We start from the raw sequence: 114872 nt of genomic DNA, 5'->3' as shown, positions 1-114872 counted from the left end.
GCGCAGGTTTGGCAAAAATTTGCCTAGCTTTTTGAGCGCATCGCGCACCTGCAGGGCTAGCTCCCGGGCCGGCACCAGCACAATAATCTGCACGGCATCCAGCTTCACATCAACCTGGTGTAGCACTGAAAGGCCGTAAGCGGCCGTTTTGCCCGAGCCAGTGGGCGCCTGGCCTACCACATCCTGTCCGGCCAGGGCCATCGGAATCACCTGCTCCTGTACGGGAGTAGGGGCCGCAAAAGCCAGCTCTTCGAGAGCTTGCAAAAGCGCGGGGGCGAGGCCTAAGTCGGCGAAGGAGGGAGAAGTCGGAGTCATACAGCGTGAAATTTCCTGCAAAGGTAGCGCTTTGGCAGGCGGGAACATGGAAAGCGGTAACTAGTCAGCGCAGACTAGGGGGGCACATCTACCTCACCTGTACAAGCCAAGCCAACTGAACAAGCGGCGGCCTGAGCTACAGCTACTAATCCTCTACGTCTACCAGCTTATAACGAATGGCGGATTTCTTGGGACGAATATCCAGTCCAACGTAGTGCGCATACGCTTTCGTGAAGCAGGCGCCAAAGTAGAAAATCATGGCGGAGTAGAATACGAACAGCAGCACCAGCACCATGCTGGAAGCTGGGCCGTAAATAGGGCCTAAGTTACGTGGCACCAGTAAAAAGCCCAGTACATTCTCGCCCAAGTCAATTAGAACGGCTGTGAGCAGGGCGCCGCGGAGCACTGCCCGGCGTGGCACTTTAGCGCTGCTAAGATTGCGGAACGTAATAGCAAACCACGCCGCCAGAATCAGCAACGAAGAAAGCTGATTAGCAATTTGGAAGAGGTAATACACAAAGGTGGCGTCGAAGTCACGAATGTAGTCGCCCAAAAAAGCCAGGGCGGCATCAATTCCAAACGCTACCACTGAAAGCACCATGGTGGCAAAGAGCAGGCTCAGCGACCGGGCCCGCTCCTTCAGAATCTTGGTGAGGCGGCCGGTGCTGCGCCGGGTCCGGATTTGCCAGAGCTGGTTAAGCGAGTTCTGAATGACTCCGAAGAGGGTAGTGGCAATGAAAAGCAGAAAGGTAAACCCCAGCCACGTGACTAAGCGGCTACGCTCTACGTTGGTGACGTTCTGTAAAATCTGCTCTACCAGACCGGCCGCTGAGGCCCCCAGCAGGTGAGCGAGCTTGGTGAGCAACAGCAGGCGCACGGCCGAAGCGGAGTAAAGCGACCCGATAATCTGAATCAGAATGATCAGGATGGGAGGCAGGGCAAACGTGGTGAAGAATGCCGTAGCGGCACCCAGGCGCAATGGGTCGTTGGCACTGAACTCACGAGCCGCGCGGCGCAGCAGAATCAGGAAATCAGTCCAAACATTGCGGCCGTGGTGAGCCGAGTCGTGTACTTTTGTCATCGGAGGCGCGTACTACTCTTGGCGCGAAGCCAGCTCAGGGCAGTGTACGAAGGTAACTCGCCGCCGCTGGAAATTGTACCGTTCCTGCTAAACTTTCCTTGTGACTCAACCACCTGCATTGCCCCCAGATACACCGCCTGCCACTAATTGGGTACGGCGGTTGCTCAATCCCTTGCGAAATTTGCTGCGGCAAGGGCTCACGCCGCATCAATTGGCCCTGACTATGGCCTTGGGTACGGTAATAGGGCTGGTGCCCGTACTGGGCATTACTACTCTGGTAGCAACGTTTATTGCCGTACGGCTGCGCCTGAATGTGGCGGCCACGCTGCTCATTGCGCATCTCTGGAGCCCGGTGCAGCTACTGCTGCTGATTCCGCTACTGCACTGGGGCAACCAGCTCTTCGGGGCCGATGCGCACGGTGCCCTGACGCTGGCCCAGCTGCAACAGCAGTTCTCCCACGACTGGGTAACCGCCCTGCAGGTACTCTGGAAAGCTTTTGCGGGCGCTTTATTACTCTGGGCCTTGGCTGCCTTACCGGTTGGCGCAACGCTTTACTTTATACTACGCCCCGTGCTGAGGCGGGTGTTAGCCCGCCAACAAGCTACTACCGCAGCATAAGCCTGCCGCCGCAAAAGCTCAGAAACAACAAAGCCCGGCGCCATGGCGACGGGCTTTGAGCATAGACCTACATTGCAGCTACGCGCGCTGGTATACAGGCTCAGTCTGCAGCAGATACTGAATAAGTGGCTCCTCTGAGGCAGGGTCAATAAGCATCAGGTCCACGAACTGCGCTTCACCAATGTTATTCTGAATAACAGGGCCAAGCTCCTGCAGAAACGCGGGGTCTTGCTGATCTGAGTGGAAGGCAAGCAGCAACCGACGCTCCTCGGGGTTGTGCTGCATCTGCATCTCGGCTAAGTAAATAGCGTTGATGTGGTCTTGGCCACCGGCATATTCGCGCAGGGCATCTTTCAGGGCTATGGGCTCTTCAGCAGGCTGATTAAGCGCCACCTGCACGTCTTGCGGGTTAGGCACCTCAAACAATTGACCAGCCAACAGGGCCTGAATTTCGTCGGCGGCTAACAACTTACCCACGGGTGAAAACGGGTTCAGGGCGCACTCAGCACCTTGCACCATCGAGAAGAAATCATGGCCGCGCAGGCGCATATAGGTGACCGAGTCGGGGGCAACTGCGCCACCTTCGTAAATGCGCTCTACTGAGGTGAAAACGGGTATTTTTCCGTCGTGCAACACCTGCAACTGAATCTCCATGCCTTCAGTGGGCGTAATCTCGCCGGGCTCCATTCCTTCTTTGGGAGCCATTACTACCACTACCTCCTCGCCCAACAACGCCTGATAAAAGGGGCTGCGGAAAGCGGGGTCAGTGGCGGCCTGAAGCAGCAACTGCTCCAGAATATTGCGAGGCTCGAAAGCCACTAAATCGGGAGTTTGGGGGAGAGGAATGGGGGGTGCCGGCGGAATCTGAGGCATGGGAGCCGGAGCGGGCGGGGTAGGCATCTGATAGTTCGAGCCTTTGTAGCGCGGACCGGAGGGGGTATCAGTCGCGCTGGGAGAGGGCGAAGCAGCAGGAGTGGGGGTGGGAGCGGGCGCTGGAGCGTCCTCTTCCGATTTCTTCTTTAGAAAGTCAAATAGACCCATAACAAAACAAACAGATGAAGCTGCAAGCTAAGGAGGATTACGGGAAGATGCACGCCCTACCGGCCGAGAACCTCTTCCTGAAAAGCAAATTAAAAACTTCAGGCTGCTGTAAGTAGTGCCCTTGCTTTCAGATTACCACGCCAGCTGTCCTTCAATAGCATACGCCAACTGCTAGGCCAGTGCAATGAATAGGCCTAGCTTGCTGGTTGACGCCGGGAGGCGGCGCCCGATTAGTCAGCTATTGCCCGTCACTGCCATTACATTGGCCAAGAAGCTCTGACGCTTCACGGATGGTATATGCCTGGTTTTTGTTGCCCCAGTTTTGTTGCACGAAGTTGAGCAGATTGGCAATCTGGGAATCAGTGAGGTCATTATGACTGGGCATCACTTGGTTGTACTCAACCCCATTTACTACCACCGCGCCCTGCATACCCTTCCTTATTAAGCAAGGTAACTCCTGACGGTGCTGCGCTACGTAATCTGAAGCAGCAACCGGCGGAATCAGGCGTTTCAGCCCTTGCCCTTGCTCGCCGTGGCAGTTGGCGCAGTGGGAGGCATACAGCTGGGCCCCTTCATTGCGGCGCTCCGTGAAACACCCACTCAAGCCCGCCGATAAGCTGATGCCTAGTGCGGCCAGCACGGCTCCAACTTTCGAAACTGCGAGCCGACTATACCTCATTTGGCAGCCGTAGCTTGGGCGTTGGCTTCTTCCCGCAATAGCTCGGGCAGCTCCCGGATGAGCCGGTCAACCTCCGTTTTTTCCATGCCATCATACAACCCCCGAATGCGGCGGTGGGAGTCAATCAGGGCAAACGTGCCGCTGTGAGCATAGCCACCCACTACCCCCTTATCTACTTGAGCGGCCGTCATGTATGCGCGGGCCAGGGCAAAAATAGTGTCGTGAGGAGCCGTAGCGAAGTGCCACCGCGACGCATCCTTGATACCCAGGCGCTCCGCATAGTCACGCAGAACCGGAATCGAATCATGCGCTGGGTCAATGGTATGGCTTAGGAACAGCACGTTAGGGTTGCCCTTAAACTGCTCATAAACGCGCAGCAGCTCGCTCTGCATTTTGGGGCAGATGCTGGGGCAGGTAGCAAAGAAGAAATCAGTGACATAGACCTTACCCGCAAACGTTTGGTTGGTGATGGTCTGGCTGTCTTGGTTGGTAAGGGTAAACGCAGGAACGGTATAGGGAATAGTATCGGGGGCGGCACCGGCAGGGTTAACTACCAGTTCTGGCTCACCCAAATAGGGTAAGTGGGCTTCCTGGGTAGGCTTTTGGGTGCAACTGGGGAGCGTGAGACCGGCGCTTACCACGGTTAGTGCTAAAAGCAAGTGGCCTACGCTACGCAAAAAAGAAATCTTCATGAAGAAAAGGTATTAGCGACTACCAGTTTTTACTAACAAGCGCGCAGAGTCGAGACTAGTTCGAAACAGGTGGCCTACGGAGTCAATATACTGCTGCTGGCTGGCGTAATAAGTCAGCCGGCGCTCCACCTTGGTGGTATCGGCTGGGCGGTGGTACTGATGCATCCAGGCCATCATGCCCGCATCGGCAGCTAAGAGGGCACGGCGCTGGCGGCCAGCCGCAACTGTATCGGCTGGAGGCGTTTTCTGGAGCTGCTGGCGCAGCTCATATAACTGGTCCATCTGGGCCATCAGTTCATCGTGGCGAGCCAGCACGGCTTTCTCAGCGGCTTCGGCTTTCTGCTCATCGCTTTGCAACGATAAGCACGAGGAAAATAGTAGGAGCAGCGGAAGGTATCGGAGCATTTTCACGCCGCAAAGGTAAGGCCGGGGCGTGAGTAATGCGTGTGTAAAAGCAGAACCTACTGGACCGCGCGCCTGGGCTAGGCGTACTGCCATGAGTGCTGATCCAGATAGTGCCAGATGGTAGTACCTAACTCCCACACTCCCCACACCACTAGGCCACCTAGCGCCAAGAGTACCACAAGCACCAGCACCAGCAGCCCCCAGCCGCTGCCCTGATACTTGCCCTCGGCGTAATGTGCGCGCAGTAGGCGCACGTTGCGGTCGTTAGCTTTATAGGCGAAGTCGAAAATGTTGCCTATCACGGGAATAGCACCAATAATGGTGTCGAGAAGAACATTCAGAAGCATCCGAACTACCAGCTGACCACTGGCCCCATGCCGCATCATTGTTAGAATGAGCACCCCGGAAATGGCCAGGGAAGGTAAGCCACCCACCACCGGAATCAGCCCCATCAGCGGGTCAAGCCCAAAGCGCCAGGTAGTGCCGGGCACCTGAAACTGGCTGTCCATAAGGCGGGAAATGCGCTCTACCCACTGCAGGCGGTTGTCTTCGTCAAAGGTGCTCATAGTAACTGGTAGGGAGTGTAAGGAGAGTAACGCTACATACGGCAGTTGGTTGGTGAGGTAAGCAGTTGCCCGCTGTGCGGTGGACACCCAAACGGCTAAGCTACTAAACACAACGCCCAGCCGAGAAGCTCCTGCTGGGCGTTCGATACACTATGGGTGAAGCTTCCCTCTGGCCTAGAGAGCTGGTTTCACCTCAAATTGGAAGCGGGCGGTACCGCTAAGGCCATCGGCTGCGAGGCCCTGCACCACAACTTCATACGTGCCGGGCTGGTCAGAGGTGAAGAACTCTAGGGTAGTGGAGCCGGTGGCAGTGGTCGTAACATCGGGGTTCCAGTAGAGCAGGTTTCGCATATCGGGCAAGCGGCGCTGCTTTTCCTCGGCTGTGGCGTAACTAGGAGAGTAAAATTCGCGCTGGTATTGTACGCCTTCGTACTCCTGAATGAGTGCGCGCGGATCAAGCTGAAAGCCCGCTAGGTCGCCTTTATACGTGCTATAGCTCACAATACCATTGTAGCGCGCGGCCCCCTGAAAGTAGGCACTAGTCATAACGTCCAGCTTTTTGATTTTCAGGGGGTCCATAGCCATTATCTTATTGATATCGAATACCGGCACGCCATCTAACAGTACGAGCGGGTTTTCGGGGAATATGGCGTTGTTCACGTGGTCCATCACCAAGAAGTGAAAGCCGTCTTTCCGAAGCCTTACCTGCACGCCGGGTACGTATTCGCGCATTACTTCTTCCAGCACCTTAAAGCGAGTAAACTCGTCAAGCAAATACTGCTCATCAGGCTTGCCATAGAAGGCCGCGCTGTCAGAGACCGGGAGCTTGAAGATGGCTTGCTGCTTCGAGAAATACGCATTCTGCGTCTGCATTTCCAGGCTGCGGCTAAGAATGTCCTGCTGGTTGCGCTCTGAGAAGGTGAAGGGCAGCGGCAGCGACTTGCTATACTGCTGCGAAAACGGATTTAACAGTTCAATTTGATACGTGCTGTCCTTCTGCGTGTTAGTCTGCAGAATCAGGTCATTGGCACTGTATAGGCCACTAGCTTCAAATAGTACCAGTCCATCAGAATTACTTAGCGAGTTAAAGAGGTTAACCTTTGGGCTGGGGGTAGCCATGTACACAATAACACCAGGAGCTGGCTTGCCCCCGCCCGTTGTAACTCGGGCCGGAATGGTAAGTCCCTGGAGCTCGGATAGGTACTGGAAAGGCTTACTGGGGCCAGCAAGAACATCCGCCCAGCGGAACCGGCTCCACCCATGCGTCAGCATCAGGTTGTCGCTGGCCTGCTCAGCCTCCGGGCCGGGGGTGCTTACATAATAGTCGGGGTTCTCAATGTTGCCTTTCAGGTCAGAGGTCAGCCACAAGTAACTGTGGATGTTGGGCAGGGCCGAGGACGGCAGCGAATCGAGCCGGAAAACGGCCAGCGACATATTGGCCGGTAGTGGTTGAGCCTGCGCAGAAGCCGTGGCTATCTGCAGATTTACTTTTTCGCGTGTGCCGTAGGCCTGTTGCGCGGTGCGGCCCGTGATGGCTAATTGGTGCGTAGGCCGGGTAAAGAACAGCCGCTCGCACAGTGGCTTTTTCTCCTGGTTAAACACGGTAAAGTGCGTTACCCCCTCGGGTAGAGTTTTCCTGTCAACGAGCACCGTGGCTTTACCAGCCTGCAACCGAGTGAGGGCCGATACAGCTACCTGTTGCCGGGAGTGGCCTAGTAGCAGTAGTTCTTCGGCGGCCTGGCCAGGCACCGTTGATTCAATACCAATTCTAAGCTGGGTGGGGCTGGCTTCCTCCACCCGAAGCACTACTCCTTGCGCCGCAACCACAGGAAGCTTCCGCGTGAAGGCCTGTTTGTTGGGTAGCGTGAGTACTGCTGTATAGACGGCGCCTGTTGCTTGAGGGGTTAGTACAAAGCTGCCTAGGCCATACTTGAGGGTGCTGAAGGTTGCCACGGTGGCGCCGCGTTGGTCTAGCAGGGTGCCCGTAGCCGCTATTCCTTTGCCGGTTTTATCAACTATTTTAAAGCCTACCTTACTGGTTACGCCTTTTACCAACGTACCTCCCTCAGGGAAAAACTGCGCGGTGTAGGAGGTGGTATCCTTGGTGACCTTGAGGCCTAGTGTAGTACGGGTGTTAACAATAGAGATATTGGCGTGAAAGAAGCAGTCTGGGGAGAAGTTCTTCATCCAGTTGGTGTAGGCGCGCACCGTATAGTTACCGGAGGCCAACGAAGCGGGCAGCGCCAACGAGCCATGCCCTTTAGCCTGTTGAAGCGCCACCTTGGTTTGCAGAACGGGCCGCTGCTCTTTATCCAGTACCTCAACGTAGGCCACCTGGCTTAATGCCAGCGGGCGGTGCGCCACATCGTCCGTGGCATTCACCTTAAACCAGATAATCTCTCCGCTGATGTAGAGGGGCCGGTCGAGGTGTAGGTAAAGTTTCTCTTGCAGCGCCTGCTGATTGTAGGCGGTAACACGCTTGGTAATAGCCCGTAGCGAATCGGTTTGCGCGTGCACGCTGGAGAGGCCTGCACTTAGCGCCAACAAGAGCATAGCGGCCCGGAGACGTGCCCGACCAGCGGTACTCCAGGTGGTAGGATAGGCTACTATATAACGCGGCATGTTCAAAGTAAATAAGAAGCTCAGAATAGGAAACTGCCTGGGCGAACCGGCCACAACGCCCAGCCCAAGATCAGCGGAGCAGTACCACGCTACGGCACGGTTAGCAACCGCTGAGGAGAAAAGTCGCGCCTGGTTAAAACTTAAAGTTGTAGGTGATGCTCGGAATAGGTTGAGCAAACACCGATAGCTGGTACCCCTTAATTTGGCCGTTAACCGTTTTGAAGTACACCGAGTAGGGGTTCTTGCGGCCCGTGAGGTTGTACACCGATAGCGTCCAGGAGCTGTGTGCCAGCTTCTGCACTTTGTGGTTGCCCTCAATATTGAAGGCAAAGTCGGTGCGGTAATAGTCCGGTACACGGTACTCGTTGCGCTCTGAGTAGTACACCCGGGTAGCATTCCCAATGGTGTACTTGGCCAGGGGCAGCGTGATGGGCCGACCGGTGCTGTGGGTGAAATTCAGCGAGGTGCTGAAGCGCCGGCTAAACCGGTAATTCCCGATCATGGTAAAGTCGTGGGGCTTATCGAAGTTGCTGGGGTAGTACTTACCGCCGTTCACTACATCGGAAGTGGCCGGAGAATTCACCTGCACCAGGGAGCGAGAATAGGTGTAGCTCACCCAGCCATTGATTTTGCCGGTTACCTTCCGCACCATTACTTCTACGCCGTACGCTTTGCCCTCAGCGTTTACTACATCCGTCTCAATGTGGTGGTTGAGGAGCAGCGTGGCGCCGCTCTTGTAATCCACAAAATCGTGCATGAGCTTGTAGTACGTCTCCACCGACGTTTCAATGGTGTTGTTCTTGAAGTTGCGGTAGTAGCCAAAGGCCAGCTGGTCGCCTACTTGCGGGCGGATGTTGGCATCGCTCAGCCGCCACGTGTCGGTGGGCGACATTGAAGCCGTGTTAGACAGCATGTGGATGTACTGCCGCATGCGGTTGAAGCTCACTTTTACCGAAGAGTTATCGGTGAGGGCATACCTGGCCGACAGCCGGTATTCCGGCCCATGATAAGTAGAGGCTACCTGACCTGCTTTATATGAAACCGTATCCGTAATGGTATTTACCGTTTTCGAAACGTTGGGCAGGTATTGGTACACATCCCGTGGGCCCAGGGCGTTATACATAGAATACCGCAACCCAATAGACAAGGAGAAGCGGGGCGAGAAGTCAATCCGGTCGGAAGCGTACAGGGCACTCTCCAAGCCTTTCTCATGCGGCAGGGCATCGGGGGTAATCAACGACTCAGTGCCGAGGGGCGTTAGGCTGCCGGGCATGTTATCGTAGAGAATGGAGCTGATGCCGAAGTCAATGGTATGCTTAGCGCTGTAGAAGTAGTTGAAATCGGCCTGAGCGCTGGTTTGCCCAATTTTATACCGCAGTATAGAGGCGTTAACCGGGTTGCCTTCGCTGGTAATATTGTACTGATACCGGCTCATAGCGCCCGTGAGCACCCCGTAGAGCTTGTTGTTGAAAATGTGCTTCCACTTAACGCTGCCATTCAAGTTCTCATACTTATAAAGCGTGTCGTTGGCCAGCTTAAACTGGTCGTGGCTGCTGTAAGCGGTTAGATAAATGGAGTTTTTATCATTGATTTCGTGGCTGATGTGCGCATTTACATCATAAAAGGAGGCGGAGCTTTGCTTTAGCTTGCTGTTGGGCAGCTTGTGCAGTACCCAGTCGGAGTAACTGGTGCGGCCGCTAAGAATAAAGGCCGTTTTGTCTTTCACAAGGGGGCCTTCCAGGGTTAAGCGGCTCGTGAGTAGGCCTATGCCGCCCGCCCCCGAAAACTTTTTCTTGTTGCCCTCGCGGGTAGCAATGTCTAGCACGGAGGAAAGGCGGCCGCCGTACTTGGCGGGTATACCGCTTTTGTACAGTTCCACCGACTTCAAAATATCGGGGTTAAATGCCGAGAAAAACCCGAATAAGTGGGATGGGTTGTACACGGTGGCGTCGTTGAACAGGATAAGGTTCTGATCGGTGGCGCCCCCGCGCACGTTGAGGCCCGTGCTGCCTTCACCCACCGATTTTACCCCGGGCAGCGTAAGCACCACCCGCAGAATATCGGCCTCGCCAAAGGCAGTTGGTACCTGCTTGATGGTCTTGATATCGAGCCGCTCAACCCCCATCTGCATCCCCGACACGTTACGGTCTTTTTCAGCTTCAATTACCACTTCTTTCAGAGAGGTAATGTCTTCTTCCAGCTCCAGCTCCAGCTTGCCGTTGTTGTTGAGCATAATCTGGCGCTTAGTGTTTTTTACACCAATGCCTCGGATTTTCAGCTCATGCCGGCCCACGGGCAGCGTGAGTGAGTAATACCCAAACTGGTCAGTAGAAGTACCAATGTTTGGCGACTCAATGTAAACGGAAGCACCAATTACGGGCTCCCCGGATTTGCTCTCGCGCACGTGGCCAGCCAGGGTAGCCATTTTGCCCGTGGCAGAACCAGGTAACCCAATTTCAGTAACGGTAGCCCTAAGCGTGTTGCCAGCGCGGGCTTTGGCCCGTGGGCTTAGCTCGGCGGCAGCTGGCTCATCTTCGTAGGCCACTTGGCCAACATCGGGTTTGAAGTAGCCAATAGGCAGCTCCGTTCTGATGGCGGAGTTTTCAGTAATAAATACCCGGTTTTTGGCATCTACGGCAAAACGTAGGGTCTTTCCCTTGAATGTACGCCGCAGCACTGAGTCGAGGGGAACGGCCACCTCATGTACCGTAATGGCGACCTTTTGCACAGTAGCCGGGTCAAAGTAGAAGCGGTAAGGCGTTTGCGATTCTACCTCCTCGGCAAATTGCTCAAAAGAAGCCTTTTCCAGGTCAAGCCGTAGCAGCGGGCCAGTGGAGTTTTGCGCGTATCCTGAAAAGCTACACAGGCCTAGAATAAGCAGCAGGCATCCTGCGTAAAATATCTTCATAAAACGGAAGGATAGAAGCGAAAGTAGACTAAACTATACCCAAAAGGGATAGTGATTAATGCGCTAATGAAGCATTGTACTGAGCAAGCTTTACCAAACTTACTTCCCGATTAGCCTTATTAAACTTTAGCTTATTGGTGCGGGCGTATTTCTGAAGGCTCGCCTTGTTTTCAGGAAATAAGCTAACGAAATTATTTAGGCTGGTAATAGGGTAATACGTATTGTCCTTATAGATGAAATAATTTATTGATTCAAGAAAAATAATTTTAACAGAGTTTTGCTCTGCTCGTTTTTCTAGACTCTTCTCTCTCTTGGCAAATAATTTAGCGTTGCCATCAAAAAGTAGGTCATAAAAGCCAGTGATTATTGGCGTTTTAGGCGTAGGAGGTGCTACCAACCGCACAAAGGTGTGGTTCTGGAGAGTGAATGCTTGGATTTTCTCGTTTATTAAACGATAAGTAATTGCGTTACTCGGGAGGGTTGATACTACCTGATCAAGGTGAGTGTCGTAAAGTAGGGGTATATTGGAATAGCGTTGCCCGTCATATAATATTTCGCCTGGTTTTAATTCGGGCTCATTAAAAAACTGATGGCCTTGCTTGGTACGGTAAAGTTTATCGTAGAATACATACTCGGGCCCATTGTACAAGCGCGAGTTAAGATTTATTGATTGTTCATATTGTTTTTTTAACGTTGTAATATTGGTCGAAACTGACACTTCTGCACTCCCTGTCTGGCCATAGCCGGTGCGGCATACTAGTAGGCCAGTCACGCACATACCTAGTGCATATAATTTATTCATGAGCTAAAGCTGAACTGATCGGATAAGCTTGTGGCGCGCGTTAACTAGCTACAGGCGCCACGTAATGGTAGAGGGAGCGGCCAGGATAATCTGGTTGGCGCATTAGTTGCCGTGAATTTAAGCCGACAACCTGAACGTTAACTACTGTTAGTTGAATCTTTTCGGGGTTTAAGCTAAAATAGAGTATTGTATAGGGTTGAAAAGCAAGGGCAAGTACAAATAAACGGGCCCTTGACCAAGCTTAAAAACATACGCCAGGGTGCAACGGGGGCACATCTGCACGCGGCGCGGGGAAACGCTACGGGCTTGACATTGAGTGGAGGCCCTCTGGGGGTAGGGCACTTATTAGAGCGCTACTGCGCAGTGTTTTTTACTTGCTTGGGATTCCTGAAAACCACATCCTCCTTCAGGCAGTTCTTTAAGCATCACTGGTTTGGGCAGCATGCTCTAACGGCTGAGCTGAAACGCCGGTGGCAAAACGTTGATTGCGTTGTGTTTCCCCTCATATTACCCTAGTTAACCGTTCTGAAATTATGCAAACGCGCACTTTGGGCCCGCAAGGCCCGCAAGTTTCAGCCTTAGGCCTTGGCTGCATGGGAATGTCGGACTTTTACGCCGGCCGTAACGATGCAGAAAGTCTTCGCACCCTTGACCGAGCCTTGGAGTTGGGTGTTACTTTTTTTGACACCGCCGACATGTATGGGCCCTACACGAATGAAGAGCTAGTGGGCAAAGCCATGCAGGGCCGCCGCGACAAAATAGTGCTGGCTACCAAGTTTGGGATTCAGCGTGACCCCAGTGACCCTACCAAGCGCGGGATTAATGGCCGCCCTGAATACGTGCGGCAGGCCTGCGAAGGAAGCCTGCGCCGCTTGCGCACCGACTACCTTGATGTTTATTATCAGCACCGCGTAGATCCTGACACTCCCATTGAGGAAACTGTGGGCGCTATGGCGGAGCTGGTGAAAGAAGGTAAAGTCCGGTATCTAGGCCTCTCAGAGGCCGCCCCCGACACCGTACGGCGGGCGCATGCTGTGCACCCCATTACGGCCCTGCAAACAGAGTACTCACTTTGGAGCCGCGACCCGGAGGACGAGCTGCTCCATACCTGCCGGGAGTTAGGCATTGGCTTTGTAGCCTACTCCCCGCTGGGCCGGGGCTTCCTGACTGGCCAGATTCAGCGGTATGAAGATTTAGCCGAAGATGATTACCGCCGCCATACCCCGCGCTTTCAGGGCGAGAACTTTCAAAAGAACCTCGACCTGGTGGCGAAAATCAGAGAAATGGCGGATGAGAAAGGCGTAACGGCCGGGCAGCTGGCGCTGGCTTGGGTGCTGGCCCAGGGTGAGCATATCGTGCCCATTCCAGGAACTAAGCGTGTGCCTTACCTGGAGGAGAACGTAGGAGCGGCTGAAATCCGGCTTAGCCTGGAAGATCTGGCCCGAATTGACCGTATTGCGCCCCAACAAGCGGCGGCTGGCCTGCGCTACCCTGAGCAAATGATGAATTCAGTAAACGGCTAAGAAACAGAGCCTGCCTGCCGCCAGGCTGTAAGCCTAGTAATCAGCTGGAAAATTAATACACAAAGCCCCTGACGACGGTGAAGTCGCCAGGGGCTTTTGTGGTTACGACGGCCAAAGCCGCAGAGGTGGCTGTAGAAACGCCGAGGTAAGCCAGGCATGCACCAGCAGCGCCCGGAAGTTACTTACCGCCGAACGGGCGGGAGCAGATCAATCCAGCCATCTTCGCTCACCACAATGGCCAGCACTGGATACCGGCTGCTTTCAACGTAGCGCAAGGCGGAGTTGTAGCGGGAGCCCCGTGAGGAATCACCTTTTTCAGTGGCTAGGCCATCTAAGATTACCCCAATGGCATAGCAGGTACCGGCGGGGTCAATGAGTACGGCGCCATCAATGTTGGTTACCAGGCGCAGCACCGAGGGAGTCATGAGGCGGGGTGCCACCCGAAAGCACTGCCGGGTGAGGCGCGCCGCTTCCTGCGCGGCCCCTTCTGAAATCACGAGGATGGTGCCGTTGGTTTGGGCGGTGGCCTTAAGCGTCAGCTCCCAGAGGTAAGCCACTCCTGCGGCATCTACCCCCGGAAATACCCGCCGGATAGCCAACGCAAAATTGCTCTCATCAACCGTGCCCTGGGGCAGGCGTGGCGTGTTCGATACCACTTTCATCATGATGTGGCAATCGTGGCTGAGCTCCCAGCTATAGTGCTTAGTGAAGTGCACCGTAAACAGAGGCTCGTACTGCGGATCGGTAGGCTCCACCAAATACCCCAGGCCAAACACGTCAGTAGCATCGGTAAGCAGGGCGTTGCGGTCTTCACTGAGCTCCAGCAGCTTTCGAATCCGCCGGTAGTCGCGCAGGGGAATAGGTGAGTCGAGGGTGAGGATGGGCACCACGGCTGGGTGGTTGCGGCGCGATACAATCATGGTGCCCACACCTTCATCACCTTCGTGGCGCAGGGCGGCTATGCCATTGCAGGCGTCATAGAGGCCGTGCGTGCCGGCAGCGGCCCGTAGCATAAACCGCCGACCCGCGGCCCGTAGCACCTCATTGTAGTCGCGGTCAAGCACCGGGCGGTCGTCGTCGGTATCCGACTCGCGCAGGCCCCGCGAGGCATCCTGGAGAAACTCCTGAATAGTGGCCATGAGCAAGGAAGCGGGCCGGGTGCCCGCTTTACCCGTTAGGGAATAATAACTCTGGTAGGCCTCCAGGGAAAGCTGCAGCACAATAATAACTTGGTAGTTATACACGCCCACAGGCTGGGAGCAGAAGCTCACCCGCTCTTCGCTTTGCTTGGCAACCAGATCATTGAGGGTGTGCTCGGTGGCCCGGCGCAACAGCTCATACCAGCGTTGTTTCTCGTACCGGTCGTGGTCGAGGGGATGCAGGTGGTACACTACTTCGCGGGGGCCATCGGGCTCCAGAGAAGCTGCGCGAGCTTTCACAGCCGCAAAATCTGTGGGCTGGTAGCGGTGAGTAACGGGTTCTATTACTACGGCTTCGGGGTCGTCAGCTTCCCGGGCCGAGGCCAGGCCCAACAGAAATACTTCCGGCTTTAGCGTCCGATCAAGCAGGTTAAATACGCCATCGGCAAAAAGCTGTGCCGAGACGCGGAAAAGACTTTGATTTTCCCACATAGGGTAGGCAGGCGGGGAGGAAGGGGAGGCAAACCGTTTAGTACGGAAAAAGCCCGTGAATGGTGGTAGCGCCGGTGGCAACTTTCCGGCCAACTTAAGTAAACATCCTCGTACGCCACGCGTTATAGCAGGTAGCAACAAGACCCGGCCCCGGCCTTGTAACTCTGGCAGCATCCGCGTATATTACTGTAGTCATATGCCACTCGCCGTACTCATACCTAGTCCTATGCTGCTGGTAGCTCCCCTGCTGGTGCTGGCCCTTGTGCTGGGCCTGTCGGTGCTGGCCCTCACCACGGCACATTGCGCCCAAAGCTATGGGCGCTCTTTCTGGCTGTGGTTTGCACTGGGCTGGGTGTTGCCCTTGGCGTCGTTTTGTGTGCTGTTTGCGCTTATTCTGCGCCACCAACTCAATTATGGGCAGCGCTTGGTAGATGAAGCCAAGGCTATTCTGGCCGCCGCCGAAGAAGCGCACAAGGTGCGCGAAAGCGACAGCTGATTTCTGGCGCCACCGTTACGGCTGCCGGCTGCCTTGCAGCCAGTGTATTACGCCATTGGCAACCCAGGCACCCGTACTAAAGCAGCCCTGCAACAGGTACCCACCGGTAGGAGCCTCCCAGTCTAGCATTTCGCCCGCTACAAAGGTGCCGGGGCGCCGTACCAGCATGAGGTATGAGTTAAGCTCCTCCCAGGCTACGCCGCCGGCGGTGCTGATGGCTTCTTCTAGAGGGCGTAGGCCAGTAATGGAGATGGGTAAATGCGTAAGCAGGTGGCCTAGCTCCTCCGGGGTGGTGGGTACTACCGGTGGCCCTGCTTCACGCAACAGGGTTGGTATGGGCGGCCCCAAGCGCAGGGTATTCTGTAGGAAAGATGCCCAAGAGGTACCGCTGCGGCGCTGGCTCAGCCGCTGGCGCAAGGCCTCGGGCGTTAGATCAGGCTTCAGGTTCAGCAAAACGGTGGCTGGCACCTGGTGGCCCAGGGCCTCCCGAATGGCAGGCGTAAGCGCATAAACCGGAGTGCCCTCTAGGCCATACTCCGTGAGCATAACCTCACCGCGCACCGTAACTGTACCGCACGTAAGGGCAATATTCTTAAGGGGGGTGCGCTTTACCTTCTCCTGAAAAAAGGACGACCAGGCCACCTCAGCCCCGCAGTTAGAGGGCTGAAAAGGCGTGCACTGCACCCCAATATTGGCAAGGGCAATGGTCCAGCGCCCATCAGAGCCGGTTTTGCTCCAGCTGGCACCACCTAGTGCCAGCACAGTTGCGAGGGGATGCACGGTGGTTTCTTCGCCGGTAGTTTCGTGGCGCAGCCGTAGGCCAGTGGTGCCGGCAAACCCAAGCCAGCGGTGCCGCGTCCGGATGTCTACGCCTAACTGGCCTAGCCGCGCTACCCACGCCCGCAGCAGTTGAGCGGGCTTGTATTCAGCCATTGGGAATACCCGGCCGCTCGTGCCCACGTAGGTAGCAATGCCCAGGCTGGCTGTCCATTGGCGCAGGTCAGTGGGAGAGAAGTGGCCTAGGAAATCCCGGAACCGGGGCTGGTGCGCGGCGTAGCGGGCACTGAAGGACGGTAACTCTTCAGCGTTAGTCAGGTTGAAGCCACCATGGCCTGCCACCAGAAATTTACGCCCTACCGTTGCCTGGGCCTCATATAGTACCACCCGGAGGCCCGCTTCCGCCAGGCGTTGGGCGGCCAGCAACCCCGCCGGACCTCCGCCCACTACGGCTACCACGCCACCAGAATCAGCTGCACTCTGCATGGGGCAAAGGTAGGCCGGAAGTAGCCCAGAAAAAGTACGCATCCGGTTGAAACGCCATTTTCTGCGTATCGTTGATGCATTGATTAGTTTTCTGCTGCATGGGTACCTATTCCATTCTAATTGGCCTGAGTCTGGCCATTGTGCTCTCCTACCTGTTTGATCTGGCAGCTCGCGCTACCAAGGTTCCTTCGGTGCTGATGCTGCTGCTCACGGGTATTGCCCTGCGGCAGGCCGCCGACTACTTTGACTTTACCCTGCCAATTCCTCAGGTAGTCTTGGAAATATTTGGGGTTATCGGGTTAATAATGATTGTGTTAGAGGGGGCGCTGGATCTAAAGCTCTCTTCCGACAAAGCCCCACTTATTCGGCGCTCGTTTCTGGCGGCGGCGCTGATGCTGGTGGTGCAGGCCGCGGCTATTGCCAGTATTCTGCATCTGTGGCTGGGAGTTAATTTTCAGACCTGCCTGGTGAATGCGGTGCCGCTGGCCATCATCAGCTCCGCTATTGCAATTCCCAGTGTGGCCAGTTTAGTGGGCGAAAAGCAAGAGTTTATTGTGTACGAAAGTACCTTTTCGGATATTCTCGGCATTATGGCTTTCAACTTTGCGCTGCAGGAAAACTTTGCGCAGGGCATGTCGGTGGTTACGTTTGGGCGCGATGTGGTGGCCGTGCTTGTGCTAGCCATTTTGAGTACCGCCATGCTGGCTTTCCTGCTTGGGCGCATTCGGCTGCACGTGAAATTTTTCCTGATTCTGGCCTTTCTAGTACTTATGTACTGCCTTTCCAAGAAGCTGCACCTGTCGTCGCTGTTGCTGGTGCTGGTGTTTGGGTTGGCAGTAAACAATGCGGAGCTATTCCTCAAAGGGCCGCTCTTGCGGCGTTGGTTTCGGCCAGAGCAGCTTGAAGCAGAAACTCACCAGCTGCGCAGCATCACGGCCGAGTCGGCCTTCCTGATCCGAACGTTCTTTTTTCTGCTCTTTGGATTTAGCATCACGCTCAGCAGCCTGATAAACGGCCCATTGCTGTTGCAGGGCGTACTGATTGTGGCAGTACTAACAGCCATACGCTACTTCTACCTGCGCTATATTGCCCGCACCGATCTGATTCCGGAGCTCTTCATTGCCCCTAAAGGCCTTATTACGGTGCTGTTGTACTACAGCATTCCGGCCCAGCACCGCATTGGTGAGGTAGGCGAGAACATTCTGTTTGTGGTTATTCTCCTGACGGGCCTACTCATGATGGCTGGTTTGCTCCTCGCCCCCGAAGACCCCGAAATTGGGGAGTATTAAGCGTTTGCTTAGCTTGTGCAAAGCAGTAATGGTAGTCTTAGGTGGGTTAATGCTCAGCTTTCGCTTTCGCGAATTAGCTGGCGCCGGTAGCTGGCCAGAATGCTTGATTTCAGAATAAAGCCCTGGTACCGCTCATCAGTGCCAATGACTGGCAGGGCCCACGCTCCGAGCTCTTCCATGCACCGAAGAGTATCCTGAATAGCATCGTCGGGGCGCACGGTGGCGGGGGGCTCACTCATCAGGTCGCGCACGCTGGTGGTGTTGTAATGCTCGTCGTCGAAGAGCGCATCCCGGACGGTATCAAGGCTGATAATACCGTGCAAATGGCCTTCTTCATCTACCACCGGAAACAGATTGCGCGTGGCATGCCGAAAGGCAATAACCAGCTCTCCGAGAGTGTCCTGGGGGTGTACCGTTAGAAAATCGGTCTGCACCAGCACGTTTAGATCCAACTGAGCCAGCAGGCCCCGGTCGCGGTCCTGGTTTACGTACACGCCCCGCTGCACCAGCTTGCGCGTGTACACGGAGTAAGGTTCAAAGTAGCGGGTAATGAGATAGGACCCCGAGGTAACGACCATCAACGGAACGAACAAGGCATAGCCACCCGTGATTTCGGCAATCAGGAAGATGCCCGTGAGCGGGGCATGCACCACGCCCGCCAGCGTGCCAGCCATACCCAGTACTATAAAATGAACTTCTGAGATGGGATATATGCCGCTCAGGTTAATCAGGCGAGCAAAGATGAACCCCATAAGTGCTCCTGCAAACAGAGAAGAGCCAAACATACCCCCGTTTCCTCCAGAGCCAATGGTAATGGTGGTAGCCACCACTTTCAGCAGCATACTGCCACCCGCCACCAGTAGCAGCAGGCCTACGCTTTCATCGCGATACACGGCAAACAGGGAGCCATCCACGAGCTGCTCAGCGTGGCCGCCCAGCAGTAGCTGCACAATATTGTAACCCTCACCATACAACGGTGGGAAAATGAACACCAGCAACCCCAGGCATAGGCCCCCCACCAATACCTTTCGGAAGGTACCACGCCGGCGCTCAAAGAACTTATCGGCCCAGAAGTATACCCGAATCATGTAGACCGACAACAGCGCCGTGAAACCCGCCAGCATCAGGTAAAAAGGCACTGCATCAACGGGCCAGCTGGTGGTAATCAGCACGAACGGCTGGCCGGCGTAAAGGGCTTTGGATACTACTGTGGCCGTAGCTGAGGAAATGAGCAACGGCACGAAAAAGGCTGCCGAAAGCTCTGAAAGGATAACCTCAACGGCAAACAGCACCCCGGCAATAGGGGAGTTAAAAATGGCTGCTATACCTGCGGCGGCACCGCAGCCCGTAAGCAAACGCCGCTCACGCCGCCCAATGCGCAACACCCGGGCCGTATTAGAGCCAATAGCCGACCCCGTTACGGAAATAGGAGCCTCCAGACCCGCTGACCCGCCAAACGTTACGGTCAGAAAGGAAGAAACCAGTTGGGAATAAAGCTTGCTGCGCGGTACAATGCTGCTCTGGCGGGCAATGTTGTAAATAATAGGGCCAATGCCCCGGCCCAGATTTCCGCCCAGAAAGTAGCGGGTAAATAGTACCGTAAGGGCTACACCCACAATAGGATACAAGGATAGCGCAAACACCCGGTACTGCTCTGGCACCCAGGCATACAGCAGGTGCTGGGCATCGTGCACCGAGGTTTTAAGAACTACGGCGGCCAGGCCCGCAAAAATACCCACCAGCACACTCACCAGAATGAGGTACACCCGGTCGTTGAGATGACGTAAACGCCATAACAACAAGGGACTCAGCAACCGGTGAATAGTATTTTTAGACATACGCGCGCAACTGGAGCCATTGGCTGACCGGAAGTCCGGGGCGGCTGACTAGCTCCGCTGTAACAACGGCAAAAGCACTGGCCTAGGCAAGCAATCTGCCACTTTCATGATAATATAAGTGGGCTGATTAACATACGCACGCTTCTACGGGTACTCTCACAGCAAAGCCTGGAACCAGCCTCGGCCTTTATACCAGCTAGGGCAGGTATGTAACCTACTGGCCAAGGGCCGGTACGCTTAAGCCAGCCCCAATCAGCTCCAGTTTAACTTCCTGCATAAGCCGGCTTTTCTGCTGAATCACGCCCCGGCGGAAGTCCTCAGAGTCGGTCCAGAAGTACACGCGCAGGTCGGCGGTGGTGGCAGTGGCTTTTTCCAGGTTCACGTAGGGGCTGCGCGGCACCTGCTGCACGTCGGGTACGGTGCGCAGGTAATTCAGAATTACGTTAATAGCCGCATCGGGTGCTACGTCCTGGCCTAGCTCCACGGTCACCGTAAACTCCTGGCGCAGGTTGCCGTCACGGGTGAAATTAGTGAGCGGCTCTTTCAGCACCATAGAGTTGGGCAGGAAGATATGCTTGCCATCAAACGTGCGCATGAGCGTGGTACGTAGGTTGAGGGCTTCTACGTGCCCAATCAGGTCCCGCACCTGCACGGTGTCGTTGATGTGAAAGGGGCGGTTGAAGGCCAGAATAACCCCTGCCAGGAAATTCTCCGCGATGTCTTTTAAGGCAAAGCCTACCACGAAAGCTGACACACCGGCTGCCCCAATCAGGCTGCCTACTACCCCCGAGAACCCCAATATGTTGAAAGCCAGCAGTAGCCCCGCCAGTAACATAACCCACCTGCTAATGTTGGCCAGAAAGTCGGGGAGCAGGGGGTCGGAGGAGCGGCTACGCAGGCGCCGGCCGAGAAGGTTGCTTGCCCGGTTAGCAATGAAAATGGCAATCAGCAGTAATACCCCGGCAATCAGCAGCTTGGGGAGAATAAACAAAAACTGCTGCCAATACGCCGCCAGCACGCGGTTCAAATCCTGTAGCATACACTGAGAAGTTATTTGCCCATCGGGCTAATGCAGAAGCCCCGCGACACAGGGCCAACGGGGCTTTAAGGGGTATATACGCACAACTACGAGCTTATGGTTCGGGAATGGGCCGGGCGGGCTGGTTCATCCAGCGCCAAAAAATAAGGCCGCCCAAGGCGTAGGCCACTACATCAAGCGGGTCGGCGGTGGCGCGGGCATCATAGTGCGGCAAGATGCCCTCAAACCATACTGATGTTACCAACCAGAAGCTAAAAATCCAGGAAGTGGGCAGCACAAATTCGGGCCGCCGGAAGTACCAGTGCCGCATGGCATAGAGCATAAGCGTGAGCTCCAGCGGCAGCGCCAGCGCATCGCCCAGGTAGGCCCGAAGCAGACGCGGCAACACGGGCCACTGGGCCGCCACTGGCCCCCCGTATTTGTACATGGCCACCACAATATACAGCCCCGTACCCACCAGGAAAATGGGGTGGCGCAGCTCCCTAGGCCACTTCATCCGGCCAGCAGTGTGAGAAACCAGACCATAAACGACACCATGGCCGCAAACGCCAGCTGCCCACCCCGGATGATTTTCTTGAAGAAGCGAACGGTGGGGCTGTCATCGGGGCTGATCTGGATTTGCAGAAAGGAGGGCAGCGGCTCATCGGCCTGCTTCTGCCGGGCCTGTTCGCTACGGAGGCGCTGCGGGTCGAGTAGCTGCCCGCACCGCTCGCACCGGTCATCGGAGCGCTGCTGCCAATTGCTCCAGAAACCACAAGCCGGGCATTTCTTGGTGGCACTAAGCAGAGGGTCGTGGTTGGGCATAGGGTGGGGCAAACGGGACTATCGTAGCAAAGGTAGTAGGGCCCAGGCCACTTGGGCACTTTACTTTAGCGCACAGATTGTTCTGCCCTATAACCCGTCAGGGGGCAGCACGGTTCAGCGGAAAGAGCCGTTAGTAAGCTGCCCCCCCCATAACCAACTACGCGAGCAGTACCACGCTAGCGGCAGCTACCAGCAGTATCCGCCGGATGCTACACTGATAGAATTGCCCCACCGTGGCCTCTTCGGGCTTGCTTTTACAGCTCCATTATGTCTTCGTTCCAGAGGGTGGGCTCGTCGCGAATAAAATCCTGCATCATCTGCACGCACTCGGGCAGGTTCAGGATTTCAACCTCTACGCCGTGGCTTTCCAGAAAAGCGCGGGACTCGCCGAAGGTCTGGTCTTCGCCCACCACTACTTTCGGGATTTTGAACTGCACAATAGTGCCGGCGCACATGTAGCAGGGCATGAGGGTGGTGTAGAGCACGGTGTCGCGGTAGGAGCGCTGGCGGCCGGCGTTATAGAGAGCATCCATCTCGCCGTGCTTGATGGGGTTGTCTTCCTGCACGCGCTTGTTGCGGCCTCGGCTCACAATCTCGTCGCCACGGCGTAGCACCGAGCCAATCGGGATGCCGCCTTCTTTACGGCCTTGTAGCGCCTCATCAATAGCGGCCTGCATGAACTTGTCCATAGTATCTTGGGAAGAGCCCGGCTGTAGTGCCAGGCCAGTGGTGGGGTAGGTACTGGGCTGCAATCTACGGTTAAGGTGGTTCTTGATGGCCTAGCGGGCGCAAATTCCGCGATAGGCGCAGTACTGGCACTTATCTAAGTCGTCGGTTTTACGGATGGGCTCCTGCGGGTCGAGGATACGGTTGACAAGGCGGCCCAGCAGCTGCTCGCTGTGCTGCACAAAGTCCTGGCCGCCTTCCGTGAGGAAGCTCATGTCGGCCGACATGGGGCCGGCGCTGAGGTTGCGCAGAGAGATGATGGCGGCATCGGCAGCGGGCCGGCCACCGTGGGCCAGCATCAGGCGGTACAGCCAGAGCTGCCGCACCTTGTCGGCGCTGGGGGTGGCATCCGTTACCAAGTGTTCTACGGCATCGGCGGGGCCTTCGCCGCGCTTGAGCAGGCGCAAGTCGTATGCCTGCACGAGGCCCGTCTTGTAGTCAATAACCCGTAGGCGGCCGTCAGCGAGCTGGTCTACCCGGTCGGCGAAGCCAACCAGGCTTACGGGTAGCTTTTCGCCCGAAGGCAGGGGCACATATACCGTTGCCTGCAGGGCCTCTTCCAGGCTCTGTACCTGCAGCGGCAGCGCGCCTGGCTGGTCTGGCAGCCCCTCTAAATAACGGCGCACCAACTGCGAGGCCACCTGGCCCAGCACGTGGTTGAGGCCCTCATCGGCGCGAGCATGGCGACCTTCCTCTTCTTTTCGTAAGGCTTTTGCCACCATTATAGGAGCCAGCTTTACCAGACCCGGAATATCGGCAGCGGTAATTGGCTGTTTGCGCTGCTGAAAGGGCTGCATCAGCTCTTCCAGTGCTTCGTGCACTACCGTCCCGAAGCCATCGGGGCCCAGGGCTTCTTCTACCTCATCGTTCTCCCGAAAACGGGCTACTCGCTGGAAGTAGAACTGCAGGGAACAGTTTAGGTACTGGTTAAGGGCCGTAGGCGAGAGGCCTTTGGTGAGCACCTCCCGCAGAGCCAACAGCATGCCGGCATCCTTCTCCAATACAATGTCGCCGGGTGATTCCATCTCCCGCTCCAGCGTCAGTTCATGCGCCGATGTGGTGGGAGGGCGCGAAGACAGTGGGTTGACTGACTCATCAGCGGGTGAGGTCACCGTCAGGTCTTGCAGGTGTAGGCCAGGGCTTTGGGGCAGCAGGTCGTTTTCTATTTGCAGCAGGAAGCGGCTTCGCTCGCCGGTGCGGGTACCTTCGGCGCCGGGCAGAATATGGAGCAGATCTACCTGCCGGGCCCGCTGCAGCAGGCGCCAGAACTGGTGAGCCGTGGCGGCCTCATGGTCGGCGTAGGTGGGGAGCTGGAAGGTGGTGAGTACGTCGTACGGAAACAGAGAACTATGGCGCTTGGGAGCCGGCAGCACGTTCTCGTTGCAGCTCAAAATAATGATGTGGTCGAAGTCGAGGGCGCGGGTTTCCAGCAGACCCATCACCTGCACATCAGCAATAGGCTCCCCGCTGAACGGCAGACGGGTGTTCTTCATCTGCTCGTACAAAAACCGCCGGAATGAGCGTACCGACAGCCGCTGCTCCCGGCAGTCAAACACTGAATCCAGCCGCTTTACCAACGTGAAAAACAGGTATAGGTATTCGGCCTCAATGGCGGAATGCTGATCCTGGTAAGCCTTTTTGAGCAGGTCAATCAGAGTATAGCAAGCTGCAATGATGTCGTCGCAGTTGTTCCAGGTGGTGAACAAGGCTTGAATAAGGGGGTGGTGTTGTCCCCACGCCTGCAACTCCTCGGCCGTCAGCAGCACCGCGTGGCGCTTCACAATGGTGCGGCATACCTTATCCAGCAGACCATGGTAGTTCTCCTCTGGCTGCTTATCGAGCCACTGCTGGTAGCGCCTAAGGAACGGATGCTGCAGCAGCTTGCTGACGGCCAAATGGTGGTAGCGCGGTACCCCGTAGCCGGTTTCGGCAGAGCCCTCGCGCACACCGGTCAGGTGCACCTCAAACAACAGATCCACCAGGTTGAACAGGGGCGTGCTCTGGAAGCTCAAACCCATGGTCACATTGTACTCGGGCACTGCATCCAGCGGGAGGCCGTGCAACACGGGCAGCAGCAGGGTTTCGTCGGGCAGCACCACGGCCACTTTGGCGCTGGGGTTCGCGCGGCGCGACTCTGCCAGCAGCTGCCCGGCCACTTTGCCTTGCATAGAAGCATTAGCCACGCCCACAAACCGGATTTCGCGCGGCAGGCCCCGCAGCAAATCAGCGGGCCCCCCAAGGTTCTCGTTGGGCAGCTCAAAAATATCCTGGTAGCGGCGCAGGTGCTGGCCGGCACGGTTGGGCGAGCCGGGCTCCAGGTAAAATGTGTCGCCGTCAAAATGCACCTCCGCCCGGCGGGCCTTGCGCAGCAGCCGAATCAGCTTTTCCTCAGCCTTGGAGAGGGAGCCCAGGCCTATGAACACGTGCTGGGGCAGCGTCTCGTCGGCCTCCAGACGGGTCTGAATTTTATTGACGGCGAGGCGATAAGCCAGGCCCGGGTAGGCCAGGTGGGTGCGCTCCATCTGGCGGCGCAGGCGGCGGTACACCTTCTCCAGGTCGTCCCAGAAGCGGAAGTAAGCGGCCGTGGTGCTCTGCGGGGCGGGCTCGTTGCTCAGCTCCCAGCGCTCCAGCGCCTTGGCCTGCGACAGGTATTCAAAGATTTTCTTGGGTGAAGCCAGGTTCTGATCGAGGCTCGAAAAATCCTGGAGCAGCAACCCCGACCACCCCACGAACTGGTCAAAATCCAGCTTCGAGTCAATCTCCCGCAGAATCTCAAACAGCAGCAGCTGCAGGGCAATGGGTTCTTCCACCTGCACGCCGGCCAGCTCCACCATGTAATCTTCCATGGCGGCAATGCGCGGGCTCCAGACGGCCCGCCCTGCCTCGGCAGCCAGGCTCAGCTCATTCTGCAGATATACTACTGCCCGCCGCGTAGGCACCACTACCACTAAGTCCGATAGCTCATCACTTGGGCCGTATTTCGCCACCAGCTCCCGGGCCATGCGCGTGAGGAAGGGCAGGGCGGCGGGAAGACTTGTGGTGGCAGCAGAAGTGGTAAGCGGGGCGGCGGGGGAGGAAATCATAGGCTAGTAAAGATACGGCTAGTGGTCGGTAGTCTGGTTCTGCTATAAGGAACTGTACTAGCACTCAGTTCCTAAACTTTACCTACCGAAGTGGCCTAGCGTAAGCGCCACCTTAACCATACCCCCTAACGGCCACGTACCAGTGGTAGAAACTCAACTGCAACTGTTCTTTCAATGGACCCTACTCAACTTAGCCTTGAACTCCGCCTCGGGCAAAGCCCCGACCTCAAACGCCGCCGCTGGATTATCGGCCTCTCCCTGCTGGGCGTGGCCGCCGGTCAGATTGTGAGCATGTACCAAACTGGCATTATCCACCACCTGCCCGACCCGCCCGTAGGCCCTTTTGATTCCGACAAGGTAGACGCCTCCGACTACGGCTACAAGCGCCTAGACACTCCTGATGCCCTGCCCATGATTGTAACTTACGGCCTAACCGCCTGCCTGGCCGGAGCCGGTGGCCTACACCGGGCCAGCAAACAGCCCGCTATTCCGGTAGCCATGGGGCTTAAAACTCTGTTTGACACCGTCACTACTCTGAAGCTAGGCCAGGAAGAGTGGAAGGAAAACAAAGCCCTATGCTTCTACTGCCAGGTGGCCTCAGTGGCTTCTATTGCCTCACTGGCGCTGGCTATACCCGAAGCCGTAAAGGGACTTAAGAATCTGCTGGGACGACGGTAGGAGTGGCCCGGTACCAGCCTGACGACTTAGTACCGGCTTATGGACCGCTGGTAGTACGATGGGAAAGTCGGGAGCAAAGCAGCCCCAACCAGCAGGCCGGTAGCCAGGCCACCTAAGTGTGCGGCATTATCAACCGAAGGTATAAACCAGCCAAACAGCAGGCTTGGAATGCCGAATAGTAAGGGTATCAGAAGAAGGCTACCGCGGTCTTCTTCTGGTATTCTTGGGCTTAGGCTGAGCATAATGGATACCCCGAAGAGGCCAAAAATAGCCCCCGATGCTCCTACGCTCACCGTTTCTGGGTGCCACCAGGTGCTTACCAAGCCTGCCCCTACGGTACTTACAAAGTAGGTTATCAGTAAGCGTAAAGCACCGGCTACTGGCTCTATCAGCCAACTAATCATTCCTAGTGCTAAGGCGTTATAGAGAATGTGCATTAGGCCGCCGTGCAGAAACGTGCTGGTGAGCAGGCGCCACCACTCCCCCTGCTGCACCACTAGGCCACTCGAAGCACCCCAGCGCAGTAAGTCGGCAGACCGGAACGCCGTGACGCCCAGGCCGGCGCCTACCATCGCCAGATATACCAACACAATGCTGCCTACCAGCAAAGGCGTAACCACATACCCCGGTCTGGGCAGAATGATGGGCCGGATCTGGGGCCAGAGTGGCGTAGCAGTACCACCCGCCAGCCAAAGCTCGCCCGTGGTAGCCCCAACCTGCGGGAATACCAGCATAAGCAGGTACACTCCAAACCCGATACTCAGCGCCCAAACCAGGTGCCGGAGCGGTGCCACGGTCCGCTCCTCGAACAGCCCAGTTTGAGGCATTACCAGCACGAGCGGACCAGAGGCGCGGTAGAGAGGGCTACGTCGCGCGGCAGTTTGAAGCTCGGCTTTTCCGTCGGCGGCAGTTACTCTGGAGAGGTAGCGATACTCATCCAGATCAGCCGCCCGAAACTCAGATTCGCAGGCGGTGAGAAATTCTTTGAATAACTGTTCCTTTTCCTGCTGGGGTAGGCCCGCAGCTATCTGCTTCGACCTAGTCCAGGCCAGCCAGAGGGCAGCGGTGCTGGTGCTGGAGTCGGCGGCAGTAGCCAGTATGGGGCAAGCCGCATAAACCTTTATCTGGAGTTGAGTATTGTTTTTACCCGTCGGAGTCACCGTTACTTCGAGGCCGGCGCCGGGCTTATACGCATAGCCTTGTTTGAGCGCGTAAAACCGGGTGGGGGTGAAGCGTGCTACTTCATTTGGCGCACTCAGCGTCGTTAGTATGCCGGTGGCCTGGGTTAGGTAGTCGCATAGGGTCAGTGAACCTATTAAGATAATAACGCAGGGAGCCAGATAATATAAGGTTACCCAACGGCTGTCTGCACTCCGTTGCAGTAAGTTAACCCGACTGCGCAGCCCCCAAAAGGTTGCTAGGCCACCCAGCGCGAAAGGCAGCCAAAAGACCAAATCGGAATTAGGGTCGAAAAACTCCCACTTCAGTACCAGTAACCAGTATAGTAAGCCGTAAACCACCAAAAAGCTGCATACCAACAAAACGGCGGGCAGGAATATATACCGGAGCTTGAATCCGTAATTAGTTAACATAAAGAGAATTATATAAGCGTTGCTTAGTGGCCTACACTCACTACCGGCTCCGCCTCCGCGTCAGCAGGGGCTGGTGTAACATAGGTAGCCAAGGAGCGCACTGCCAAACCCAGACTGATGAGGATAAGAACCGCACCCAGCAGGAAGGGAGCCCCAGGGAAGTACACAGGAGTGGTAGGGCTGGTGTAGTAAGCAAACAGGTTAGTCATTAGGGGCGGGCCGATGATGGAGGTCAGGCTCATCAGACTGGTGAGGGCACCCTGCAGCTCGCCTTGCTGGTTGGCTGGCACCTGCCCGGAAATGATACCTTGCAACGCCGGTCCCGCAATGCCGCCCAGGCAGTAGGGCACCAGGAAAGCAAACATCATCCAGCCCTTGGTAGCAAAGGCAAAGAGCACGAACCCAACGGCGTACAGCGCCATCCCAACGTACACGGACCGCTTCTGGCCTAGCGCCGGGTTGATGCGCCGAATCAGCACACCCTGCACCAGTGCCACCAGCAGCCCGATGGCCCCCAGTGAGTAGCCTACCCAGGCCTCATCCCACTTAAACTTCTCCATCACGTAGTAAGTCCACGTAGATTGGGTAGCATGAGCAGCCACGTAAATGAACAGCAGCGATGCCACCAGCCCCATAATAACGGGGTAGCGCTGCAGCATCTTAAGCGAGCCGATAGGGTTAGCCCGGCTCCATTCAAACTGACGGCGCTTCTCGGCGGGCAACGACTCGGGCAGTACAAAGTAGCCGTAGGCCACATTCAGGAATGTGAGCCCCGCGGCCACCAGAAACGGCAGCTGATGCCCATGCTTACCCAGCAGCCCACCCAGCAATGGCCCAATAATAAAGCCCAGCCCAAACGCAGCGCCAATCATCCCAAAGTTCTGGGCTCGTTCTTCCGGCGCCGAGATGTCGGCAATGTAAGCGGAGGCCGTGGTGAAGCTAGCCCCCATCACGCCCGCAATCAGGCGGCCCACAAACAACCAGGCAATACTCGGGGCAAAGGCCACCAGAATGTAGTCAAGACCGAAGCCCAGCAGGGAAAGCAGTAGCACCGGCCGCCGACCGTACCGGTCGGAGAGGTTGCCCAGCACGGGGGAAAACAGGAACTGCATGGCCGCAAACGCAAACACCAGCCACCCGCCGTAGCGCGCCGCATCGCTGACCGTGCCGCCGGTAAGGTGCTGGATGAGCCTGGGTATCACCGGAATAATGATGCCAATGCCCGTGACATCAAGCAGCAAGGTCAGGAAAATGAAACCAAGCGCGGCCTTGCGGGGAACTGCCATAAATCACGGATTGAAACGGATTTCTCGGATAACACGGATGCGCAGGCATCTATATCTGGTGCAATAAGCTGCCCGCTGCTAGTGAGCTAAAGCCAGGGCCAAAATTACGTTAGAAATTACAGCGCTCAATACTTTTCAACCAACCGTAAAACGGCAGTTACGCATGTGCCAGATTCCTTAAAGCGAACCACTGCAATCCGAAATATCCGTCTAGGCTATATAGGCAGCCAGGGCGTTGTACACTGCTAGAACGTCATGCTGAGCGCAGCCGAAGCATCTCGCGCATTGGTAATCACACTACTATGGCAACTTCAGCAAGCAAGATGCTTCAGTTGCGCTCAGCATAATGGGCTCTTGGTTACCTGCCCACACAGACTGAATCCGTGATTAGAATTTTAATACCTCCTGCGTATCAAAGTAGTACAGTACGCACTGCACATCCTGGTACCCAAGCTGGCGGAACAGCTCCGCGTACTTAAGCAAGGGCTGGCGGTGCCGTGGCTCGGCGGGTGGCACCTTGAAGTCAATTAAGGTAACGCGCCCCCGTCCGCCGTTGGGCGCCGCTTCAAACACGATGCGGTCGGGCTTGTAGTCCTGCTTGCGGGTGCCACCCACCAGGATTTCCCGCTCGGCCTCGGCCTGCACCTGGGGGCTGAAGTAGTGGGCCATTTCGGGGTGGCCTACCACGTTCCGCAGCTTTTGCAGTAGCTCCGGCCGTTCCTTGGTGCTCACCAAGCCTTCGGCCACTAGCATAGCCGCAACGCGCTCCACGTCAGAGGCCAGGTGCGTACGGCGCAGGGCGTAGTGGAGCTTACGGTTCCACTCGCGCAACTCCTGCTGGTCGTCGAAGTCGAATACCGTATTGGCGTGGCGCTTTAACCGCAGGCGCTCTTCCCAGGGCGTGCTGGTAAGGTTGGTAAGGGGCAGGTCGTGGTTGGGCTTGATGGAGGCTAGGTTGATAGGAGGGGCCGTGCGTTGCCCATCGGCCACTACGTAGGCCATCTGTTCATCCTCCCACTGGCTGGTGCTCAGCAGATACCGATGCAGAATCTCGGCCACGGTTTTGGCGGGCTCTGGCGGGGCGGGGACTTCCCCTTCCTTTGTCGCCTTTACTGGCCTAGGCTTGCGGGTAATGGCGTACAGGCGGTGGCGAGGGCGCGTGAAAGCCACGTATAGCATGTTTAAGCCTTCCAGGAAGGTCTTTTCCAGTTCCTCTGTGTACTGCAGGGCCAGCGGGGTGTGCAGCAGCGCCTGGGTTTGGGGCAGCACCGCCACGCCCGGCATTTGCGCAACGGGCTTCTCCGATTCTTCGCTGAGCCGGCCCCAGAGCAGCGTGCCGCGGTACGGCGTCAGCGACCAATCGGCAAACGGCACTATCACCACACCGTAGGCCAGTCCTTTGGCTTTGTGCACGGTGGTGATGGTAATGGCGTTGCGGCCGGCGGGGGCGTTGATGCTGAGGCTGCTCTTCTTCTGGTCCCAGTAGGCCAGGAAGTTATTGAGGTTGTTGCCGAAGCGCAGGCTGTACTCCAGCGTCAGGTCCAGGAAGCGGAACAAGTATTCTCGCTCCGCGGCCCGGTCCAGGAGCCCGAATAGGCCAATGAGGCGCTCCGTCAGCTCATACAGGCCTAGGTTGCCGGTTTCCCGCTCTCGCACGTCGTAGCCCAGGGCACGCAGCTCATCAAAGAATGGCAGCGCCGACTCCGCGTTGGCCAGCTCGGCCCAGTGGCGGGCCCGCTCTGGGGTGGGGTCGAGGCCGCGCACTACGCGCTCCGTGAGCAGCAGCGCTTCTGCCCGCGCCAGGGTGTCAGCGGGCTGGTTGAGCACCCGAAACAGGGCCACTAATAGGTTCACCACCTCCGCAAACTCCAACGACAGGGAGTCAGCGGAGATGATATCGTACCCACGCTCTTTCAGGAACTTGGCTACGCGTCGGCTGTGGTCGCGGCGGCGACAGAGCACAGCCACATCCTGGAGCCGGAAACCATCATCCAGCGCTTGCTCTACCAGCTGCAGGGTGAGGTAGAGGGTGCTTTCCTCGTAATCCAGCGTCTGGCCAACGGTGTAGCCTGGCAACAAAGCCGGTGTGTACGTGCCAATGGCCGCATCATAGCGGCAGGCGGGCGCACTGTCTTCGGTAAACAGCAATTCCACGTGGCCTAGTACGGCAGTGGCTTTCTGCGGCGGCGCTATTTGCTGAAAGCCCTCATCGTAAATGCCTTGCACCAGCGGCAGCATGGCATGCGAGTGGCTGATGTGCGCAAACAGGGCATTATTGAAGTGAATGATTTCGCTGGCCGAGCGGTAGTTTTTGTTAAGATTGGCGGGTTCCAGGGCCTGGTCCAGCGTGAAGTAGCGGTCGGCCAACAGGCCGCGCAGCTCTTCGTCGGTAATGCGGCCGTAGAGGTGTTCCGTCTGGTTCTGGTAGAGGCGCAGGATCTGTTCCATCTCGCCCCCGCGCCACCGGTAAATGGCCTGCTTAGCGTCGCCCACGGCCAAACTCAAGCTGCCCGTTGAAACGGCGTTTTCCACCAGCGGGAGCAGGTTGTTCCACTGCAACACCGAGGTGTCCTGGAACTCGTCGATGAGCAAATGCTGGTACCGGTCGCCGAGGCGCTCATACAGGAACGGCACCGGCTCACGCAGCACAATTTGCGCAATGCGGCGGTTAAACTCCGCAATCAGCACCACGCCCCGGTCGCGGCTGAGCTGGTCCACGGCCTTGCTCAGCTCACTCAGCAATGACACCTGAAAGAGGTAGGGCAGCATGCCGGTTACCAGCAAATAGTCGGGCAGCAGGTGGGCCCGTAGCTGCTCCATCTGTTCGTAGGCCTGAAGCAGTACCGGCCTAGCAGCATCCACGCGGGCCTTATCGGCGGCAGTTTTTACTTTGCTGCTGTACCATTTGTCCTGCTCCACGGTGGCCCGCACGTAAGTATTAGCCTCCTTATCAGGTTGTAAACGCTCCTCCCACTTGGTCACGTAGCCCAGTAGGCCACTCTTGCCCTGATACAGGTCTGATTCAGAAACGCCGGCTGTTTCAATTGCTTCCTGAGCCACTTCTGCCACCGTCCGGAAGGCGGTTTCAATCTCGTCGCGGCGCAGACGCAGGCCTTCGTGCAGGCGGCGGTAATCTTGCATCGAGAGCTTCTGCAACTGGTCTACGGCTTCGTGCACCGGCTCGCTCAGCAGGAACTGCCCGAAATCCACTAGCTCATCGGGCAGGTTGTTCCAACTCCGACCTTCGTCGGCCTTCATCAAAGCGAAGTCCGAAATAGTGCGCGAAAGCAGGGCCGCGTTTGGGTCCCGATTCACGCGGTCTAATAGCAGGGCCACGGCACTTTGCAGCACGGTAGCGCTGTCCAGCTCCACCTCAAACGTGGCAGGCAGGCCTAGCTCTCGGGTAAACGCCGTTACAATGCGCTGCACAAAAGAGTCAATGGTGCTGACGCCAAAATCGGCGTAGTGGTACATCACCAGCCGGAAGGTTTTGCTGGCCCGTTGGCGCAGCTCCTGCTGCCGCTCCTCGGGCGTGGGCAGGTATTCCAGCTTGCCCTCGTAGGCCAGTTCTTCCGCAATATCCGCCAGCAACTGGTCCGTTCCGCCTTCCTGCGGGTATGCAAACCGCCGCAACGCCCCGATTATGCGCTCCTTCATCTCGCCGGCCGCATCGTTGGTAAACGTGATGGCCAGAATCCGCTTGAAGTACGCCGCGTCATCAGTGCCCAGCGCCAGCTTCAGGTATTCCTTGGTGAGCTGATACGTTTTGCCGGAGCCGGCGGATGAGGAATAGATGCGGAAGGTGGCAGGCATTGGGGGAGGGAAATAAAAACGTAATTATTGTAACTCAGTAGTCACATTAGTATCTTTTTCATGGGTATCTGTAGAGTTGAGTTTACGTTCGCCTTAGGTAATCCTTCCATTGAAGAAATCATTCTTACTATATGGAAGGACCAGGAGATACAAGTCTATGTATCTGTTCCAAAAGCCTGTAATGCCAATCAAAAACTCAACCCAGACGAATTTCTATATGAGCTTAAAGATCCTAGGTGTAACAATTTATTGAGGCGATTCTCGTCTAAGTACAAGGCTATACATCTCTTCAAAACAATTATCGAAGATGAGAGCTATATTCTTTTAATTTCCGAGCCTGAGTGCCCTGAGTTAATGAAGATAGTAGCTAATGCTCTCATTAAATTGGGAGGTGAAGAATCTTCAAACTAAATAATAAACTCACTTTAAACCGGTTCCCACAGCCGCTTCACTACGTCCTGCTCAATGCGCACTGGCCGTTTTGAAAGTGGGTCAAGCAACACCCACTGCGTTTCCGCCTCACAGAGCAGCTTGTTATCAGTAGCCCGCTCAATGCGCACGAAGCGTTGGCACTGGGCGCCGCGCACCTCGCCAATCCACGTGGTGCAGCGCAGCTCTTCGCCCAGCAGGGCCGGGTGGCGGTACTGCACCCGGTGTTCCCGCACCACCCAAATGTACTGCTCACGCTCGCCGGGCGGGTAGGCCGTCAGCCAATGCTCCCCGGCCGTATCCTGCACCCACCGCACGTACTGCACGTTATTTACGTGGTCCAGCTCATCAATATCCTGGGGTTGCACAGTTAGTTGGCGCGAGAATCGGAAAGCTGGACTTTGCATCAATAAAACAGGTGGAATGGTGGAGCTGGAACGTAGCCTTAACGAAGCTGGAAATGCTGCTTCAACACTCATTTCGGCAGCCAAAGACCTTGTTTAGAGCTGCTTGGAACCACAAATAAAGGGCTAAATCACATCAGTTAGCCCGTTTTTTGGTATAAAATCAGGGCATGATAGTACTGTATATGGTTAATTTAAAAGATAGTACTATCTTTGAAGCAGGTTTAAGAAAATGTAGTGAACAAAGTCCTGTTGAGCACTCCCCAAAGGAGGGTAAGCAGAATTGAGAACTGCTTATCTTAAAAAATCATCTATCACAAAAGTACCATGCAGACAGGAACTGTAAAATTCTTCAACGAAACCAAAGGCTTTGGTTTCATCAAAGTGGACGAGACCGGCGAGGACATCTTCGTACACGTAAGCGAGCTGATCGACGAGATCCGCGACAAAGACAAAGTTGAGTTCGAAATTGCTCAGGGTCGTAAAGGCCTGAACGCCGTGAAAGTGAAGCTTGCCTAGTTTCATCCTTCAACGGATAGATTTTAAAAAGCAGGTCCTCTAAAGGGCCTGCTTTTTTTGTGGCTTTTTGAGTGGGTTTCAGGTCACCCCCCTCTATAATGGTTTGCTAAGGATCATACTGAAAGAATAGGAGGTGCTCAGCTACGTTACAATGTGTTGCATTAATACCTGGTGTTATTTCCGTGGTGACGTTTTTACCACAAAATATAGCGCGTTACTGCACTTGCAGTCAATAAGTACCAACCGAACACGGGTGGAGCCAGATAACCAGGAGGGGGATTGAACGTAAAATTCAGCTAAATCAGAACCTAATTCAAAGCCTAAGATTACAGAGGATAATAGGATTATCAATATTTCTTCCTACCTTTGCAGCCGCATTTGAGAACGGCCACGTTCCGCGCAGCTTGAGAGCTGCCTTAAAGAAACTTGTTGGGCCGGCTTTGTCTTCCGTCCGTTGCTTCCGTCACTTGTCGTTGTTGTTGAGTGGGAGAAGAGCGTCGCTGAATCCGCTGTTTTCAGAGCTATTGACTCCACTCCATCAAAACAGAAATGGAAAACGAAACGGAAAAAATGAAGTTCAGTGAGCTGACCCTCTCTGAAGAAATGCAACGCGCTATTACTGAGGTAGGCTACGAGGAAGCCTCGCCTATCCAGGCTGGCGCCATTCCCGTGCTGCTTGCTGGCCGCGATGTAATTGGCCAGGCCCAGACGGGTACCGGCAAAACTGCCGCCTTCTCTATCCCAGCTATTGAATTAATCAATACCGACTCGCGTGAGGTCCAGGCCCTGGTGCTTTGCCCAACCCGTGAGCTGGCTGTACAGGTTTCTGGCGAAATCCAGAAGCTCGGTAAATACAAGCGTGGCTTGGCCGTTGTGCCAATCTACGGTGGCTCTTCTTACGATCGTCAGTTCCGGGCCCTGGAGCGCGGCGTGCAAATTGTAATTGGTACCCCTGGCCGTGTAATGGACCACATTGAGCGTGGTACGCTGAAGCTCGACAACTGCAAAATGATCATCCTCGATGAGGCTGACGAAATGCTGGACATGGGCTTCCGCGACGACATCGAGACGGTGTTGAAAAAGATGCCTGAGGAGCGCCAGACGGTGTTCTTCTCGGCTACCATGAGCAAGCCGATCATGGAGATGACCAAGCGCTACCAGAAGGATCCGCAGATTGTGAAGGTAAACCATCAGGAAATGACGGTTACCAACATCGAGCAGAGCTACTTTGAGGTACGTGGCCCGCAGAAGAAAGATGTTTTGACGCGCCTCATCGACATGTATAACATCAAGTCGGGCATCGTCTTCGCTAACACGAAGCGCATGGTTGACGAGATTGTGGGCGACCTGCAAGCCAAAGGCTACTTCGCCGAAGGTCTGCACGGCGACATGGGCCAGCAGCAGCGCCAGAACACGCTGGATAAATTCCGCAAAGGCACGCTGGAAATCCTCGTTGCTACCGACGTTGCTGCCCGCGGCATCGACGTGGATAATGTGGAAGTAGTAGTAAACTACGACCTGCCCGCCGACGAAGAATACTACGTGCACCGCATTGGCCGTACTGGCCGCGCTGGTAAGCAGGGCAAAGCCTTCACCTTCGTGAGTGGCCGCGACATCTATAAGCTGCGCGACATCATGCGCTTCACCAAGGCCACCATCAAGCAGGAGCGCGTGCCGTCCTTCGAAGATGTGTCGGAGGTGAAAACTACCCTCATGCTCAACTCTATTAAGGAGGTGATTGATAAGGGTAACCTTGATAAGTACATTGCACGCGTACAGCGCCTCATTGATCAGGACCAGGAAGATGCCGTAACGTCGCTGGACGTAGCTGCGGCCCTGCTCAAGATGACCATGAAGGAGGACAAGCGCGCTCAGGAAAGCCTCGACGCCAGCCGCACCCAAGGTGCTGCCCGTGCCGGCTTTACGCGCCTCTTCGTTACCATGGGCAAGAAGGACCGTCTGCATCCCCGCGACATTGTAGACCTGATTGCCGAGAACACCAGCCTTTCCGCTGGTAAAGTAGGCGACATCGCCCTGTACGACAAATTCAGCTTCGTGGAAATCCCGAACGAGTTTGTTGAAGAAGTAATCAGCCAGTTGGGCCGCAGCACCATTCAGGGTCGTCCGGTAGCCTTTAACATTGCTACTCCTCGCCAGGAAGGTGATGCGCAGCAGGAAGGTGGCAACCGCGGTGGCTTCGGTGGCGACCGTCCTCGTCGGGGCCCAGGGGGCTTCGGTGGTGGTGAGCGTCGCGAGGGCGGCTACGGTGGCAACCGTGGTGGCTCCTACGGCGACCGTCGGGAAGGTGGCAACAGCTACGGTAATCGTGGCGGCAGCTACGGCGGCGACCGTCGGGAAGGCGGCTTTGGTGGCAACCGCGGCGGGGGCAGCTACGGTGGTAACCGCGGCGGGGGCAGCTACGGTGGTAACCGGGGTGGCGGCAGCTACGGCGGTGGCTACAAAGGCAAGCGCGACGGCGGCGACGAATAGTCTCGTATGATAAGTCTCGCTACATAGCGAGGTACTAGCAAACAAAAAGGCCACTCAGTTGAGTGGCCTTTTTGTTTGCTGTGAAGTAGGTAGCAATTCCGATAAGCTCTTGCTGCTTTAACAGGCTGCGGGCTTAGCGGAATGCTAGTGTACTATTTGGCAGCATCGCGCAGGTTGCGAATTTCGTCGTGGCCCTGCTTAATGCCAGCGGCTTGCTTTTCGATCAGCGACTTCAAACCACCTGGCAGATCCTGGAGTTTCTGGGCCGTTTCGTAGGCTTTCTTAGCGTAGTCTTCACCACGCTCACATTCGGCCAGGATGCTATGACGGTCTTTACCCGTAACAAGGCCTTTCAGGTTGATAAAAGCCCGGTGTACTGTACCCGTGATTGAAGATTCCTCTTCTGGATGCAAGTTCAGCTTGTGCATCTGGTCTTCCAGCTCCGTGATATACTCAGAGCGCTGAGCCGCATACTTCTTGAATACTTGCTTCAGGTCAGCATCTTCTACGTCAGTCAATGCTTCAGCGTAACCACGCTGGCCGTCTTTCAGAGTTTCGAGAAGTTCGTTCAGACCGGCTTGGAGTGCTTTAGAGTCCATGAGGAGAGCAGTTTTGGTGTTTAGGAAAGGAATAGTTGTGACTTCCTTTACTCCTAAACCTCAACCAGGGTTGCGAGATACCAATTAAGCGACTAGGTGACGCGTCATAGGGAGGAGGCCCGACAGCGCACTCGCAGGACAACGGAGCTAATTCTTTCTTAGGCCTCTACCATCTCTGATTTATTCAAAACCCCTTACTGCCATGCAGGAGGTAAGGGCTTTTCGATTTAGGTGACTCAGCACAGTGAAAAACAAGCACTAACTACGGTGTACTACGGGTGCGTTGCTGGCAACAGCAGTGTACACCTTTACCACCTCACAATTTCACCACTACTCCACTGCTCCCATAGCGCGGCCGGCCAAGAAGCCGGTGGTCCAGGCAGCCTGAAAGTTGAAGCCGCCCGTGATACCGTCGATATCCAATACCTCACCGGCGAAATGTAGGCCAGGTACGCGGCGGCTTTCCATAGTCTGCATGTTTACTTCGCTGAGCAGAATACCCCCGCAGGTAACAAACTCGTCCTTGTAAGTGGTCTTGCCTCGCACGGGCAGGGCCGTACGCAGCAAACCCTCTATTAAGCGGTTCTGTAATTTAGTTGGCAACTCATTCCAGCGCGTTTCCGCACCAATGCCGGCCTGTTCAGCTAAAGTGCGCCACAGGCGTTGGGGTAGCCCAAACAAAGGGTTATTCACCACGCCTTTCTTGCCGTTCTGCTCCCGAAACTCCAGCAGCCACTGCCGTAGGCTTTCCTCTGTGTGTTGCGGAATCCAGTTAACCAGGGCCGTGCTTTGGTAGCCTAGCTCGTGCAGGCGGCGGGCGCCCCAAGCAGAGAGCTTCAGCACAGCCGGGCCACTTAGCCCCCAGTGCGTTACCAGAACCGGGCCTTCGTACTCCAGCTTCTCACCCGCTACGCGCACGCGGGCCTGCGGCACGCTTACGCCGGGCAGTTCGCGCAGGGGCGAGTTGGGCACGTTGAAAGTGAACAAGCTAGGCACGGGCTCCTGAATAGAGTGGCCTAGCTGCCGCAGCCACGCATATTGGTCTGCTTTAGGTGCGCCACCCGTAGCAATGAGCAGGCGAGCCACATCTAGAGTTTGGGCATGCGGGCCAGTTATAGTCAGACGAAAGCCTCCTTCGGGTAGGGGCTCAATGTGCTCTGCCTGGGTGTGCAGCAAAATTTGTACGCCGGCGCGATGAGCGGCGTCCAACAGGCACTGGGCAATGGTTTCAGATGAATCGGTGGTGGGAAACATGCGGCCATCGGGCTCAGTTTTAAGCCGCACACCGCGGCGCTCAAACCAGCGCACCGTATCAATGGCCCCAAATTGCTTGAAGGGCTCTTTAAGCTGCTTCTGGCCCCGCGGATAATGCTGCACGAGTTGGGCGGGCGTATCGGCCGCGTGCGTTACGTTGCAGCGGCCGCCGCCCGAAATGCGCACTTTGCTCAGCAGCTTGCCGGTCTTCTCAATCAGGAGCACTCGCAGCTGCGGGTTAGTTTCGGCGCAGGTTATAGCCCCAAAAAATCCCGCTGCTCCACCCCCAATAACGGCTACTGTTTTCTTCTCTGCTTTCACGCTGCAAAGGTACGATGCCCCCACGCGAGTACCATCTAGCCAGCTGTTTTACTGCCCTGAAAGGAAGAAAATTATCCAGTGCTGACTAAACGAATCAACTGGGCAGGAGTGGCCTAGCCGAGAGTGGCCAGCACATCATCGTGCTGGAACGTGTAGCCCGTGAGCTTCCGCACCAAGGTGCTATCAATGAGCTTACCGCCCGCCGACTCTGGCAGAAAGGTGGGCGGCTGCAGGCCTAGCCGGGCGGCGGCCTGAGGGTAAAACTCACGGCGCGGAGGGTGATGAGCTGCGCAGGCATTAAAGGTATGCCCCCAGATTTCCAGCTCAATAATGTGGCAAAGCAGGCCTACACAATCATCAAGATGAATAAGGTTAACGGGGGCATCGCCCTGGGGCAGGTCGTGGCGACCTGCTAAAAATCGGCCCGCAGCCCGGCCTGGCCCTAGTAGGCCACCTAAGCGTACCACCGTGTGGTCGGGAGCCGGAAAAAGTGCTTCGGCGCGCAGCAGAGGGGCAGCGGCGTCGGCGGCGGCTTGGGCATCTGTTTCGCGCATGGCGCGGGGCTCATCGGGGTACACGCCCGTGGTGCTTACGTACAGGATGTGCTGCACACCAGCTTGCTTGGCAGCGGCCACCACTGGCTGGAGCAGCTCGGGGTAGGCCTCGGCTGAACCGGCGGCCCGCGAAGGAGGAATGTTAAGCACCAGAATGTCTACCTCCTGCAACATCGCGCTTAGGGTATCGGCGTCGATGGGGGAGAGCTTAGTGCTAAGACGCAGTAAAAAGGGCCGGATACCGGCATCCCGCAGCGTAAGAAGCTGCAGGGGAGTGGTAGTAGAACCATGCACCCGGTAGCCCTCCTCAACCAAGGCGCGAGCCAACGGCAGGCCCAGCCAGCCGCAACCCAGAACGGCAACAGTTGGCAATGAAGGAGAGCGGAAGGAGGCAGTGGTGTTGGTCATGTGGGGGTAAAGGTGGCAAAAAATCTTTCTTACACAAGAGGTGTCCTTTGCAAAGGAAGATGCTCTATTTTGTGTCACTTCGAAAAATCAATACTGGCACTATGACTACTTCCTATCGATTATATGACGATCGTAGAGACGACTTTGAAGCTCGCATTCGAATTTTGACCGAGGAGGAAGGGGGGCGTAATTATCCTCCTTATAATGGGATACGCTGGGATTTCCGGTACGCAACGGGCGAAAATTCTAAGGTGTGTTTTATGCTTTACCCTGACTTTTACTACCCTGAAACCGGCGACTCTTGGCGGGAAATGCCTGTAACAATTGGTGAATGGCTCTTTGCTCGCATGTACTGCATCGTACCAGAAACCCGCATAAGAGTGCATCAAAAGCAAGTGCGCCCCGGTACCTCCTTTTACTGTGTAGAGGGCAACCGCATTGTAGCTGAAGGGACAGTTACCCGAATAACTGGTTTATTTGAGGAGCGGTAGTATCTACGGCTTGTTTTCAACTTCCCCAACTTCCCACCAAGTCTTCTTATGTCTTCCAGCCATCCTTACGCCCAGCCTATGCTGCGCGATAATGCCCTACAGGGTAAAACCATTGTCGTGACGGGTGGCGGTACTGGCTTAGGCCGCGCCATGACCACCTATTTCCTGCAGCTTGGTGCCAACGTGGTCATCAGCTCCCGTAAGCTGGACGTGCTGGAAGCCACTGCGGAGGAGCTACGCCAGCAAACTGGCGGGCAGGTGCTAGCCGTGCAGTGCGACGTACGTAAGTATAATGAGGTGGAAGCCCTGCTGCAAACCACCATTGACACCTACGGCGGTGTTGATGTGTTGCTCAACAATGCGGCCGGTAACTTCATTAGTCCCACCGAACGCTTGAGTCACAAGGCGTTTGATGTGATTGTGGATATCGTATTGAAGGGCTCATACAACTGCACCCTGGCTTTTGGCAAGCGCTGGATTGCCGACAAAAAGCCCGGTACCATCCTGAATATTGTGACTACCTACGCATCGGTTGGCTCGGCTTATGTCGTGCCTTCGGCGGCGGCTAAAGCCGGCGTGTTGGCCCTTACTCGTTCTCTGGCCGTTGAGTGGGCTAAGTATGGTATCCGCTCAAACGCCATAGCCCCTGGGCCGTTCCCAACGGAAGGCGCTTGGAGCCGCTTGTTCCCCGATGCCCTGGCGGCTAAGCTTGACCCCGCCGCCAGTGTGCCCCTCAAACGCGTGGGCGACCATCAGGAGCTAGCCAATCTGGCCGCCTATATGGTGTCAGATTTCGCAGCTTATATGAACGGCGAGGTAGTAACCCTCGACGGCGGTGAGTGGCTCAACGGAGCCGGCGAGTTTAACAAGCTCGAAGCCATCCCTGCGCCTATGTGGGACGAAATCGAGCGAACCATGCGCCGCTAAATCACGGCTATAAGCAGGTTACTCTAAAAGCAAAAGACGCCCAGGTACAACCCGGGCGTCTTTTGCTTTTAAGCATAGCAGGGGCTTTAAAATTTGTAGCCTTTAAAGTCCTTGGTAAACTCTGCTGCTGGAATAGGCTGGTTGGGGATAACGTCAGAGAACTCAAACTTCTCATACAGGCCCTTGTCGTCGTGTACTTGCACTACTAATGGGAGCATCATCTTTTGATCAATGCACAGTACTACGCGGCGGCCATAGGCATTAGGTACTTGCAAGGTGCGGCCAGCGGGTACCGTAGCCCCAGCGCTTAGGTCGTTACGTTCCAGAATGCGGTATTCGCCGCAACCAAACTTGTCGGAGATAGCAGTAACCGTTTCGGGCTTGGTGGTTTTGTAGGCCACATATCGGAACTGCGGGTAGGAGGCCCGCAGGATGTAGGCCTGTCGGCCGGCAATGGTGGTGTCGCCATCGTAGCGAAAGGTCTTCTCGAAAGAGTGGTCGAGGCGGGTTTTAGAGCCATGCAGCATCTCGGCAATGGTGCCATAGCCGGCGTCTAAGGCGCTATGATGCTGATTCTTGCGCATAAGGGAACCCAGCGGATCCAGGTTCAGCGTGACGTAGGGAAAACTGTTGGGATACACCATCGCGTCGCCATTATTCTGGCCGGTCACCCAAAGCACTTCTACGCCCTTCTGATTGCGCAGATATACCTTATACGGGTTGAACGCCATTTTCATGACGGTTTGGGCGGGTTGGTACGTGTTGCCAATGCGCTCTTTAGCCCGTACCGTGCAGCGCAGCGTTTTGAGGTTATTAATAGCCGAGCTTAAGTTCGTAATCAGCTGATCGGTGGTAAGCTTTTCGCTGGGAGCCGGGGCGGCTGCTGATACGGATACCAGAACAGCTGCCGCGGCTGAGAGCCGAAAAAAAGAATTCATAGGAGAGCGTAACGAAATAAAGAAGGGGTGGAAAGTGGCCTAACGCAGTGCACAAACCGGGCCGGAAGCAAAATAGGTAAGTACTGCGAAAGGTTGGGGCAGGGAGCTAGCCTGCGGCAAAGCGGCCTGAAGCAACCCCCACCCCGCAGACCTAGTTAAGGCTTATTCTGGGAAAGCGACTGGCGGCACTGTCGAAGATGAATAATTCATCAATCTCCACTTCCCGTAAATAACGATACAGTGGGAATTGTTCGACTATTGACCTAACAGCCGCATCGTGCTGCCCGTTCATGGTGACCCAGCCACGGCTACGGTCAGCGCTAATAGCGTAGGCCTCAATTACATTCTCCTCAAGCAGGCGGTTGATATAGGCACGGTGACGCGGAATGAGGGAAATGAAGTCCTCCTCAAAGGCATCAGGCAAACGAAAAGAAACAACAAATTTGGCCATAATATCTCACTAAGGCCTAAACGCCCTACGGCCAGGAAAGTTGAGCTATTCCTGCCAGTGTAACTTTTTGAGGGCTATTTGAGAATACAGCCTCATGCACTTCTCCGTTATTACCCCCACCTACAACCGGCTGCAGTTTCTGCCCGAGACAGTAGCCAGCGTGCGAGCCAGCGTTTCGGCTCCGCTAGACTTTAGCTTCGAACACCTGATTTGCGAAAACGCCAGCACCGATAACACCGCGGAGTGGCTTCGCTCGGAAGCAGAGAAAGATGGCGTGCCGCTGCGGGTGCGCACCCAGGCGACCAAGCTACTGCCCGGCCCCGCCCGTAATTTGATAATCCGCAAAGATGCCCCCGCCGATGGGTGGCTGGTCCCGCTCGACGATGACGACGTGCTTCTGCAGCGGGCCCTCTACCACTATGCCGCCGAGATACAGCAACATAGTGAGCAGCCTTGGTTTGTGGCCGACTTTCTGCGGGTTGATGAAGAACGCCGTTATCTGCCCAATGAAGATTATTATGCTTGGAAGTTTGACTCCCCAGCCGATATGCTCCGCGCTATTTTCAGGGCTGAGCACTTCATACAGGGTAATGTCTGCTATAGCCGCGCACTGTTTGACGAAGTAGGGGGCTACGACGAGGAAATTGAAATGGCAGAAGACTTGGACCTGTACGTACGGTTCCTGCTAGCGGGCCACTTGCCCGTTATTTGCCCTCACATTAGCCACTTGCACCGCTTTCACACCAACAACGTGAGCATTGGAGTAGACGCCGACAAGCACGGTGCTGATTTGCGAGTCATTTATGATAAGTACGCTGATCAGCTGCAAGCATTAGGCGTTGAAAGGCCAGGTTAACAATGGCTTACTAGGCAGCTAAGCATCCTCTATGTGTTAGCTGAATTCGATGGATGTAATAGAAAATCCAGCTTAGATAAGCAGGTTCTACGCTACAAAACCACATCAGCCTACCGCAGCAGGGCCCTCATCTTGTTAGAACGACTGGCCTAGTGCCACTCGGTCAGACGTGATGAGGGACTTGCTGCGGTAGGCTGATGTGGACTAAAAAGTTGGTGTATCAGACTGCCTAGTAAGGAGCTAGCAGATTACTGCTTCACAATTACGCCGCCTTTCACTACCAAGCGTACTTGGCGCAAGGTGGTTATATCCTGGGTTGGGTCGCCGGAAACGGCCATCAAATCAGCGAGCAGGCCCGGCTGAATGCGGCCACGATCAGGGAGTTGGAAGGCGTGAGCATTACCGCTCGTAACGGCGCGCAGCACCTGTAAAGGGCTCATGCCATACTCCTGCGCAAGCAACACAGCTTCGCGTACATTCTCTCCGTGCGTAAATACTCCTACATCGCCGCCCACAGCAATTTCTACCCCGCTTTGCAAAGCAGCCTTTACGCTCTGGCGCTTCTGCTGAATGCGTTCGGGTACGGGGTCTTGGCCCTTGTGCCAGCCACGGTACTGCGAAATTGCATCGCCGGCTGCCACAGTGGGGCAGAGGGCCACGCCGCGCTGCTTCATCAGTTTAAACACTTCCGGGGTGCCGCCGTCGCCGTGTTCAATGGTTTGCACGCCAGCCAGAGTTGCGCGGCGCATGCCTTCGGGCGTGCTAGCGTGGGCCACTACTGGCCTACCGGCACTGCGGGCCGTTTGCACAATTAGGTTGAGCTCGTCTTGAGAGAAGGTAGCGCGGCTGGGTTCGTTGGCACCCCAGCGGTAGTCGGCATACACTTTTATAATGTCGGCGCCCTTTCCTATTTGCTCCCGCACCGCCCGAATGATGTCATCTACACCGTCGGCTTCCTGGGCACCCTGGGGCACATCTACATCAGTGGATAGTTTGGGGCCATAGCTACCCGTGGCAACCAACGCCCGCGTGGCTACCAGCAATCTAGGCCCAGGAATTATATTCTGGTCTATCGCTTGCTTGAGACCTACATCGGCGAAGCCGGCGCCCTCGCTGCCTAAGTCCCGAGCCGTGGTAAAGCCGGCCTCCAGGGTGCGGCGGGCATGGGCCGTAGCGCGGGCCACCCGCAACGCCTGTGACTCCTGCAGCACCTGGTCGTTCCAGGGTGTTTCGTTGTAGGGGTGGAGCAGCATGTGGCTGTGCCCCTCAATAAGGCCCGGCAACAGCGTGAGGCCCGGTAGCTCTAAAGTGCGGGCGCCGGCAGGGGCCGCGAGTTGGGCAGAGGGGCCTACGGCTTTGATCTTGTCGTTTTCCACCAGCACGGCCCAGCCCAGGTGCAGGGTTTCGCCATCGAAAACGGCCGCGGGACGGAGTAGCAGCTGAGTAGGGAAAGTTGTTGAGGGCGTCGACTGGCCTAGCGACAAGTGTGAAAATAGAACTAGCGAGAATATCGCAGAGGCCCCGAAAATGCGCATAGTTGGTGCGTTGAGAAAATGATGCGACACAAGATAGTGTCGCTTGTCAGAATTGCCACCACGCCCGGCGCGCAGGTTCGGGTAGCCCGATTACCCGTCGTAGAACATAGGCCATTTGCTGAGCAATATTCTCCGCTTCCACTTCCAGAAGAAACAGCTTGCTTGCATCTGCCAACTCTAAGTACAGAATACCAGCATATCCTGACGCTTGCACCTTTACCGCCCTTATAGTATTAAATAGTATCAATTGCTCCTTGGTAACTTGCTGGCGGTAGCTGTTATTCAGATGTTTAACTAGAATATGTTGGGCTATGCTATCTATTCTTACATCGTTTTGCAGGCGTAATTCTTGCATATCCTTTTTTTTTCGGCGCTCATCGAACCACACTACTAACCCCATAATTATCAACAGAAGCAACATCAGGTATTCCTCGTTGTATACACTTACTCCTATAAATAAGCTGATAAACACACCGAGAAATAGCAGGCCTAGCTGCTTTTGTTCTGGCGTGAGCGGGTTCCAGCAGAGCCGTATTTCGGAGTAAGAATAGTGAAAAGTTACTGAGCTCCCGGACTCAGTGAGCTTCCGGCTGATCTGTTTTAGATCTGGGTATAAGTATGTGAGGCTCATACAGCCATATAAAATAGAAATGCCCGCCGGAAGATAGGTTTTCCGACGGGCATTGCAGCTTAAGTAAGTGCTACTACGCTTTCTGCTTAGCAGGCTTGCGCTTTACTTTAATCTTCTCCAGCTTCTTCCCGGCCGGGTCAGCCTCTTTCGGGCCACCAACCAGGGTCATTTCCTTTACCAGGTGGCCAGCGCCGGCGTACTTATCCACCACGAAGAGCATGTAGCGCACATCCAGCGTAATGTTACGCACGCGGTCGGGGTCGAACATAATATCCGACATGGTGCCTTCCCAGTTACGGTCGAAGTTGATGCCAATCAGCTCCCCACTGCCATTGATAACGGGCGAGCCGGAGTTGCCACCGGTGGTATGGTTAGTGGCAATAAACGCCACCGGTACTGAGCCTTTGTAGGCATAGGGGCCGTAGTCCTTGTTCTTGTACAGCTCGGCCAGGCGAGCGGGTACCTCAAACTCGGGGTTAGTGGGGTCGGCCTTTTCCATGATACCATCGAGGGTGGTATAAAAGTCATACTTCGTGCCGTCGGCGGGCTCATAGCCAGCTACTTGTCCGTAGGCCACTCGCAGGGTAGAGTTGGCGTCGGGGTAGAATTTGCGGTCGGTTTGCTGTTGGCGCAGGCCTGCCACGTACGTGCGCTGAAGCAGGGCAATATTGTCGGTAGCCGCGTTATAAGTGGGGAGTACCTGCTGGCGGTATGTGTTTACAATGGATTGAGCCAGCTGAATGGCTGGGTCTTGGCGCAAGCCTTGCGCGTTGCCTTTGGCTACTTCGTCCAGCACTTTCAAGGCGCTTTCCAGTGAGGTCAGGCGCGACTTACCGTAGAGCTGTTCTGCGTAGGCGTTCCAGCCACCCGTGGTGGCATACTGCTTCTGCAGGTTCTTCACGTAGGCGGGGAGCAGGGCTGCTGGCGTGCCGTTGGCGTACAGAGGTAACAAGGCTGCCGCTACTTTCTGGTCAGTAGCCGCATTGTAGTTGCGGAAGAATCCGGGGGCGCCTTTTTTCAGCTTCTCAATGGCCGTGGCCATTTCTTCGGCTGAAGCTTTTTTATCGGTCAGGTCAAGGGCGGGAAGTAGGCTGTTGGCGTAGAGCATCAACTCTATACCCAAGGCGGCTTCGGTCACGTAATCACGGGCCAGAGTGTAGTCGCGCACGGCGGCGTAGCTTTTCTGGAACTGCGGCAGCAATGGGGCGTAGGCAGCTTTGCGGGCCTCATCACCACTCTCGGCCCACTTCTGAAACTGGGCCTCTTGCTCCTGCTTGCGCGTTACGGCGTCGAGCTTCTTTAGGCCGCGGGTCTCGCCAATCCACTTCTTCCAGTAGTTGGCAATGCTGGCGTACTTGGCCGCGTACTGAATGCGCACTTTGTCCGAAGCCTTCATATCAGTATCCAGAATGCGCAGCTTGGCGTCGCGTACTTTGATTTTGGCCGGGTTAGAGAGGGAGTACACCTCATCTACACCCCAGGAGGTAAGGTACTCATTGGTGCGGCCGGGAAACCCGAAGACCAGGGTAAAGTCGCCGGGCTGCACGCCGCTCAGGGAAATGGGTAGGTGGTGGCGGGGCTTAAAGGGCTGGTTCTCGGGCGAGTAGGGCGCGGGTTTGTTATCGGGGCCAGCATAAATGCGGAAAATGCTGAAGTCGCCGGTGTGGCGGGGCCAGGCCCAGTTGTCGGTGTCGCCGCCAAATTTACCGATGCTGCTCGGCGGTGCACCCACCAACCGAATGTCCTGGAATACTTCCGTCACAAACAGGTAGTACTCGTTGCCGCTGAACATGGGCCGCACAAAGGCCTGGTAGTTGGTGCCCTGCACGGCCGCCCGGGCCACGCGCTGGCTGTTGGCCTGTACTAATTGTTCGCGCTCCGCCTCCAGGATATTGGTGGCGGGCACGCCGGTAAGCACCTGCTGCGTGACATCCTCCATGCGCACAATGAAGGTGGCGGTAAGGCCAGGATTGGGCAGTTCCTGCTCGCGCGTCATGGCCCAATAGCCCTTCGTGAGGTAGTCGTTCTCTACGGAAGAGTGGCTCTGAATTTGGCTGTAGCCACAGTGGTGGTTGGTGAGTAGTAGGCCCTGATCGGAGATGATTTCGCCGGTGCAACCGCCGCCAAACTGTACCACGGCATCTTTCAGGCTGCCTTGGTTGATGCTGTAGATTTGCTCGGCCGTGAGCTTGAGGCCTTTCTTTTGCATGTCGGCCTCATTGAGCTGCTTGAGCAGCAGCGGCAGCCACATGCCTTCGTCGGCGCGGGCCTGGGGCAGGAGGGTAAATAGCGTAAGAGCCAGCAATACCAGCCGGGGAATTCGGGTCATAGAAATGAAGATAAAGGGTGGCCTAGCAAAAGAGGAAGACGTAAAAATAGCAAACTAGCTGCTTGTAAGCCCAGCCGTGCAAGCGGCGCACCGTAGCTTGAGCGCAGTAGTGCGTACATGCCAATGCCCACCCGAAGCCGGGTGGGCATTGAACAGAGGGCCGCTGAATACACCCGCTTTGCGCAGGCCAGCCGGCCAACTGAAAGGCGTTAAGAGTGGCCTAGCTCGGCTACTGCGGCCGCGTTCTGGGCGTTGGTCTTGGAGGCCGCGGGCGCAGGAGAAGCCGCTGGAATGTCGTCGGTTTCCTCACCGGCGTGCGTTTCTTCCCACTCCCGGAATCTGGTTATTTCGCCCTGGAATTTCTCTACAAACCAGCTAATCAGAGCTAAGTCATCCAGGAAGCCCACAACGGGGATAAAATCGGGTACCAAGTCAACGGGAGAAAGGGTATATAGCAGTACGCCCAGTGCCGAGACAATAGTGCCGGTATCTACTTGGCGGTAGGTGCCGCTCACGTAGTTGCGTACCAGCCGCACCACGGTGAAGGCTACGCTAAAGAGCTGCTTGAACTTGTTGTCGCCGCTTTCTTTACTGGAGAGCTTATTGGCAACTTCATTCAGCACCATTATTACCTTGAAGGGGCGGCCCAGCAGTTTGCCAGCACGGTTCAGGAAGACGCTAAACAGCGCATTTTTAGAAATCGAAAGTCCTTTTTCGACGAGATTGGCCATAGGAAAAGTAGGTTGGAATATGCCCCGTGTACGCGGCCCTCTCGCCCTACGTTGCCAGGTTAAGCAGTGCTACGCCAGCCGGTAGGCATAGTAGGCAAAAAACTCCCGGAGCAAGGCATAAACGTCGCGCCATTCAACATATTCAGCATGAGCGCCCTCTACTGTAGCAATCCCTTGTTGGCGGAGCAGAAGCTTTGTGCGGGTCACGTGGAAGAACTGCGTCACAACCAGCGCCGAGCTCAAGTTTCTGGCGTGGGCAATTCGCGCAAAATTACGTGCCGTTGCTAGGGTGTTATTGCCAGCATTATCTACTACAATAGCCATTGAAGGTACGCCTTTGGCTACTAAATACCGTTGCATGGCAGTGCCTTCATAGTGCCCTTCTTTGCCTAGGCCACCACTCACGAAAATCAGTGGGCTGACTCCAGCCTTGTAGAGTTCTAATGCCTTATCAAGCCGGGCTTGGAGCCGGGCTGAGAGGCTGCCATCAGCATTAACCGTATTGCCCAATACCACTAAGCAATCGGCTGGCTCAGTAGTATCCAGGAGCCCATCAGCGGTAGTGATAAGAAGGTGCAGCAGAACCCAGCTGCTTGAAAGCCAAAATATAGAGCGAAGCAGGCATTTAACTGGATGCATGAACAACGTTTACCTAATAAGAGCAAAAGCGGTGGAAATTACGGCTTTCTTGTAGCTTCGCCTCATGAGCCACCTAACCACCCGACCTGCTGCCGGCGAGTACGCTCCGTACTATGACCTGTACATTAAGAACATTCCTGCCGGCCACAACCCTCTTCAGCAGTTGCATGAGCAGCCCTTGCTGCTGAAGGAGTTGCTTGCCGACTTCACTGAGGAGCAGGGCCTGCTGCGCTACGCCCCGGGCAAATGGAGCATCAAGGAAATGCTGGTGCACATGATAGACACTGAGCGCATATTTGCCTACCGCGCCCTGCGCATTGCGCGCGGCGACCAGCAGCCACTACCCGGTTTTGAGCAGGACGACTACGTGCCAGCCTCCGGCGCCGATGCGCGGACCATGGAAAGTATTCTGCACGAGTATGATACGGTGCGGGCAGCTACGCTGAGTTTGTTTGAATCATTTGAGCCAGAGGCCTTTGAGCGGAAGGGTACTGCTAGTAATAGCCCAACAAGCGTGCGGGCACTGGCCTATATTCTGCCAGGGCATGAGGCGCACCATGTACATATTTTGCAGGATAGATACCTATCTATGCTAGTCAAATAGCGTACTTGCAAACAACACCTCTCCACGCCGCTGCGTTAAGGGTGCATCCATTCCCTCCAACAACTACTCATCATGGCTAAAGCGCAAGAACCCCGCAAGGAAAAGAAGAAAGAGCCTACCAAAACCACCAAGGAGAAGAAGGCTGCCAAAGAAGAAAAGAAAGCCCTGAAAGCCCGCCAGCAAGACTAAGCTGGCCTTTTGAGAAGTACCTGAAACGGCCGGCTCGCGTTAGTGAAGCCGGCTGTTTTGCGTTATACCATTGCTGCTCCATTGCCGTGAACCAGAGAATTGCACTCGTTACCCTGGTAATAGCTGACTACGATGAAGCCATTGCCTTTTACACGCAAAAGCTAGGCTTCCGGCTGCTAGAAGATACCGTGCTCAGCCCGGAGAAACGGTGGGTGCGGGTAGCTCCGCATGGGTTGGCCGGTGCTGAGCTGCTGCTGGCCCGGGCCGCAACGCCCGCACAAGCCAAGTGCGTTGGCAACCAGACGGGCGGCCGCGTGGCCCTATTCCTCTACACCGATGATGTGGCCCGCGACTATGCGCAACTACAGGCCCAGGGCGTAACTATAGTGCGCCCCCCGGTAACAGAGCCGTATGGTAAGGTGCTAGTATTCGCTGATTTGTATGGCAATCAGTGGGACTTGCTCGAGCCCGCTCAGAGCGTATAATACACCTCTTTTTCTTTGTCGTGGTGCTTGATGTAGCCGTGCAGGGTGAGCTTAATCAGGGTACGGTAGGCACGGCGCTGCCCAATGTTGAGCAGCTTCATGTACTGGCCCAGCGTTATGCGCGGGTGCTTGCGCAGGTATTCCAGCACCGCCAGTTCCTCTTTGTTTAGGGGAATGCGCTCAAACATCGGGGTAGTATCATGGCGCTCCAACACTTTCTCTGTGAGCTGGCTGGTTTGTACACTCTCATCGCGCACGCGCACGTAAGAGCGCCAATCGTCGGGGGCTACCTGGGCGCGGTGGGGTTTCTCGGGGCTCTCCGGCACCGTAACCACCACCACCACGCGGCCATCTTCTTCCACTTCCCGAAACCGCAGGCTCGTTAAGGGTGGGTCAATGTAGTGGGCGGCGGCTTCGCGTAGTTGGTATATTTCTTCTGCTGCGTCGCGCACGCCCACAATCCGGCCATTATCTTCCACGCCCACCAGCACACGGCCACCGTGGGTGTTAGCCAGTGAGGAAAGGGTGCGCGAGATGCGGTGAGGATGGGTTGTTCGCTTCTTAAACTCCAGCCGCTCTCCTTCGCCCTGCCGTATCAATTCCTGTAAGTCAGTCATAGCCTAACAGCGCCAGCCCTGAAAAGTAGCCTAGGCCAGTCGCTAGTACCTAAACGCGGGACGCCCCAAAAAGTCACGCGCAAGCAAAGGCAACTCACCATCCAGGAAAGATTACAAGAGTGGCCTAGAACCCATTGCGCAGCAAGTTTTCTTACTCAATCCCGGTTTCCTCAGCCGAAATCTTCCACAAACGGCTGGCCTCAATGGGGCTGTCGGCGCGGCTGGAGCAGCGGGCAGGCTGCCGATTTGAAAAATACCGCCCACTAACGTTGGCCACATCCGGGGAGGTAGCCAAATAGAGAGTAGTTTGGGCACCCTGCTCCGGAGAAATCATCAGGGGGCGAGCTGCCCACCACAAGCCCTTCATTACCGGCGATGTATCGGTGCGGATCAGGCCGGTATCTACCATGCCGGGGTGGAGGCAGTTGGCGGTAATGCCCGTTAAGTCCAGGCGGTAGGCCAGTTCTTTGGTAAATAGGATATTAGCTAGTTTAGAATCGGCGTAAGCGGTGAGCCAGCTGTACTTGTCGGGTGAGTTACGGGTTTCACGGGAGGGTTCAATCTCACCTACCCAATGCGCTATCGACGACACTGTAACTACTCGGGCTTTACCAGCCGCATCCAGAAGCGGAAGCAGGAGGTTAGTTAAGGCGTAGGGCGCTAAATGATTAGTGGCCCAGCTAAGCTCATTTCCTTCGTCGGTGATGTGGAGCACGCCGGGCATAATACCCGCGTTATTTACCAAAATATCTAATTGGCTGTGCTCCTGCTGCATTTCCTCGGCCAGCGCCCGCACATTTCGGAGCAACGACAGGTCATAGCACTTTACCTGTACCAGTGCCTCGGGTCCTACGGCGGTTTGGATGGAAGCGCGTGCCCGCTCGGCCTTGTCCGCGTCGCGGCCCACCAAGACCACAGTAGCGCCCTGGCGTGCTAACTCACGTGCCGTAACTAGCCCAATGCCACTTGTGCCACCCGTAATAAGTGCAATTTTACCGGCAAGAGAAGAAGATAACGCCATACGCGGCAAAGGTAAAGGGCAAAGTTGAAGGGGTGTACTGGCCTACGAAATCTAAAACGATTGGAAGCTGGCCTGACTTACGTGCAATAGTATTAAAAGGGTGAGCGTAAGAAGATCTTTGGAAAGAGTAGTGAGGCTCACGTGCAGGCTAATTTAAATAGTACTATGTGTTGGGCAGGGAAAAGCTTGGCAAAATATAAGCGGTACTCCCGCCGATTAATGGGGTTAACTATAGTAGTTCAGCTGGGCTGATTGTACTCTAGCTAATTGAACGGGATAGGTAAGGGTTTCTGATAGACCACAAAAAAGCCGCCCCATTTCCGGAGGCGGCTTTTGAAGGGTGGCCTAGCAAGGCAACGCTGCTTAGAAGGGCAGGTCGTTGTCGTCGTCGGAGGCGATAGGAGCGGCCGAAGCGCGCAGGTTGGGGTTTGAGTTGGCAGCGGGAGCAGCAGCACGAGGGGCGGCCTGCTGGAAGTTGCCACCACCTTGAGGAGCAGCGCCACCACCGGTGCCAGCCTCAATGCGCCATGCCTCGAGGTTGGTGAAGTACAGCATCTGACCGTTCTTGTTGAAACCACGACCACGCAGGTTGAAAGAGATTTTAACCTCGTCACCTACTTTGTATGGGTCGATGAGGGCGGTTTTGTCCTGCACCAATTGAAACTTGATATGCTCAGGATACTGGCCGTCTACGACTTCCAGCACGAATTCGCGCTTGCGGAATTTTTCGCTCACCTGCTGTTCGTCGAATATCTCGTGCAGGCGGCCGGTAGCTTCGTAAGCCATAGGAAAAAAATATGTTTGGGGATGTTAAAACAGTAATTCAAACGTACGAAAAAAAACGCGGTTAGGCTAAGTTGGCCACCCCCTTCTGGGGGCATTTACCTGCGTACCTTTACCTTGTATTTTGGCTTTTTTCGAAATAGTTTTTTCTGATGAATATACCCTTTTCGCTAGCTCTGCACGGAGGCGCCGGCACTATTACCCGGCAACTGATGACCTCGGGGCAGGAGCAGCAATACCTACAGGCTCTCCGCGAAGCCCTGGAAATTGGCTACGCCGTGCTGCGGCAAGGCGGGCCCGCTCTTGATGCGGTGGAGTTAACAGTGCGCAGCCTCGAAGACTGCCCATTGTTTAATGCGGGGAAAGGAGCAGTGTTTACCCACGAAGGGCATCACGAAATGGACGCCGCCATTATGGATGGCCGCAACCGGGAGGCTGGCGCCGTAACCGGCGTGCGTACCGTGCAAAACCCCATTAGGGCCGCACGGCTGGTGATGGAACAAACCGACCACGTACTTCTTGCTCACCCCGGTGCTGATGAGCTGGCCCGCCAGCATGGCCTACCTACCCAGCCGGTTGAATACTTTTTCACCCAGCACCGCTACGATCAACTGCAGGAAGCACTGCTCGAAGGTCGAATGCGCCTCGACCATAGTCAGGCCCAGCCGGAGCCAACGCCTTCGCCGTTAGAAGAGCCCATAGCGTTTGAAGAAGATCCTAAAAGGAAAATGGGAACGGTTGGGGCTGTAGCACGCGACCAGCACGGTAACCTGGCGGCTGCCACCAGCACTGGGGGCATGACCAACAAACGTTACTCCCGCATCGGCGACTCACCCATTATTGGCGCCGGTACTTTCGCCGACAACCGCACCTGCGCCATCAGCTGCACAGGTCACGGTGAGTTCTTCCTCCGCGCAGTAGTAGCCCACGACATCAGCTGCCTCATGGAATACCGGGGCTTGAGCCTGGCAGAAGCCTGCCGCATTGTAGTGCATGAAAAGCTTGCGCCAATAGGGGGCGAAGGGGGCCTGGTAGCCGTTGATGCGGCCGGCAACATTGCTCTGCCATTCAACTCCGAAGGTATGTACCGGGCGAGCCTAAGCTCCTCCGATGGGGTACCTTACATTGGCATCTATAAGGACTAACTTTGAGCATCTTTTTTGCGCCTATATATATAAGGAGTAGCTGCTAAATTAGAAAAGCTAGGTAATTGCCTGGTATTCAGAAAATAAGACCTGATTATGCTGCCATAAGAATTATGTGTTATAAAAGACCTTTTCTGCCTCATTTACCAAGTAAAAAAGTGCAGCCTCTCTTTGTAGGAGAGGCTGCACTTTTTTACTTGGTGGTGGCGCTAGTTGGCAGGTGCTGGCTCGTTGGCATCCTGACCAGCCGTTAGGGCCACCGACTCGGCAGCTTGCAGGCGTAGGTTGATGTTCGGATAGAATTCACGCTCGGTTACGTCGTAAATATTGCCCTTTACCAAGGCATGGAGCAGCATATTCTCGATGGAGATGGCCGTGCCCTTTGGGGCCGCGGCCGCGTTGTTGTGCTCCAGCTTATGGCCATCCATAATGATGACGAGGTTAGAGCCAATGGTTTCCATCAGGTGTCCTTCGGTAATAAGCACGCCGGTATCTTCACCAAGCCCAATGCCAATCAGTTTGGGGTGCAATGCCACCGCTTCAATCAACCGCCCGAAGCGGCCGCGCTTTACAAAGTGCGAATCAATTACCACGCAATCAATCAAGCCTAGGCCAGTGCCCATTTTCACGGCACCCTTCATGAGGGCATCTGGCACACTGCCTCCCTTAATCATGGTATGCGACATGGCCATGGCCCCGGCACTAGTGCCGGCAATCACAAAGTTGGGCTGCTTCTGATAGCGCTCCTTTAGAGTGCGCAGAAATTCAGTGCCACCAAACATTTCTGTGAGGCGCGACTGGTTACCACCCGAGAACATTACTACATCAGCCACCTTCAGTCGCTCAACATACTCTGGCTGCAGCGCATCCTCGGGCACCCGAATGTCCATGATGCCCACATTGTGGCAATTGAGCATGGCAAACGACGACACGTAAATGCGTGCTACTTCTTCCGGAATCATGGAAGCGGTAGTGACTACTTCAATCCGTGGATCAGCTTTGCCCGATTCTAGAATGACGCGCTTGAGTATGCCTAGCTCAAAAAAGTTGAGGTAGTATTTTTTTTTCGTGCGCGGGTTAGGGTAAGTGCCCTTGTCTTCATTGCCTCCAATGGCAATCAGCTTACCGAGCGGTTTTATTTTTTTCAATTCGAAGGGTAGCTTAACTAACAAAATGGGAAAAGGCCCACTCGAAGCAAGCAAGCTTCGAGCCAGCGCTAAGCCAGTAAGAGAATTAAACCAGCAGACAGCTGCTCTGGTTCTCCAACTGACTAAGTTCTTAAATGAACAACGTTTGCTGCGGCAATACTACTATTGCTCATCGTACGGCAGAATTCATTCGGTCGGCTTACCCAAAAGCGCGTCGAAGGTGACGCTGGCTACCGCATGGTAGTTTGGGCGGGCTTCGGTGTAAATCTGCCGGGCCCGTGCTGCCCCTCCTGGGGTAGCCAGCAGGGCTTTGTAGAGCGGAACCAAAAATTTGCGCCGGCCCACGTGCGTGAGGAAGTTATGTAGCGCCGCATCAGCCGCTGAGTAACCCGCCGCAATAGTGTGCGGGAACCAAGCCGCTAGTATTTCCGAGTTGCCAGATTGGGTAAAGCCAAAGGCAGCATCCAGTTCAGCAAGCTTTACAGCGGGCAGGGCAGGAGGTAGGCCATGCAGGAAGTGCACCCACTCATGGCTGCTCCACTCCGCCGTGGCCAAGCTAGCCGCCGCCGCTCCGGCTTGCCACTGGCCCAGGGCCTGCTCTACCGCCACAAACCGCGCCGATGAAACCGGCGGAGCCACGGCCGGAATGCCAGGGCCGTTAATCCAGGCATCAAGCTGCACCTGCTCTTCCAAGCCCGGATGTTTATCAAGTAACTCGCGGCGCAGGTAGGCCACAAACGAATCGGTGTCCATGCTCTGGAAACTGTGCCGAGCGAAGTACTCCTTTATAAAGGTGTCTAGCTCTTCGCGCCCTACCAAGTGCTCAAGGGTAAGCAGAAGGTAGTCTCCCTTCTCATAGGCAATTTCGTTCAGGCTCTCGTCGGGGTCACGGCCGGCTAGGGCTAGGTGCAGGTGCGTATCAGGGCTGTCAGGGCCAAGCTCTTCAATGGTATGTAGCAGCCCTGTGTGGCCTAGTACCTGCAACATATCGGAGTAGGGGCGACCGTAAAGTTTCTCCATAATGCGCCGCTCGAAGTACACCGTGAAGCCTTCATTCAGCCAGAAGTCATTCCAGGTGGCATTGGTAACGAGGTTACCCGACCAAGAATGGGCCAGCTCATGGGCCACTAAACTAGTCAGGCTTCGGTCGCCGGCCAAAATGGTAGGAGTTACAAATGTTAAACGCGGGTTTTCCATGCCGCCAAATGGAAATGAAGGTGGCAAGACCAGTAAATCATACCGCTCCCAGCGGTAAGGACCATATAAGTCTTCGGCAGCAACCACCATATTCTCCAGATCGGCAAACTCGCTGGTGGCAGTTGGCAGCGTCGCAGGCTCGGCGTATACGCCGGTCCGGGGGCTGAGCGCTTGAAACTCAAGGTTGCCCACGGCCAAGGCCATTAGATAGGCCGGAATGGGTTGATCCATCCGAAAGTGATAGGTGCCCGTGGCAGAGCGCTGCTGCGGGTTCTCGGCACTCATCAGGGCCAACAGTTCTGCGGGCACCTGCACCTGGGCTTCATACGTGAAGCGTACCCCCGGCGAGTCCTGACACGGTATCCAGGTGCGGGCCAGAATAGCCTGCGACTGGGTAAACAGGAACGGATGCTCCCGGCCGGCCGTCTGCTCGGGTGTCAGCCATTGCAGGGCCGCCGCTCCGGGTGTGGTCCGGTACCGGATGGTAACGGCCTCAGTGCCGGGCTCAAGCACAATTCGAAGCGGCTGGCCTAGCACCGCATCTTCACTACCCAGCGTGAATGAGGTAGGCTCTCCCTCTAGGCCACCTAACAGTACTTCCTCAATTTGTAAGGAGCGGGCATCCAGCAAAAGCTCGGTTGCGCCCGTTGAGTTGGCCAGTTGCCATGTGGCATGGCCAGCCAGCACTCGAGCGTCAAAATCAACAGTAAGGTTTAGCGCTAAATGATGAACGCTTACGTCCTGGGGCTGAGCAAAGCTGTGCGGGTCGGTGGAGGCGGAGGAAATTGAGGGGGCGATGGGGTTAGACATAAACAGAGCGAAAGAAAACTGGCCCAGCCAGAAAGGAAAAAAGTAAAGCTTTGGGCATTAACCGAAGGCACGGATATTGGCTAAGGTACACTTTCACCTATACGATCCTCTAAGGGCAAGGTCGGCAATTAGTATTCTTTCCAGTATGCTAAGCTTACTACTGCCTGGCGTAAATACGTGCGAATAAGGCAGCGTATATCGAAAAATGCTACCTTGCAACAGTAGAGAAGAACTGCTTCTGTGGCAACTCAACGTCACGGAAACCAGTAAAACACCATAGGCTTGGAGTGTAAGTTGGAAGGCTTTTTGCCTGATAGCTGGTAGTCCTCCTAGTCAACGTTTTATTTTCTCTCCCTCCGCATGAACGATACACCCAAATTTTCTTTTTTTACCACCTTCTGCTGCTGGCTCTTTGGGCTGTTGTTGCTCACGTCTACCATATCGTGCAGCCAAGACCAAAAAGCCCAGATTAAGGAGGCATTGCCCATGGGCCTCACGAAGGTTGGCGGCCCTCAGCCCAAGCTTGATAGCGTGTACATTGAAAAGTACATGAGCGCCGAGCCCAAATTCAAGGACCAGATTGAATGGGCTAAGAAGTTTTACAAAGAGCGTGATTTTCGCTTGGGCTGGTTTCGTAACCATGAATTGGTTCCTCAGGCCCAAACAATGCTTGGCGTTATTAATAAAGCCGGAGAAGAAGGTCTAGATCCTAAAGAGTATCAAGTCAAGGACTTCCCAACGCTTTTCGCCTCATTGAAAGAAGCCCAGTCTGACTCAACCAAGCGTAATGCCCTGGAGAAGGAAATTGATGTAGCCTTGTCAAGCACTTACTTTAACTGGGCCTCTGACTTTTATCGGGGTACAGTTAATCCGCGTCAGGTTAAGAGCATTGACTGGAACGTAAAACGCAATAAGATTAAGCTGCACAAGGCCCTCATGACGATTTTGAAGGAGCGTGAGAGCACGTATCCTTACTATGAGTTTGAGCCCTTGCACCCCGAGTATGACCGCCTGAAAAAAGCGTTGGCTGAGTACCGTACTCTGCAGCGGAATGGTGGCTGGCCTACCATTCCGGCTGGTACCAAGCTCAAGCCCGGGGCAAGTTCACCGGCAGTGGCGGCTCTGCGTACTCGCTTGCTAGGCCCTAGTGCCGCTACACCACAGCCGGCCGCTACTCCCGTTCAAAATGTATCAAACAAGACGGGTGATGCCTCTCAGTCGGCAACTGCTACGGCGGCCGCTTCTCAGCCATATGATGCCGAGCTGGTAGCGGCTGTAAAGGAGTTTCAACAGCAGAATGGGCTAACGCCAGATGGCGTTGTAGGTGGTGAAACGCTCCGTTTGCTGAACATTCCACTCTCGCAGCGCATTGATCAGATTGTACTGAATATGGAGCGGTGGCGTTGGATTCCTAAGAAATTTGAACCTAGCTACCTGCTCGTAAACATTCCCGACTATACTCTGCATGTGGTTGAGGATGGCAAAGAGGCCTTCAACATGCGTGTGATTGTAGGCAAAACGCTGAACGCAACGCCAGTCTTCAGCGATAAGGTAGAGTATGTGGTGCTAGCGCCTTACTGGAATGTTCCCTTTAGCATCATCGATAAAGAACTACGCCCGAAATTGGTAGCTAATGCCCAAGGCACCCTCGATCGGCTTGACATGGAAGTAGTAAAAGGGTGGGGGGCTAAAGCTACCCCCATCAACCCTAGTAGCGTAGACTGGGCCAACGTAACGGAAAAGACTTGGAAGTACACCTTGCGTCGTCGTCCGGGCCCCAAGAATGACTTGGGTGATGTGAAGTTTATCTTCCCGAACTCGAACGACATCTACCTGCATGATACTCCCCACGATGAGCTTTTTAGCCAGAGCAAGCGAGGCTTCAGCCATGGCTGCGTGCGTGTAGCAGAGCCTATCAAGCTAGCTGAATACCTGTTGCGTAATAAGTCAGGCTGGGACCGAACCGCCATCCTCGACACCATTGCTGGACGCCGGGAGAAGTATATCACACTTCCTGAGAAACTGCCAGTGTACCTGGTGTATTTTACCGCGTGGGTTGATGAGAACGGCAAGGTCAACTTCCGCGATGACATCTACGGCCATGATAAAGCGCTGGCTAAAGAATACTTTAACTAGCCTCTCCAAATAACGCACTAACAGTAAGCCCCGGGCTCCTGAGATCAGGAGCCCGGGGCTTACTGTTTATGGAGCAAACTTACCAGCGCCTCTTGAAACGAGAGTTGAAGCGCAACATCAGTATGCAGCAATAATGGCCAGGGTCCAGTAATGAAGCGTGACTCCTGAAAGAAAGCAGCAAGCATAAACTTATGATTTCCTACCCGCATAAGCTGCTAAGGCAAGTATGATTTACATATGTTATACAATTGTAAACTAATGTACGTGGTGTTTATATTTATAAACTATGAATGGTCGTTCTTAGTGGTGAATTACATATGTATGCATAATCGAATTTGGCGTTGAAGCAGACTATATATTGCTAGATTTGTAACCAGATAACATTAGGCCTTATGCTTGAGCGTATTCGAGAAATACTGAGTAAGTATCAGCTGACTCCTACTCAATTTGCAGATGCTATTGGTACGGCACGGCCTATTGTGAGCCACATTCTGAGCGGTCGGAATAAACCTAGCTTAGAAGTTGTCCAGAAGATAATTAGTGCCTACCCGGAGCTTTCTCTCCCGTGGTTGTTGAGTGGTACAGGGCCTATGGAAACAGATGCCCCATCTGTTCAGCCACAGGCTGGTACGCCTGGCACCCTCTCTAAGGCCAATAGCAGGCCCACCACGGCACGCGTGGCTGAAAAGCAACCCGCAGCTTCGCAGGAAGTGCAGACGCCAGTAGCTGCTCCTATACCGGTAGCAGCTCCACCATCAATAAAGGAGCCTGTATCTCTAAACCATGAGCCCTTGGGGGGGCCGGCAACTCCAGTAGCGCATGACGTGTCAGCAACGGTTACGACGCCAGTTAAACCGCCTAATCCGGCAGTTACCTCCCCCGTCTCTCCTCCAATCGTAGCTGCGGCCTTTTCGGAGCCTGGAAAAGCTATCCGTCGCATTGTTATCTTTTACAGCGACGGCACGTTTACGGATTATCAGCCCGAGGCAGGCACTATCTAGCTCGAATGGGTAGCTGCCATATGGAGTATTCTTTACTTCTATCTCTCTGCTTTCGTAGGACTGTCTATCTATTGCTACCACAGTGCTTCTAGCTTCTGTAGCCAAGGGCTAAATTGCTTGCTGTTCAATTTGTCAGTATGTGGATAGTGACTGTTTGCGGGGTATTTGGTGTATCTCAATAGGGGTGATAAATGCGTAACAGAATAGTGTGGCGTTTATTAATAAAAGCCAATACTGGAATCTGCTAATGGTTTGAGGTTAGTGGGATTTTATAAACTTATAAGTCATTGTTTTTCAGATGTAAACATGTTGTTGTTTAAGCAAAGATTTTAACTAAATAAGTTGTTGTTGAGATACGTGCTTAGGTGGATATATGTAATTTAAGCAGATGCTATTTTTTGTGGCGTTCAACACACGGGAGTGCTAAGATTTTTAACCTTCTATGCTTGTAAAAAAAATTATATTTCATTTTAATACGTTAAAGGGTGATAGGTGTTTTTGCATTGCAGAGTAGTAACTCTACATGAAGGATATTGCAGCAAACAGCTAGCTCTAGCTGTACATCACAGTGAAACAGTTTACTAGCTACTTCTGCAGCGCTCGAGGTGAAATTATATGTATAGAATTGTTGTTTTCTCTGCCTCTGGTGTGTTTCACTCAATGCCGGCTGCATAAATAATCACGTACACTTGACGGGTGTTACATGTGTAAACTGAGTAGGTAATACCTAGTTTTACTTCAGAGAATAGTTACTCTTTGAGTACTTGGCCGTTTTCGGGACGGTGCTTACCTTTGGGCCATGAAAAATTTCCGTCTCTTCGTCCTGTTCGCCGCTGGCGCCTCGTTGTTCCTGTCGTCTTGCTCGCAAGCTCCCGACGCGGAGAAAGATCCTAACGCCGATGCTGCCTATAAGCGTAGCCACCGCCCTGAAGGATACCGTCAGGCGCAGCGCAGCGACGTCAACTATTAACTGACTACTAGTTATAACTTGGTGGTACCAGTTCTTCATCAGTTGATGCGGTGAAGCAGATGCTTTATGGCGCCGAAAACTCCACCCACCTGCACGCACTATTTGAACCACGACAACTCTGAGCCTGCTTCAGCCTAATGGCCTAAGCAGGCTCAGCTGTTTTAGCTCTATTCATTTATGAAAGGGTCGATACGTAAGAACACGATACTCTTGATATACAACGATTACCTACCCATCAAAGAAGGGCCGGCTTATGCCGGCCCTTCTTTGATGGGTAGGTAATCGTTGTATATCAAAAGGGAACATTAAATATTCCTCCGGTAATTGTTCTGGTTATGGGTGTGCTACCGTAATTGCCTTCTGCGGTAAAAGAAAACGTACCTGTGATAGCAGTGGCAGAAGCCGAAGTAACCGTTATGGTACCACTTACTGATTGGTATAGATTATCGGATATGTAAGATGCCCAAACGCCACTGCCGAACGCGCCAACTGTGTAGGATCCCACTTTTTTGGGCATATATAGCTGTACTGCTTCTCCACCATTACGTGTGCTGCCACTTAACTCAATAATAGTACCTCCTGTATGTAAAGTATAGTTTGGACTTCTGGAGGAAAAGTCGTTGCCATCTACGTTCCAACGCAAAGGAGCCATGTCCGGGGGTACATTATTTTTGGAACAGGAAGAGGACAATAAGGCAAATAGCAGCGGAAATAGAGCGGCCTTTAATACTGTTTTGGCAGGAAACAACATGCGTAAGGATATGGAGGATGGGTGGCATAAAGTTGGGATGTTTTTTTGCTAACCCCATAGCAATGTTTTTAGAGATTAAAAAAACTGTGCTTGTGCCTTACAACAGTACGCTTCATCCAACTTCTCCCCGATGGCAGTGGCCTGGGCCACCGGTAGCTGCTCTTAGGCCTAGCCACGAAGCAACTACATAAGAACAACAAAAAGCCCCGCTACTCTTGGTGTAGCGGGGCTTTTTGGCTCCGGGTGGGAAGTGAGTTGATTCTACAACTAGTGAGCCATCATAGGATGCGGTAGTAGAGCGTCCGTGGTTAGGTCAGAAAGTTGAATAGTAGTCAATAACTGCGCCTCCAGTAAGTCGGCCCAGGTGCGCAGATACAGTACCACATCATCACGCTGGTTGTGGCGCATGGCGTCACGCCGCTCAAAGGGAATAGCGGCTAGGATGGTGGGGTCGGCGAGGCGCTCCAGGTGAGCCAGGTCTTGGCGAGTGAACCCAAGGGCCAGCATCTCATCAATAGTTTCGTCGATGGGTAGGCCGCTAGTAGGGCAATAGTCATTGATCTGGCGCTCCCAGTCGCCGTAGCGCTGCATGGCGCGAGCGTGAATCTCGCCTTTTGTGAGCTTGGTGATAGTTTGGGCCAGATGGCCGCAGTTGCAGCTGCCCATATGGCCCCATTGGTAGGGAGCCTGCGCAACTAAGCGCTGAGCAGTATCGCGCAGCGCCTGAATGACGGAAAGAGTGCTTTGAGCCATATCAGAACGTTGTTGAAGCAGAAATACATGTATAGTGAAGCAGTGCGCTACCCCTTAATAAGGAGAAAGTAGGGGCTTTTGTTTCATCTCCAACTAAGTATCACTTTGCCCTAACGCCTAAAGGGAGATAATAACAAATCGCCCCATCTGCTCAAGCTTCAGCTTGAGCAGATGGGGCAATGAACAAAAGACCTGCAGGCTTCTTACAAGGGGTTAGCGGTTGGCGCCGCCGTTGCCACCGCGAGACCGGCGCCGCTGGCCACCGCCCTGGCTGCTCCCAGCCGTGGCAGCTCGGCCGCCACTGCTGGAGCCTGCTGGGCGAGAGGAGCCTCCACCAGAGCGCTGACCGTGGCCGGCGGGCCGCTCGCCGCTACGGCCTTGTGGGCGACCTTCGCGGCCAGGGCGCGGGGGGCGGCCAGCCGGGCCTTTAGGGCGTTTAATAGCTGGGCCACCAGAAAGTGGTACGGGCGCCACATTATCAGACGCGAAGGGGTGCTGATTAACCACCGGAATCTGCCGACGAATGAGCTTCTGGATATCCTGCAGGTAGGCACGCTCTTCGTCTTCGCAGAAGGAGAGAGCAATGCCATCGGCGCCGGCGCGACCCGTGCGGCCAATGCGGTGCACGTAGGTTTCGGGCTCGTTCGGGATTTCGTAATTAATAACGTGGGTGAGCTCCTCCACGTCAATACCGCGGGCGGCAATGTCAGTGGCCACAAGTACGCGTGTGTCACCGGCCTTGAAGTTGTGCAGAGCCCGCTGGCGGTGGTTCTGCGACTTGTTGCCGTGGATGGCCTCGGATGGAATGTTAGCCTTGGCAAGCGTTTTCACCACTTTATCGGCCCCGTGTTTGGTGCGCGTAAATACCAGCACCCGGCGGATGTTCTTATCTGATAATACGTGCTCCAGCAGAGCCGCCTTATTCTCTTTCTCCACCATGTACACGGCCTGCGTTACCTTCTCAGCGGTGCTGGACACGGGTGTCACGGCCACTTTCACTGGGTTTGGCTTCAGAATAGTATCGGCTAGGTCCTGAATTTGCCCCGGCATGGTGGCCGAGAAAAACAGGGTCTGGCGGGAAGCGGGCAGCTTAGGCAACAGACGCTTGATATCGTGAATGAAGCCCATGTCGAGCATGCGGTCGGCTTCGTCGAGCACAAATACCTCTAAGTGACGCAGGTCGATGAAGCCCTGGTTCATGAGGTCGAGCAGGCGCCCGGGTGTGGCAATGATGATATCAACGCCGCGCTTAAGCGCATTCACCTGCGGAGCCTGGCCTACGCCGCCAAAAATAACAGTGTGGCGCAGCTTCAAGTGACGGCCGTAAGAGGCAAAGCTTTCTCCAATTTGAATGGCCAGCTCGCGAGTGGGGGTGAGAATAAGGCAGCGGATACGGCCGGGAGCGTGGCGCTCTACCAGGGCCGTTTGATGCAGAACCTGAAGTATAGGAACTGTGAAAGCGGCAGTTTTGCCGGTGCCCGTTTGGGCAACCCCGAGGAGGTCGCGGCCATCCAACACGTGCGGAATAGCTTGTTCCTGAATGGGAGTGGGGTTGGTGTATCCTTCCTCGTGCAAGGCACGCAGGATAGGATCAATAAGGTTTAGTTCGTCGAACGACATCAAAAAGAAAAAAAGCAGCTGCCAAACGGGCAGTAGATATGGCAAAACAAGAATTGCGCCGGCAAAGGTCGGCTTTTTTACGCCGACTGCCGGCAAACCTACTATAGGGAAGCCACAACCCTAGTAGGGAGGGGTAGTGAGAAATATAAGGTCAGGAGGTAATCGTGTTACTAATCAGATGATTGAAGGGTTGTTTGCATGCGTGGGTATGCAGAAGCAACCCGCCAGCCCCTGTACTACTTGAGAAAGCAAAACACCCGAGCGCATAAAATCCGTTTACTTTCTTTCGAAGAACTTCAATTACACCACTTGCTATGCGCATCACCGACCGGAAAGTGGCCTACGACGGGCACTACAAACTCAGCCAGCTGCAAGTGCAGGATGGCGATACTACGCTGAAGCGGGAGCGTTTTGAGCCGGGCACTGCTGTGGCCGCACTTATATTTAACACCCAAACCCAACAGTACGTTCTAACGCGCCAGTATCGGGTGGGCCCCGAAAAGGAATTGGTGGAATTAGCCGCTGGCATGGTTGACGGGGGCGAAGAGCCCGAAGAGGCTGTACGGCGCGAAGTTCAGGAAGAGCTGGGCTATGATATAGATTACCTGGAAAAGATTGTTCGTATGCTGCCTTCGCCCGGCACAAGCGCTGAGGTTATAACTATCTTCTACGCCGAAGTAAGCAATCAAAGTGGCCAAGGGGGAGGCCTAGCAGAGGAAAACGAGAAGATTGAACCCGTGTACTATCGTCGGGAAGAGCTTAGGAAAGCTTCCTTCGAAGATGGTAAAACCCTTATAGCAGTTCAGTGGGCCCAACTACGGGATAAGTAGGCCTTTTGGCTGAGCGTAAAACTACTTCTGGCCACAACACAGAAACCCTCCTTGCTGCGGCATTACTTCGCTCTGACAGCTGGTGCTTCATCGAAAGAGCCGTGCAGCTTGATCAGGCTAACAACTGGCCTGGAGCTATACTCGCCTAGTTTAAGTTTCCGTAACTCAAGGCTCTCCCTCAAGCTAACTTCAGGCCCCTTAATTGCCCAACTAGAAAGAGCCAGCTGTTTTGAACAGCTGGCTCTTTCTAGTTGGGCAATTAAGATAAGTGCTCTATTCAGCCTTGATGATGTATTCGAAGTTTTGCTTTGTCTTGGCGTCGTTGATGGTCAGGAAAATATCCTGGGGCGCATCCGTTTTAGTGAATGGCACAGCCCGCTTGCTCATGTACAGGTCGCGGTTCCAGAAGCGGCCCTGACCGCCGGGTAATTCCTGCAGGTTCAGCACTTCCTTACCGTCTTTGGTTTTGGCTACCAGGCTTAGGTAGGCAGGGTCGGCGTTCTGTGCCCCCCGGCGGTACATGGTTACGGTGAGCTGCCCGCCAGCAGGCAGCTGCTGAAAGCGACGCTGGTAGGTGGTATCGGCCCAGTTGTTCATGCGCTTTAGCTCATTTATTTCCGTGAGCAGCACAGAATAGGGGCGGTAGTCTACCCGCGTAACGCAGGCTTCTACCTCCGCGTCCTCGTCGGTATTCTTCGTGACATTGAGCACGTAGGGGCTTTCCTCATCCTTTTTGGGGAACGTGTACTTCTTACGCGGCTTGCCGGGCATGTATTGGGCCGAAGCGGCCAAAGTGCCTAACAATAAGGCGGAAACGAGAAAAAATTTCTTCATATAATTCAATTATGGGCGGTTCAGTAGATCAGTCGGTTTACGACCAGGCAAAGATAGGAAATAGGGTGGGGTGATGCGGAATTGTTTCGGTTAGTGTCTGATAGCACCGGATAAAGTAGTTGTAAGTTTAAGCTAGAAGTGCAGTACAGGCAGTCAGTGTGTGTGGCAAAAGAAATTTTCCCCACGCCATAGTACAAACATTTTGGCGAGGCGCTAGTCTAGTGGTGGCATTTCCTCTATCTCCATTAAAGCCACTCCATCCATTTCCACTGACTATGATTGAGTGTCACTTCAGGTATTGTACAGAGGACACCATGTAAATTTTGTAGCCAAAATGCTAGCGTGAACAATAACCTCTACACAGGTTGGGTAAAGCGCTTTGCCGCAAACAGCAGTTAAGCAGCGGCTATATTATTATGCAAATGGATATAAAAAAGCATGCTTTATAATGCTGGAGAGGATATTTGAGTGTTTGGCTTTATACTGTATTTAACATATGGTTGTAATTAAATAAGCCATTGAACCTTGGTGATGAACTATGCTTTGTAGCAAAAGACCATATCGTTTCTTGGCCTTAGGATTCAATATCGGCCGCCCACTTTGCGCTGATTCAGCCAGGATAACTCAGTGGGAAATTGAGGGAGTGAGCGAGGTGCGGAGTGGCCTAGACCAGTGGTATCAGTGAGGGCTTGGAGGAAGGTTATCAGGTCGTGCTTTTCTTGAGTAGTGAGGTGGAGCTTATCGGAGGGAAGCGTTTGATTGGGCACCCGCAGGCCCAGGGCTGCGCCTCCTCCCTGGTTGTAGAAGTCAACGACTGCTTCAAGGCTGCGGTAGGCCCCATTGTGCATGTAGGGAGCCGTGACAGCCACATTACGCAGCGTTGGAGTTTTAAAAGCATGCTGCTGCCACCGGATGCCCGTGGCCCCGCCCCGGCCCAGGTCCCGATCGAGGGTGCGGGGGTGGAGGCTGGCTTGAGCAGGAGTGCCCAGCACTTCCGCTTCAGAGCGTTCGAAGCCAGGTGGTACTGTACCATTGAACAAGGGTAGGAAGTGACAGGTGGCGCATTTGGCTTTACCCAAAAATACATTGGCTCCTCGTTGAGCTGCTGCGCCAAGGGCCTCTGGTTCCCCGCGCATATACGTATCAAAAGGCGAGTTGAGGCTGATAAGGGAACGGAGATAGGCGGCCAGCGCCGATTTTACTTGGTCCTCCTGCACCCCCGAATCGGGCGCCGCGGCAAAGGCAGCCGCAAATGCCCTGCGGTAGTTTGAATTACGCGTTAGCAGCCGCGCCACAACCGCTAACGAGCCATGCATTTCGGTAGGGTTAGCTACTACAGCGGCGGCCTGATCCTCTAAGAAGCTTACGCGGCCATCATGAAACTGATTGCGCTGCAGCGCGGCGTTTAACAGCGTGGGAGCATTCCGGGCTACCTGACCGCGCCCTCCAAAAGCCACACTCTTGGCCTGCCCATCGGTGAAAGCCCGCGTGGGGTGGTGGCAGCTGGCACAACTCCTGCTGCCGTTGCCGGAAAGCACCGGATCAAAAAACAGCTGCCGGCCCAGGTTAATTTGTTGCTGGGTGGGGCGTGCAGTGGTGTTGGCAGCGAAAGCAGCAACTTCAAACGCATCTGCTTGAAATAAGGACGCCGCATCAGGCCGAAGGGCGCGCACCTCCTTGAAGGCCGGAATGCCGAGAGCCTGTTGCGCCGCCCAGAGCTGCTGGCTGAGCGGGTTGGCATAGGCCACCAAAAACCGGAGCCGGTCAAAATTTGCCGCATCGGGGTGGTGGCCTAGAAATGTCTGAATGGCGCGAAAGGTGCTGTCGAGGCGGGTGGCGAGGTGGGGCTGCCGCGCCAGCAGTTGCGGCCGGTAGGGGGCCAGGGTGGCCTGCACTGCGGCCAAGGCTTCAGCGGCTTCTGGCACGGTACCCGGTGAGGCTGGCGTGTCAAACCCCGAAATACCCAGGGTCATTACTCTGAATACTTCCAGTCGAGCCGCATCGAAGAGATGCTTATCGGTGGTTGAAATCGTTTCGGCGGCGTGATGTAGGCTCAGTAGGCTACTACGCACAAAAGCTAGCTGCTCCAGCACTTGCCCTTGTTGCCCGGGGGGATAGGCCTTGGGGTAAAAGTAGGTTTCCAGGACTTGCAGGCCCTCCGGTGCGTGCACGCGTTGCTGCTGGTCAAATTCCTCTACCTCACCCAGGGCCGGTCCATTAAGAAGCTTAGCTGTGGAAGGGCTATAATATTCCGCCAGCATTTCCGTGCGTTTCCAGGCGCGCCGAGCGGCCAGAAAAGCCCCCCGCTGTTTTTCCATCGGTTGCTTTTGCGCAACGGCTCGGTTCAACAGAGCTACTGCAGAGTCTAGTTGCGTGAGGTCATGCTGATACTGTTGCATTGCTTGCGCAGCGGGGCTCGTCGGCGGAGCTTGTACAAGGCTAGGAGAGGGGCGTTGACAGCTTACCCAAGTAACGGCAAGGCTAAAAAGAGCTAGGGGAATAGAAAATTTAATATGAGGCTTATGCATTGTGAATCATTATTTTACCAAATGTTTTAACGACTGCATTATCATTTGGGTAAATGATTTGAGTTTTATTAAAAGCACAGGGCCTCCTCTTAAGCGAAGTTGCTGTAGTTATGAAAAGCCCTGCTCCTGGGGGGAGAAGCAGGGCTTTTATTACACATTGGGTGCGCTAACAGCTTACGACTGTAAGCCTCAAAATCGGGTGGATAAACTAACGGGGTAGGCCACTCAGGACTACCACTTGGCTGGCCTGATCGTTGCCATTGTTAGGCTTGGCACCGCCGTCCTTGTACTTCTGGGCGCGCCAGGAGTGGGGCTGAATGCACAGCGTAAACGTATTTGGCTGACCTACTACATCCGATACATCTACTAGGGCGCCGTACTCCCAGCTGCCTTTTGAGGAGGTAGCCGGCGTATAGGTGTTACCGGTCACGTTGTACTTGTCCTTATCAGTTTCGGTGCGGCGGTGGTCTAGTTCCAGCACCTTTTTGAGCTCACCCGTGGCAATGTTGTATTGGTAGAGGTAGGCATCGTGCGTTTCAGCGCCGTATCCGTTTGAGTCTTCCTGGATGTAGACGTAGTTCTGGGTTACGCAAATGTTGTCAGGATTCTGAAAGTCCTTGGCCTTGCCGGTACGGTCGTCCCCATCCAGAATGACTTCCAGCGTGCCTTGCAACGGGTTTTGCTCATTGAGCAGCAGGCGGTAGGTGCGTCCCCATTTGGTGCGGCTCTGGTCGGCATTTACGCCCGTAAAGTCTTGGCCAGTCACATTGAAGTACACCTCACGGCCATTCGCTCCGCTACCTTTGCGGTAGTCAAGGTCCTCAACCCGCCCAAACTTAATGGCCTTGAGTGGGTCTACCTGAGCCTGCATCTGGCTTCCCGTGAGGTTCTTATGATCCGGGATGGTCGCAAATTCTACCTCATACTTCTGGCCTACCACCATGTCTTTTTCGCGCTGGTTAAGATCTTTGCGGCGGAGCATATACTGCTGCCCACCGTCGAGGTCGCCCACTGCGTTGCTCACGTAGAGCGCTACCTGCCCACCCGTAGCATCTGAAGCATCCTCGCCCGTGAGCACCACCGTTTTGTTCGCATAAGCTGTTTTGGGTAAAGGCACTGCGTTTTCAGCGCTCCAATAGCCCAACCCCTTAACACCTTTAGGCGTGCTTTGGGTATTGTTATCAGCGAAGGGTTGAATTAAATGGGTCTGAGCATCTACTGCGCTTTCGCCGGCGCTCAGGAAGTAAGGACCGAAGCCGTGCTCAGCGGGCGTAACCAGTGTAGCGGAGCACAGGCGCCAACGGCCCCCATCGGAGTTCAGTACATACTCGCCGCGCACGGGGCGTAAGGTTTCATCAAAGTGAAGCCGGGAAATGGCCATGTTATCCTCGTTGTTTACGAGCATGGTAAAGCCCTTACCATCGGGGTCGCGCAGCAAACCGGCCCCGTCGGCTGAGCCGCCGAACATGAAGTCTGGTGAGGCGGCCAGTTTATCATCAGAGCTGATGAGCGAGTACATCTTCACGCCCTCAAACCCTGCCTGCGTTTTGGCCAGTACCGGGGTGACTGAGTAGTTGTCGAGTTTGACTGTGCTAGGGGTCTCGGCTGGGCTAGTAGTATCGTTATCATTGGAGCAGGCTGCCAGGCCAGTAGTGAAAGTCAGGCCCAGGAACAGGCGCAGCGAGAGAGTAGGAGTGTTCATAAACACGGGTAGAGGTAAGGGGCAAAAAGAGGATTTGGAAGGATGCCCAAAAGTATTTCGACCGTGTTACCGCATGATTTACGGCTGGTTATGAAGCAGTGTCCAAATGGTTAAGCACGAGTGACGGGATGATTACGCGAATGTTAGTAGCAGGCAGGTCTGCTTTAGGCTGTTCTCATGAAGCGTGAACAACGCGCATTCCTGTAACTTGCTCCTGCCTGGTATGCTAAGTAGCAGGCGCTGTATTCTATTTTGCGTTGCTATCCTGCCGATGCTGCTTACCATTACCACTACCCATCAGCCCGCCACCGACTTGGGCTTTCTGCTGCATAAGAATCCTGCCCGGCTTCAAACGCTGGAAATAACTGCCGGGCAGGCCCACATTTTCTATCCTGAAGCTACCCCCGAGCGCTGCACCGCGGCGCTCCTACTCGACATAGACCCCATAGCGCTCGTACGGAACCAGCGCGGCCCTGCCGGTGATGGCTTCGCGCTGGAGCAATACGTGAACGACCGGCCCTACGTGGCTTCCTCCTTCCTGAGCTCGGCCCTAGCTAAGGCCTTTAACACAGCTATGAACGGCACCTGTAAGGACCGGCCTGAGCTGCCGGAGGTGCTGCTTCCGCTTGAAGCAACCGTGGCCGTAATGCCGGCGGCTACTGCAGAACAGCTGGAGCGCCTGTTTCAGCCGCTGGGGTACACGGTAGAAACCGAGGCCCACCCGCTGGACCCAACCGTACCGGAGTGGGGCAACAGCCGCTACTTCACGTTGCGGCTGCGCCACCCGGGTATCCGCCTGCGTGATTCGCTAACCCACCTCTACGTGCTGATTCCTGTTCTCGACAACAACAAGCATTACTGGATTAACGAGGCAGAAGTCGAAAAGCTGCTGCACAGAGGAGGCGAGTGGCTGCCCCAGCACCCAGAGCGGGAGTTTATCACGCGCCGCTACCTGCGCTTTGCCGAGTACGTGAACCCCACGCTCGAGCGCCTGCTGGGAGAAGAGGAAGCCCCTTCCGATGAAGTACCGGGCAGCCTGGGTCTGACGGGGGCAAGTTCTGTTGATCTATTCGCAGGAACAGAACCGGCAGATCAGCCAGGTGCGCAGCCAACCAGAGAAAAGCAGAACCTGCACGACATCCGCCTGGACCGCGTAGCGGAAGAAATCAGCCGGCTCGGAGCCAAGCGCGTGCTGGACTTGGGCTGCGGCGAAGGCAAGTTGGTGCGCCGCCTGCTCAAGATTCCGCAGGTTGAGCACATCCTGGCCCTGGACGTGTCGTGGCGGGAGCTGGAGCGGGCGCAGCAGCGGCTGCACGTAGCCGAGATGCCCCCGCGCCAGCGTGAGCGGCTTACGCTCACCCAAGGTTCTTTGCTGTACCACGACCCACGCCTGGCGGGTTATGATGCGGCGGCCGTAGTAGAAGTAATTGAGCACTTGGATGAAGGCCGGCTGACCGCGTTCGAGCAGGTGGTTTTTGCCCGGGCCCGCCCCGGCGCCGTGCTTGTTACTACCCCCAACGCCGACTATAATCAACGCTACGAAACCCTTTCCGCCGGTGAGTTTCGCCACGCTGACCACCGCTTTGAGTGGACGCGTGCCCAGTTTGCGGCGTGGGCTGCCGGTGTAGCTGCGCGCCACGGGTACACCGTACGCGTGGTACCCCTGGGGCCCGAAGCTGCGGAGGTGGGTGCGCCCTCTCAGCTAGCAGTGTTTGAGCTGGGGGCTACCGCCGGAGCGTAAACTTTAGGTGGTAAATAAACGGCTAAGAGTCCGGAAGGTGCGGCGGGTTATTTATCTTTAGGGCATATCATTGCTGACTGGTTTGCTCATGAAGGTGTTGCTAACGCTGGCCCTAACGCTTTGCTGGCTGCAGCTCCACGCGCAGGGGCTGGTGCCCGGACGGGTTTACGCCGACTCAGCGGGACAATACCAGCTCATTTATCTGGCTACCTGGCAGCGCCAACCCCGCCCCACTGGCGAGATGCTGTTTACTACTGGAGTGGCACCTAAGCAGGCCGTTGTAACGCTTGGGCAGCGGCCTTTGTTCGCTAGGCCACCTCAACAAAGCGCTGCGTTTGCCCAGAACCAGCAGGATGCCCTGTGGCAGACTATTCTGCAGCTACCCCAGGTGCGCGTGCTTTATGTAAAGCACCAATATACGGGCAACCACCTTGAGGTAAGATACCACTATACGTACGCTGGTGAGACAGCTTCGGCGTCTCGCATTCGGGTACTGGGCCGCCGCCTCTGGCGCGACACTACCGAATGGCAACTGGAATACAGCGCGGCTATCCGGCAGGATGCCCGGTTCCGGGATGAAGGTGAGCAGCTGCTGGAGTCGTTCAGCTTCAAGCCCCGCCCGGCTCCTTTAGCGCCGCCCCTGCCTGCCCCCACAACTTTCAGAATTCCGCAGTGCGACGATAAGATATATGGCATTGCGGCTCTGCGCGTGCACAATGATCTTTGGGAAGATGATTGCCGGACCATTCATGAGTTTACCGGCTCTGATTTTTCGGGGCGCCCAAAAGTGCACCAGCAGGTGCTGCCGTTTCAGTCATACGCCTTGGCGAAGGGCTTTGATAACTGCTTGTATTCGGTTACCAAAGCGCCCACCAACAGGCCGGAGCTGGTGTACCGTTATAACCCAAAAACGAGGCAGGGGGAGTACACCACCTGGCAGCTACCCGCTCAGGGCCCCGAAAATGCCTGGATATCGGCGGCTACGGATGAGCAGGGCCAGCTGTACTTTATGACCTCCGACGCCGCGCAGCTGGTTAAAATTGACCCCGCCAGTGGGGCCGTGACGGTGGTCTGGACCACTGACCCGCAACGGAAGGCACCGTACTACGCAACCATTGGCTTTAAGGGAGCCGGCTCGCACGGTAACTTTTGTCTGGGTGAGGCTCACACGTTGTACCAAGTGTACAGTACCGATGGCTCCCTGATGAGCATCAACCTCGAAACACAGCAGCCCGCCCCGGCCCTGACCGCTCTGACTGGCCTACCCGAGCGCGGCGGCTACAGCGACCTACTGTTTCACGATGATGACGATGGTCAGCGGCGCTTATACCTGGCGGGCCCCCAATCACTGTATCGAGTGGAGTTGAGCAGTGGCCAGGCTGAGGTGGTGCGCCGGGGTATCTACACTGATCTGGCGGGTTGCAACACCTTTCGCCTGAAACAGGCCAAACCCGTATTTCCTCGCCCGCAGGCTCCCGTGGTGCTGGCCGTTCCTACCAGTGGTACGTGGCGCGGGCGACTGCTGGATGCCGCTACGTTGCTGCCTCTGCCTCAGGCCAGCCTCCGTTTGGGGCAGGCCGGTGCCGAAACCACCGTGCCACTCCAAGCAGATGGCAAGTTTTCCGTTTCGGTAGAGCCCGGCCGCGCCACCGCTGCGCACGTGCAAGTGGCGGGCTACGCACCACTCGATAGTACGTACACGGCCTTGCGCGGCCCGTACGTGCAAGATGTGCTGCTCCGCCCGCTCAATGTGGGGGCTACTATGCCGCTAGAGCGGGTGCGCTTCGAGCAGGGGAGTGCCCGGCTGCTGGCTTCGTCGTACCCGGCCTTGCGCAACCTGCTTCAGCTACTCACCGATACCCCTAACCTGACCATTGAGCTGCGCGGCCATACTGATAACGTGGGGCCAGCGGAGAAAAACGTGGCACTCAGCGAACAGCGCGTGACCACCGTAAAAAACTACCTGGTGCAGCATGGCATTGCTGAAGGCCGCATTACTGGCCTAGGCCTGGGTGGCACCGAGCCCAGAGCCAGCAACGACCAGGAAGCTACTCGCCAGCTCAACCGCCGCGTAGAGTTTCGGGTGACGGGTCGGTAGCTTTTGAGTGCTACGGCAGTTTAGTAGCAAAGTAAATCTCGGTAGGTGAGTAAGTTAATTTGCTTAGCCACCTCTATATGATATACTGGTAGCAGTTAATTGTGTCTAACCTTACGTCTGCTAGTCGTATTCCAAGCAACATAATGCCCCTATATACCTCTCTCAAACTCCCTGAGCTCTCCCTGGTTCTGCTAATTGGCACCTCAGGGGCAGGGAAGAGTACGTTTGCCCGCCGCTTGTTTAAGGCCACTGAGATTGTGTCGTCGGACCAATGCCGGGCGTTAGTGGCCGATGACGAAAACGACCAGTCGGCCACCCCCGAAGCCTTTGCCCTGCTGCATTACCTGATAGGCCTACGCCTTAAGCGGGGCTTGCTGACGGTGGTGGACGCTACCAACGTACAGCCCGAGGCCCGAAAAACCCTCGTGCAGCTGGCCCGCGACTACCACGTGCTGCCCACTGCCATCATTCTCGACGTACCCGACCGCCTAGCCGAAGACCGCAACCGCCAGCGTGCTGAGCGTCAGCACATGGGGCGCCACGTGGTGCCTCAGCAGCGCCAGCAGCTTCGGCGCAGCCTCAAAACGCTCAAGCAGGAAGGCTTTCGCCACATATATCACCTGCATGGCCCCGAGGAGATTGACGCCGTGCAAACCATCGTGCGCGATCCGCTCTACAGCAACCGCAAGCAGGATGCCGGGCCCTTCGACATCATTGGTGACGTGCACGGCTGCTACCAGGAGCTGGTGCAGTTGCTCTCTGGCCTAGGCTATGGCGTAGAGGAAGTACCCATGCAGGATGCCCGCGACCTGGGCGTGCGCGTGACGGCCCCAGCCGGCCGCCGGGCACTGTTCCTCGGCGACCTGGTTGACCGTGGGCCCGCCTCGCCGCAAGTGCTACGGCTGGTGATGCACATGGTGCAGAGTGGCCTGGCGCTTTGCGTGCCCGGCAACCACGACATCAAGCTCCTGCGCTACCTCAATGGTAAAAGCGTGAATGAGCAGCATGGCTTCGCCGAAACGGTAGCACAGCTGGCCACCGAATCGGACACGTTCAAAAGTCAGGTGCGGCAGTTCCTAGATGGGCTCGTAAGCCACTATGTGCTGGATGGCGGCCAGTTGGTGGTGGCCCACGCGGGTATGCGCGAGGAAATGCAGGGCCGCGGCTCCGGCGCCGTGCGGGCCTTCGCGCTGTTCGGCGAAACGACTGGAGAAATTGACGAGTTTGGCTTGCCGGTGCGCTACAACTGGGCCTCTGAGTATCGGGGCCGGGCCATGGTGGTGTACGGTCACACGCCCGTGCCTAACGCTGAGTGGCTTAATAATACCATTGATATTGATACCGGCTGCGTATTTGGTGGTCACCTCACTGCCCTGCGGTATCCTGAGCGAGTACTGGTAGCTGTGCCTGCCGCCCAGGTCTACTGTGAGCCAGTGCGCCCGCTCGACTACCTGCGTCAGCAGCAGGAAGCCGCACTTGGTAGCTTATCTGCGGCTGGTAGCCTCACCGCCCAGCAACAGCACGACGACCTGCTGGACATCAGGGACGTGACCGGCAAGCAGATCATCAAAACGCGCCTGTTGCCTTCGGTTACCATTCGGGAGGAAAATGCCACCGCCGCCCTGGAGGTGATGAGTAGGTTTGCCCTGAACCCGAAGTGGCTGCTTTACCTGCCACCCACCATGAGCCCCTCAGAAACCAGCGCCCTGCCCGATCTGCTGGAACATCCCACCGAAGCCTTCGACTATTTCCGTCGGCAAGGCCAGGAACGGGTGGTGTGCGAAGAAAAGCACATGGGCAGCCGGGTGGTTGTGGTGCTGGCCAAGGATGAAGATGCGGCGCGCCGCCGCTTCGGGGTGGTAGGCGAGGGCCCCGGCAAATGCTATACCCGCACCGGCCGCAACTTCTTTACCGATAGTGGCCTAGAAGCGGCTTTTCTGACGCGCTTGCAGGAGGCCCTGGCTACGGCCGGCTTCTGGGAGAAATTCCAGACCGATTGGCTCTGCCTTGATGCCGAGCTACTGCCCTGGTCAGCCAAGGCGCAGGAACTCATCAGAAACCAGTATGCAGCCGTAGCGGCGGCGGCCACGGCCGCTCTGCCCGAAGCTGCCGCCGTACTAACCCAGGCGGCCGCACGTGGCCTAGACGGAATAGAGGCGCTACTGGCTCGCACTACCGCCCGCCAAACCGCCGCTCAGCACTACGCCGAGGCTTACCGGCGCTACAGCTGGCCCGTGGAGAGTCTTGCTGACCTGCGCCTGGCGCCTTTCCACCTGCTCGCTACCGAAGGCCGCACTTACTTCGACAAGGACCACGCCTGGCAAATGGAAACCCTGCGCGCCATTTGCCTCGCCGACGAGGCTTTGCTCAGGGCCACACCCTACCGCGTAGTGCACCTCCAGGATGTTGCGGATGTGGAGGCTGCCACCCAGTGGTGGACTGACCTCACCGCAGCCGGAGGCGAAGGTATGGTAGTGAAACCCTATGACTTTATTCCCGGAGGGCGGCAAAACCTGGTGCAGCCCGCCCTCAAGTGCCGGGGCCGCGAGTACCTGCGCATCATCTATGGCCCCGACTATCTGCTGCCTGGCAATCTGGAGCGCCTGCGGGAGCGGGCCGTGAAAAGTAAGCGCAACCTCGCCCTCCGCGAATTTGCGCTTGGGGTAGAAGGCCTGGAGCGCTTTGTGGCCGGGGCGCCGCTGCGCGAGGTACACCAGTGCGTATTTGGGGTGCTGGCGCTGGAAAGTGAGGCCATAGACCCGCGGCTTTAAGGAGTAAGCCCCGCCCTGAGTTAAGCCAGCCAACTGACTGGAGGGTTCTTTCTTTACCGTTATTCAGTAATCTGTCCTGTACATGAAACAACTTCAGTTGGTGATTATCACTATTCTCTTCGCATGTGGGTTGGGTAGTGGGCATGCTGCGGCAACCACCCCGGCGGGGCGGCCCGCTTATCTGGAGCTTAAGGTGTACCACCTCAAAACCAGCCAGCAGGAAGCGGTGATTGATAGTTTCCTGCAACTCCAGTATATGCCGGCTCTGCACGCCGCTGGTATTGCTACCATTGGCGTGTTCAAACCCATCGGTAACGATACGGCCGCTGATAGACGGATTTATGTTTTGACTCCTTATAGCTCGCTCAAGCAGTGGGAGAAAGTAACCAAGGAAACCACCAACAAGCTCCTCGCAGCTGGGGGCACCTATGTAAACGCCGCCCATAATAACCCGGCTTACAGCCGCTTAGAAACAGTCTTTATCAAGCCCTTCGAGGAAATGACCGACCTAATTGCTCCGCGATTTAGTGCGCCCAAAAACGAACGGGTATATGAGCTGCGGAGCTATGAAGGGGCCAGCGAGAAGATATTCCGGAATAAAGTGCAGATGTTTAATGCCGGAGGGGAGATTAAGCTATTCTCCCGCCTCGACTTTAATGCTATTTTCTATGGGGAAGTGGTCTTCGGCTCAAAAATGCCGAACCTGATGTACATGACCTCTTTCCCGAATATGCCAGCTAGGGAAGCGCATTGGAAAGCCTTCGGCAGCGACCCGGAGTGGAAGAAATTATCCAGCCTGCCCGAGTATCAGAACAACGTGTCGCACATCGACATCGTGTTCCTGCGCCCGACTGAGTATTCGGAGCTTTAAGCCATGGCAGGGCACCTCATTAAATTTGCATTAGCCTCCTTTATAGCTTATTGAGGTCCCAGGCCAGGGGCAGCAATGAGCATACGGGAATTGCGCCGCTTACCAACCTCTTACAATTACAGCAGTAGTGTAGCGCTACCTTATGCGCTCCTATCTGCAGTAAGGACTTACTATTTCTATGCTTACTCGCATCCAAACCGCTCTTATTCAGTTTGAAACCTCCCACAATATCCGCATCCTGTACGCTTGCGAGTCGGGGAGCCGGGCGTGGGGCTTCCCGTCGCCGGATTCGGACTATGATGTGCGCTTCTTGTATGTGCATCCTGCCGAGTGGTACCTAACGCTGGATGAGGGCCCCGATACCCTGAATTTTCCCGTTGACGATGAGCTGGACTTGGCTGGTTGGGAGTTACGCAAGGCTCTGAAGCTGCTGCACAGCTCTAACGCTGCCGTGTTTGAGTGGCTGCAGTCGCCGGTGGTTGCTACTGTTTCAGCTGGTAGATAAATTCAACTATCTCGGTCTGGCGCGCATTAGCGAATCCTTTGTCGGTGCTGATTTTCACAAACCCGCAGTTTTCCAACACCTTCTGTGAGCTCACGTTGTCAAAGGCAACTCGCCCCCGAATAGGCCTAGTGCCTTCAACAGCTAGAAAATTCCTCAGGGCGGAGGTGGCAATGCCTTTACCCCAAAAGCGCCGATCTAGCCAATAGGTGATTTCGGCGTCGCCTTCCAGTATAAACTTAGCGATACTGCCCACGATAGTTTCCCCAACCATAATGGTCTGCATGTTGATGGTTGGGGCATGCAGAAAACGGGTGTATTTTTCTAAGTAGGCCTCTTTGTTGGTATGGTTTGCCGGCATAAAGGCTGCCAGGTAACCTGCCTCTTCATCAAGCTGAAAGTAAAACAGCTGCTCTAGGTCAGCTTGTTTGGTCTGCCGTAACTGTACTTGGTTCTGCATCCTGATACCGTTCTTGCTCTTACGTAGAAATATGCTCACTATTACCGAGCTGCGCCAGCGCGGCTTAATCCTTTTTGAAGCCATCAGCGGCAGCCGCGCGTATGGTACTAATCTACCACATTCTGATTCTGATCTGAAAGGCGTATTCATTCTGCCCGAAGCTGAATTCTATGGCCTGGAGTACGTACCGCAGGTAGCGAATGAAACCAACGACGAGGTGTTTTATGAGCTGCGCCGCTTCGTGGAGCTTTTGCTCAAAAACAACCCCACGGTGCTGGAGCTGCTCGGTACCCCCGCTGACTGTGTGATTTTCCGGCACCCATTGTTTGAAGCCTTTCGGCCCGAAGATTTTCTCTCTCAGCTCTGTCTGCAAAGCTTTGCCGAGTACGCCGCGGCCCAAATCAGAAAAGCCCGGGGCCTCAACAAGAAGATCAACCACCCCGAGCCACCCGGCCGCAAGTCGGTGCTGGACTTTTGTTACGTTACGGCAGGAGCCGGGGCCCAGCCGGTAGGCCAGTGGCTAGCTGAGCAACACCTTACGGCAGAGCAGTGCGGGCTGGCCAACGTGCCGCACCTCCAGGACCTGTACGCGCTGTTCGTGGATGCATCCCCGAGTGGTACGCTCGGGTACCGGGGCTTGGTGCGTGATGCCGAAACCTCGCAGGACGTGCAGCTTACCTCCGTGCCTAAAGGTGAGGAGCCAGTGGCTTACCTGAGCTTCAACCGCAATGGCTATAGCAGCTACTGCCGCGTGTACCGGGAGTACCACGAGTGGGTGCAGAAGCGCAACGCCGAGCGCTACCAAAACACCGTGCAGCACGGCAAAAATTATGATGCCAAGAACATGCTGCACGTGTTTCGGCTGTTGCGCATGGCCCACGAAATTGCCCTTACGGGGCAGCTACAAGTGCGCCGGCCAGATCGGGAGTTTCTGCTCCAAATTCGGCGAGGGGAGTTTCAATACGAAGAGCTGCTGCAGATGGCCGAGGCCCTGTTGGAGCAGGTAGAAGCCGCCTTTGCCACCTCTCACTTGCTCACGGCTCCAGATCAGGTAGCTGCTGAGCGCCTCCTGATTCAGGTACGCCGGGCATGGTATGCGCAGGCCGCTCACTAAAAAATCGGGTCAGAAAGCTTAGAAGCTCCCTGACCCGATTTTTACGAGTTGTAATGTCAAAATACTTACCGGGTAGAGTGGCCTACGCGGTAGGTAGATTTGCTAGAAGTTCCTTTGCGGCTAAGGAAGCCACGTTTTTTGCTGGATTTACGGCCTTTATACTTTTTATAAAAAGGGCGGTGCGTGTAACTCCGACCCTTCATTTTAGCTCGAGCATACGCCGTTGGGCGGGCTGCCACCGATTCAACGTTGCTGGCCAGCAGCAGCGCAAAAAATAGAAGAAGTATTCTGTACATAAAGCAAACCAGAATTAGTGTTGCTTTAATAACCTCGAAGGCAGCTCAAAAATTGCGTAACCCTGTAATAAGTTTTACCGTTGGCGCGACGGCAATTTAGCTATATACCAAAACAACAGGGCTTTCCAGATAGGAAAGCCCTGTTGTTTATTGCTGGTTTAGAAGCTATTAGCTCCCACCAAGCGTTTGGTTGCGTGATGGACGGGCAGGAGCGGGAGTCGCTTTCTTGGCTTTGCGGCGCTTCCAGAACTGATACCAACGCTTCTGGGAGTTCTTAGTGCGCTTACTTCGAGCGTAGTACTTGTAATTGGGGCGGTGAACGTACACTTTGCCGCGCATTTTTGCGCGGGCCGCGGGGCCACCCTGGTCGGCTAAAGCCGGACTAGCGTCAACGAGTGCCGCCAAAAAGAGCCAAAGGAGAAGAAAGATTCTTGCCATAAATAGAATAGTGAGAAGCGCGAGGAAGTGCTAGTGTTGTTGAAGGCTTGGCAAATGTCCGGCCATATTCCGAGACAATTGAAAAAAAGTCAGCCGCTGATGTGGAAAAAGTTCCTCTGCTTATACTTTTTTGAAAAAGCTGGATTAATTAGTGTCAGTCTGTTACAATATTAGGCTCTGATCCACTGTGACTTAAGATTAGCTAAGTGCTCGATGCCAGCTCTGTAACCGGGTAGCTGGTTGGGACCAGATAAAATGGTTACTTCACAAGTGTATTCTCGTAGGCAGCACCGTAAAGACAAATACAAGTGAATTCTTTGGTGCCCTACCGTACTTTCGGGCCTTATTGTGCCTTGTCTGTATGCCTTATTCCTTATTGCTGTTTGACTACGATGGAACCCTGTGTGATACCCGGCAGGCCATTGGCCACGCCTTGCGCCGCACCTTTCAGGAGCTAGACCACCCAGAGCCCCTGCCTGAAGTGCTGGAAGGCGTAGTGCACCAAGGCCTCCCGCTGGCCCAAACGCTAGGCCGGTTTTACCCCGCCGGCTCCACGGCTCTGCCCGACAACTGGCTGCCGGTTTACCGCCACCTCTATGCCACCGAAGCCGAACCCCTTGTACAACCATTTGCGGGAGCGTTAGAAGTGTTGGCGGCTGCCACGGCCCAGGGCGCGCAAATTGTAGTGCTCAGTAACAAGGGCTTACCCATTCTGGAGGATTCCCTGTCTCGCCTAGGCCTGCGCCAGTATGCGTTGCTCGTGCTGGGTGATGGCAGCACAAATGCGGCCGGTGAGCGAGTAGCTCTCAAACCCGCTCCCGATCTGTTCACGCAGTTGATTCAGCCACGCTTTCCTGACCACAGCTTGGCTAGCACCCTCATGATTGGTGATACGGCCACCGACCTGAAGTTTGCCCGCAACTGCGGAATTGCTTCGTGCTGGGCAAGCTACGGCTTCGGGCAGGAAGCCGACAGTCTAGCTCAGAATCCTACTTATATTATCCAGAGCCTGCGGGAAGTGCTGCCCATTATCAAGGAAAACCATCAATAAATTATCCTGACTATTGTGGAGTCAACAGCAATAATATCCAGCGGCAAGCTATTGGAGCAGCAGATTAGAGCGGCGCTGCTAGGCCTGGCAGTGGGTGATGCTCTGGGCGAGCCGGTTGAGTTTCAAAGTCGTGCCGCGCGTCAGCAGCTGCCCGTGGTGCACATGCAGGCCTACGGGACGCATAACCAACCCGCCGGTACCTGGTCGGATGATGCCTCGCTCACGTTTTGCCTGGCGGAGGCCATTGCCGATGGTTTCAGCCTGAAAAAAGTGGCCCGTAACTGCTGCCGCTGGTACTCCAGTAACTTCTGGACGCCTCACGGTTCCGTGTTTGATATCGGTATCACAACGCGGGAGGCCATTCAGCGGTTAGAGTCGAACCCTGACCTGGTTCGGGCCGGCGGTACAGATGAATACAGCAACGGAAATGGCTCGTTGATGCGAATTTTGCCCTTGGCGTTCTATCACCCTGAGGCCACAGTAGAGAGCCGGTTTCAACGGATCTTCGAGGTGTCCGCTGTAACGCACGGCCACATTCGCGCAGCAGTAGCCTGCTTTCTCTACCTCGAAGTGGCTCGGCACCTGCGCGCCGGCCTTACCTCAATGGAAGCCTATACCAAGCTGTGCGCCGAAGCGCCGGCCCAACTGTACAAGCTCAACACACCTGCTCGCGAAGCCGACCACTTTGAGCGTATTCTCAGCGGCCGTCTGCTTGACTTGCACGTCACAGCAATCAACAGCGGTGGCTACGTAATGCACACCCTGGAAGCGGCCCTGTGGTGCCTGCTGCGCTATGATACCTTCCCCGAAACCGTACTGGCCGCCGTAAACCTCGGCGACGATACCGACACTACCGGCGCCGTAACGGGTGGCCTAGCTGCCCTCTATTACGGCGAAGTGGCTATTCCTACCGAGTGGCTCGCCGTGCTGGCCCGGCGCACTGCTATTGAAGACCTAGCTCACCGTATGGCGCTGGGCCCCGGCGTGGTGTGAGGTAGCCTCAGGTGTTGGGAAATTCAGCAGGAAAGAGGTGCCCAGCCCTTCAATAGAGTTTACCTCGATCTTGATACCATGCAGGTCGGCAATAGTCCGGACGATGGATAGGCCCAGGCCGTAGCTGTCGGAGTCGGCGGTGGTGCCTTTGTCGAAACGCTGAAACAGCCGCGGTAGCTGTTCCTTGCTAATGCCTAGGCCAGTATCTCTGATTTCTAGCTCATAACCGGTGGTTAGGGCAGGGCGGCCTAGTACGTAAATCAGGCCTCCCTCGCGGTTATATTTAATGGCGTTATTCACCAGGTTAAACAGCAGTGTAAACAGCAGCCCACGGTTGCAGTTCACTACGTCAAAGTCTGGCTTTATCTCGTGCGTTAAGGTCAGGTCCAACACGGTCAGGCGGTCCTGCACTTCCTCGCTCACCTCGGCTACCAATTGGCTCAACGATACGGTTTCCGTGCGGGTAAACTGGTCGTTTTCAATCTTGGAAATCATCAGCAGCGACTTGATGATGGTGCGCAGCCGGTGCACGGTGCGCTGCGACTCCACCACGCGCAACAGGTTTTCATTGGAAAGGCTCTCGTCGGTGAGCATGTTATCAAAACGATACTGCAGGGCTGCTAGCGGGGTAAGCAGTTCGTGCGAAGCATCAGCAATAAACTTGCGCTCTTTGGTAAAGGAGGCTTGAATGGTCGTCATCATTTCGCGCAGGCTCTCGTCGAGGTAGCGAAAATCGTCGGTGTTCGTGGGGATGGGAGCGAAGTTGAAGGCCGCCGGGTGATGCGCATTCTTCAGCCGCTGCCGGATGATCGTATAGAATGGCTCCAGCAGATACCGGAAAAAGGCTAGGTCGGCCAGCGTGGTTAAGGCAATGGCAATCAGTAGAATATAGAAGGCGTAATTGCGAAAATTGCGCTCTGTTTCGCCAATACTGCCTGTGCTGCGCCCAATCTCCAGCAGGTAGTTTTTACCCCCTTGGTCGAAGGAATAGCTTAACACGCGGTACTCCACAATCTCGTCCTCTACAGCTCGCTTAGAGTCCTCAATAACGTCGATCTTGGGGCCGGGCGGTATGGCTTCCAGAGAAATGAACTCCTCCTTCAGTAGGTTGTAACTACCATACGACGACTGCCCCCCCTCAATGAAGGCTGAGATACCATTACGCCGAATCAGTTGTAGTACTTTTTCCTTCTTCTGGGCCAGCCGCTGATCCGTAGTTACCAGGGCCAACCGGCTCATGGCCAGCGGAAGTACGCCCACTAGCAGCAGCAGAATAGCCCCACGGGAGAGAGCGTTAAAAAGGGAAAATTTAGTGGTAAGCTTCAAGAACGCAAGGAATCAGGGAAGAAGAACGCCGAAACCGACAGTTGCTGCAGGGCAGATAGTTAGCTTAGCAAGATAGCTGACTGCCTGCGGAGCACAAGTGTTTACGGTAATGAAATTCACTAGGGCTAGGCCACTTCTAAAGGGCTCCTATAATTGCCTCACCCGATATCCTACGCCACGCACTGTTTCAAGCCATTCTACCTCGCTGTACTGGCTTAGTTTTTTGCGCAGATTTTTAATATGGGCATCAATGTAATTAGAATCGAAGCCCGAAGCAGGCAGGTTGCCCCAGATGTGTTCAGTTAGCTGCAGGCGAGTTAACACTCGGTTTTTGTGCAGCACCAAGTAGCTCAGTACGTCAAACTCCTTCACTGAAAGGCTAACCTCATTACCCGAAAACAGTACTCGGCGGCTCTGCAGGTCCAAGTGAAACTCTCCGCAGTTTACCATGGGCTTGTGCAACCCAAAGCGACGGCGCGTGATGGCGTGCATGCGCGCTAGTAGTTCTGGTAGGGAGAAGGGCTTGGCCAGGTAGTCATCGGCGCCTAGCTCTAGGCCACTGATACGGTCTTCAACAGCACCACGGGCCGTGAGCACGATAAAGGCTGCGGTTATCTCATTCTGCTTGGCCTCAGCCAGCAACTGCAATCCGTCGCCATCGGGCAGGCCTAGGTCGAGGAGCACGAAGTCGAACGGTGTATCGGCCAGCTGCTCGCGGGCCTCTCGGGCGTTGCGGGCTACCGTGCAGGTAAAGTTTTGCTGGTGCAGGAAAATGCCCAACTCCCGGGCCAGAGTACGCTCGTCTTCAACAACTAAAACAGTCATGGGCAGGGCAGACAGTGGGCTAAAGATTCAGCGATAAAGTAGTGGTAAAGTAGGAGCGTGCGCCAGAAATATCGTCGGGTAATAAGTTTACGGGGATGGCATAGCGCCAGGCCACCTGCCAGGATACTGCTCCTATTGAGTACGTGACGGGCACGCGCACCTCATAATTCAATATCCTAAACCGGGTGCTATTAGTGGAAGTGATAACCGTAATAGTGCCTGAGTTACTGTTACCGCTATTTCCATTGCCATTCCCTCCACTATTTCCGTTGCCGTTACCCCCAGAATTTCCATTACCATTTCCGTTGCCGTTTCCATTACCGCCAGAATTACCGTTGCTACCGCTGTTCCCGTTCCCATTGTTGTTGCCATTACGCTTGAGCTGTTGCTCCAAGCTGGTAATTACAAAGCGCTGGGTGCCCGCCGTAGCACTCACCCGAGGCTCAATAGCTAAATAGCCTTTGGCAGAAAGCACATTATCGAACCCGAAATAGCGTGAGTTATCCAGGATCAGGAATAAATCCTGGCTGGTCCCAAATAAGTAAGCGGCATTCAAACGGGTATATATGTAGCGCCAGTCCAGACCAACGTAGCCATCAATGGTGTTATTAACGCTTGACTTGACCAACGGGCTGTTGGGCGCAAACAGGAACCGCGAGTAGCTTACAGAAGCATCTACTGACTTTGATAAATCTCCATCCCACCCAACGGCTACATCCGTTTCATCAATTAAGGTGGTAGTATTAAATAAGTTATAGGTGGTCAGGGAGCCCCAGACTCCTACTTTCGTTTTGTAGCTGAGGTCTGCTGCTAAATAAGGATACCGCGTTGTTTGAGTACGGCCAAAAAATGAGGAGTTACTCCCGTAGCTGAGGGCGGCCGTGAAACTCCCCCTACGGGCGGTGCTATCCGCAGTGCTACCGGTTGGCTCCCCGCTACCCACCCCCTGACCTGCCGCCAGCTGACAGCTAAATAAACTGATCAAAAACGCAAACTCCGGCAACAAGCGAATACTTCGCAATGATAGCATAGCGTACTCGTAGGGATGGTTAGTTGCCGTGTCCTCTGCCTTGGCCGCGCCCTGCGCCACGGCCGCCACCTTGTGCTCCGCGGCCGGCATCTGAGCCGCGGCCACCCCGGGCACTCCGGACTTCGCGCGGACCCCGTGCACTTCCGGCAGATCTTGCTTCTACCCGTTGCGGTTTGCTCTTGCGCTCCGTCATGGGCACAGCTTTTACGGGTGGCGGAGTAGGAGCCTGTTCTGAGGGTGCAGCCGCAGGGGTTTTGTCTCCCTGTGCACTCTGATAGGCCCTGGATACAACCGGCATATGCTCTCCGACACCTGCTGCTGAAAAGCGCATGGGCTTAGCGGTGGCTGTACTAGCAAACAGGGCTAGCAAGAGTACATACAGGCAATACAACGTGTTTTTCATCAAGATAGGGATGACAATGCAGGAAGCTTGCCGGCCCAATTATAGTTCAATCTGCAAAAATCGTGACTATTCGTATAAGAATTCGGCCGCGTTTCTGAATTTCTTCAAAAACGCGGCCGAATCTGCCACAAAGGGCAATAATTAATGTCCGTTATGGTGGCCGGCTCCGCCTTGCTGCCCGTGGCCTTGGCGCCCACACCCAGCTGAGCGGTTGCTACCTTGGCTCCGGTTGCCCCGGGCACTGCCATTCAGTCGCTGCCCACGAGCAGAAGAGCGCCCGTTGCTGGCCAGTGCACTAATGGCCGCTCCTTTGTCGGAACCGGCGAGAGCTGTAGCGTGAGCAAAAGTTTGTACGTCTTGGCCGTGGTTGTCGGGGTGTGCTTTCTCGTCTTTGCCTTCGTGCTTGAATTCCTTTGAAGTTGCCCTATCAGCGTGCTTGGCAGCAGGAGCCTGAGCCATCGTGCTCAAGGCAAAGAGAAGTAAAGCGGCTGAAAACAGTACTTTTTTCATGGGCGGGGGAGATTGATGCGGTGAACTTGTATCAAACCTACACCTCAAACATGATGTGAACGTGACAGGAAAACGTCTGCCTACATTCATCTTAGCCTCCCTTAAGCTTACTGGCCCTCTTAGGTACTTTGGTAAAGAACTCTAGGCCAGTTAAGCAGGGGCAAAAAAAGCAAAAGGCCCTCCAGAAGAATCTGAAGGGCCTTTGCGGTCCGGACGGGACTCGAACCCGCGACCTCCGCCGTGACAGGGCGGCATTCTAACCAACTGAACTACCGAACCGGTTAACTTTAACTGAGAAGCCGTGTGCTTTCCGTTATTGTGATGCAAATATAGAAGGCTGTTTTTGACTGTGCAAACAAAAATCTGCGTTGACGCGCTTTAAAAGCACTTTTTTATAGTTACTGAGCTGTTACTAAACAGAATAGAGCCCAAAAATATTTTTTGTGCCTAGGCTGTTTAGGGTGAATCTGCCGAGGTGAGCCAGCAATTCAGTGTTGAGTTACTGCACACTAAATTTCTCACACTGTATACTGCTGTAAGTATTGATGTGAGGAAAGCAATTTACAGGGGCAGAGGTTTTATGGGCTAGGCCAGTTGGGTAAGGGCAGAAAAAGCAAAAGGCCCTCCAGAAGAATCTGAAGGGCCTTTGCGGTCCGGACGGGACTCGAACCCGCGACCTCCGCCGTGACAGGGCGGCATTCTAACCAACTGAACTACCGAACCATTTTCTTTACCGGTGAACCGTGCGTCCTTCCGTTAAAGTGATGCAAAAGTAGAGGGCTGCTTTCACCTGTGCAACAGAAGAGATAAAAAAGATAGAAAAAAGCAGGGGTTAAAATTGTTTCAGCCTGTTTATCAGATAGAAAATTTTTTGAAGAGTTAGGAGGGAGAAGGGCGTGTGCGGTGTGCATGGCTTCGCTTACCTTTGCTCTCTTATCTCACCCCGCAACCAATACGCACTCTGCCGTGGCCATGCTCCTCGATTTTGAACAACCTATTGCCGCTCTCGAAGGCAAGCTCCGTGAAATGCAGCAACTGGCCCTCGATAGCCAGGTAGATGTATCGGAAGCCGTAGCGGCTCTCGAAAACAAGATCAAAACCCTTAAGAAGGAAACCTACGCTAACTTAACCCGTTGGCAGCGCGTGCAGCTCTCGCGCCACCCCGACCGTCCCTACACGCTTGATTACATTGAGGGAATGACGGAGAAATTCATCGAGCTTCACGGTGACCGTACCGTGGCCGATGATAAAGCCATGGTAGGAGGCTTTGCCGAGCTGGACGGCCGTTCAGTAATGTTCATTGGGCAGCAGAAGGGCCGTAACACCAAGCAGCGGCAGTACCGCAACTTTGGCATGCCTAACCCCGAAGGCTACCGTAAAGCACTACGCTTAATGAAGCTGGCCGAGAAATTCGGGAAGCCCATTGTAACGCTCATTGACACGCCCGGTGCTTTCCCAGGCCTAGAAGCTGAGGAGCGGGGCCAGGGCGAGGCTATTGCGCGCAACCTGAAGGAGATGTTCCTGCTGAAGGTGCCCGTTATCTGTATCATCATCGGAGAAGGTGCCTCTGGCGGTGCGCTGGGTATTGCCATCGGCGACCGGGTGCTGATGCTGGAAAACACTTGGTATTCCGTTATTTCACCGGAGTCTTGCAGCAGCATCCTGTGGCGCAGCTGGGACTATAAAGAGCAAGCTGCTGAAGCGTTAAAGCTCACGGCTACGGATATGCTGAAAGCTGGCCTCGTGGATGGCATTGTGAAGGAGCCCCTCGGTGGCGCCCATACTGACCCCGAAGCTATGCTGAAAGCGCTGAAAAAGACTATTATCAAAACCCTTGATGAACTGGAGGCGCTGTCTGACGAGGAGCGCATCAGCCAGCGCATTGATAAGTTCTCCAACATGGGTGTAGTGCTCGAGTAGGCCAGTTCTACATATAGTCACTCCTGACGGTCAAAAAGCACGTCATGCTTCAAGCGGCGAAGCATGACGTGTTTTTTTATTCCTTTACGACCTGCTTACCACCTCTCAACCCACCCGCAATGACGATTCACACCCTCGATACTGGATTATTCAAGCTTGATGGCGGCGCTATGTTCGGCGTAGTTCCTAAAAGCATGTGGCAGAAGCTCAACCCCGCCGATGAAAATAACATGTGCACTTGGGCTATGCGCTGCCTGCTAATTGAAGACGGTGGTCGGCTGGTGCTGGTTGATAATGGTATTGGGGATAAGCAAGACCAGAAGTTTCGGGGGCATTTTTATCTGCACGGCGACGATACCCTGGAAAAATCATTACGGAAACTAGGGTTCACCTCCGCGGATATCACCGACGTATTCCTGACTCACCTGCACTTCGACCATTGTGGTGGCTCAGTGGTGCGCACCGCCGATGATAAGCTTCAGCTAGCTTTTCAAAACGCTACATACTGGAGCAACCAGAGCCACTGGGATTGGGCTGTAACGCCTAACCCGCGTGAGAAAGCGAGTTTCCTGAAGGAGAATATTCTGCCAATTCAGGAGAGCGGCCACTTGCGCTTCGTGGATACAGCCACCGGGGTGCCCGAGGCGTTGCCCTGCTTCCGGGAGGTTATATTGGCCGATGGGCACACGGAAAAAATGATGGTGCCAGTAATGGAGTATAAGGGCCGCACGGTGGCATTCATGGCCGACTTGCTGCCCAGCGCGGGCCACGTGCCATTGCCCTACGTGATGAGCTACGATATGCGCCCCCTGGTAACCATGGACGAGAAGGAGCGGGTGCTGCGCCGCGCTGCTGATGAAAACTGGGTGCTGGTGCTCGAGCACGACCCCACCACGGAGTGCATAACGGTGCAACACACCGAGAAAGGCGTGCGGGTAGCCGAGTCTTTCCGCCTGGCTGACCTGTAAAACCTGGGCCAGTCTGGCGCTTAGCAGTGAGGGATTTCGCTGTCGGAAATACCAACTGTATAGGCCTAGCGCCGTACGAGGGGTGCCCAGATCTTTACTGTAGGGCGTCCGCCTCAGTTCTGGCAGCAACTACATGCTGGTACAGCAACTCACTATTTCACCCTTTCACCAACTCACCTTATGCTGGGCCTAGCGCTTTCCGGAGGTGGTGCCCGAGGTATTGCCCACCTGGGCATACTGGCGGCCATAGATGAGCTTGGCCTGCCGGTGGGGCGGCTCGCGGGGGTATCGTCGGGGGCTATTGCGGCTACATTTTACGCGGCGGGCGTACCGCCGCGTGAGATTCTGCGCATGTTTCAGGCTGTCAACATCACCCGCCTCACGCGCATTGCCCTGAGCCGTTACGGGCTGTTCAAGATTGACGCCGTTGGGACGCTCTTTGAGGAGCACTTGGGAGTGGGCTGCACCTTTGAGCAACTGCGCCTCCCGCTTACATTGGTGTCAACTGACTTGGTAGAAGGAGTATCCGTGCGATTTTCGAGCGGGCTGCTGATACCACCACTGCTGGCTTCTTCAGCGGTGCCCATTCTATACAAACCGGTAGAGTTTGAGGGGCGGCAACTGGTAGATGGTGGCTTGCTAAATAACCTGCCCGTAGAGGCGCTGCTGGAGCACCAGCACCCTGGCCTACGCATTGTAGGAATGCACTGCAACCCTCCCAACCCCGAGGCGCAATTCAATAACCTGCGCGGAGTAATAGAGCGGACTCTGAACTTAGCCATCGGCAGTAATACCGTGCTCAGCAAGCAGCACTGCGACTTGCTGCTGGAGCCGCCGGAACTGCGCCGGTTCCGTACTATGAGCTACCGCCAGGCCTCAGAGTTGTTTGCTATCGGCTACCAGTATACAATGGGCCGCGCCGCCGACCTGGAGAATCTCCTGCGAAGCGCTTAAACCGGCTCCATAGTGAGCCTTATCACACATTTCTCTAGCTTTGATATTCAGCAATCCTGGCTGGTCTGGCTCCCACTTAAATTCTTCATGGCTGCACGCAAAACTTCTACCTTCTGGTATCTCTTCTCAAAGTTCTGGTTCTGGATTACGGGCTGGCACCTTGGCCCACAGGTGCCGCCAAACATCAAGAAAAGCATGATGATTGCGGCGCCCCACACTAGCAACTGGGACTTTATGTACGCCCGGGCAGCCTTTTTCCTGATGGATGTGGACGTGAAACTCACCATCAAAAAGGAGTGGACTACTATTCCGGTGCTGGGCGCGCTTGTGCGGTCGTTGGGTGGCCTTTCCGTTGACCGTAGCAAGAACAACAGCCTAGTAGACGGCATGATACAGCTCTTTAATGAGCGCGACGAGCTGGTTATCCTCATTACGCCAGAAGGTACACGCTCTTTCCAGCCTAAATGGCGCAAAGGCTTTTACCACGCGGCCATGGGAGCAGGAGTGCCTATTCTGTTAGGGTACCTTGATTATAAAAACAAAGAGGCTGGCGTAGGTCCGGCCTTCTGGCCCACCGGCAACTACGAGAAGGATCTGGAGGAAATCAAGGCCTTCTATCGTACCAAACAGGGCCGCTTCCCTGAAAAAGGCGTACGTTAGGCAGTAATGGAATGGTGAAGGGCGAGTTTATGAAAAGCGCTGTGCATAGAGGACTTTCATAAACTGCGATTTTTACCACTTCACTTTTCAGAAGCTCACCTGTGTACTATGGAAAATCTATTGAGCTTTGCTTTAATCCTGCTAGGCCTGGGGTTTGTGATTTGGCGACTGGTGCAGAAAGCAAATGCCACAACGCAGCGAGAAAAGCAGGAGAGGCGCTTCTCGAAGCCCGATAGTGCCGGCAAGCCGCGCCCAGTGATGCCCTTGCCTGCTACCTCCTTTGAGGAGATGCTAAAACAAATGCAGGCGCAAAACCAGGCCGAAACCAACCAAGCGCCGCGAAAGTCTGAGCAAACTACGCCAGCGGGTAGGCCACTGCCCCGCGAAGTAGCACCAACGCCCTATAGCCAGGAAAAAACCGATATTCCGGTCCGAAGCCTGGAGCGCACGGTTTCTAACCGCTCTTTGGAAGTGCCGGCTCATGAAGCGCGGCGGGCATCTACCTTACCCCGTGCCGCTGCCCGGCCAACTGACCCTACCGATTACTGGCAGCGTCAGGCCGCCCGCCGTGCCGATGCGCTCCGCCCCGCGCCGGCTCGTAACCTCAACGATCTGCTCCGAAACCCGGCTGATTTGCGCAATGCTTTTATATTGAGCGAAATATTGAAGCGGAAGTTCTAAGCGGCTAGGTCAGTTATAGGTTCTGCTAAAGACTTAAACCAAAAAAGGTCCGACTATCGATAGTCGGACCTTTTTTGGTGGAGGTGTGCTTTCCGGAATTCTCGCGGATAACTCCTGCTGCTAATCCTGGGTGAGAGCGTAGGCCACTAAGTTGGCGCCCATTTTAAGGGCGGCTTCGTGGCTGGCGGGGGTATCTTCAGGGTAGGTGCCCAGGTCTTCCCAGCCGTTGCCCAGGTCGCACTCATACGAATAGAAGCAAACCAGACGGCCCTTGTAGAGCAGGCCAAACCCCTGGGGGCGTTTGCCATCATGCTCGTGTACTTTCGGTAGGCCTCTCGGGAAAGCAAATTTTTGGTGGTAGACCGGGTGGGTGAAAGGAAGCTCCACAAACTCCAGCTCCGGAAACACCTTCTTCATCTCGGGGCGGATAAACTTATCCAGGCCGTAGTTATCATCTATATGCAGGAAGCCACCGCCGACCAGGTAACGCCGCAGGTTGCGGGCCTCGGCCTCCGTGAATAGCACATTGCCATGGCCGGTCATGTGCACGAAAGGGTAGGTGAGCAGTTCCGGCGAGTCTAACTCCACGGTAGCCTCATCGGGGGCAATATTCGTCTTCAGGGTCTGATTGCAGAATTTGATGAGGTTGGGCAAGGAGGTTTTGTTCGCGTACCAGTCGCCACCGCCACCGTAGTGCAGCTTGGCAATATGAAAGCTGGGAGCCACGGGAGCAGCAGCCAGCAATGGCAGAATCAGCAGGAGCAGGAGGGAAAGAAAGCGGGGCATAGGATCGGGAAAAAGGCCGCACCGAAAGGAAATGAGGCCAGCACCAACAGTGAGATATGCCTTAACGACATGATGAGGTAAGAAATTCGTTGGTCTGCCCAGAATTACGATTACTTTTCAGGGCATTATCACTACCTCAGAATGAACGATAAACTTATCCTGCTACTAAACTACTACATGCGTGAACAACGCGCACTAGCCAAGCAATTACGTGAGGCGCTGCAGGAACGGGATTATAGACTGGCTGCTCGTATTGAGAAAGGGCAGTACTTAATCACTCAACAGCTGCAAACCTTACGAGCGTTACACAACAAGCAAGCTGCAGAGCTAGATCAACTCGGCCGCCAAATTCGTCATCTTAGGCAAATCAAACCTGCTCTCCCGGCAGATGCCCAGTATTATTCGGAGCTGTTGGAGCACTATGAGCAGCAACGGCAGAAGCTTAAGGCGGCTCCGGTAACGCCAGTGGCTGAAACTTCAGTGCTCCAGGAGATGATGAGCAACCTACTAGCCGGAGAAATAAAAGGGTTTGAGCTGGTGTTGAGCCCACCTGCCCGCTTATCATTGTCTATCAGGCGTGTGCGCCGAACGGCAATTCTCACTCTCCCGGAGCTTATGCGCCACCGGAGCGAATACACCATCCGGAAGGAACATCTGCAGAAATTACGCAAGCTGGGGTTTACCTACTACGACCAAAAGGATAAGCTAATGGCAGTTGAACCGCTAACCACTGCCGATGATATAAAGCGCATTATGCAGCTGTGGATGAAAATCACCTGCGTAATCTTCACCCCCCTGGAAGTTGGTGGCGCGGCTGAAATTCGTTATTTCTCTACTTAAACCACTGGTGCACCGTTAAGTAACTCCCGCGCTATGTGCACGGTATGAACGGCGGCCAGCGCGGCTGTTTCGGTACGCAGGCGGGAGGCGCCCAGCGTAACCGGGCGGATGCCCTGGGCGAAGGCGGCCGCAATTTCCTGGGGGGTAAAGTCGCCTTCGGGGCCAATCAGGATGCAGCAGTTATTGCCAGCGGCGGCTACGCGGGAGAGGGGCGTCCGTTCCCCCTCTTCTAAGTGCGCAATAAACGTGGTGCTGCCGGCTACGGTGGGCAAAAAAGCCGCCAAATCCGTTAGCTCACTCAGCTCCGGCAACCATGCCTGCCCTGATTGCTTTAGAGCACTCACTGCAATCTTCTGTAGGCGCTCCAGCTTCAGCTCACGCCGCTCAGAGCGCGCGCAACGCAGGAAAGAAAGGCGCTCAACACCCATCTCCGTAGCCTTTTCTACCATCCACTCCATACGGTCGAGGTTTTTGGTAGGAGCCACGGCCACATGCACCTCATAGGCCCGTCGCGGCACCTGCTGCTCTTGCACCACCCGTAGGCGGCAGCGCTTGGCATCTGCTGTTTCTACTTCAGCTTGGTATACACCACCACGCCCATCCACAAGCTCCAGGGCATCACCAGCACTCAGGCGTAGCACCCGCACGGCGTGCTTGCTTTCATCTTCTGGTAGTGTGTAGAGGGGCGTGGTAAGAGTGGGGGCGTAGAAGGTGTGAGGCATACAGCAAAGCTACGGCGAATCAGGGGGAGTAAACATAAGTGAAGTTAGTAAGCCTAGCCCTGCCTGGTTAAGCTATGCAGTGAGACCGTGGCCTTGTAGGAAATAGACCACTGAATATAAAATATTGTGTTTTAGCAGTCTGCTGTAGATTTTCACCGTAGTATATACCGTAGCTGGTGGCTTGGCAGGAGCAATTTCTGTGTGGCAGGCTGGTAGCCGCAACTGTTCTATTCTCTTTATTACCCGACCTACTACTATGAAAGTCAAGCTGAAGAAACTGAAGAATCAAACCATTGTCATTACGGGGGCTTCCTCCGGTATAGGCCTGGTAACGGCTCGTATGGCCGCCAAAAAAGGCGCAAAGCTGGTGCTAGCCTCGCGCAGCGAGGATGCCCTGCGGCAACTCACAAAAGAAATTACCCAAAGTGGCGGGCAAGCCGTGTACGTAGTGGCTGATGTGAGCCGCCAGGAAGATGTACAGGCCATCGCCAAAAAGGCGCAACAGCAGTTCGGTGGTTTCGACACCTGGATCAATAATGCAGGGGTGTCTATCTATGGCAAAATCGAGGACATACCCATCGAAGATATGCGCAAGCTCTTCGATACAAACCTGTGGGGCCTGATTTATGGTTCGCTGGAGGCAGCTAAGCATCTCAAGTCAAAAGGCGGGGCCATTATCAACCTAGGCAGTATCCTCTCCGATGTAACGGCTATCCTGCAAACTATTTACTCAGCTAGTAAGCACGCTGTAAAGGGCTTCACTGATGGCCTCCGGATGGAATTAGAGATGGACGGCGCCCCCATATCAGTAACGCTTATTCAGCCCGCCGCCATTGATACACCCTATCCGCTGCACGCCAAAAATTACATGGAGCGTGAGGCCCAGCACGCACCACCCGCCTACGCTCCCGAAACGGTAGCTCGTGGCATTCTACACTCCTGCGAAACCCCGGAGCGCTCCGTGGTAATCGGTGGCGGTGGCCGGGCCTTTATTGGCATGGAACACTGGACACCGGCTTTACTTGATAAGTTTATGGAAAAATCCTTCTCCAAACAGGAGAAAGCCGATTATGCGCCCGGTCCCTTAAGCCGGAATGGCCTCGACCGGCCAATCGGCAATCTGGAAGAGCGTGGCAACTACCCCGGTAATACCCGCGAAACCAGCTACTATACGCAGGCCGTTACCACGGGGAGCCCCGCCCTCCGTACGGCGCTGCTGGCAGGTGCCGGAGTAGCGCTGGCGGCGTGGCTCACCAGCAAAAACTCAAAGGCCAGCAACGGGCATGTTCACCCTGACAACTAGTTGCTTGTAGCAAGCAAACTCCCAAGCTACAGTTGCTCTACCCCCATAAAAAAGCTCCGGCCTAGAGGCCGGAGCTTTTTTATGGGGGTAGTATTCGTTATGCTTAGGCTTCTTCATTTTCCCGCAGGTAAGCCAGCATATGGCCTAGCGTCATTTCCCGGCGCGCTACCCTTTCTAGGAGGCTACGTTCGTAGGGAATGAGGTTGCGGTTAAAGTCCTGAATGAACTGCAGGGCGGCGATGGCTACTTGTTGGTCCCCTTGCTCCGTATTTATCAGGCCTGGATGCTGGCTCATCCACATAAGAAGTAAGAGTTTCATACCCCAAATTTGAGGGAGTAGTTTGGCTTGTGCAAGCTTAACAGGCTGTATTTCAAAATATAAAAGTATTATGCTATTGCGAGTAGATAGCACTCAAGATTACGGATGCTCAATGGGTATTTATACGTAGTTAGCGGTGGCTCAGGACTATAGGTATAGCTACTTTTTGAAGTTGACACAGAACAGAGAAGCCCAGACCAAGTGGTCTGGGCTTCTCTGTTCTGTGGGCTAATGGCCGCGATATACAGGCTAAAGTTTAGGACAAGGCTATTTAAACGTTTCGTTTAACACACCCGCTAACCGTATACCAGCCTCTACAATCCGCTGGCGCATAAGTTCCGCGTGCTGTGGATAGTATGTGTAGTTAAGGTCGGAGCCAGTAGGAGTTTCTTTGTACAGACGCTCGCAAGCCTGGTACGACTCCCATAGCCACTGTTCCGGTGCTGATTTCTGCAGCGCTTTTACGTCGCGCTTGTGCAGGCGCTGGTCATACTGCGTGGCCATCTCTGTATAGGTCAGGCCCTGGTAATCAATTAGGCCACTATCCCAGAGGCTGTGCAGGTTGGTTTCCTTGCCACGGTACTGCACTTTGATATCGTTGCCGCCCTTGTCCTCGGCGTGCCCGGCATGCAAGGGCTGGTGTACGTCGCCCACAATATGCACTACAAACTTAAGGGCCGCCACCTTTTCTGCCTGCGTTTTAGCAGGGTCCTTCAGCTCTTTTAGCTTGGCTTCCAGAATGTTGTAGGCATTAGGCAACGTTTGGGCATTGAGCTGCTGCACATACTGGTCATGCGTAAGTCCCGATGGTGTATTTACATAATGCCAGGGCGCGGTTTCTTTGAACTCCGGATAGAAGCGAATTTCATCGGGCCAGGTGCTTACCATGGTCAGTGTTTCAGTGCCTAAAAGGCGCTGCACTTCCTGGCGAGCATGGCGGGAGAGGTGTTGTTCAGCAATTTTACCCACGGCCCGGTGACCATCGGCGCCCCAGGCCCACAGGGTTAGCGGCGAAAGAAGCAACAGGAACAGTGGAAGAATACGCTTGCGCATAAAATGAAAAAGAGGAGTGAGGCCGCAAAAGTAGCGGGTAGAAAAGAATCTGAAGCAGAGAAACAGGGGCTCAGCTAGGCCAGTACAGCGCTCGATTAAGTAACATGAGCCAGTGAGCTGGACCAACAGTCTAGCTAGTAGTAGCTTTTGAAGCATGAACCACGCAAAGAGACTGAACAGTTCTAAAAGTTGCTTCTGCGGTCTAGTTGATTTTACTTCTTTAGAAAAGCCACTCTGCAAACTCAAGCTGCCTCAGCAAGGTGGCGGCAGTGGCCTAGCTTGAAATTGGCAAGGTTTTTCTATTGCTAGAGTTCAATTAAACCCCGAAAGGCTCATTACAACGGGCTAACGAAACTTTTGTAGCTTTACCAACCTGCCATGCGGTTGCAGCCGCTGGTTTTCCATTCCCAACCACTCTCACTTCCTTTTCATGCAAACCACCTCTGCTGTGCAGGAGCAGTCTGCTCAGACCACTCAGACCAGCCACCCGAAGGGCCTGTACGTGCTCTTCGCCACCGAAATGTGGGAGCGGTTCAGTTACTACGGCATGCGGGCCCTGCTGTCGTTGTACATGCTGAAAGCACTCCTGATGAACAAGGAGATGTCGTCGCTCATTTACGGTAACTATACCTCGCTTGTGTACCTAACTCCCTTGCTGGGTGGTTACATGGCTGACCGGTATTGGGGCAACCGCCGCTCTATTTTAGTAGGTGGTCTACTAATGGCGGCCGGGCAGTTTAGCCTGTTTTTCTCGGCTTCCATGTACAGTGCCAATCAAACGGAGGTGCCGTCTGCGCAGCTGCTGTTGTTCTTCCTGGGCCTGGGTTGTTTGATTTTCGGTAACGGCTTCTTCAAGCCGAATATCTCTTCTATGGTAGGCTCGCTCTACCCTAAAGATGATTCTCGCATTGATGCGGCCTACACCATTTTTTATATGGGTATTAACCTGGGCGCGTTTTTCTCACCCTTGGTTTGCGGTACCCTCGGCGACACTGGCAACCCTGCCGACTTTAAGTGGGGTTTCCTGGCCGCTGGTATCGGTATGCTGGTGGGTAGTCTCACCTTTGAACTGCTGAAAAATAAATACGTAGTTACGGCTGAAGGTGCTCCACTAGGCGCCAAGCCAGAGCGTACCGTAGAACACTCGCCCGTAGTGCCTGTACAGACTGACAGCCCTGTGCGCACTGAAGCCATTGCACAGCCTGCCAAGAGCTTCGCAAGCAAGCTGCCTATGCTAATTGGCCTGTTTGCCGTGGTATATGCCGCTATAGCCTGGCTAATGGATCGTGACTGGATCGGGGCTTTGGTGTTCTCAGCCATGATTGTGGCTCCTATTACTATTCTAACTGACCCGACGCTGACCGCTCGGGAGAAGCAGAAAATCTATGTGATTTTCATCCTTAGTTTCTTCGTAATCTTCTTCTGGGGCACGTTTGAGCAGGCTGGTGCTTCGCTAACTTTCTTTGCCGATGAGCAGACCGATCGTACGCTTGGCTCATACGTGGTGCCTGCTTCGTACTTTCAGTCGGCTAACGCCTTGTTCATCATTGTATTTGCTCCCATTTTTGCAGTACTCTGGACGTTCCTTGGTAAGCGTGGTGCTGAGCCCTCTTCTCCTCTGAAAATGGCTATCAGCCTTATGCTGATGGCGGTTGGCTACCTCATCATTGCCTTCGGAGTGAAAGGAGTAGATGCCAGCACCAAAGTGAGCATGTTCTGGCTTATCACCATGTATATGGTGCACACCTTCGCCGAGTTGTGCTTGTCACCAATTGGTTTGGCGCTAGTAAACAAGCTGGCACCGGCTCGCTTCGCCTCTCTACTCATGGCCGTATGGTTCCTCGCCACGGCAGCCGGCAACAAACTGGCGGGTGTACTGTCGGGTCTGTATCCTCCCGGCCCCGGCGAATTCTCCAAAGCCGCCAAGGAAGGCATCAACCTCCCCAATATTCTGAACGGCACCACCCAAGCTACTGCTGATGTTACCGCCAAACTCAGCAGCCTGGAGCTGACTTCTCACTGGCCTACGTTCCTGGGGTTCCAGATCACCAGCCTCTATGACTTCTTCATGATTTTCGTAGGCCTGTCGGCTGTAGCATCCCTCATTTTGTTTGTCATCTACAAGCGCCTCTTCACGATGATGCAGGAGCCTGCCACGGCATAAGCTGATTACCTACCGTAAAAAAGCCCCCGGTTGCTATATGCGCCGGGGGCTTTTTTATGGTAGGAGTACTAAGACTGCAACATTAATCCGTCATGTTTTACTTAGCGTCAACTCGTCGAACCGAAGGCCTGTGGGAACAAGGATATATACCGTTGATGAAAGAATCGGCTTAGGTCTCTAGGCGCGGTGCGATGAAACATACTTTCCAATGACCTTTGATTCAACTGCGCTCAGCATGATAGTATCTGCTCAGGTTCAGCGTATCGAGCAAATGAAGAGGATACTCGCTATGCTAATGTGAAGTAGCATAATAGTTATGAAGCATGATGAAAGAATAAACAGCAAATAAAAAGCCCCGCCGGACGAATCCAGCGGGGCTTCTTTGTTCTAGGCCTGTGAGGCGCCAGACGGCTAATCTTACATCATGCCGCCCATGCCACCGCCCATGCCGCCCATGCCAGCACCGGCACCAGCGCCACCTTTGTCGTCTTCCGGCTCATCCGAAATTACGCACTCGGTAGTCAGGAGCAGACCAGCAATAGAAGCAGCATTCTCCAGGGCGAGACGCGTTACTTTGGTTGGGTCGAGGATACCAGCAGCCATCAGGTTTTCGTAGCGGTCTTCGCGGGCGTTGTAGCCGTAGTCGCCTTTGCCTTCACGAACCTTCTGTACTACTACCGAGCCTTCGCCACCGGCGTTAGCCACGATGGTACGCAGGGGAGCTTCGATAGCGGTACGGATGATGTTTACACCCGTGCGCTCGTCGCCGTTCAGCGTGTCAACAGCTTCCAGCGCGTCAAGAGCACGCACCAGAGCTACACCACCGCCGGGTACCACACCCTCCTCAACGGCGGCGCGGGTAGCGTGCAGGGCATCATCAACGCGGTCTTTCTTCTCTTTCATCTCTACCTCAGTGCTAGCACCGATGTAGAGGATGGCCACACCACCCGACAGCTTGGCGAGACGCTCTTGCAGCTTCTCTTTGTCGTAGTCAGAGGTAGTGGTTTCGATCTGGGCTTTGATTTGGTTAACGCGGGCGGTGATACCGTCTTTGTCACCCTTACCATTCACGATGGTCGTGTTGTCCTTGTCAATGATAACTTTCTCCGCCTGGCCGAGGTACTCCAGCGTAGCGCTATCAAGCTTGTAGCCACGCTCTTCCGAGATAACAGTACCGCCGGTGAGGGAAGCAATATCTTCCAGCATAGCCTTACGACGGTCGCCGAAGCCAGGGGCTTTAACAGCGGCAATCTTCAGCGAACCACGCAGCTTGTTCACTACCAAGGTAGCAAGAGCTTCACCGTCTACATCTTCCGAGATGATAACCAGGGGCTTACCAGTCTGAACTACCTGCTCCAATACGGGCAGCAGCTCTTTCATGGTGCTTACTTTCTTGTCGTAGATCAGGATGTAGGGGTTATCAAACTCCGCCTCCATTTTCTCCGGGTTGGTCACGAAGTAAGGAGAGAGGTAACCGCGGTCGAACTGCATGCCTTCTACCGTTTTTACTTCGGTTTCCGTGCCACGAGCTTCTTCTACCGTGATAACGCCTTCTTTGCCCACTTTATCCATGGCGTCAGCAATCATTTTGCCGATTTCCATGTCGTTGTTGGCCGAAATAGCGCCTACCTGAGCAATTTCCGAAGAGTTCTCAATCTTCTTCGACTGCGCCTTCAGATTAGCAACAACGGCTTGTACTGCCTTATCGATGCCGCGCTTCAGGTCCATGGGGTTAGCACCAGCAGCTACGTTCTTCGAGCCAGCCGTGTAGATGGCCTGGGCCAGAACGGTTGCCGTAGTAGTACCGTCACCAGCCTGGTCGGCCGTTTTAGAGGCCACTTCTTTCACGAGCTGAGCACCCATGTTTTCAACTGGGTCGCTCAGTTCAATTTCTTTAGCTACCGTCACACCATCTTTGGTGATAGAAGGAGCGCCAAATTTCTTGTCAATAACCACGTTGCGGCCTTTGGGGCCCAGGGTTACCTTCACAGCATTGGCCAGTTTATCTACACCGCGCTTCAGTTTGTCGCGGCCGTCGGTATCGAATTGGATGTTTTTAGCCATCTTAATTTCGGGTGAATTTGATCAGAGAGGAAGGGAAGTAGCTTACAGTACGGCGAAGATGTCCGACTCCTTCATGATGAGGTAGTCCTGACCATCCACGGTAATTTCGGTGCCAGCATACTTACCATACAGCACCTGGTCGCCGGCTTTCACCTGCGGCTTGATGGTGGTACCGTTGTCGGCCACTTTGCCTTCACCTACGGCTACTACTTCGCCACGCTGGGGTTTTTCCTTAGCCGTGTCGGGGATGATGATGCCCGATTTGGTTTTTTCCTCGGCGGCGGCCGGCGCGATGATAACGCGGTCAGCCAGCGGTTTGATGCTAAGCGACATATTGTACGTTTTGGTTGAAAGGTTTACTTGTAGTAAGAAGGTGACGTCCGTTCTGCACTTCCTGTGCCAGCCCCGCAAAACCTGACAGAATGGTCGCTAAACGGGAACTTTTCCGCCAGGATTTCCTGCTGGATGCTGCCAGACGTGTCAGACTATACAAATCGCCGACAAAATGCCGGTTCCCAACTCGCGGGCGTCGGCTCGCTTTACGCCTATAGGGCTACAGGGTTAGCTAAGGACAAAAAAATAGTGGCCTCCTGTTTAGGAAGCCACTAGATACAGTACGCTGGAAGCGTAGAGAGACTTATTGGGCCGGCGTAGAAGCGGGCTGTTGCACTGGGGCAGCAGGAGCCGTAGCCGGAGCGGTACCAGGAGCGGCTGCGCCAGGTACCGTAGTGCCAGGGGCACCAGGGCCCACAGGAGCAGGAGTAGTTGGAATGCGCGTTTCCAGCGCTTTCTGCTGGTTTACGCTCCGTACGGGGCCAGTACCTGCGTCGCCAACAACATGGGTGCCCAGGCTCAGCACAATCAGAGCAATAGCTAAGCCCCAGGTCAGGCGCTCTAGCAAATCACCGGTACGTTTTACGCCCATCAGCTGAGCAGCACCACCTGCACCAAACTGGCTGGAAATCCCGCCGCCTTTGGGGTTCTGAGCCAGAACTACTAGGCCTAGCAACAGGCAAACAAAAAGAATCAGAACAACAAGGGTGATGTACATCTAAGCTGAAGGTTGTTTCAGTTGTTGAATTTGATCGGCAAAGTACGCCTTTTTTTCTGGCTGGCGCTGCATCAGCCGCTCATATATTTCAATGGCTTTGTCGATCTTGCCCTGCTTAACCATGATTTTGGCCAAACTTTCAGAGGCTATAGCTGGTGCGGCCTGAGTGCTGCGCACCGATAGATCTGCCTGCTCATCTGCCGGTTTGCTATCGTGGCTGGGCGTTTTGATACGGGGCTGCGCTTTTAAAAAGCGGTTGATCAGATCAATGGAAGACTTGGTGGGCTTAGGCCGGCTGGCGGCAATATGGGCCAGCAGCAACGCATCGGGCTCAAAGAAAGAATCCAGCGGCAAATCCAATGTATAGCCATCGTGGGGCTGCAAGTCGTACCCCAAGCGACTGCCGCCCCTAAGGCGTACCCCAAATCTTCATCGGCGTGGAACGCTGGAGGACTATTCTTGAAGATGGTAGGTAAAGGAAAGTCCTCGTCATCCTCGCTCTCATCCTCTAGGCCAGGTAACCGATAGGCCGAAGGGGCAGGCAGTGCTGGCTCTACCAGGTCAAACTCAAACCGGGAGATGCCTGCATTGGCTGGTGGCCTGATAGGAGGAGCCGTAGGTGGCAGTAAGTCCTCAACCAATACTTCTATACTGGCATCTTGTTCTACTGCCTCATTTTGCGCTAGACCAGTTAGAACAGAGTCGTCCGCCTCGGTAGCGAGAGTGGCAGGTGTCTCAGCTTCTGGTACTTCCACTAGTGTTTCAGCCGGAAGTGCAGGCTGCGAAGTACCCTCAACAGCATTCTGATCTGCAATACGTGTTTCTGGAAGTGGCTCAGGTTGAGCCCCCGTATCAGAAACAGCGCTTTGCTGTAGCTTCTCTGTTTCTTCGACTACTGCTATTGTACCTGTATCGTTCGGTTGAACTGGTGCTGAGTCGGTTTCTGAGGAATAAGAGAATTCTTCCTCTGCACTGTGTTCGGGAGCAGAAGCCTCATCTACGCTAATACCTTCTGCCTCAAACAAAGCAGGGGTATCTATACCAGGAGCCGTATTGCTTGCTACTTGCCCAGCAACGTCCTCCGTACTCGTTGCTTGGGCGTTGACTTCTGCAGTTGGCTGTATAACAGCTTCATGTACAGGTGGCAGCGCGCTTAGCGGTTCTGAGTCCTGAATAGCTTCAGCAGAGGGTTCATCAGTGCCAACGGCGCTAAGCTCATTACCCGCGTCTGTTTCTAGAGGATCAGCAGTGAATGCCCTTACAGGAGCGGGAGACTCTGGTTGAACTGAAGCAATGACTTCCGCTGCCGGAGCCGGTTGCTCTAGCAATTGGCGTAGCAACTCGCGGTTAGTGGCGTACGTAGCGGCGCGGCGTAGGCGCTGACTAGCCAGCATGCTGCCCCGGTCATGAGCGGCTTTGGCTAGCAGAATGTGCGCCGTCTGGCAGTAAGGGAAGGCGGCCGCCAACTGTTCCAGCTCCCGGACTTCGGCATCCGAAATCTCGCTTACGTGGTCCAGTATGTGTAAAAGCGACGCGCGGGTCATAAGATAAAGTGAGCTGATGAAGTAAGCGGCTAGGCCTGTGCGCCTCCTTTAAGAAGGAAGGCGCGGCAGTAAGCTAACTGATGGTACTGGCCTAGGGGCGGCAAAAGTGCATCAATTTATTCAGAGAAGCGCTACTTACCAGTTTGCCACTGATTTATTGAATACGTCGGTAATGATATTGCGGAACACTTCGCGTAGGGCCGTAGGATCGTTGTTGATGCTGGAAATATCGCGCGTAGAAGGGAAGTCACGAGTACTTTGGAAGGTTTGCTCAAAGTCCTGCTTGGGGTCTTTGGTATTCGTGTATCGCACTCGCACCTGTATGGTCAGGCGGTTGACGCCGGCTACGTCTTGGTTGTTTTGCTGCTGAATAGCGGCCGGGGCGAAATCGAACGCAATAATTTGTCCCTCAAACTGCAAGTCTCCATCGCGGGCCTGTTGCTTGAGCGTGGTGTTGCGCTGGAAATAGTCCTTGAAATCTTCGGTAAAGCGCTGGGCCAGAAAGGAGGGGCCGTTGCTGGCGTTGTTCTGGAAAGTAGCAATGGAAATGGTCTTTACTTCAGGCGGAATGTTGGTGCCGCTAAATGAATACACCTTGCAGCCACTCAACGCTAAAAGCAGCGAAAAGCAGTTCAGGAGCCAAAAGGAGGGCCTCGCGCTACGCTTGTTCAAGGTCATATTGCTTTAGTTTGCGGTAGAGCGTGCGCTCTGAAATGCCCAGATCGTGGGCAGCATACTTGCGCTTGTTGTGGTGCTTCTTCAGCGCCTTAATAATCATCTCCTTCTCCTTGGCCTCCAGTGACAAGGTTTCTTCTTCCGTTTCGTGGGTGATGTCCTCTACGCGGTGAGCCTCATCTTCGTAGTCAGCGGTATCATCAACCTCCAAATCGTGCGAGTTGAAAATATACTCATTCGGCGGGCCGTCAGGGGCAGGCTGGCGCAGTGGCCTAGCGGCTTGGCCGTTATCGTAGGGAGCTACGCTGAGGTTATTAAATAGGTGGCTGTTCTGACGCAGTAGCTCTTGAGCTTCCTGGGGGCGCTGCCCGGCTGCCATATCCAGTACCAGCTTCTTCAGGTCTGTCATATCACGGCGCATGTCGAAGAGCACTTTATACAGCAGGTCGCGCTCAGAGTAAGCATTGCCGGCGCCATCAGTAGCGCTACCAGCGGCGTGCACGAGCATGGGCAGGCGGCTGCTCTGGTCGGCGGGCAGGTACTGCCGTAACCGGCGAGCATCCACCTCGCGGTCCGTCTCCAGCACCGACATCTGCTCAGCCACGTTCTTGAGTTGACGGATATTGCCGGGGAAGCGGAAGCGCTGTAGCTCCTGTACGGCATCAGGGGTCAGGGTCACTGGCTTTACCCGGTAACGATCAGAAAAATCCGTAGCAAACTTTCTAAATAGTAAGTAGATATCATCGTCTCGTTCACGTAATGGTGGAACCGTAATAGGCACCGTGTTCAGACGATAATACAGGTCTTCCCGGAAGCGGCCTTCGCGCACGGCATCCAGCAGGTTCACGTTGGTAGCGGCTACCACGCGCACATCCGTCTTCTGAACTTTAGACGAACCCACCCGAATGAACTCTCCGTTTTCTAATACACGCAGCAGTCGGGCCTGGGTACCGAGGGGCATCTCACCAATCTCATCCAGGAAGATGGTGCCGCCATTGGTAACCTCAAAGTAGCCTTTCCGGGCCTCCTGAGCGCCAGTAAAGGAGCCCTTTTCGTGGCCGAACAGCTCAGAGTCAATCGTGCCTTCCGGAATTGCGCCGCAGTTAATGGCAATGAACTGCCCGTGCTTACGCGGCGAGAGTGCGTGAATGATCTTGGAAAACGATTCTTTACCAGAACCACTCTCACCGGTAATGAGCACCGTCATATCGGTAGGAGCCACCTGAGCCGCTACCTGAATGGCATAGTTCAGCGAAGGTGCATTACCAATGATGCCAAAGCGCTGCTTAATGGATTGTATTTCGGAAGGAGTCAAGGTCGGAAGTGGGTTTTCGTGTGGAAGACGAAAAGCGCGGGCGTTTATTTTGAGGAACACAGAATAAAAACATCATCCTGAGCTAACGGAGGAGCCTGTTGAAGTAAGGGAGCCATTGGCATAGCATCCACTTTTACGAAACAATGCCCTGCGAAAGGTCAGGATGACAAGAAATTATATAGCCTCGCCGAGCAACGTATTTGTGGTGGCCTCGTGCACGAGCACATCCACATAGTCGCCCTTTTTGAAATGCTTTTTCGGGAAAATAACCACTTGATTTTGGCTGTTGCGGCCGCTCAGGTGCTCATCGGAGCGCTTAGAAAAGTTCTCTGCCAGCACGCGGTGCACGCGGCCCACGGCCCGCTGGTTGCGCACGCGACTATGTTCGCGCTGCAGCTCAATGATTTCGGCCAGGCGGCGCTTTTTTACCTCCAGCGGAATATCGTCTTCCAGCTTGCGGGCGGCTAATGTGCCAGGCCGCTCAGAGTAGAAGAACATGTAGGCCATATCATAGCGCACCAAATCCATCAGGCTCAACGTATCCTGGTGTTCCTCCTCCGTTTCGGAGCAGAAGCCGGCAATCATGTCGGTACTGATACCGCAGTCGTCGCCGAGGATGCGGCGGATGGCCTGCACGCGCTCCTCGTACCAGGGCCGGTCATAGGTGCGGTTCATCAGCTTGAGCACCCGGGTGTTGCCACTCTGCGCGGGCAGGTGAATGTACTTGCAGATGTTGTCGTAGCGCGCCATGGTGTGGAGCACTTCGTCGGTGATGTCTTTGGGGTGCGAGGTAGAGAAACGCACGCGCAACTCAGGGTGTACCAGGGCCACCTGCTCCAGCAACTGAGCAAAATTCACGTGCTCCAGGCCATCTTCCGAAGCCCACTTATACGAGTCGACGTTCTGACCAAGCAGCGTTACTTCTTTATAGCCCTGGGCTACCAGGTCGCGGGCTTCCTGCACAATGCTGTGAGCATCGCGGCTACGCTCCCGGCCGCGGGTGAAGGGCACCACACAGAAAGAACACATGTTGTCACAGCCGCGCATAATGCTGATAAAAGCCGTGATACCGTTTGAGTTCAGGCGTACGGGCGTGATATCGGCGTAGGTTTCCTCGCGGCTCAGCAGCACGTTTACGGCCTTTTGGCCGCCATCTACCTGCTGAATCAACTGGGGCAGGTCGCGGTAGGCATCGGGGCCCACTACCAGGTCAACCAGTTTTTCCTCCTCTAAAAACTTGCTCTTCAGCCGCTCAGCCATGCAGCCCAGCACACCCACCAGCAAGCCGGGGTTGCGCTTCTTGTGTCCGTTGATCTGAGCGAGGCGCATGCGTACCGTCTGCTCCGCCTTTTCGCGGATAGAACAGGTGTTAAGTAAAACCAAGTCAGCACCTTCTAGCTGCTCGGTAGTGTCGAAGCCCTGCTCAAACAAGATGCTCGACACAATCTCAGAGTCGGAGAAGTTCATCTGGCAACCGTAGCTCTCAATATAGAGCTTACGCTTGCGGCCCGTGCGAGTGGTCGGGCTCACGCGCACCTCGCCCGAAGGCTCATGCGCATGCGTATTCGCCTCTACCGATGGGGTGGGTAGGGCGGGAGTGTCGAGAAAGTCGAGGGTAATCAGCGGTTGGGACATGAGAAAGGCGTCGCAGGCGTCAGCTTCACGGTTCAGAGAACGGCAAAGGTAACGGTTTTAGGCCGAAAATGACAGAATGGCAGGAGTGATGAGGGGTGAATTTGTGAGATGGTGAAATGGTGAATGATGTGCGAGTAGATGAGGTAATGAGGCAAAATAAAACGTCATTCTGCCGATGAAAGTACCTTCTCTGGCATCAACAACTGACCTGGTACCCTGTGCTGACGTGGGTAGAGCCTTCGCAAGCTTAGGATGAGCCTCTTATGGCTATTCGTCTCGCACGTCTTTCACCATCTCACAAATTCACCCCTAGGGCAAGTAGGTTAATACTTCCAGTAAATCATTCACTTTGTGGAATTCTAGGCCAGTTAATGTTTCGGGGTCTACTCGCTCGAAAATCCAGGTGGCGTGGTATGGGACATGCACGGATTTGAAGCCCAAGCGGGCAACTGGAATTATGTCGGATTTGAGCGAATTACCAATCATGCAGAAGGTCTCGGGTTGGGCGCTGTAGCGGGTGAGCAGGCGTTGATACGTGGCCTCGTCTTTTTCGCTGACAATCTCCACGTGGTCGAAAAACTCACCCAGGCCCGAGCGAGCAATCTTACTTTCCTGATCAAACAGGTCGCCCTTGGTGAGAACCATCAGGCGGTGGCCCCGCTGGCGTAACTCGGTCAGGACTTCCTGCACGCCGGGTAGGGGCTCAATGGGGTAGCGCAGCAGTTCTTTGCCCATGTCCAGAATCTGCTGGATATAAGTGCCGGTTATAGCGCCATCGGTTAGCTGAATGGCCGTCTCTATCATGGAGAGCATGAAGGACTTGGCGCCATAGCCGAAAAGCTTCATGTTCTCCCGCTGCACTGCGTTGAGCTGCTGACTGATGCGCTCAACGTCGCCGCAGTGGGCCAGGATGTTGAAGAGCCGGGCTTCTACCTGATCGAAGTGCGGCTGGTTCGACCACAGCGTGTCGTCGGCGTCGAAGGCAATAAGATGGGGAGTGGACATGGCCGGGAGAACAAGTAAAACTGCGTAAGGAAGCTCGCAGGGCAGCAAAGTTACCGAACTTAGCGCCCATGAAACAGCGCATTGACTTAGCCACCTGGAACCGCCGCGAGCATTTTGCCTTCTTCTCCGCGTTCGAAGAGCCCTTTTTCGGACTGGTAGCGCCAGTGGATTGCACAGGTGCCCAGGCGGAAGCAAAGCGACTGGGCGTATCCTTTTTCGTGTATTATCTCCACCATGCCGTGCAGGCTGCCAATGAAGTTCCGGAGTTCCGTACCCGTATCGAGGATGGACAGGTGTATTGCTACGACCGGGTACACGCGTCGGCCACGCTGGGCCGCGAGGATAACACGTTCTCGTTTTCCTTTATTGAGCAGCACGATGAGCTGGCGGACTTTGTGGCCGCCGCCAACGCCGAAATGGAGGCCGTACGCACCAGTACGGGTCTCCGCCTGAGCGAAACCACCGCCCGCCCCGACGTGCTGCACTGCTCAGCCCTCCCGTGGGTGCGCTTCAGCGGCCTCACCCACGCCCGCAGCTTCAGTTACCCCGACAGCTGCCCTAAAATTTCCTTTGGTCAGCTGTATCAGGAAAATGGAGCCACCTGGATGCCGGTTTCTGTCAACATCCACCACGGCCTCGCCGATGGCTACCACGTAGGCCTGTTCCTGGCCGCATTCGAGCGGAGGCTAAAGGGAATGACAGAGGCCTAGGCCAGTTTACGCAATATCAGCACCCAGCACTTCCAACAAGCCCTGGGCTTTCAACAGGCACTCCTGGTATTCATGCTCTGGCACCGAATCATAGGTAATAGCCGAGCCTACCTGGAAGCTAAGGTAGCCCGTATCCTGCCGATACTGGAGGCTACGAATCACCACGTTGAAATCGAAGTCGCCGTTGGGTAGCACGTAGCCGATGCTGCCGCTGTACAGGCCACGGCGGCTGCGCTCATAGTGCTCAATCAGCTGCATGGCTCTGATCTTGGGGGCACCCGTCATGGAGCCCATAGGGAAAGTTGCCCGGAGGGCATCTACCAAGCCCAGGCCAGGCTGGGCGGTGGCCTGCACCGTAGAAATCATCTGCCAGACGTGGCGGAAAGGATATAACCCAAACAACTCAGGCACGTGCACTGTGCCGGTTTCCGCCACGCGGGCCAAGTCATTGCGAACCAGATCCACAATCATCAGGTTTTCGGCGCGCTCTTTCTCATCGTGTAGCAATGTCTGGCGCTGCTGCTCATCGGTGGCCGGGGTACTACCGCGCCGGATGGTGCCTTTGATGGGCTGGGAAAGGAGCGTAGTGCCCTGGCGCCGCAAAAACCGTTCAGGTGAAGCGCACAAGAGGTAATGATCGTGCCAGCGGTAGAAGGCCGCAAAGGGAGTGGGGGAAGTTTTCAGAAGCCGCAAGAACACCTCTACTGGCTCTAGCACTACGTTTTCTGCGAAGAACTCCTGGCACAGGTTCAGTTCGTACACTTCCCCATTCAGAATGTCTTCCCGAATGGCTTCTACTGCGGCCAGGTACTCAGGCTTCGGTAAGCGGGCCTGAAAGCTGGGTGCGGTTTCCTGAGCAGGAGCAAGTGGCCTAGCAGCCAAAATTTGTTCCAGCACTTCCGAAGCCGGGAGGCTACCGGCCGCAGTGGTGTGGATGGTGAGCGTAGTCTCCAGCCAATCAAGCCAGATTTCCGGCTCAAAAAAATGCAGCGTAGGCCAGTTGAGGTTATCTGGGTTGTGGCTGTGCAGCGCTTCCACCTCATTCTTGAGGTCATAAGTGAGGATACCGCAGCGCGGGGCCTGGCTAGACTGGCCTAGCCATTGCTCTAGCTCCGCTAAGCTACCCGGAGAATATGCCGGCCTGTGGCGCACCGCCAGCCGCTGATTAAAAGCACCTTGCGGGTACTGAATGGTATTGGGCTCAAAGTAAGCGCAGTACGGGAAGGCAGCGGCCCACCGCAAAGCGCGGGCACGAAAGTCGGGTGGGAGGTCAGCTAAGCGAACAGAGTACACCCTGCAAAGGTAACTGCCCACGCCACACAGGCTAGGCCAGCGCACTTACTCCAGCTCCTTCAACGCCAGCTTGGCTTTGGTATCTGTGCTGTTCTTATACTCGTGCTTCGGGTAGCTCAATGCCTTCTTAAAATAGGTACGAGCGGTGTTTTTCTGACCTTCTGTTTGGTACAAGTATCCCAGCTGCAGTGCTGCTTGCGGAGCAAAATAGTACGGGGCATTGCCGGCCAGCGCAATAGTACGGGCATAGTACAGGCGCGCTGAGTCGGAGTGGCCCAGAAGCTGGTAGGCACGGGCGCGGCGGTAAGGCGCTTCCAGCTTGTCGCGCAGGGGAGTGGCTTGGCTCGGCTGAAAGCTGTTGAGGGTGACTAGTGCCTCACGGTAGTACCCACCATCAATCTGGAGCCGGGCGCGGGTCAGGATGCGGTTAAGCGGGAGTTTTTCTTCAAAAAAGCGCTGGGCATAGTTGTCTTCTTCCAGCACAGTACGGCCACCAGCATTAATCTGACGTCTATATTTCTCGGCAGATGCAGCATCACCGGAAAGCCAAGCCGCCAAGTAAAGTTTGAAGGCGGAATCCTTACGGTAATGCTGGCCCCGGTACTGCTGCAGAAACTGTTGGTTGGCCCGCACAGAGGCGGCGTACTGGCCTTGGTAAAGCAGCAGATCGGCGGCCATATGGTGCAGGTAGGGCAAGGGCAGGTAGTCGGGGCCGCTTGGGCTGGAGCGGTAGGCCACTAGCGCCGCATCAGTGCGGTGCTGTTTCTTAAGCTGACTAATAAGTAAGTAGCTGAGGAGCAGGTTATCGGGCTGCTGGCGGTGGAGCGTTTCCACGAGTTGTAGCGCGGCCTCGGGCTTCTTGTAGTACGTTTCTTCCAGTAGAGCCAGAATCAGGCGGGCTTCCAGTTGAAAGTCGTTGGGCTGAGTGGCGGCCAAGCGCATGTTCTGCAGGCCCGCTTCCACGCTGCCCGGCAGGCCCAGCAACTTCAGAAACCAGCGGTAACTCTCCGGCAGAGAACCAATAAAGAACTGCAGCATCCCCAGGGTTTTCCGAGCGGGCAAATACTGCGGATAGCGCTGCACCACGGCCTGCATCTGCTGGTAGCTTTGGCGTAAGCTCCAGGCCCCCTGCACTTCATGGCTAAACACTACCTGGGCTGCTGCCTGGTGCAACCTGATTTCAGCCCGGGCATAGGCGCAGAGAGCACCTGGCTCCTTGGAATTTTCTAGGGCACTCAGGCGCCGGTTCTGGGCTTCCACTACGGCCTCGTAACGCGTGGCATCCTGAGTTACCAGCAGTTCAGTTATATCTAAGCAATCGGCTACCAGCAAGCTGCCAGCAGTTGAGGGCGCACCTTTTAACCACTGCCGGGCTGCTGCCGGGCGCATTTTCAGCACCTCTGAGTAGGCGTGGGCTTGCTGCCATGAAAGGTGAAACTGCGTGGTTGCTCCGGGCTGGATAGGTGCCCGCAAAGGAGTGCAAAGGGCTTCGCTGAAAACCGCAGAGAACAATAGCAGCAGCCAGGCTACCTGCCGGCTGCTGCGAAAACCACTGCGTACTTGCGCGCGAGTAACCATAGGGCAAAAAAAGAACGGCCCTGGAGCCGTTCTTTTTTCATTTGTCAGCAGACTTAAATTAAGCAATGCGAGCTTCTACATCGGCTAGTACGCGGCCGCAGTGCTCACACACAATAATTTTCTTGTGGGCAATAATGTCGGCCTGGCGCTGCGGGGGAACCGTGTTAAAGCAGCCACCGCAGGCATCACGCTTTACCGTTACCACGGCCAAGCCGTTGCGTACGTTGCCACGGATACGAGTGTAGGCCATCAACAAGCGCTCTTCTACGGGCTTTACAGCACCTTCGCGCTCATCCATGAGCTTCTTCTCATCGGCTTCACTTTCACCTACAATAACGTCGAGCTCACTTTTCTTATTGGTGAGGTCTTTCTTACGCTCTTCCAGGCGCTGCTTGGTGCCAGCAATGTCGTTGTTTTTCAGCTCAATCTGGTATTGAGCTTCTTTGATCTTTTTCTCAGAAATCTGGATTTCCAGCTTCTGCAGCTCAATTTCCTTGGCAATAGCCTCGTATTCGCGGTTGTTGCGGACGTTCTGCTGCTGGTCTTCGTAGCGCTTAATGAGGCCGTCGGCATCCTTGGCGTTCTGCTTGCGCTGCTTGATTTGCTCATTGAGCCCGGCGATTTCCTCGTCGAACTTGCTCACGCGCACCTCATAGCCGGCAATTTCGTCCTCCAGGTCACGAACCTCTTCTGGCAAGTCGCCACGCACGCGCCGGATTTCGTCGAGCTGCGAGTCGATGCGCTGTAAATTCAGAAGAGCTTCCAGCTTGCTGGCAACGGGATTTTCCGCGGAGGGATTAGAAATCATAACGGACGGGGTTGGTAAGGGTCTCAGCAGTTAAGAGCGCAAAAGTACTCCCAAAGTTATCGGTAAGCAAATCCCGGAAGATTTCCCCCGTGAATTGCTCGCTCTCGAAGTGGCCTACGTCGCAGAGCATCAGGCGGCCTTCGGCGCCAAAGTATTCGTGGTATTTCAGGTCGCCGGTGACGTAGGCCTGCGCACCGGCTGCGCGCGCCTTTCCAATCAGGAAGCTGCCGGCCCCGCCGCACAGAGCCACGCGCCGGATGGGCTTTTCATACTCGGTGTGCTTTACTACTGGCACTCCTAGGGCCTCGCGCAGGCGACGGCGGAACTCCTGGGGGCTCAGCTCGGCGGGTAAGTCGCCTACCATGCCAGAACCTACATCTTGGTGCGTATTTTCCAGCTTGATAAGCTCGTAGGCCACTTCCTCATAGGGGTGTGCCTGCCGTAAGGCCTGCAGCACCGTAGCCTGTAAGTGTAAAGGCAGCAAGACTTCCACACGCTCCTCACGAGTAGCTTCAGGCTGCAGGGGCATACCAATATGGGGGTGAGTTCCAGCCCCCGGCGTGAAGGTGCCGGTGCCTTCCATCCGGAAACTGCACTCAGAGTACTCGCCCACTTGCCCAGCCCCAGCCTGATACAGCGCCTGTAGAACGGCCTCTGTGTGCGTGGGCGGTACATAGGTAATGAGCTTGCCCAACGTGCCCGACTTAGGATCGAGAATCTGCAGGTTCTGCAAGCCTAGCTTGCTGGCCAGCTTGCGGTTGACGCCTTGTAGTACGTTATCGAGGTTGGTGTGAGCAGCATAAATGGCCACATCATTTTTGATGGCTTTGATAATGGTCTGCTCTACTTCGTTGGCACCGGTGAGGCGTTTTAAGGGCTTAAATACCACGGGGTGGTGGGCCACCACCACGTTGCAGCCGCGGCGCAGCGCTTCCTCTACCACGGCTGGAGTGCAATCTAGGGCAATGAGTACGCCGCGCACTTCCATGCGTGGGTCGCCGCACTGCAGGCCGGCGTTGTCGTAGGATTCCTGATAGGCCAGGGGGGCGGCGCGTTCGAGCACGCGAGCCAAGTCTTGAACGGTTACGGACATAGTATTGCAAGGTACGTTAGGTCAGCAAGCTGTTTTTGCTCTGGCGAAGTTTCTGAGAGTAGCCCAGGCCATTTGGTAGTATCTACAGCACTCTGGTAGCGGGCTGGCTTTTGCTAGCAGCTAGTAAGGAGAGGAGCTTACCTGATGCGGTTAACTCACTAGGTCACCTAATACCTGCACGTAATGGGCTACATTGTCAGCCAGCGCCCGGCGCTTGTATTGCATAAGATACCTGGGGTGGTCTAGCACATGAATATGTTCAAAAAGCTGTAGCTCATCGTTTAGTCTGCGGAAGTACTTGCCATTACGCTGACCCAGGCACACGGCCGCATGCCGCGCCACGCCCACATTCTCCACCAGTAGTCGCACCGACAGCTGAATATCCGGCCACAAGGCTGTCGTTACGGCCGAAGAATCATAGAAATTATAGTTCAGGCCTTGGCGGAGTAACACCAAAGGATATAGGGAGCCAAGAAAGAAGTGCTGGTAAAAGGTCGCCGGGCCGCCCAGGGCCAGTACTACTGCCTGCACAAACTCGCTGGAAGGCTCACGGCGGCGCGGCAAGTCGTTTTCAATGCCCCAGGCCGCCAGCGCAGTAGGGTCAGTGAAGGCTACACCCGTGCGGCCATTGCCCAACCTGCCTGGGTTGATGCCCAGCAACGCCACTCGAGGCTGGTCGCCGGTGTAATACTGCTGCGCAAACTGCGTGAGCAACTCCCGCGGCGTACTATCTTGGTATGGGTTGTAGGCCACTACTTCTTCCGGTAGAGGCGGTGGAGAGGGGAATTCCGTCAAAAATTGCAGCAGACGATCAGCAAACATACAGTAGGACAAACTGGCCAATTGCTTGTACGAGCAAATTGTACGAGCAAAATCGGGCA

General features: G+C 55.1%; 100 protein-coding genes, 2 tRNA genes and 1 pseudogene (1 of these 103 cut by a window edge). 34 read left to right on the top strand and 69 right to left on the bottom strand.

The window, feature by feature from the left end; all coding sequences use genetic code 11:
* On the bottom strand, positions 1-315 hold the 5' portion of the coding sequence (locus tag HMJ29_RS18965; protein ID WP_171592959.1) for a DEAD/DEAH box helicase. It extends 1080 nt beyond the left edge of the window; only the first 315 of its 1395 coding nucleotides appear in the window; its start codon is at positions 313-315; the stop codon falls past the left edge of the window.
* 145 nt (positions 316-460) lie between these two features.
* Positions 461-1396 carry a YihY/virulence factor BrkB family protein gene (locus tag HMJ29_RS18960; protein WP_171592958.1) on the bottom strand — a complete coding sequence of 312 codons (936 nt, stop codon included), beginning with the start codon at positions 1394-1396 and terminating at the stop codon, positions 461-463.
* A gap of 172 nt (positions 1397-1568) precedes the next feature.
* Here HMJ29_RS18960 and HMJ29_RS18955 point away from each other — a divergent pair, with 172 nt between their 5' ends.
* Positions 1569-2015 carry a DUF2062 domain-containing protein gene (locus HMJ29_RS18955; protein WP_244679029.1) on the top strand — a complete coding sequence of 149 codons (447 nt, stop codon included), beginning with the start codon at positions 1569-1571 and terminating at the stop codon, positions 2013-2015.
* Positions 2016-2093: 78 nt separating this feature from the next.
* Here HMJ29_RS18955 and HMJ29_RS18950 read toward each other — a convergent pair whose 3' ends face one another.
* The 8 genes from HMJ29_RS18950 to HMJ29_RS18915 form a co-directional block, all read right to left on the bottom strand.
* Positions 2094-3056: an enhanced serine sensitivity protein SseB C-terminal domain-containing protein gene (locus tag HMJ29_RS18950; RefSeq protein ID WP_171592957.1), complete on the bottom strand. Its 963-nt coding sequence runs from the start codon at positions 3054-3056 to the stop codon at positions 2094-2096.
* 238 nt (positions 3057-3294) lie between these two features.
* Positions 3295-3735, bottom strand: a complete 441-nt coding sequence (locus HMJ29_RS18945) for a c-type cytochrome (protein ID WP_171592956.1) — start codon at positions 3733-3735, stop codon at positions 3295-3297.
* Positions 3732-4427 carry an SCO family protein gene (locus tag HMJ29_RS18940; RefSeq protein ID WP_171592955.1) on the bottom strand — a complete coding sequence of 232 codons (696 nt, stop codon included), beginning with the start codon at positions 4425-4427 and terminating at the stop codon, positions 3732-3734. The genes HMJ29_RS18945 and HMJ29_RS18940 overlap by 4 nt, the downstream gene beginning before the upstream one ends.
* 12 nt (positions 4428-4439) lie before the next feature.
* Positions 4440-4832, bottom strand: coding sequence for a hypothetical protein (locus HMJ29_RS18935; RefSeq protein WP_171592954.1), 393 nt, complete (start codon positions 4830-4832; stop codon positions 4440-4442).
* Between the two features lie 77 nt (positions 4833-4909).
* On the bottom strand, positions 4910-5398 hold the full coding sequence (locus HMJ29_RS18930) for a DUF4112 domain-containing protein (RefSeq protein WP_171592953.1): 489 nt from the start codon (positions 5396-5398) through the stop codon (positions 4910-4912).
* 174 nt (positions 5399-5572) lie between these two features.
* On the bottom strand, positions 5573-8020 hold the full coding sequence (locus tag HMJ29_RS18925) for a hypothetical protein (RefSeq protein WP_171592952.1): 2448 nt from the start codon (positions 8018-8020) through the stop codon (positions 5573-5575).
* Positions 8021-8153: 133 nt separating this feature from the next.
* Positions 8154-10928, bottom strand: coding sequence for a TonB-dependent receptor (locus tag HMJ29_RS18920; protein WP_171592951.1), 2775 nt, complete (start codon positions 10926-10928; stop codon positions 8154-8156).
* Between the two features lie 55 nt (positions 10929-10983).
* Positions 10984-11730: a hypothetical protein gene (locus tag HMJ29_RS18915; RefSeq protein ID WP_171592950.1), complete on the bottom strand. Its 747-nt coding sequence runs from the start codon at positions 11728-11730 to the stop codon at positions 10984-10986.
* A 599-nt stretch (positions 11731-12329) separates the two neighbouring features.
* On the opposite strand from HMJ29_RS18915, the gene HMJ29_RS18910 reads away from it, so the two are divergent.
* A complete protein-coding gene (locus HMJ29_RS18910; RefSeq protein WP_366670776.1) occupies positions 12330-13253 on the top strand; it encodes an aldo/keto reductase in 924 nt (307 codons plus the stop codon).
* Between the two features lie 182 nt (positions 13254-13435).
* Here HMJ29_RS18910 and HMJ29_RS18905 read toward each other — a convergent pair whose 3' ends face one another.
* On the bottom strand, positions 13436-14884 hold the full coding sequence (locus HMJ29_RS18905) for a DNA integrity scanning protein DisA nucleotide-binding domain protein (RefSeq protein ID WP_171592948.1): 1449 nt from the start codon (positions 14882-14884) through the stop codon (positions 13436-13438).
* A 196-nt stretch (positions 14885-15080) separates the two neighbouring features.
* Here HMJ29_RS18905 and HMJ29_RS18900 point away from each other — a divergent pair, with 196 nt between their 5' ends.
* Positions 15081-15380, top strand: coding sequence for a hypothetical protein (locus tag HMJ29_RS18900; RefSeq protein WP_171592947.1), 300 nt, complete (start codon positions 15081-15083; stop codon positions 15378-15380).
* 15 nt (positions 15381-15395) lie between these two features.
* On the opposite strand, the gene HMJ29_RS18895 is transcribed toward HMJ29_RS18900, so the two are convergent.
* On the bottom strand, positions 15396-16643 hold the full coding sequence (locus HMJ29_RS18895; RefSeq protein ID WP_216634072.1) for a TIGR03862 family flavoprotein: 1248 nt from the start codon (positions 16641-16643) through the stop codon (positions 15396-15398).
* Between the two features lie 98 nt (positions 16644-16741).
* On the opposite strand from HMJ29_RS18895, the gene HMJ29_RS18890 reads away from it, so the two are divergent.
* Positions 16742-17932, top strand: coding sequence for a cation:proton antiporter domain-containing protein (locus tag HMJ29_RS18890; protein WP_171592945.1), 1191 nt, complete (start codon positions 16742-16744; stop codon positions 17930-17932).
* A 53-nt stretch (positions 17933-17985) separates the two neighbouring features.
* Here the strand turns inward: HMJ29_RS18890 and HMJ29_RS18885 are convergent, their stop codons facing one another.
* The 6 genes from HMJ29_RS18885 to HMJ29_RS18860 all read right to left on the bottom strand — a co-directional run bounded on the left by HMJ29_RS18885 (position 17986) and on the right by HMJ29_RS18860 (position 25422).
* The gene (locus HMJ29_RS18885; protein ID WP_171592944.1) at positions 17986-19770 is read right to left on the bottom strand and encodes a chloride channel protein; all 1785 of its coding nucleotides are present in this window, start codon (positions 19768-19770) and stop codon (positions 17986-17988) included.
* A 214-nt stretch (positions 19771-19984) separates the two neighbouring features.
* A complete protein-coding gene (locus tag HMJ29_RS18880) occupies positions 19985-20809 on the bottom strand; it encodes a mechanosensitive ion channel family protein (RefSeq protein ID WP_171592943.1) in 825 nt (274 codons plus the stop codon).
* 94 nt (positions 20810-20903) lie between these two features.
* Entirely contained in the window at positions 20904-21305 is a 402-nt protein-coding gene (locus HMJ29_RS18875) for a hypothetical protein (RefSeq protein WP_171592942.1), read from the bottom strand.
* Positions 21302-21613 carry a hypothetical protein gene (locus HMJ29_RS18870; RefSeq protein ID WP_171592941.1) on the bottom strand — a complete coding sequence of 104 codons (312 nt, stop codon included), beginning with the start codon at positions 21611-21613 and terminating at the stop codon, positions 21302-21304. Before HMJ29_RS18870 ends, HMJ29_RS18875 begins: the two co-directional genes overlap by 4 nt.
* A 254-nt stretch (positions 21614-21867) precedes the next feature.
* The gene (locus tag HMJ29_RS18865) at positions 21868-22302 is read right to left on the bottom strand and encodes a nucleoside deaminase (RefSeq protein ID WP_171592940.1); all 435 of its coding nucleotides are present in this window, start codon (positions 22300-22302) and stop codon (positions 21868-21870) included.
* A gap of 90 nt (positions 22303-22392) precedes the next feature.
* A complete protein-coding gene (locus tag HMJ29_RS18860; RefSeq protein ID WP_244679033.1) occupies positions 22393-25422 on the bottom strand; it encodes a PD-(D/E)XK nuclease family protein in 3030 nt (1009 codons plus the stop codon).
* Between the two features lie 174 nt (positions 25423-25596).
* Between HMJ29_RS18860 and HMJ29_RS18855 the strand changes: the two genes are divergently transcribed.
* Positions 25597-26100 (top strand): vitamin K epoxide reductase family protein, encoded by a 504-nt coding sequence (locus HMJ29_RS18855; RefSeq protein WP_171592939.1) that lies wholly within the window; start codon positions 25597-25599, stop codon positions 26098-26100.
* A 26-nt stretch (positions 26101-26126) separates the two neighbouring features.
* Here the strand turns inward: HMJ29_RS18855 and HMJ29_RS18850 are convergent, their stop codons facing one another.
* The 4 genes from HMJ29_RS18850 to HMJ29_RS18835 all read right to left on the bottom strand — a co-directional run bounded on the left by HMJ29_RS18850 (position 26127) and on the right by HMJ29_RS18835 (position 33627).
* Positions 26127-27692, bottom strand: a complete 1566-nt coding sequence (locus HMJ29_RS18850) for a rhomboid family intramembrane serine protease (protein WP_171592938.1) — start codon at positions 27690-27692, stop codon at positions 26127-26129.
* 23 nt (positions 27693-27715) lie between these two features.
* Positions 27716-28978, bottom strand: a complete 1263-nt coding sequence (locus tag HMJ29_RS18845) for a TCR/Tet family MFS transporter (RefSeq protein WP_171592937.1) — start codon at positions 28976-28978, stop codon at positions 27716-27718.
* Positions 28979-29365: 387 nt separating this feature from the next.
* Positions 29366-32791, bottom strand: coding sequence for a UvrD-helicase domain-containing protein (locus HMJ29_RS18840; protein ID WP_171592936.1), 3426 nt, complete (start codon positions 32789-32791; stop codon positions 29366-29368).
* A 425-nt stretch (positions 32792-33216) separates the two neighbouring features.
* On the bottom strand, positions 33217-33627 hold the full coding sequence (locus HMJ29_RS18835; protein ID WP_171592935.1) for an acyl-CoA thioesterase: 411 nt from the start codon (positions 33625-33627) through the stop codon (positions 33217-33219).
* A 324-nt stretch (positions 33628-33951) separates the two neighbouring features.
* On the opposite strand from HMJ29_RS18835, the gene HMJ29_RS18830 reads away from it, so the two are divergent.
* Both HMJ29_RS18830 and HMJ29_RS18825 read left to right on the top strand, forming a co-directional pair.
* Positions 33952-34143: a cold-shock protein gene (locus tag HMJ29_RS18830; RefSeq protein ID WP_088841860.1), complete on the top strand. Its 192-nt coding sequence runs from the start codon at positions 33952-33954 to the stop codon at positions 34141-34143.
* 549 nt (positions 34144-34692) lie between these two features.
* Positions 34693-36633: a DEAD/DEAH box helicase gene (locus HMJ29_RS18825; protein ID WP_171592934.1), complete on the top strand. Its 1941-nt coding sequence runs from the start codon at positions 34693-34695 to the stop codon at positions 36631-36633.
* A 152-nt stretch (positions 36634-36785) separates the two neighbouring features.
* Here HMJ29_RS18825 and HMJ29_RS18820 read toward each other — a convergent pair whose 3' ends face one another.
* From HMJ29_RS18820 to HMJ29_RS18810, 3 genes are all read right to left on the bottom strand, one after another.
* Positions 36786-37232 (bottom strand): PA2169 family four-helix-bundle protein, encoded by a 447-nt coding sequence (locus tag HMJ29_RS18820; RefSeq protein ID WP_171592933.1) that lies wholly within the window; start codon positions 37230-37232, stop codon positions 36786-36788.
* A 330-nt stretch (positions 37233-37562) separates the two neighbouring features.
* Positions 37563-38807, bottom strand: a complete 1245-nt coding sequence (locus HMJ29_RS18815; protein WP_244679035.1) for a BaiN/RdsA family NAD(P)/FAD-dependent oxidoreductase — start codon at positions 38805-38807, stop codon at positions 37563-37565.
* 113 nt (positions 38808-38920) lie between these two features.
* Positions 38921-39769 (bottom strand): NAD(P)H-binding protein, encoded by an 849-nt coding sequence (locus HMJ29_RS18810; protein WP_171592932.1) that lies wholly within the window; start codon positions 39767-39769, stop codon positions 38921-38923.
* A 101-nt stretch (positions 39770-39870) separates the two neighbouring features.
* Between HMJ29_RS18810 and HMJ29_RS18805 the strand changes: the two genes are divergently transcribed.
* Positions 39871-40260: a hypothetical protein gene (locus HMJ29_RS18805; protein ID WP_171592931.1), complete on the top strand. Its 390-nt coding sequence runs from the start codon at positions 39871-39873 to the stop codon at positions 40258-40260.
* A 48-nt stretch (positions 40261-40308) separates the two neighbouring features.
* The gene (locus HMJ29_RS18800) at positions 40309-41187 is read left to right on the top strand and encodes an SDR family oxidoreductase (RefSeq protein ID WP_171592930.1); all 879 of its coding nucleotides are present in this window, start codon (positions 40309-40311) and stop codon (positions 41185-41187) included.
* Positions 41188-41273: 86 nt separating this feature from the next.
* On the opposite strand, the gene HMJ29_RS18795 is transcribed toward HMJ29_RS18800, so the two are convergent.
* Positions 41274-42125 (bottom strand): LysM peptidoglycan-binding domain-containing protein, encoded by an 852-nt coding sequence (locus tag HMJ29_RS18795; protein ID WP_171592929.1) that lies wholly within the window; start codon positions 42123-42125, stop codon positions 41274-41276.
* Positions 42126-42276: 151 nt separating this feature from the next.
* Positions 42277-42576, bottom strand: a complete 300-nt coding sequence (locus HMJ29_RS18790) for a hypothetical protein (protein ID WP_171592928.1) — start codon at positions 42574-42576, stop codon at positions 42277-42279.
* A gap of 94 nt (positions 42577-42670) precedes the next feature.
* Here HMJ29_RS18790 and HMJ29_RS18785 point away from each other — a divergent pair, with 94 nt between their 5' ends.
* Positions 42671-43432, top strand: a complete 762-nt coding sequence (locus HMJ29_RS18785) for a glycosyltransferase (protein ID WP_171592927.1) — start codon at positions 42671-42673, stop codon at positions 43430-43432.
* A gap of 248 nt (positions 43433-43680) precedes the next feature.
* Here the strand turns inward: HMJ29_RS18785 and HMJ29_RS18780 are convergent, their stop codons facing one another.
* The 5 genes and pseudogenes from HMJ29_RS18780 to HMJ29_RS18760 form a co-directional block, all read right to left on the bottom strand.
* Positions 43681-44967 (bottom strand): metal-dependent hydrolase family protein, encoded by a 1287-nt coding sequence (locus HMJ29_RS18780; protein ID WP_171593412.1) that lies wholly within the window; start codon positions 44965-44967, stop codon positions 43681-43683.
* A 46-nt stretch (positions 44968-45013) separates the two neighbouring features.
* Complete coding sequence (locus HMJ29_RS18775; protein ID WP_171592926.1) at positions 45014-45598, bottom strand: hypothetical protein; 585 nt, start codon at positions 45596-45598, stop codon at positions 45014-45016.
* Positions 45599-45671: 73 nt separating this feature from the next.
* Positions 45672-47927, bottom strand: coding sequence for a S46 family peptidase (locus tag HMJ29_RS18770; protein WP_171592925.1), 2256 nt, complete (start codon positions 47925-47927; stop codon positions 45672-45674).
* Between the two features lie 377 nt (positions 47928-48304).
* A pseudogene (locus tag HMJ29_RS20790) lies at positions 48305-48403 on the bottom strand (YkvA family protein); the annotation flags it as partial.
* 324 nt (positions 48404-48727) lie between these two features.
* The gene (locus HMJ29_RS18760) at positions 48728-49297 is read right to left on the bottom strand and encodes a YdcF family protein (protein ID WP_171592923.1); all 570 of its coding nucleotides are present in this window, start codon (positions 49295-49297) and stop codon (positions 48728-48730) included.
* Between the two features lie 64 nt (positions 49298-49361).
* Here HMJ29_RS18760 and HMJ29_RS18755 point away from each other — a divergent pair, with 64 nt between their 5' ends.
* Together HMJ29_RS18755 and HMJ29_RS18750 are read left to right on the top strand one after the other, a co-directional pair.
* Positions 49362-49901 carry a DinB family protein gene (locus HMJ29_RS18755; RefSeq protein ID WP_171592922.1) on the top strand — a complete coding sequence of 180 codons (540 nt, stop codon included), beginning with the start codon at positions 49362-49364 and terminating at the stop codon, positions 49899-49901.
* A gap of 275 nt (positions 49902-50176) precedes the next feature.
* Positions 50177-50575, top strand: a complete 399-nt coding sequence (locus tag HMJ29_RS18750; protein WP_171592921.1) for a VOC family protein — start codon at positions 50177-50179, stop codon at positions 50573-50575.
* On the opposite strand, the gene HMJ29_RS18745 is transcribed toward HMJ29_RS18750, so the two are convergent.
* The 3 genes from HMJ29_RS18745 to HMJ29_RS18735 form a co-directional block, all read right to left on the bottom strand.
* On the bottom strand, positions 50563-51192 hold the full coding sequence (locus HMJ29_RS18745; protein ID WP_171592920.1) for an AlbA family DNA-binding domain-containing protein: 630 nt from the start codon (positions 51190-51192) through the stop codon (positions 50563-50565). The two genes, HMJ29_RS18750 and HMJ29_RS18745, sit on opposite strands and share 13 nt — an antisense overlap.
* A gap of 151 nt (positions 51193-51343) precedes the next feature.
* Positions 51344-52213, bottom strand: coding sequence for an SDR family oxidoreductase (locus tag HMJ29_RS18740; RefSeq protein ID WP_171592919.1), 870 nt, complete (start codon positions 52211-52213; stop codon positions 51344-51346).
* Positions 52214-52576: 363 nt separating this feature from the next.
* Entirely contained in the window at positions 52577-52999 is a 423-nt protein-coding gene (locus tag HMJ29_RS18735; RefSeq protein WP_171592918.1) for a DUF3127 domain-containing protein, read from the bottom strand.
* 149 nt (positions 53000-53148) lie between these two features.
* On the opposite strand from HMJ29_RS18735, the gene HMJ29_RS18730 reads away from it, so the two are divergent.
* Positions 53149-54141, top strand: a complete 993-nt coding sequence (locus tag HMJ29_RS18730) for an isoaspartyl peptidase/L-asparaginase family protein (RefSeq protein WP_171592917.1) — start codon at positions 53149-53151, stop codon at positions 54139-54141.
* A gap of 209 nt (positions 54142-54350) precedes the next feature.
* On the opposite strand, the gene HMJ29_RS18725 is transcribed toward HMJ29_RS18730, so the two are convergent.
* On the bottom strand, positions 54351-55289 hold the full coding sequence (locus HMJ29_RS18725; RefSeq protein ID WP_171592916.1) for a cyanophycinase: 939 nt from the start codon (positions 55287-55289) through the stop codon (positions 54351-54353).
* Positions 55290-55475: 186 nt separating this feature from the next.
* Positions 55476-57296, bottom strand: coding sequence for a M1 family metallopeptidase (locus tag HMJ29_RS18720; protein ID WP_171592915.1), 1821 nt, complete (start codon positions 57294-57296; stop codon positions 55476-55478).
* A gap of 360 nt (positions 57297-57656) precedes the next feature.
* Here HMJ29_RS18720 and HMJ29_RS18715 point away from each other — a divergent pair, with 360 nt between their 5' ends.
* The 3 genes from HMJ29_RS18715 (at position 57657) to HMJ29_RS18705 (ending at position 61403) form a co-directional block, all read left to right on the top strand.
* Positions 57657-59432: a L,D-transpeptidase family protein gene (locus tag HMJ29_RS18715; protein WP_171592914.1), complete on the top strand. Its 1776-nt coding sequence runs from the start codon at positions 57657-57659 to the stop codon at positions 59430-59432.
* Positions 59433-59824: 392 nt separating this feature from the next.
* On the top strand, positions 59825-60433 hold the full coding sequence (locus tag HMJ29_RS20750) for a helix-turn-helix domain-containing protein (RefSeq protein WP_171592913.1): 609 nt from the start codon (positions 59825-59827) through the stop codon (positions 60431-60433).
* Between the two features lie 799 nt (positions 60434-61232).
* On the top strand, positions 61233-61403 hold the full coding sequence (locus HMJ29_RS18705; RefSeq protein ID WP_167855213.1) for a hypothetical protein: 171 nt from the start codon (positions 61233-61235) through the stop codon (positions 61401-61403).
* A 292-nt stretch (positions 61404-61695) separates the two neighbouring features.
* On the opposite strand, the gene HMJ29_RS18700 is transcribed toward HMJ29_RS18705, so the two are convergent.
* The 3 genes from HMJ29_RS18700 to HMJ29_RS18690 all read right to left on the bottom strand — a co-directional run bounded on the left by HMJ29_RS18700 (position 61696) and on the right by HMJ29_RS18690 (position 64527).
* Complete coding sequence (locus tag HMJ29_RS18700; protein WP_171592912.1) at positions 61696-62154, bottom strand: DUF6252 domain-containing protein; 459 nt, start codon at positions 62152-62154, stop codon at positions 61696-61698.
* Positions 62155-62421: 267 nt separating this feature from the next.
* Positions 62422-62907 carry a hypothetical protein gene (locus tag HMJ29_RS18695; protein WP_171592911.1) on the bottom strand — a complete coding sequence of 162 codons (486 nt, stop codon included), beginning with the start codon at positions 62905-62907 and terminating at the stop codon, positions 62422-62424.
* Between the two features lie 213 nt (positions 62908-63120).
* On the bottom strand, positions 63121-64527 hold the full coding sequence (locus tag HMJ29_RS18690; protein ID WP_171592910.1) for a DEAD/DEAH box helicase: 1407 nt from the start codon (positions 64525-64527) through the stop codon (positions 63121-63123).
* A 314-nt stretch (positions 64528-64841) separates the two neighbouring features.
* Here HMJ29_RS18690 and HMJ29_RS18685 point away from each other — a divergent pair, with 314 nt between their 5' ends.
* Positions 64842-65357 carry an NUDIX domain-containing protein gene (locus tag HMJ29_RS18685; protein WP_171592909.1) on the top strand — a complete coding sequence of 172 codons (516 nt, stop codon included), beginning with the start codon at positions 64842-64844 and terminating at the stop codon, positions 65355-65357.
* Positions 65358-65630: 273 nt separating this feature from the next.
* On the opposite strand, the gene HMJ29_RS18680 is transcribed toward HMJ29_RS18685, so the two are convergent.
* The 3 genes from HMJ29_RS18680 to HMJ29_RS18670 all read right to left on the bottom strand — a co-directional run bounded on the left by HMJ29_RS18680 (position 65631) and on the right by HMJ29_RS18670 (position 70421).
* Entirely contained in the window at positions 65631-66191 is a 561-nt protein-coding gene (locus tag HMJ29_RS18680; RefSeq protein WP_171592908.1) for a hypothetical protein, read from the bottom strand.
* Between the two features lie 581 nt (positions 66192-66772).
* Positions 66773-68590, bottom strand: coding sequence for a cytochrome-c peroxidase (locus tag HMJ29_RS18675; protein ID WP_171592907.1), 1818 nt, complete (start codon positions 68588-68590; stop codon positions 66773-66775).
* Positions 68591-68927: 337 nt separating this feature from the next.
* Positions 68928-70421, bottom strand: a complete 1494-nt coding sequence (locus HMJ29_RS18670) for a PhoX family protein (RefSeq protein WP_216634071.1) — start codon at positions 70419-70421, stop codon at positions 68928-68930.
* Between the two features lie 271 nt (positions 70422-70692).
* Between HMJ29_RS18670 and HMJ29_RS18665 the strand changes: the two genes are divergently transcribed.
* From HMJ29_RS18665 to HMJ29_RS18645, 5 genes are all read left to right on the top strand, one after another.
* Positions 70693-72162, top strand: coding sequence for a 3' terminal RNA ribose 2'-O-methyltransferase Hen1 (locus HMJ29_RS18665; protein ID WP_171592906.1), 1470 nt, complete (start codon positions 70693-70695; stop codon positions 72160-72162).
* An 88-nt stretch (positions 72163-72250) separates the two neighbouring features.
* Positions 72251-74260, top strand: coding sequence for an OmpA family protein (locus HMJ29_RS20550; protein ID WP_244679044.1), 2010 nt, complete (start codon positions 72251-72253; stop codon positions 74258-74260).
* 143 nt (positions 74261-74403) lie between these two features.
* Positions 74404-77031, top strand: a complete 2628-nt coding sequence (locus tag HMJ29_RS18655) for a polynucleotide kinase-phosphatase (RefSeq protein ID WP_171592905.1) — start codon at positions 74404-74406, stop codon at positions 77029-77031.
* 82 nt (positions 77032-77113) lie between these two features.
* Positions 77114-77902 carry an NIPSNAP family protein gene (locus tag HMJ29_RS18650; protein ID WP_171592904.1) on the top strand — a complete coding sequence of 263 codons (789 nt, stop codon included), beginning with the start codon at positions 77114-77116 and terminating at the stop codon, positions 77900-77902.
* A gap of 178 nt (positions 77903-78080) precedes the next feature.
* A complete protein-coding gene (locus tag HMJ29_RS18645) occupies positions 78081-78407 on the top strand; it encodes a nucleotidyltransferase domain-containing protein (protein ID WP_171592903.1) in 327 nt (108 codons plus the stop codon).
* Here HMJ29_RS18645 and HMJ29_RS18640 read toward each other — a convergent pair.
* On the bottom strand, positions 78385-78903 hold the full coding sequence (locus HMJ29_RS18640; protein WP_244679045.1) for a GNAT family N-acetyltransferase: 519 nt from the start codon (positions 78901-78903) through the stop codon (positions 78385-78387). The genes HMJ29_RS18645 and HMJ29_RS18640 overlap by 23 nt on opposite strands.
* Here HMJ29_RS18640 and HMJ29_RS18635 point away from each other — a divergent pair.
* The gene (locus tag HMJ29_RS18635) at positions 78896-79978 is read left to right on the top strand and encodes a DNA polymerase beta superfamily protein (protein ID WP_171592902.1); all 1083 of its coding nucleotides are present in this window, start codon (positions 78896-78898) and stop codon (positions 79976-79978) included. The genes HMJ29_RS18640 and HMJ29_RS18635 overlap by 8 nt on opposite strands.
* Positions 79979-80442: 464 nt before the next feature.
* On the opposite strand, the gene HMJ29_RS18630 is transcribed toward HMJ29_RS18635, so the two are convergent.
* Positions 80443-80712 (bottom strand): hypothetical protein, encoded by a 270-nt coding sequence (locus HMJ29_RS18630; RefSeq protein ID WP_171592901.1) that lies wholly within the window; start codon positions 80710-80712, stop codon positions 80443-80445.
* Between the two features lie 361 nt (positions 80713-81073).
* On the opposite strand from HMJ29_RS18630, the gene HMJ29_RS18625 reads away from it, so the two are divergent.
* Both HMJ29_RS18625 and HMJ29_RS18620 read left to right on the top strand, forming a co-directional pair.
* Complete coding sequence (locus HMJ29_RS18625; protein WP_171592900.1) at positions 81074-81763, top strand: HAD family hydrolase; 690 nt, start codon at positions 81074-81076, stop codon at positions 81761-81763.
* A 15-nt stretch (positions 81764-81778) separates the two neighbouring features.
* On the top strand, positions 81779-82756 hold the full coding sequence (locus HMJ29_RS18620; RefSeq protein WP_216634070.1) for an ADP-ribosylglycohydrolase family protein: 978 nt from the start codon (positions 81779-81781) through the stop codon (positions 82754-82756).
* On the opposite strand, the gene HMJ29_RS18615 is transcribed toward HMJ29_RS18620, so the two are convergent.
* The 6 genes from HMJ29_RS18615 to HMJ29_RS18590 all read right to left on the bottom strand — a co-directional run bounded on the left by HMJ29_RS18615 (position 82718) and on the right by HMJ29_RS18590 (position 87573).
* Positions 82718-84082: a sensor histidine kinase gene (locus HMJ29_RS18615; protein WP_171592899.1), complete on the bottom strand. Its 1365-nt coding sequence runs from the start codon at positions 84080-84082 to the stop codon at positions 82718-82720. The genes HMJ29_RS18620 and HMJ29_RS18615 overlap by 39 nt on opposite strands.
* A gap of 147 nt (positions 84083-84229) precedes the next feature.
* On the bottom strand, positions 84230-84907 hold the full coding sequence (locus HMJ29_RS18610) for a response regulator transcription factor (protein WP_171592898.1): 678 nt from the start codon (positions 84905-84907) through the stop codon (positions 84230-84232).
* Positions 84908-84926: 19 nt separating this feature from the next.
* Positions 84927-86078, bottom strand: a complete 1152-nt coding sequence (locus tag HMJ29_RS18605) for a hypothetical protein (protein WP_171589550.1) — start codon at positions 86076-86078, stop codon at positions 84927-84929.
* Positions 86079-86481: 403 nt separating this feature from the next.
* On the bottom strand, positions 86482-86850 hold the full coding sequence (locus HMJ29_RS18600) for a hypothetical protein (protein WP_171592897.1): 369 nt from the start codon (positions 86848-86850) through the stop codon (positions 86482-86484).
* Positions 86851-87055: 205 nt separating this feature from the next.
* Positions 87056-87129: transfer RNA gene (locus tag HMJ29_RS18595), tRNA-Asp, on the bottom strand.
* A 370-nt stretch (positions 87130-87499) separates the two neighbouring features.
* A tRNA-Asp gene (locus HMJ29_RS18590) sits at positions 87500-87573 on the bottom strand.
* A gap of 249 nt (positions 87574-87822) precedes the next feature.
* On the opposite strand from HMJ29_RS18590, the gene HMJ29_RS18585 reads away from it, so the two are divergent.
* The 5 genes from HMJ29_RS18585 to HMJ29_RS18565 all read left to right on the top strand — a co-directional run bounded on the left by HMJ29_RS18585 (position 87823) and on the right by HMJ29_RS18565 (position 92033).
* Complete coding sequence (locus tag HMJ29_RS18585; RefSeq protein ID WP_171592896.1) at positions 87823-88770, top strand: acetyl-CoA carboxylase carboxyltransferase subunit alpha; 948 nt, start codon at positions 87823-87825, stop codon at positions 88768-88770.
* A gap of 119 nt (positions 88771-88889) precedes the next feature.
* Positions 88890-89738, top strand: a complete 849-nt coding sequence (locus HMJ29_RS18580) for an MBL fold metallo-hydrolase (RefSeq protein ID WP_171592895.1) — start codon at positions 88890-88892, stop codon at positions 89736-89738.
* Positions 89739-89918: 180 nt separating this feature from the next.
* On the top strand, positions 89919-90692 hold the full coding sequence (locus HMJ29_RS18575; protein ID WP_171592894.1) for a patatin-like phospholipase family protein: 774 nt from the start codon (positions 89919-89921) through the stop codon (positions 90690-90692).
* 87 nt (positions 90693-90779) lie between these two features.
* Entirely contained in the window at positions 90780-91352 is a 573-nt protein-coding gene (locus tag HMJ29_RS18570; protein ID WP_171592893.1) for a 1-acyl-sn-glycerol-3-phosphate acyltransferase, read from the top strand.
* Between the two features lie 108 nt (positions 91353-91460).
* Positions 91461-92033, top strand: a complete 573-nt coding sequence (locus HMJ29_RS18565) for a hypothetical protein (protein WP_171592892.1) — start codon at positions 91461-91463, stop codon at positions 92031-92033.
* Between the two features lie 120 nt (positions 92034-92153).
* On the opposite strand, the gene HMJ29_RS18560 is transcribed toward HMJ29_RS18565, so the two are convergent.
* Positions 92154-92819 carry a DUF4159 domain-containing protein gene (locus HMJ29_RS18560; protein WP_171592891.1) on the bottom strand — a complete coding sequence of 222 codons (666 nt, stop codon included), beginning with the start codon at positions 92817-92819 and terminating at the stop codon, positions 92154-92156.
* Between the two features lie 141 nt (positions 92820-92960).
* Here HMJ29_RS18560 and HMJ29_RS18555 point away from each other — a divergent pair, with 141 nt between their 5' ends.
* Positions 92961-93659 (top strand): hypothetical protein, encoded by a 699-nt coding sequence (locus HMJ29_RS18555; protein ID WP_171592890.1) that lies wholly within the window; start codon positions 92961-92963, stop codon positions 93657-93659.
* Here the strand turns inward: HMJ29_RS18555 and HMJ29_RS18550 are convergent.
* A complete protein-coding gene (locus HMJ29_RS18550) occupies positions 93656-94381 on the bottom strand; it encodes a 16S rRNA (uracil(1498)-N(3))-methyltransferase (RefSeq protein WP_171592889.1) in 726 nt (241 codons plus the stop codon). The two genes, HMJ29_RS18555 and HMJ29_RS18550, sit on opposite strands and share 4 nt — an antisense overlap.
* A 256-nt stretch (positions 94382-94637) precedes the next feature.
* Between HMJ29_RS18550 and HMJ29_RS18545 the strand changes: the two genes are divergently transcribed.
* Complete coding sequence (locus tag HMJ29_RS18545) at positions 94638-95684, top strand: SDR family oxidoreductase (RefSeq protein ID WP_171592888.1); 1047 nt, start codon at positions 94638-94640, stop codon at positions 95682-95684.
* 103 nt (positions 95685-95787) lie between these two features.
* On the opposite strand, the gene HMJ29_RS18540 is transcribed toward HMJ29_RS18545, so the two are convergent.
* Complete coding sequence (locus HMJ29_RS18540; RefSeq protein ID WP_171592887.1) at positions 95788-96003, bottom strand: hypothetical protein; 216 nt, start codon at positions 96001-96003, stop codon at positions 95788-95790.
* Between the two features lie 267 nt (positions 96004-96270).
* Positions 96271-97056 carry a S1/P1 nuclease gene (locus tag HMJ29_RS18535; RefSeq protein ID WP_171592886.1) on the bottom strand — a complete coding sequence of 262 codons (786 nt, stop codon included), beginning with the start codon at positions 97054-97056 and terminating at the stop codon, positions 96271-96273.
* A gap of 430 nt (positions 97057-97486) precedes the next feature.
* On the opposite strand from HMJ29_RS18535, the gene HMJ29_RS18530 reads away from it, so the two are divergent.
* Positions 97487-99220 carry a peptide MFS transporter gene (locus tag HMJ29_RS18530; RefSeq protein ID WP_171592885.1) on the top strand — a complete coding sequence of 578 codons (1734 nt, stop codon included), beginning with the start codon at positions 97487-97489 and terminating at the stop codon, positions 99218-99220.
* Between the two features lie 417 nt (positions 99221-99637).
* Here HMJ29_RS18530 and groL read toward each other — a convergent pair whose 3' ends face one another.
* From groL to HMJ29_RS18490, 9 genes are all read right to left on the bottom strand, one after another.
* A complete protein-coding gene (groL, locus tag HMJ29_RS18525) occupies positions 99638-101284 on the bottom strand; it encodes a chaperonin GroEL (RefSeq protein WP_171592884.1) in 1647 nt (548 codons plus the stop codon).
* A 42-nt stretch (positions 101285-101326) separates the two neighbouring features.
* Positions 101327-101617, bottom strand: coding sequence for a co-chaperone GroES (gene groES, locus HMJ29_RS18520; RefSeq protein WP_045687497.1), 291 nt, complete (start codon positions 101615-101617; stop codon positions 101327-101329).
* 304 nt (positions 101618-101921) lie between these two features.
* Entirely contained in the window at positions 101922-102335 is a 414-nt protein-coding gene (gene secG, locus HMJ29_RS18515) for a preprotein translocase subunit SecG (RefSeq protein WP_171592883.1), read from the bottom strand.
* Entirely contained in the window at positions 102336-102656 is a 321-nt protein-coding gene (locus HMJ29_RS18510; protein WP_171592882.1) for a hypothetical protein, read from the bottom strand.
* Positions 102596-103879, bottom strand: a complete 1284-nt coding sequence (locus HMJ29_RS20810; RefSeq protein ID WP_495524960.1) for a DUF8458 domain-containing protein — start codon at positions 103877-103879, stop codon at positions 102596-102598. Before HMJ29_RS20810 ends, HMJ29_RS18510 begins: the two co-directional genes overlap by 61 nt.
* 135 nt (positions 103880-104014) lie before the next feature.
* Positions 104015-104557 (bottom strand): LptE family protein, encoded by a 543-nt coding sequence (locus HMJ29_RS18505; RefSeq protein WP_244679051.1) that lies wholly within the window; start codon positions 104555-104557, stop codon positions 104015-104017.
* Complete coding sequence (locus HMJ29_RS18500) at positions 104538-105869, bottom strand: sigma-54 interaction domain-containing protein (RefSeq protein ID WP_171592881.1); 1332 nt, start codon at positions 105867-105869, stop codon at positions 104538-104540. Before HMJ29_RS18500 ends, HMJ29_RS18505 begins: the two co-directional genes overlap by 20 nt.
* Before the next feature lie 174 nt (positions 105870-106043).
* Complete coding sequence (gene miaB / locus HMJ29_RS18495; protein ID WP_171592880.1) at positions 106044-107504, bottom strand: tRNA (N6-isopentenyl adenosine(37)-C2)-methylthiotransferase MiaB; 1461 nt, start codon at positions 107502-107504, stop codon at positions 106044-106046.
* A 309-nt stretch (positions 107505-107813) separates the two neighbouring features.
* Entirely contained in the window at positions 107814-108509 is a 696-nt protein-coding gene (locus HMJ29_RS18490) for an HAD family hydrolase (protein ID WP_171592879.1), read from the bottom strand.
* 68 nt (positions 108510-108577) lie between these two features.
* Between HMJ29_RS18490 and HMJ29_RS18485 the strand changes: the two genes are divergently transcribed.
* A complete protein-coding gene (locus tag HMJ29_RS18485; RefSeq protein WP_171592878.1) occupies positions 108578-109219 on the top strand; it encodes a chloramphenicol acetyltransferase in 642 nt (213 codons plus the stop codon).
* 6 nt (positions 109220-109225) lie between these two features.
* Here HMJ29_RS18485 and HMJ29_RS18480 read toward each other — a convergent pair whose 3' ends face one another.
* The 5 genes from HMJ29_RS18480 to HMJ29_RS18460 all read right to left on the bottom strand — a co-directional run bounded on the left by HMJ29_RS18480 (position 109226) and on the right by HMJ29_RS18460 (position 114813).
* The gene (locus HMJ29_RS18480) at positions 109226-110512 is read right to left on the bottom strand and encodes an anthranilate synthase component I family protein (RefSeq protein WP_171592877.1); all 1287 of its coding nucleotides are present in this window, start codon (positions 110510-110512) and stop codon (positions 109226-109228) included.
* Positions 110513-110557: 45 nt separating this feature from the next.
* A complete protein-coding gene (locus HMJ29_RS18475) occupies positions 110558-112090 on the bottom strand; it encodes a tetratricopeptide repeat protein (protein ID WP_171592876.1) in 1533 nt (510 codons plus the stop codon).
* Between the two features lie 58 nt (positions 112091-112148).
* The gene (locus HMJ29_RS18470; RefSeq protein WP_171592875.1) at positions 112149-112898 is read right to left on the bottom strand and encodes a zinc ribbon domain-containing protein; all 750 of its coding nucleotides are present in this window, start codon (positions 112896-112898) and stop codon (positions 112149-112151) included.
* Positions 112888-113991, bottom strand: a complete 1104-nt coding sequence (locus HMJ29_RS18465) for a Nif3-like dinuclear metal center hexameric protein (protein ID WP_171592874.1) — start codon at positions 113989-113991, stop codon at positions 112888-112890. Before HMJ29_RS18465 ends, HMJ29_RS18470 begins: the two co-directional genes overlap by 11 nt.
* Positions 113992-114141: 150 nt before the next feature.
* Positions 114142-114813, bottom strand: a complete 672-nt coding sequence (locus HMJ29_RS18460) for a uracil-DNA glycosylase family protein (protein WP_171592873.1) — start codon at positions 114811-114813, stop codon at positions 114142-114144.
* Positions 114814-114872: the final 59 nt, after the last annotated feature.

The organism is Hymenobacter taeanensis (assembly GCF_013137895.1).
GTDB lineage: Bacteria > Bacteroidota > Bacteroidia > Cytophagales > Hymenobacteraceae > Hymenobacter > Hymenobacter taeanensis.
Note: the sequence above shows the minus strand (reverse complement) of the source record. Positions and strands in the feature narration are given on the sequence as shown.

Coding starts and splice junctions, on each gene's coding strand:
- HMJ29_RS18960 (WP_171592958.1), bottom strand. CDS start 1,396: ATGACAAAAGTACACGACTCGGCTCACCACGGCCGCAATGTTTGGACT.
- HMJ29_RS18950 (WP_171592957.1), bottom strand. CDS start 3,056: ATGGGTCTATTTGACTTTCTAAAGAAGAAATCGGAAGAGGACGCTCCA.
- HMJ29_RS18945 (WP_171592956.1), bottom strand. CDS start 3,735: ATGAGGTATAGTCGGCTCGCAGTTTCGAAAGTTGGAGCCGTGCTGGCC.
- HMJ29_RS18940 (WP_171592955.1), bottom strand. CDS start 4,427: ATGAAGATTTCTTTTTTGCGTAGCGTAGGCCACTTGCTTTTAGCACTA.
- HMJ29_RS18935 (WP_171592954.1), bottom strand. CDS start 4,832: ATGCTCCGATACCTTCCGCTGCTCCTACTATTTTCCTCGTGCTTATCG.
- HMJ29_RS18930 (WP_171592953.1), bottom strand. CDS start 5,398: ATGAGCACCTTTGACGAAGACAACCGCCTGCAGTGGGTAGAGCGCATT.
- HMJ29_RS18925 (WP_171592952.1), bottom strand. CDS start 8,020: ATGCCGCGTTATATAGTAGCCTATCCTACCACCTGGAGTACCGCTGGT.
- HMJ29_RS18920 (WP_171592951.1), bottom strand. CDS start 10,928: ATGAAGATATTTTACGCAGGATGCCTGCTGCTTATTCTAGGCCTGTGT.
- HMJ29_RS18915 (WP_171592950.1), bottom strand. CDS start 11,730: ATGAATAAATTATATGCACTAGGTATGTGCGTGACTGGCCTACTAGTA.
- HMJ29_RS18910 (WP_366670776.1), top strand. CDS start 12,330: ATGTCGGACTTTTACGCCGGCCGTAACGATGCAGAAAGTCTTCGCACC.
- HMJ29_RS18905 (WP_171592948.1), bottom strand. CDS start 14,884: ATGTGGGAAAATCAAAGTCTTTTCCGCGTCTCGGCACAGCTTTTTGCC.
- HMJ29_RS18900 (WP_171592947.1), top strand. CDS start 15,081: ATGCCACTCGCCGTACTCATACCTAGTCCTATGCTGCTGGTAGCTCCC.
- HMJ29_RS18895 (WP_216634072.1), bottom strand. CDS start 16,643: ATGCAGAGTGCAGCTGATTCTGGTGGCGTGGTAGCCGTAGTGGGCGGA.
- HMJ29_RS18890 (WP_171592945.1), top strand. CDS start 16,742: ATGGGTACCTATTCCATTCTAATTGGCCTGAGTCTGGCCATTGTGCTC.
- HMJ29_RS18885 (WP_171592944.1), bottom strand. CDS start 19,770: ATGTCTAAAAATACTATTCACCGGTTGCTGAGTCCCTTGTTGTTATGG.
- HMJ29_RS18880 (WP_171592943.1), bottom strand. CDS start 20,809: ATGCTACAGGATTTGAACCGCGTGCTGGCGGCGTATTGGCAGCAGTTT.
- HMJ29_RS18875 (WP_171592942.1), bottom strand. CDS start 21,305: ATGAAGTGGCCTAGGGAGCTGCGCCACCCCATTTTCCTGGTGGGTACG.
- HMJ29_RS18870 (WP_171592941.1), bottom strand. CDS start 21,613: ATGCCCAACCACGACCCTCTGCTTAGTGCCACCAAGAAATGCCCGGCT.
- HMJ29_RS18865 (WP_171592940.1), bottom strand. CDS start 22,302: ATGGACAAGTTCATGCAGGCCGCTATTGATGAGGCGCTACAAGGCCGT.
- HMJ29_RS18860 (WP_244679033.1), bottom strand. CDS start 25,422: ATGATTTCCTCCCCCGCCGCCCCGCTTACCACTTCTGCTGCCACCACA.
- HMJ29_RS18855 (WP_171592939.1), top strand. CDS start 25,597: ATGGACCCTACTCAACTTAGCCTTGAACTCCGCCTCGGGCAAAGCCCC.
- HMJ29_RS18850 (WP_171592938.1), bottom strand. CDS start 27,692: ATGTTAACTAATTACGGATTCAAGCTCCGGTATATATTCCTGCCCGCC.
- HMJ29_RS18845 (WP_171592937.1), bottom strand. CDS start 28,978: ATGGCAGTTCCCCGCAAGGCCGCGCTTGGTTTCATTTTCCTGACCTTG.
- HMJ29_RS18840 (WP_171592936.1), bottom strand. CDS start 32,791: ATGCCTGCCACCTTCCGCATCTATTCCTCATCCGCCGGCTCCGGCAAA.
- HMJ29_RS18835 (WP_171592935.1), bottom strand. CDS start 33,627: ATGCAAAGTCCAGCTTTCCGATTCTCGCGCCAACTAACTGTGCAACCC.
- HMJ29_RS18830 (WP_088841860.1), top strand. CDS start 33,952: ATGCAGACAGGAACTGTAAAATTCTTCAACGAAACCAAAGGCTTTGGT.
- HMJ29_RS18825 (WP_171592934.1), top strand. CDS start 34,693: ATGGAAAACGAAACGGAAAAAATGAAGTTCAGTGAGCTGACCCTCTCT.
- HMJ29_RS18820 (WP_171592933.1), bottom strand. CDS start 37,232: ATGGACTCTAAAGCACTCCAAGCCGGTCTGAACGAACTTCTCGAAACT.
- HMJ29_RS18810 (WP_171592932.1), bottom strand. CDS start 39,769: ATGACCAACACCACTGCCTCCTTCCGCTCTCCTTCATTGCCAACTGTT.
- HMJ29_RS18805 (WP_171592931.1), top strand. CDS start 39,871: ATGACTACTTCCTATCGATTATATGACGATCGTAGAGACGACTTTGAA.
- HMJ29_RS18800 (WP_171592930.1), top strand. CDS start 40,309: ATGTCTTCCAGCCATCCTTACGCCCAGCCTATGCTGCGCGATAATGCC.
- HMJ29_RS18795 (WP_171592929.1), bottom strand. CDS start 42,125: ATGAATTCTTTTTTTCGGCTCTCAGCCGCGGCAGCTGTTCTGGTATCC.
- HMJ29_RS18790 (WP_171592928.1), bottom strand. CDS start 42,576: ATGGCCAAATTTGTTGTTTCTTTTCGTTTGCCTGATGCCTTTGAGGAG.
- HMJ29_RS18785 (WP_171592927.1), top strand. CDS start 42,671: ATGCACTTCTCCGTTATTACCCCCACCTACAACCGGCTGCAGTTTCTG.
- HMJ29_RS18780 (WP_171593412.1), bottom strand. CDS start 44,967: ATGCGCATTTTCGGGGCCTCTGCGATATTCTCGCTAGTTCTATTTTCA.
- HMJ29_RS18775 (WP_171592926.1), bottom strand. CDS start 45,598: ATGAGCCTCACATACTTATACCCAGATCTAAAACAGATCAGCCGGAAG.
- HMJ29_RS18770 (WP_171592925.1), bottom strand. CDS start 47,927: ATGACCCGAATTCCCCGGCTGGTATTGCTGGCTCTTACGCTATTTACC.
- HMJ29_RS18760 (WP_171592923.1), bottom strand. CDS start 49,297: ATGCATCCAGTTAAATGCCTGCTTCGCTCTATATTTTGGCTTTCAAGC.
- HMJ29_RS18755 (WP_171592922.1), top strand. CDS start 49,362: ATGAGCCACCTAACCACCCGACCTGCTGCCGGCGAGTACGCTCCGTAC.
- HMJ29_RS18745 (WP_171592920.1), bottom strand. CDS start 51,192: ATGACTGACTTACAGGAATTGATACGGCAGGGCGAAGGAGAGCGGCTG.
- HMJ29_RS18740 (WP_171592919.1), bottom strand. CDS start 52,213: ATGGCGTTATCTTCTTCTCTTGCCGGTAAAATTGCACTTATTACGGGT.
- HMJ29_RS18735 (WP_171592918.1), bottom strand. CDS start 52,999: ATGGCTTACGAAGCTACCGGCCGCCTGCACGAGATATTCGACGAACAG.
- HMJ29_RS18730 (WP_171592917.1), top strand. CDS start 53,149: ATGAATATACCCTTTTCGCTAGCTCTGCACGGAGGCGCCGGCACTATT.
- HMJ29_RS18720 (WP_171592915.1), bottom strand. CDS start 57,296: ATGTCTAACCCCATCGCCCCCTCAATTTCCTCCGCCTCCACCGACCCG.
- HMJ29_RS18715 (WP_171592914.1), top strand. CDS start 57,657: ATGAACGATACACCCAAATTTTCTTTTTTTACCACCTTCTGCTGCTGG.
- HMJ29_RS20750 (WP_171592913.1), top strand. CDS start 59,825: ATGCTTGAGCGTATTCGAGAAATACTGAGTAAGTATCAGCTGACTCCT.
- HMJ29_RS18705 (WP_167855213.1), top strand. CDS start 61,233: ATGAAAAATTTCCGTCTCTTCGTCCTGTTCGCCGCTGGCGCCTCGTTG.
- HMJ29_RS18700 (WP_171592912.1), bottom strand. CDS start 62,154: ATGTTGTTTCCTGCCAAAACAGTATTAAAGGCCGCTCTATTTCCGCTG.
- HMJ29_RS18695 (WP_171592911.1), bottom strand. CDS start 62,907: ATGGCTCAAAGCACTCTTTCCGTCATTCAGGCGCTGCGCGATACTGCT.
- HMJ29_RS18690 (WP_171592910.1), bottom strand. CDS start 64,527: ATGTCGTTCGACGAACTAAACCTTATTGATCCTATCCTGCGTGCCTTG.
- HMJ29_RS18685 (WP_171592909.1), top strand. CDS start 64,842: ATGCGCATCACCGACCGGAAAGTGGCCTACGACGGGCACTACAAACTC.
- HMJ29_RS18680 (WP_171592908.1), bottom strand. CDS start 66,191: ATGAAGAAATTTTTTCTCGTTTCCGCCTTATTGTTAGGCACTTTGGCC.
- HMJ29_RS18675 (WP_171592907.1), bottom strand. CDS start 68,590: ATGCAACAGTATCAGCATGACCTCACGCAACTAGACTCTGCAGTAGCT.
- HMJ29_RS18670 (WP_216634071.1), bottom strand. CDS start 70,421: ATGAACACTCCTACTCTCTCGCTGCGCCTGTTCCTGGGCCTGACTTTC.
- HMJ29_RS18665 (WP_171592906.1), top strand. CDS start 70,693: ATGCTGCTTACCATTACCACTACCCATCAGCCCGCCACCGACTTGGGC.
- HMJ29_RS20550 (WP_244679044.1), top strand. CDS start 72,251: ATGAAGGTGTTGCTAACGCTGGCCCTAACGCTTTGCTGGCTGCAGCTC.
- HMJ29_RS18655 (WP_171592905.1), top strand. CDS start 74,404: ATGCCCCTATATACCTCTCTCAAACTCCCTGAGCTCTCCCTGGTTCTG.
- HMJ29_RS18650 (WP_171592904.1), top strand. CDS start 77,114: ATGAAACAACTTCAGTTGGTGATTATCACTATTCTCTTCGCATGTGGG.
- HMJ29_RS18645 (WP_171592903.1), top strand. CDS start 78,081: ATGCTTACTCGCATCCAAACCGCTCTTATTCAGTTTGAAACCTCCCAC.
- HMJ29_RS18635 (WP_171592902.1), top strand. CDS start 78,896: ATGCTCACTATTACCGAGCTGCGCCAGCGCGGCTTAATCCTTTTTGAA.
- HMJ29_RS18630 (WP_171592901.1), bottom strand. CDS start 80,712: ATGGCAAGAATCTTTCTTCTCCTTTGGCTCTTTTTGGCGGCACTCGTT.
- HMJ29_RS18625 (WP_171592900.1), top strand. CDS start 81,074: ATGCCTTATTCCTTATTGCTGTTTGACTACGATGGAACCCTGTGTGAT.
- HMJ29_RS18610 (WP_171592898.1), bottom strand. CDS start 84,907: ATGACTGTTTTAGTTGTTGAAGACGAGCGTACTCTGGCCCGGGAGTTG.
- HMJ29_RS18600 (WP_171592897.1), bottom strand. CDS start 86,850: ATGAAAAAAGTACTGTTTTCAGCCGCTTTACTTCTCTTTGCCTTGAGC.
- HMJ29_RS18585 (WP_171592896.1), top strand. CDS start 87,823: ATGCTCCTCGATTTTGAACAACCTATTGCCGCTCTCGAAGGCAAGCTC.
- HMJ29_RS18580 (WP_171592895.1), top strand. CDS start 88,890: ATGACGATTCACACCCTCGATACTGGATTATTCAAGCTTGATGGCGGC.
- HMJ29_RS18575 (WP_171592894.1), top strand. CDS start 89,919: ATGCTGGGCCTAGCGCTTTCCGGAGGTGGTGCCCGAGGTATTGCCCAC.
- HMJ29_RS18570 (WP_171592893.1), top strand. CDS start 90,780: ATGGCTGCACGCAAAACTTCTACCTTCTGGTATCTCTTCTCAAAGTTC.
- HMJ29_RS18565 (WP_171592892.1), top strand. CDS start 91,461: ATGGAAAATCTATTGAGCTTTGCTTTAATCCTGCTAGGCCTGGGGTTT.
- HMJ29_RS18560 (WP_171592891.1), bottom strand. CDS start 92,819: ATGCCCCGCTTTCTTTCCCTCCTGCTCCTGCTGATTCTGCCATTGCTG.
- HMJ29_RS18555 (WP_171592890.1), top strand. CDS start 92,961: ATGAACGATAAACTTATCCTGCTACTAAACTACTACATGCGTGAACAA.
- HMJ29_RS18550 (WP_171592889.1), bottom strand. CDS start 94,381: ATGCCTCACACCTTCTACGCCCCCACTCTTACCACGCCCCTCTACACA.
- HMJ29_RS18545 (WP_171592888.1), top strand. CDS start 94,638: ATGAAAGTCAAGCTGAAGAAACTGAAGAATCAAACCATTGTCATTACG.
- HMJ29_RS18540 (WP_171592887.1), bottom strand. CDS start 96,003: ATGAAACTCTTACTTCTTATGTGGATGAGCCAGCATCCAGGCCTGATA.
- HMJ29_RS18535 (WP_171592886.1), bottom strand. CDS start 97,056: ATGCGCAAGCGTATTCTTCCACTGTTCCTGTTGCTTCTTTCGCCGCTA.
- HMJ29_RS18530 (WP_171592885.1), top strand. CDS start 97,487: ATGCAAACCACCTCTGCTGTGCAGGAGCAGTCTGCTCAGACCACTCAG.
- groL (WP_171592884.1), bottom strand. CDS start 101,284: ATGGCTAAAAACATCCAATTCGATACCGACGGCCGCGACAAACTGAAG.
- groES (WP_045687497.1), bottom strand. CDS start 101,617: ATGTCGCTTAGCATCAAACCGCTGGCTGACCGCGTTATCATCGCGCCG.
- secG (WP_171592883.1), bottom strand. CDS start 102,335: ATGTACATCACCCTTGTTGTTCTGATTCTTTTTGTTTGCCTGTTGCTA.
- HMJ29_RS20810 (WP_495524960.1), bottom strand. CDS start 103,879: ATGACCCGCGCGTCGCTTTTACACATACTGGACCACGTAAGCGAGATT.
- HMJ29_RS18505 (WP_244679051.1), bottom strand. CDS start 104,557: ATGACCTTGAACAAGCGTAGCGCGAGGCCCTCCTTTTGGCTCCTGAAC.
- miaB (WP_171592880.1), bottom strand. CDS start 107,504: ATGTCCCAACCGCTGATTACCCTCGACTTTCTCGACACTCCCGCCCTA.
- HMJ29_RS18490 (WP_171592879.1), bottom strand. CDS start 108,509: ATGTCCACTCCCCATCTTATTGCCTTCGACGCCGACGACACGCTGTGG.
- HMJ29_RS18485 (WP_171592878.1), top strand. CDS start 108,578: ATGAAACAGCGCATTGACTTAGCCACCTGGAACCGCCGCGAGCATTTT.
- HMJ29_RS18475 (WP_171592876.1), bottom strand. CDS start 112,090: ATGGTTACTCGCGCGCAAGTACGCAGTGGTTTTCGCAGCAGCCGGCAG.
- HMJ29_RS18470 (WP_171592875.1), bottom strand. CDS start 112,898: ATGATTTCTAATCCCTCCGCGGAAAATCCCGTTGCCAGCAAGCTGGAA.
- HMJ29_RS18465 (WP_171592874.1), bottom strand. CDS start 113,991: ATGTCCGTAACCGTTCAAGACTTGGCTCGCGTGCTCGAACGCGCCGCC.
- HMJ29_RS18460 (WP_171592873.1), bottom strand. CDS start 114,813: ATGTTTGCTGATCGTCTGCTGCAATTTTTGACGGAATTCCCCTCTCCA.